Raw genomic sequence first — 96427 nt, 5'->3', positions numbered from 1 at the left:
TCGGTTAGAATACCGGCCTGTCACGCCGGGGGTCGCGGGTTCGAGTCCCGTCCGCTGCGCCATATTCCAGCTTCCAGGGCCCACTGAACACCCGGAAGCCACAAAGAAAGCGACCTTAGGGTCGCTTTTTTTGTTTGTATCGTTTTCCCGACGCTCCCCCTGAATGCCGCTCAGGGCTCATCAGGGGAATGGCTCGGCGTACCGCTATCCTCGCAACTCCTCTTCCCGCAACGTCAGCACCTCAAACCCATCCTCGGTCACTGCCACCGTATGCTCCCACTGCGCCGACAGGCTGCGGTCCCGCGTGATGACGGTCCAGCCGTCGCGCAGGGTGCGGGTGCCACGTCCGCCCTGGTTGATCATCGGCTCGATGGTGAAGACCATGCCCGGCTTCAGGGTCAGGCCACTGCCCCGTTGTCCGTAGTGCAGCACTTCGGGACCTTCGTGCATCTGCCGGCCAATACCGTGTCCGCAGTATTCTCGCACCACGCTGTAGCCTGCTGCTTCGGCGTGTGTCTGGATCGCGTGGCCGACGTCGCCAAGAGTGGCGCCGGGGCGGACTTGCTCGATGCCCTTCCACATTGCGTCGTAGGTGGTTTCGACCAGGCGACGGGCTTCAACTTCGATTTTGCCCACACAGTACATCTTCGAGGAATCGGCAATGTACCCACCTTGTTCCAAGGTGATGTCGACGTTGATGATCGAGCCCTCGGCCAGGATCTCGCTCGCATTCGGCATTCCATGGCAGACCACGTGATCGACCGAGGTATTCAATGAGTAGGGGAAGCCGTACTGGCCCTTGCTGGCCGGACGTGCCCTCAGCGTCTCGACGATGAAGGCATCGGCGCGGTCGTTGATCTGCAGGGTGCTGACGCCGGCGCGAATGAACCCGTCCAGGTCGGCGAACACCTGGGCCAGCAGTTGCCCGGCACGACGCATCAGCGCCAGTTGGGCGGCGTCCTTGATGATCACTTGGCTCACTGGATCAGCTCCTTGAGGCTGGCTTGCTCCTGACGCAGCAGTTGGCGCAGCAACTCCTGGTAATTGGCCTGGGGGTTCAGTTCGGCGAGCATGCCGATGCGAATCCAGAACTCGGCCTGGGCGTTGATCGAGCGCGACAACGCAGCGCTGGCGACGCGCAAGTCCTCGTGCAGGTCTTCGGCAATCTTGAGTGCTCCTGGATATACGAAACATATCTGAATCATATACTCCTACTGTTTTGGCGCGCTACCTCTTGGTGCGCTAATCACCCAATCAGTGCAAGCCACCCCGGCCCATGTGGGAGCGCGCCTTGTGCCGCGATCGGGCCCGCAGGGGCCGCAAAATCTGCAAACGCAGTGGTTCTGGCACACCGCGATTGCAGGTTTTACGGCCCCTGCGGGCCCGATCGCGGCACAAGGCGCGCTCCCACCCCTGATCGCGGTGAGGCTGGAATGGTCATCTGGCCTGACTCTTGCTGTGATCCTGTCATCAGGGCCGTCAACGTAGATGGCCCACCGTTCACGACAAAGGCGCCGTGTTGCCCCCTTGCTTGCGCAGGCTGGGGCAGCCGGCGCCTTTTTTGTTCGTGCAGGCAGGAGATCGGCCGATGAGCAGCAGCCAGGTGCGCAGCGTGTGCCCGTATTGCGGGGTAGGGTGCGGCATTGTCATGACCGTGGAAGGCCGCCGCGTTACCAGGATCAGCGGCGACAAGCAGCACCCGAGCAATTTCGGCCGACTGTGCACCAAGGGCCTCACCGCGCACGTGCCGCTGGACGCGGGCGGGCGCATGCAGCACGCCTTCGTGCGCCAGCAGCGCCAGCAAGACCCCGGACAGACCGGCATGGACACTGCCATCGAGCAGGCCGCCACGCGCCTGCGCGGGATCATCGACTCACACGGCCCGGATGCCGTGGCGCTCTACCTGTCCGGGCAGATGTCGCTCGAGGCCCAGTACCTGGCCAACAAGCTGGCCAAGGGTTTCATCCGCACCCGGCATGTCGAGTCCAATTCACGCCTGTGCATGGCCAGCGCCGGCAGCGGCTACAAGCTGTCGCTGGGTGCCGACGGACCGCCCGGCAGTTACCAGGACTTCGAGCATGCCGAGGTCTTCCTGGTGATCGGCGCGAACATGGCCGACTGTCATCCGATCCTCTTCCTGCGCCTGCTCGACCGGGTCAAGGCGGGGGCGCGCCTGATCGTCGTGGATCCGCGGCGCAATGCCACGGCGGACAAGGCCGACCTGTTCCTGCAAGTGCGCCCGGGCAGTGACCTGGCGCTGCTCAACGGCCTGTTGCACCTGCTGCACCAGAACGGTCACACAGACACTGGCTTCATCGCCCGCCACACCGAAGGGTGGGAGGTGATGCCGGAGTTTCTTGCGGACTACACACCCGCGCGGGTGGCCGAGCTGACCGGCCTTGCAGAAGCCGATATTCGCCAGGCCGCTGCCTGGATCGGAGAGTCCAGGGACTGGATGAGCTGCTGGACCATGGGTCTCAACCAGAGCATCCACGGCACCTGGCACAGCAACGCGCTGTGCAACCTGCACCTGGCCACCGGCGCGATCTGCCGTCCGGGCAGCGGCCCGTTCTCGCTCACCGGCCAGCCCAACGCCATGGGCGGGCGCGAAATGGGCTACATGGGGCCGGGCCTGCCAGGGCAACGCTCGGCATTGCTCGACAGCGACCGTGCCTTCGTCGAGCAGCAGTGGCAGCTTGCCCCGGGCAGCCTGCGCGCCGAAGGCGGGGAGGGCACGGTGGGGCTGTTCCAGCAGATGGCCGAGGGCCAGATCAAGGCCTGCTGGATCATCTGCAGCAACCCGGTGGCCAGCGTCGCCAACCGCCAGCAGGTGATTGACGGCCTGCAGCAGGCCGAGCTGGTGATCACCCAGGACGCCTTCCTCGACACCGAGACCAACCGCTACGCCGACATCCTCTTGCCCGCCGCGCTGTGGGCCGAAGGCGAGGGCGTGATGATCAACAGCGAACGCAATCTCACCCTGATGCCGCGAGCCGTCCCCGCGCCAGGCGATAGCCTGCCCGACTGGCAGATCATCGCGCGCATCGCGTGCGCCATGGGCTACGCCCAGGCATTTACTTACGCTGACGCCGAAGCAGTGTTCGACGAGATCCGGCAGTTTCACAACCCTGCCACCGGCTATGACCTGCGCGGCATCGACTATGACCAGCTGCGCGAAAAACCGCGCCAGTGGCCCAGCGCGCCGGGCCGCCAGGACGACCGCAGCCCCCTGCGCTACTGCAACGACGGCATCAGCCAGACGCTGCTTGAGCACGACGGCCAGCGCCCCGTTCTGGCCTTCCCGACCCCAAGTGGCCGTGCGCGTTTCTTCGCCCGGCCGTGGATGCCGCCGGCCGAGCTGCCCGACGATGATTTCCCGCTGGTGCTCAACACAGGCCGTGTCCAGCACCAGTGGCACACCTTGACCAAGACCGGCAAGGTGCCCTCGCTGAACAAGCTCGATCCCGGTCCCTTCGTCGAAATCCATCCAGACGACGCTGCCCGCCTGGGCATTGCCGACAAGGACCAGGTGGCGATCCGCTCGCGCCGCGGCCAGGCGGTGCTGCCCGCCAAGGTGAGCCCCCGCGTGCTGCCGGGCAACTGTTTCGCCCCATTTCACTGGAACGACGTCTACGGCGAGCAGCTGGCGATCAATGCCGTGACCTGCGATGCCGTCGACCCGCTGTCACTGCAGCCGGCCTTCAAGCACTGCGCCGTGGCCCTGAGTCGGGTCAGCGGCGAGCGCATCGATACCCTCGAACTTCCCCCGGAACCCTCGTCGGAGCCTGCCACCATGCCGACCGCTACCCTGTCCCGGCTGCTGGGGCTGGACGCACTGCCCGTGCCCCAGCTCGCCGCCGCCGAGCAGCATTACCTGCAAGGCTTCCTGCTTGGGCTGGCACAGGCCGAGGCACGCGGCACGGGCGTGCCGAGCCTGCCTGCCAGTGCACCCTTGGCCCCGAGCAGCCGTCTGTTCGTCGATGGCCTGCTGGCGGGTCTGCTGGCCCAGCCGCACACGCGGGTGGAAACCCCGGCGCAGGCACCGCACCGCGTCCTCTGGGCTTCTCAGACCGGCAACGGCGAAGCCCTGGCCGAACGCTGCGCCCAGCGTCTTCGTGAGTCGGGCCTGGCGGTGGAGCTCAGCTGCATGGAGGCGGTCAGCCCGCGCCAGTTGCAAGGCGCGGCCAGCGTGCTGCTGATCGCCAGTACCTTCGGCGACGGCGACGCCCCCGACAGCGGCGCGGCGTTCTGGCAGGCGTTGCAGGGGGAGGAAACCAGCCACTGCAGCGACCTGCCGTACGCGGTGCTGGCGCTGGGTGATTCCAGCTACGACCAGTTCTGCGGCTTTGGCCGGCGCCTCGACCAGCGCCTTGCCGAACTGGGTGGGCAGCGCCTGTTGCAGCGTGTCGAGTGCGAGCCGGACTTTGATGAAACCTTCGCCCAGTGGCTGGACGCGCTGGTGCCAGCACTGGGCCAGGCGCGGGCGCCGCTGGCCGAGGCAGCGCCTTGCGCAGCCACGCCCGCCGCCCCGGCCTGCAGCAAGCACCAGCCCTGGCACGCGCCCTTGCTGGAGAACCGCCTGCTCAACGCCCCCGGCGCGATCAAGGAAACCCGCCAACTGGTGTTTGACCTGGCCGGCAGCGATTTCACCTATGAGGCCGGCGACGCCCTTGGCGTCTGGCCACGCAACTGTCCGTCCCTGGTGCAGGAGCTGCTTGGCCTGATGCAGCTCGACGGCCACGCGCCGCTCGAGCTCAAGGACCTGCCTGCGATGCCGTTGGCCATGGCGCTCGAAACACATCTGGAGATCGCCCGCATCACCACCCCGCAGCTCGAAGCGTTCAGCCAGCATCCCGATGCCGCTGACCTGCGCCGGCTGCTGCAGCCCGAGCACAAGGCCGAACTCAAGGCCTGGCTGTGGGGGCGTCAGCTCGCCGATGTGCTGCGCGAATTTCCACAAGCATTGCCGCTCGCTACGTGGCTCAAGCTGCTCAAGCCCCTGCAGCCGCGGCTCTACTCGATCAGCTCCAGCCCCAAGGCGCATCCCGGGCAGGTGCACCTCACCGTGTCGACGGTGCGCTATGGGCAGCGAAAAGGTGTGTCCTCGACCTTCCTGGCCGACCGCGCCGAGGATCTGCGCGTGGCGATCTTCCCGCAGCCGTCGAAGCATTTTCGCCTGCCCGAGGACGACGACGTGCCGGTGATCATGGTGGGGCCCGGTACCGGCATTGCGCCGTTTCGTGCGTTTCTGGAAGAGCGTGCGGCACGCGGGGCGGCCGGGCGTAACTGGTTGTTCTTCGGTGAGCAGCGCGAGGCCTGCGACTTCTATTACCAGGACCAGTTGCAGGCCTGGCAGGCCAGCGGGCACCTGCGCCTGGACACCGCGTTTTCCCGCGACCAGGCGCAGAAGGTCTATGTCCAGCAACGCATGCTCGAGCAGGGCGCCCAGCTGTGGCGGTGGCTGGAGGAGGGGGCCTACTTCTATGTGTGTGGCGATGCCGAGCGCATGGCCAAGGACGTCGATGCCGCATTGCGCCAGGTCGTGGCCGAGCACGGCGGGATGAGTGCCGAGGCCGCCGCCGCGTATGTCGCCGAGCTCGGCAAGGCCAAGCGCTACCGGCGCGATGTGTACTGAAAAATGCCCCAAGACAGGGAGCGGTGCACCACGATGGTACGAATCTCTGGATGTGTGCCCGTGAATTGGGTCCATTTCGGACATGTCCGCCCGCACGCCAGCAGCGGCACCACAGCGTCTCCCCAGTACCTGCGCAATGAGCATTAGTTGGCACGCTCCCTGCTTTATCCATCCCACAACGGCCCCGCCGGTCAACGACGATCGACACTCGGGCCCATAACATGATGAACACCAGGCAAAGGCGCCTGGAGCTTCGGCTCCAGGCGTTTTTTTTTGCACCGTGATTGAGGACCGCCCATGAACGCAATCGCCAAAGGCCTGCAGCGCCAGAAACTGATCATCGTCGGCAACGGCATGGTCGGCCACCACTGTGTCGAACAACTGATCGAGCGCGGCGCCCTGGCGCGCTTCGAACTGCGCATCTTCGGCGAGGAGCGCCAGCGTGCCTACGACCGCGTGCACCTGTCCGAGTACTTCGGCGGCAGCGACGCCGAGGCCCTGGCCATGTGCGAGCCCGGTTTCTACGACGCCAACGGCGTGCACCTGCACCTGGGCGAAGCCGTCATCGAAATCGACCGCGAACGCCGCGAGGTGGTCACCCCGGAAGGCCGCTACGCCTACGACCAATTGATCCTGGCGACCGGCTCCTACCCCTTTGTGCCACCGATCGAAGGCTCCAGCGGCAACGCACGCCTGGTCTACCGCACCCTCGACGACCTTGATGGCATCCGCGCCGCAGCAAGTGATGCCCGCCGCGGCGTGGTGGTCGGCGGCGGCCTGCTCGGCCTGGAAGCGGCCAACGCGCTCAAGTCCCTTGGCCTTGAAGCCCACGTGGTCGAGTTCGCTCCGCGGCTGATGCCCGTGCAGCTGGACGGGGAGGGCGGTGCCGCCCTGCGTGCCCAGATCGAAGCCTTGGGTGTGGGTGTTCACCTGTCGCGCGCCACCCAGTCGATCAGTGCAGGCGAAGACTACCGCTACCGCATGAATTTCGACGGCGGCGAGCATCTGGAAGCCGACCTGATCGTGTTCTCCGCCGGCATCCGTCCGCAGGACGCCCTGGGCCGCAGCAGTGGCCTGGAGGTCGCTGCCCGTGGCGGCGTAGTGATCGACGGCGACTGCCGCACCAGCGATGGGAATATCTATGCCATCGGCGAATGCGCCTCCTGGAACGGCAGCGTGTTCGGCCTGGTCGCGCCCGGCTACAGCATGGCCCGCAACCTCGCCGCCTTGCTGATGGGCGAAACGGCCACGGCCTTCACCGGCGCCGACATGTCGACCAAGCTCAAGCTGCTCGGCGTCGACGTCGGCTCCATCGGCGATGCCCACGGTGCCACGCCCGGTTCGCGCAGCTACCGCTTCATCGACGAAGCCAACGCGTCCTACCGCCGCCTGGTGGTCGATGCCAGCGGCAAGCGCGTGCTCGGTGCGGTGCTGGTCGGCGACAACAGCTATTACGATACGCTCCTGCAATACGCCCAGAACGGTATCAAGCTGCCGACCGACCCTGCCGCGCTGATCCTCCCCCAGGGCGGAGGCGCCCCGACCCTGGGCGCCGACGCATTGCCCGACAGCGCGACCATCTGTTCCTGCCACAACGTCAGCAAGGGCGCGGTCTGCGCGGCCATCGACAGCGGCTGCGGCGATCTAGCCGCCGTCAAAAGCTGCACCAAGGCCGCCAGCGGTTGCGGCGGCTGCGCGGCCTTGCTCAAGCAGGTCTTCGAGCACGAGCTCACCGCCCGCGGCGTCACTGTCGACAAGAGCCTGTGCGAGCACTTTGCCTACACCCGCCAAGAACTGTACGCACTGGTCCGCGTCGAGGGCATTCATACCTTCGCCGATCTGCTCGCCCGTCACGGCAAGGGCCACGTTGGCTGCGCCATCTGCAAGCCCACCGTCGGCAACATCCTCGCGTCCTGCTGGAACCAGCCGGTGATGGATGCCTCGCTGGTGCCGCTGCAGGACACCAACGATACCTTCATGGCAAACATGCAGAAAAATGGCACCTACTCGGTGGTACCGCGGATTCCGGGCGGCGAGATCACCCCGGACAAGCTCATCGTCATCGGCCAGGTGGCGAAAAAGTACGACCTCTACACCAAGATCACCGGCGGCCAGCGCATCGACCTGTTCGGCGCCCAGTTGCACGAGTTGCCGCTGATCTGGGGCGAGCTGATCGAGGCAGGCTTTGAAACCGGCCACGCCTACGGCAAGTCGACCCGCACGGTGAAATCCTGCGTGGGCAGTACCTGGTGCCGCTTTGGCGTACAGGACAGCGTCGCCATGGCCCTGGCCATCGAAGACCGCTACAAGGGCTTGAGGGCACCCCACAAGCTCAAGTTCGCCGTGTCCGGCTGCACCCGCGAGTGTGCCGAGGCACAGAGCAAGGATATTGGGGTGATCGCCACCGAAAAAGGCTGGAACCTCTACGTCTGTGGCAACGGCGGCATGCGCCCACGTCACGCCGAACTGTTCGCCACCGACCTGGATGACGAAAGCCTGATCCGCATCATCGACCGGGTATTGATGTTCTACATCCGCACCGCCGACAAGCTGCAACGCACCTCGGTCTGGCGCGAGGGCCTGGAAGGCGGCCTGGACTACCTCAAGCAGGTGATCCTGGAAGACAGCCTGGGCCTTGGCGACGAGCTCGAGGCGCAGATGCAGCACGTGGTCGACCGCTACGAATGCGAATGGGCCAATGCACTGAAGGACCCGGAAAAACTCAAGCGCTTCCGCACTTTCGTCAACGACCAGCGCAGCGATCCGGACGTGCATTTCGTCCGTGAACGCGGACAGCGCCGGCCCCTGACCGCCACACCCCTGCACCTGATCGCAACCACCGAGGAGGCTGTCTGATGAACCTGTCCAACACCGCTGTAGCCCGCAACCCGCAATGGCGCCAGGTGTGCCGCCAGCAGGACCTGGTCGCCGATTCCGGCGTGGTGGTCTGGCTCGATGGCACGCAGGTCGCGCTGTTCTACCTGCCGGGCGAGCAGCAATCGCTGTACGCCATCGACAACCGCGACCCGCGCTCGGGTGCCAACGTCATCGGCCGCGGGCTGGTGGGTAGCCTCCAAGGCGAGCTGGTGGTCGCCGCGCCGCTGTACAAGCAGCATTTCAGTCTGAGCGACGGGCGATGCCTCGAGGATCCGCAGCAGGAGTTGCAGGTATGGCCGGTGCGGGTCAATGGGCAGCAGGTCGAACTGGCAGTGGCCTGACGGCTTGCCTGGCATCATGGTCAGGGCAGAGAATGCCGGGTTCCTACGCTGATCGCCGGCAAGCCTGACCCATGAACCTCGACACCCGTATCAAGTTTCGCCACCTGCTGTGCTTTCTGGAGATTGCCCGGCAGGGCAGCCTGGCCAGGGCTGGCGACATTCTCGCGATCAGCCAGCCGGCGATTTCCAAGACCCTCAAGGAGCTGGAAACGCTGCTCCAGGCCCGGCTGTTCGAGCGTACCCGCACCGGCGTCGAACTGACGCCGGCCGGCGTGCGCTTCCTGCGTTATGCCGGGCCCAGCGTGCAGGCCCTGCGTGAAGGCGTGAGCAGTCTGCGTGGCGAGGCAGGCTTGCCCACGCAGGTGCGCATCGGCGTGCTGTCGACGGTCGAAGGCCTGCTGATGCCCGAGGTGCTGTGCCGCCTGCACCGGCGCCATGTTTCCCTGGTGGTCAGCGTGGTCACCGGAGCCAGCGCACACCTGCTGGGGCAACTGCACCTCGGGGAGCTGGAACTGGTTGTCGGCCGCATGACCGATAGCCCACAGATCCAGGGCCTGTCCTTCGAACACCTGTACAGTGAATCCATGACCCTGGTTGTACGTCCCGGGCACCCCTTGCTCGAACGCCAGCCGCTGGAGCGTCAGCGGGTCGCGGACTTTCCGCTGGTGTTGCCCCTCGCGGGCACGACGATTCGACAGCATGCTGACAGCCTGTTCGTGCAGTGCGGCATTCAACTCCCAGCCCAGCGTCTCGAGACCTTGTCGCTGGCATTGAGTCGGCGCTATGTGCTGGGCAGCGATGCGGTGTGGGTCGCGCCGCGTGATGCGGTACTGATCGACCTGGGGCAGGGGGGATTGTGCGAGGTTGACCTGGGGGTGCGGGAGCCGGGTGGGTCGGTGGGCATCTGCAGCAATGCGGCGGTGGAGCAGGGGGTCCCGGCCCAGTGGGTGTGTCAGGTGTTGCGGGAGGTGGCGGGGGAGTATCGGGACGGGGTTTATCCGTGAGGCGAGCTCCCCACTGGATGAACGACATTTCATCTGCTGAACTTCTGGCTCCCGACCCGCTCTTATGCCGGTAGCCATTGGTCATGGCCGCCTGCTAAGCTCGCGGCTTTACCCCGATTGCCCTTATGGCGCATGAACAAGGAAATAGCATGAAACAGCATCGTTTGGCGGCTGCGGTTGCCCTGGTTAGCCTGGTACTGGCGGGTTGCGACTCGCAGACCAGCAGCGTCGAGCTGAAGACTCCGGCACAGAAAGCCTCCTACGGTATCGGCCTGAACATGGGCAAGAGCCTGGCTCAGGAAGGCATGGACGACCTTGATTCGAAAGCGGTAGCGCTGGGCATCGAGGACGCTGTCGGCAAGAAAGAACAGAAGCTGAAGGACGAAGAGCTGGTCGAAGCCTTCGCCGCGCTGCAGAAACGTGCCGAAGAGCGTCTGACCAAGCAGAGCGAAGAAGCCGCTTCGGCTGGCAAGAAATTCCTCGAAGAAAACGCCAAGAAGGCTGGTGTCGTCACTACCGCCTCTGGCCTGCAGTACGAAGTCGTGAAAAAGGCAGACGGCCCGCAGCCCAAGCCGACCGACGTGGTCACTGTTCACTACGAAGGCAAGCTGACCGATGGCAAGGTGTTCGACAGCTCCGTCGAGCGCGGCAGCCCGATCGATCTGCCTGTCAGCGGCGTGATCCCAGGCTGGGTCGAAGGCTTGCAACTGATGCACGTCGGCGAGAAATACAAACTGTACATCCCGGCTGAGCTGGCCTACGGCGCCCAGAGCCCAAGCCCGCTGATTCCTGCCAACTCGGTACTGGTCTTCGACCTGGAGCTGCTGGGCATCAAGGACATGAACGCCCCGCAAGGCGATGCGCCTCAGGCGCCAGCGCCTGCCGAGGCACCTGCGCAATCGCCTGCCGAAGCTCCGGCTCAGTAAGGCATTCGCTGGACCCGCAACGCCCCGTCTCGACGGGGCGTTGTCGTTCATGCAGGCAGGTCGACTCGAACGCTTCAGGCCAAGCACTGTCTCAACAAGGCAGCCGTGGTCCAGGGGACGTGAGCCGCAAAACGTTTGCGCGGCTGAAACAAGTGTGTAAAAAACGCCCGATTCGGGTGCGCCCCTTGCTGGGCGGGCACCGCGCGCCCCCGAAGGCGGCTCTGTTCACAAGGTTATCCACAAGAAATGTGGATAACCTTTCCCGTCATCTTGCTGTGGAGGTTCCATGAGCGCTCCCTGGAATTTTGCCCGTTTTCTACCCCTTGCCGAACGCCTGCTCAGCCGGGGACGATTGCCGGCACTGCTGTTCGCTGTGGCGCGCAAGGGTCCGCGCCTGGGTCAGTTGCGCGACGATATTCGACTGCTGCAGTCGCTGTGCCTGGCCTGGTGGCGCGGTGAATACCGCGCCATCAGCCCCAAGGCGCTGATCACCATCGTGGCCGGACTGCTGTATTTCGTAAGCCCGCTCGATGCCATTCCCGACTGGCTGCTGGGCGTCGGTTTTCTGGATGACATTGCAGTGCTGGGCTGGGTGCTCAAGACCGTTGCCGATGAACTGGCACGTTTCAAGGAATGGCGCGAGCGCCAGGCGCCCGAGCGGCTGCGTGTATTAGAGCGCCTGCCAGCCACTCCCGAGGAACTGCGCCTGGAGCAACGCGGCGAATGAGAAAGACCTGATCCGCACAGACTCCCGCGCTTGGTAATATAATTGGCATAAGGGTTATGCCTGGGGATTACATGTCGTAATCCCGTAAAGGGGGGTTGTAATGGGTATTCAGGTCATCAGCCGGGACGGTCAGCCCGAATATGCAGTCGTCCCGTGGGAGCACTATCAAGCGCTGCTCAAGGCAGCTGGGCAGGCACCCGCCGTCACGGACAGCATTGCCGCCGATGACGCGGCGAGCGCCACGCAGAGCGTCAAGCTGCCGGATTTCAGCGAGCTGGCGCACCTGCGTCAGGCCAAGGGTCTGGCACCCGAGCAACTGGCCCGCAGCGTCGGCATCAGCCCGGCGTACCTGGCCATGATCGAATCGGGTGAGCGCCTGCCGGACGCTGCCATCCGTCGAAGCCTCGCCTGGGAACTGGGCACCGGCGGCTGGAGCGAGCCGTCGTGACTCAGGTCAGGATCAGCCGCGAGCACTGGCAAAACCTGCTCGGCGAGCTCGACCTGGCCCGCCGCCAACGCCATCTTCTGACCTACCGGGCTCTGCTTGAACGCCTGCAATTGCCCAGTCCGGCCATGCAGACGCTGACCGCCGCGCTCGAGCACCTGGCCGCGCTCGACGCACGCGCCGCACAGCCGCTGCGCAGTTCATTGGTGATCAGCCAGGGTGCCAGCCGCCTTCCGCGCACCGGTTTCTTCGAGTGCGTCGAGCGCCTGGGACGTTTTTCCGGGCCAGTCGACGGCATGGCCGCAGCCTCGTGGCACGCGTCCGAAGTGGTGCGGGTATTCGAATACAGTTATCCCGAAGAGGCCTGAAGCGGCGGCGTTTCGTGTCGATCACATACAGGCTGGGGCCTGAAGTGTCCTTGGCCTGGCACTTGGCCTGGGAGGCCAGGTCTGCCAGCCGCTCGGCATCCAGGGTGGACTGCGATTCCTGAAAATGAAGGGGCCGGACGCCAAGCGCCCAGCCGCTTCATTTCAGGAGAGTAAAATGACCATTTAATGACGAGATGGTGTCTTCTCGTATTATTTAGCCATCACTGTGCTCAGTGCTTCGCCACCGCCGAGTTCAGGGTCAGATAATCCAGCAGAATCCGCCCAGTCTCCGACAGGTAGGCATCATCTTCAGGCTTGGTATCTTCATCCTCGACTGCCAGGGCGTCCTCGTCCTCTTTCTTCAGTTCCTTCAGGGGCTCTTCGCCCTTGGCCTTGCGACGGATGTTCTCCAGCGCCAGTTGCTTGCCTTCGATCTCGTCATGACGAGCGCGGCGCTCGGTCTCGTTGAGACTGACGGTTTTTTCGTTCATCAGCTTTTGGGTCAGGGCCAGGCGATCGCGGATGTACACGAACTCCGGATCCTTGGCACTGCGCGCTTCGTGGCGGGTCTTTAGCTGGGCCAGGAAGGGTTTGAACGAGTCGGCCGTCGGCTTGATCGCGGGACGGATGGTGTCCCATGGCATGGCTTCGGGCAGGGCGCTTTCGCCGATTTCCTTGGTGTCGATGATCGACGGGTAGTTGATGTCCGGGAGCACGCCCTGATGCTGGGTGCTCTGCCCGGATACCCGGTAGAACTTGGCCAGGGTCAGTTTCAGCTCGCCATGGTTGAGCGGCTGGATGGTCTGCACGGTGCCTTTGCCGAAGGTCTGGCCGCCGATGATCAGCGCGCGGTGGTAGTCCTGCATGGCGCCGGCGAAAATCTCCGACGCCGAGGCCGAGAGACGGTTGACCAGCAGCGCCATCGGGCCTTTGTAGAAGGCGCCGGTGTTCTCGTCTTCAAGCACGTCGACACGGCCATCGCTGTTGCGTACCAGTACCGTCGGGCCTTTGTCGATGAACAGGCTGGTCAGCTCGGTGGCTTCCTGCAGGGAACCGCCGCCGTTGTTGCGCAGGTCGATGACCACGCCGTCGACTTTTTCCTTCTGCAGTTCAGTGAGCAGTTTCTTCACGTCGCGCGTGGTGCTCTTGTACTCCGGATCGCCAGCGCGGAATGCCTTGAAGTCCAGGTAGAACGCCGGAATCTCGATGATGCCGAGCTTGTAGTCACGACCATCCTGCTTGAGGTTCAGCACCGATTTCTTCGCGGCCTGCTCTTCGAGCTTCACCGCCTCGCGGGTGATCGGCACGATCTTGCTGGTCTGGTCATTAGGTGCGTTGTTGGCCGGGATCACTTCCAGGCGTACCACCGAGCCTTTCGGGCCGCGGATCAGCTTGACCACTTCGTCCAGGCGCCAGCCGACGACGTCGACCATTTCCTTGTCGCCCTGGGCCACGCCGATGATCTTGTCGGCCGGGGCAACCTGCTTGGTCTTCGCGGCAGGCCCTGCCGGCACCAGGCGCACGATCTTGACCTGGTCGTTGTCGCTTTGCAGCACGGCGCCGATGCCTTCGAGGGACAGGCTCATGTTGATGTCGAAGTTTTCGGCGTTGTCGGGCGACAGGTAGTTGGTGTGCGGGTCGTAGGACTGGGCGAAGGTATTGATGTAGGCCTGGAAGATGTCTTCGGCGCGGGTCTGATCCAGGCGCGTCAACTGGTTCTTGTAGCGCTTGGTCAGGGTTTCCTGGATCTGCTTGGGATCCTTGCCGGCGATCTTCTGGCGCAACACTTCGTCCTTGACGCGTTTGCGCCAGAGGTCGTCAAGCTCGGCCTGGTTTTTCATCCACGGGGCTTTTTCGCGGTCGACCAGGAGCTCTTCGCGAACGCCGAAGTCCATCTTGTCGACGCCCTTGTTCAACTCGGCCAAGGCAAAGTCGAGACGCGACTTGACCCGGTTCAGGTAGCGCTTGTAGATCGTGAAGCCAGGATCCAGGTTACCGCTCTTGAGGAAGTCGTCGAACTGCGTCTTCCACTTGTCGAATTCGGCGATGTCACTGGCGGTGAAGTAGCTGCGCGAAGGGTCGAGCAGCTTGAGGTAGCTGTCATAGATGATGACCGAGCGTGCGTCGTCCAGCGGCGGCTTGCTGTAGTGGTGGCGCTTGAGCAGCTCGACCACATTGAGGCTGGCGACGATTTCGTCGCGGTCAGGCTGCAGGCTGTCCCACTTGTTGGCGGCCGATGCGAAGCCGCTAAGCGACAGGCTGCCGAGGCCTAGCATCAGGGCGAGGGCGGTGCCGGGCAAGAATTGCTTCATGCTGATTCGACGTAGGGGCAATTGTTCACGCATAGTAGGCCGTCTTATCCATTCGCCGGTTCCATGGAGCCGGACGCATACTGCAAAAAGCCTGGGGCAAGCGTCCCCAGGCTCAGTCATGACTCAACTATGGAGGCACTGTGAAGGCATTGCAAGGCGTGGACGGACATGTGGCGTGGGTCGAAGCCGAGCGCCCGACCTGTGACGCGGGGCAGGTGCGCATTCGCGTGGCCGCCGCTGGCCTGAACCGGGCCGACCTGTTGCAACGGGCGGGTTTGTACCCGCCGCCGCCTGGCGCGAGCCCGTACATGGGGCTTGAATGCGCAGGCGTCATCAGCGAAGTCGGCCCAGGCGCCGACTGGCGCGTGGGAGACCGAGTGTGCGCGCTGCTCGCAGGCGGCGGCATGGCCGAGGAAGTGGTGGTCGATGCCCGGCATGTGCTGCCGGTGCCCGAGGGTCTGAGCCTGCATGAAGCCGCGGCCATTCCCGAAGTGTATGCCACCGCCTGGCTCAATATCTTCCAGCTGGGCGGCCTCAAGGGCGGCGAAAAGGTACTGGTGCATGCAGGCGCCAGTGGTGTGGGCTCGGCGGCGATCCAGCTGTGCAAGGCCTTTGGCAACCAGATCTGGGTCAGCGTCGGTTCGGCCGAGCGTCTGGCCTACTGCCAGGACCTGGGCGCCGCTGGGGGCGTGGTGCGCAGCGAGAACCTCGAGGCGCTGGAAGGGTTCGGGCCGTTTGATGTGATCCTGGACCCGGTGGGTGCCAGCTATGCAGCGCTGAACCTCAAGCTGCTGGCCCGTGACGGGCGCTGGGTGATCATCGGTCTGATGGGTGGCCGCGCCGCCGAGCTGGACTTGTCGTTGATGCTCGGCAAGCGGTTGCAGGTGACGGGCTCGACGTTGCGCAACCGCGATGACGGATTCAAGGCTGAGTTGCTGAGCGAACTGGGGCGACAAGTCTGGCCGTTGTTCGAGCAAGGGCGGTTGAAACCGCAGCTGGTCGGCACCTACCCCGTCGCCGAAGCCGAGAAAGCCTATGAAGAGCTTTCCGGCAACCAAGTCTCCGGCAAACTGGTTCTCGTGATCGACGAAAGTCTGGCCTGACCCCTAGGCGACACCGCCCTCATGTAGGAGCGGCCTTGTGTCGCGAAGCGGCCGCGAAGCGGTCGTAAAACCTGCCGGCCCGGTGTGTCAGGCAAACGGTGTCGCCTGGTTTTACGGGCCCTTCGGGCCCGCTTCGCGCGGTCCGGCGTCCCGGCACAAGGCCGCTCCTACAGAATGCCCTGCTGCGCCGGGCACAAGGGTTGGCGCGCAACCTGGAATCAGGCCCAGCTCAAGACCGGCCATCCGTTCTTCTCGGCATGCTCACGCAACACCGGGTCGGGATTCACCACGACCGGGAAGTCCACCTTCAGCAGCAACGGCAGGTCATTTCTCGAGTCCGAATAGAAGCTCGCCCCCTCCAGGTTCTCCTGCTCCTGATCCAGCCATTCCAGCAATCGCGTGATCTTGCCTTCGCGGTACGTCAGCACCCCATGGGTCTGCCCCGTATACACGCCATTGACCGCCTCCAGCTCGATCGCCAGGTACTCCTCGACGCCCAACCGCGCGGCGATAGGCCCGACCAGGTGCGTGCCCGACGCCGAGATGATCAGCACCCGGTCACCGCGCTTGCGATGTTCGGCGATGCACCGGCACGCATCGCCGAAGATGATCGGCTCGATCACCTCCTCGACCCACGGCTCCACCAGGTGCTCTACTTCCTCGAGCGTCCGCCCGGCGATAGGCTCCAGGCTGAAGGCCATGTAGTCTTCCATGGCCAGGTGGCCCTTGCCGTAGGCGTCCATCATCTCGCGGTCACGGCGCAGGAAGGACTCGCTGTCTACCCAGCCCAGGCGGGCCATCTGCTCGCTCCACAGCGACGCGCAGTCGCCGTGGATCAGGGTCTCGTCCAGATCGAAAATTGCCAAAGCCATGACTGCCACTCCTCTGCGGCCCTCAGGCCACTTCACGTAATGCTGCGGGATCGATGCTCAAGGATACGCGCTGGCCGTCGGGATGCAGGTCGGCGGACGAGCGATTGAGCACATCGACCACCAGTTCGACCCCGTGGGCCTCGACCCGATAACGGATCACGTTACCCAGCAGGCTGTGACTGCGCACCTGGCCGTCGAGTTCGCCGCCCAGCCCCAGTGTGATGGATTCGGGTCGGATCGCCAGCCGGGAGGTCACCGGGCGTTGCAGCAGGCGGCTGGCGCTGTCGGCATCGAGCAGGTTGTAGTTGCCGATGAAGCCGGCGGCGAACAGGTCCACGGGCGCTGTGTAGAGCGTTTCGGCATCGCCGCTCTGGACGATGCGGCCCTGGTTCATCAGGAAGATCCGGTCCGACAGGATCAGCGCCTCCTCCTGGTCGTGGGTGACAAAGATGGTGGTGAGTCCCAGCTCGCGCTGGATCTCGCGGATCTGCTCGCGCAGGTGCTTGCGAATGCGCGCATCCAGGGCCGACAGCGGCTCGTCGAGCAGCAGCAGGCGCGGACGGGTGACCAGTGAACGGGCCAGGGCCACGCGCTGGCACTGCCCTCCGGAAAGCTGGTGCGGGTAGCGTGCGGCGAACTCCGTGAGCTCGACCAGCTGCAACACCTCGCGTACCCGCGCCTGGCTCTGGTCGGCCTTGACCTTCTGCATGCGCAGGCCAAACCCGACGTTCTGCTCCACGGTCATGTTGGGAAACAGCGCATAGCTCTGGAACACCATGCCGATCCCGCGCTTCTGCGGGCTCAGCGGCACAAGGTCTTGCCCGTCGAGCAGGATGCTTCCGCTGTCGACCGGCGTCAGGCCTGCAATGCAGCGCAGCAGGGTCGACTTGCCGCAGCCCGAGGGACCGAGCAGGGTGACGAACTCCCCGCGCTCGATCTGGCAGTCGATGTCGTTGAACACCGTACTGCCCGCATAGCTTTTCTGCAGCTTTTGTACGCTGACAAAGCTCATATCAGGATTTGTCCTTGTTCAGGCGATTGGCGACCCAGGTCAGCACCAGCACGAAGAAGAAGTACGAGATCACCAGTGCGCTGTTGAAGTGGCCGCTGCTGTTGCGCATGTTGTTCAGGTACACCTGCAACGTCTCGTAGCGGGTACCGACCAGCAGGTTGGCGAAGACGAACTCGCCGAACAGGAACGAAAACGACAGCAGCAACGCTACCAGCAGGCCCTTGCGCAGATTCGGCAATACCACCAGAAACGCCGCCTGCCAAGTGCTGGCGCCCAGCAGTTGGGCGGCGTCCATGAGGTCGCGAAGGTTGATGGCCTGCAGGTTGTTGGTGATCGCCCGATACATGAAGGGCAGGGCGATGGTGAAGTAGCAGCCGATCAGGATCCATGGCGTGCCGACCATGGCCACCGGCCCGCTGCCATACAGCTGCAACAGTCCTACCGACGACACCACCGGCGGCACGGCGAACGGCAGCAGGATCAGGATGTTCATCAGCGCATCGAGCCGGGGGAAGTGGTAGTGCACCACGAAGAGCAACGGCAGGATCAGCAGCACTGACAGCACCAGCGCGCCCACGCATACCAGCAGAGACTGGCCGAAAGCCGCCAGAAACCGCGCATCCGTCCACAACGCCACGTACCACTTCAAGGTGAGCCCGCTGGGCAACAGGCTCGCCGACCAGCTGGTCGACACCGAGTACAGCAGGGTCCCCGCCAGTGGCAGCAGCAGGATCAGGAAAAGCCCGTACACCACCACGCGGTGATAGAGGCGGCTGGAGCGAGATTCAGCGCGCATGGTAGCTCCGTCGCAACAGCCATTGATGGACCACCGTCACCAAGGTCATCAGGCCTACCAGCAGCATCGCCAGAGCGCTGGCCAGGTTCGGGTCCAGGGTGATGTCGCCGGCGACCAGCGCCGCGATGCGGATGGTCAGCACGTTGAAGTTGCCGGTGGTCAGGGCGTACACGGTGGCATACGCGCCCAGGGCATTGGCCAGGAGGATCACGAAGGTGCCCAGCAGCGCTGGAGTCAGCACGGGCAGGCCGATGTGGCGCCAGTACTGCCAGGCGCTGGCCCCCAGCAGCGCAGAGGACTCGCGCCAGTCTTCGCGCAACGCGTCGAAGGCGGGGTAGAGCAGCAGCACCCCTAGGGGAATCTGGAAATAGGTGTAGACCAGGATCAGGCCGGTCCTGGAGTACAGGTTGAAGTCCTCGATCACCCCGGCCTGCTTGAGCAGCAAGGTCAACGCGCCGTTGAAACCCAGCAGGATGATGAAGGCAAACGCCAGCGGCACGCCGCTGAAGTTGCTGGTCATGTTGGCGAAGGCGCTGACGAAGTCACGCAGGCGCGAATCCACCTGGCGCAGCGAGTAGGCCCCCAGCACCGCCACCAGGATGCCTATCAGGCTGGACCAGAAACTGATTTCCAGGCTGTGCTGGATGGCCTGGCGGTGAAAGCGCGAGGTGAAGACCTTGGTGAAGTTCTCCAGGCCCCAGCCAGCCTCGCTCTGCAGGCTGTGGATCGCCACCCAGGCCAGCGGAGCGATCTGGAAGATGATGAAGAAGATGCAGAACGGCACCAGGCAGAGCAGCGCCAGGACGCGGCCGCGCCCGGTCGAGCTCACCTGAGCAGCTCCCGGCACACGGGCTTGTCATGGGCGACCCCGAGCAGCTCGCAGACAGTGCCGCACAGTTCGGTCTGCAAAGGCTTCACATTGGGGTCCAGGCTGAACGCCTCGCCGAAGACGAACAGCGGCACTTCGCGTTCCTCCGCCAGCAGGCCATTGTGCGAACGGTCGTTGTTCATGCCGTGGTCGGCGGTGACCAGCACCTGGTAGCCCTCTTCCAGCCAGCGCGGCAGGTAGTCGGCCAGCAGGATGTCGGCATTGCGGGCGCTGTTGCGGTACTGGCTGCTGTCCAGGCCATGACGGTGGCCGGCATCGTCGATGTTCATCGGGTGCACCAGCAGGAAGTTCGGCGCATGGCGCCGACGCAGGTACTCGGCGTCGGCCAGCAGGTGCGAGTCGGGATAGTGGTCGGCGTAGTAGAACAGACCATGCTGGATCGGCAGTTTTGGCGCATGGGTGTGACGGTCGCGCAGCGGGTCGAAGGGAGAGCGGTTGTAGAGCTCGCTGATCCAGTGATAGGCCGCCGCCGCGGTGCCCAGCCCTGCCTCGCGGGCATAGTGGAAGACGCTGCGCTGGCTGGACAGGCGATTGATGTTGTTGTGCACGATGCCGCTGTCGATCGGCGCGACACCGGTGAGGATGCATTCGTAGAGCGGCCGTGACAGGGCGGGCAGCTCGCATTCGAGGCGGTACAAGGCCGCGCGGTCGGCTTCGACATAGGCATGCAGGTGGCCCATGGCGTGATGGGCCACCTGATGATTGAGGCCGTCCAGCAGGACCAGTATTACGTTGTGGTTCATGTGGAAGGCTCCAATTGCTTGATCCACCTCACTCCATCTCGATGATCACCTGCTCCTGCCACTTCTGCGGAAGTGTCTTGGAGGTTGCTTCCCATGCGGCCGCATCCTTGATTGGCTGGGCGGCGCCGTATTGTTCGTTCGGCAGTAGCTTGGCCTGTACATCTGCCGGCAGCTTGAGGTTCTCTGCGCGAATCGGACGGGCATGCCCGATGGCCAGGTTGGTCTGCCCGGCGTCGCTGAAGATGTACTCGCGGGTCAACTTGGCTGCGTTCGGATTCTTGGCGTACTTGTTGATGATGGTGGTGTAGCCGGAAATCACCGAGCCGTCGGACGGGATCAGCACCTCGAAGCGCTCTGGATCGATCTGTTCACGATAGCTCAGGCCGTTGAAGTCCCACACCACGCCGACTTCCACCTCGCCCTTTTCCAGGGTCTGGATGGTCGGGTTGGCCAGCGACAGGCGCTTCTGCTGGGCCAGTTTGGTGAAGAGCTGCAATCCTGGCTCGATGTTCTTCTCGTCACCTTTGTAGGCGAGGGCGGCGGCCAGCACTCCGTTGGCTGCCTGGGCCGCCGTGCCGACGTCACCGATGGCGACCTTGTACTTGCCCTTTTCGAGGTCGTGCCAGGTCTTCGGGCGCTCGCCTTCCTTGACCAGCTGCTTGTTGATGATGAACGCAATGGTGCCGGTGTAGGCCAGGGCCCAGTGGCCGTCCTTGTCCTTCGCCCAGTCCGGGACCTGGTCCCAGGTGGTCGGCTTGTACGGCTGGGTCACGCCCTTGGCGACCGCGATGGGGCCGAAGGCGGCGCCGACGTCACCGATGTCGGCGCTGGCGTTGTCCTTCTCGGCGTCGAACTTGGCGACCTCTTGCGCGGAGCTCATGTCGGTGTCGCTGTGCTTGAGGCCGTACTTGCTGGCCAGGTCCGCCCAGGTGCCTTTCCAGTTTGCCCAGGCGTCGGGCATGCCCACGCTATTGACCACGCCTTCCTTGCGGGCGGCGTCTTCCAGGGCCTTGAGGCCGGTGTCGGCGGCCAAGACCGAGGTGCTCAACGCAATGGCCGAACCAAGCAGTGACGCCATGAAGAACTTTTTCATCCGAAGCTCCTTTTGGGGGTGCCTTGCAGTCAATGTCAGTCGACAGCGTAGACCATCTTCAAGTCGCTGATACGCAAGGCCTTGCCCCATCCGATACGGCAACTGCAACAGCAGGTGTCAAGTGGCGGAAGTGCCATTGACCGGCGTCGTTTCTCCCCCGGCGGTGATCACCTGCACCGACAACCGCGGCGTCGCCAGATCCAGCCCAGCCTCGTCCAGCTGGCGCTTCAACGCCAGGTTGAACGCGCGCGATACTTCCCACTGCTTGATCGGGGCGGTCTTGAACCGGGCACGCAGAATAGCGGAGCCGGATTCGAAACTTTCCACCCCTTGCAGCTCCAGCGGCGACCAGATATTGCGGCGCATCAGCGGATCGTTGCGCAACTTCTGACCGACATCGCGGATCAGGCTTATGGCCTGGTCGATGTTCATGCTGTGGGGAATGGCAATGCGGAAGATCGCGTAGCCGAACTCGCGCGAGTAGTTCTTGATGCTCTTGATTTCGCTGAACGGGATGGTGTGCACGATGCCATCGATGTCGCGCAGGCGCACGGTGCGGATGGTCAAGCCCTCGACCGTGCCCAGGTGGCCGCCGACGTCGACGTAGTCGTCGATGGCCAGCGAGTCTTCGATGATGATGAACAGGCCCGTGATCAGGTCGGCCACCAGCGACTGGGCGCCAAAACCGATCGCAAGGCCGATGACACCGGCACCGGCCAGCAGCGGGGTGACGTTCATGCCCATGTTGGCAAGGGCGACGATCACCGCGATGATGAAGATGGCCACGAACATGACGTTGCGGATCAACGGCATCATGGTCTGCGCCCGTGCATTGGCAAGGCCTCTGCGCGAGCCGACCAGGGCATGGTGGACGGCGGTGTCGGCCAGAATCCACACCAGCCAGGCGGCGATCAGCGTGCCTACTAGGCCAAGCACCCGCAAGCTGACGTCATGACCGTCACCTTCGGCGAAGCCGATCAGCGACAAGCCCCACACACGCAAGCCCAGTTCGATGAACACCATCCAGATGAACAGGTGCGCGAGGGTGTAGGCAAAGTTGCGCAAGCGCTCGGCATACACCGCCTGTCGCCGGCTGCTGCGGGGCTTGAGCGCATGGCGGCGGAGCAGACCGTTGAGCACCATGCAGATGACTACCAGCACCGTGCACATCAGCGACTGACGCAGCGCAGTGCTGGTATCGCCTGCGGACACAAAGGTGGCGAACAGAGAGATGCCCACCAGCACCATTGCCGGCAGGTACCAGAAGCTGCCCAGGATCGACAGGGTATCGTTCAGCGCCCGCCGGTTGAGACGCCGCGCCAGCGGCTGGTTACGGATGAGGTGGCCGATCGGCCGGCGGAAGCGCAGGATGAACAGCGCAGTGGACAGCGCCGCCAGCACATTGGCCAAGGTCGCCAGGCCGTGAGCCAGATGCGTGCCCAGGGCCGCGGTCAGGCGTGGGTCGTTCATGGCCTCGCCAAAGGCCGCGAAACTGCCAATGAACCACAGTGGGCGAAATGCCTGGTGGCGCAGGATGTACAAGGCGCGGTGCCGGTGCGGCCCATCGAGCAGCGAGAAGGCGATCACGCAGATTGCCGAGAAGCAGGTGCCTACCACCAGCGCATAGGCCAGCACCATCGCCATCGACTTGCCCAGGGAAGAGGGCAGCGCAAAGCTCAGGTACACGGTGAACACCAGCGCCACCAGCCAAGGCCCCAGCTTGCGCAACGCGAAACGCACCAGGTCCCAGGTGCGTGGGTGCTGGGGCAGTTCCTCGGTCAGGCCGAAGCGTACGCGCACCCGGTGGCCGATCCAGTTGAACACGTAGGCCAGCAGGCTCCATACAGCGATGATCGCGGCAAAACCGAACAGGATCGCCGGCCATTGGTGCACCGGTACCACGAGGTCGGAAAGCTCGGCCTGGGCTTGCTGCATTTCCAGTGACCAGCGCCGGAACGGACTGGCATCTCCGCTGAACTGTTTTTCCAGATCGTGCAGGGTCCCGCCGATCAGGCCAAGCACCCCTTGTTCCTGGGCAGGCTGGGCCTGGCGGGTACTGTCGCGCAGTTTTTTCAGGTCGCCCAGCAGCTTGGTGCGCTGCTGGTCGTTTTCGAGGGTCTTGATCACCTCGTCGAGGGATTTGCCCAGCGGCTCGGTGGATTCGGCCTGGGCAGGCGTGCTCGAACCGAGCAAGCCGGGCAGGCCAGCGGCCTGAACAGGGGCGATGAACAGGAAAAGCAACAGCAGGGTCAGGCTACGCAGGAGAGCAGGCACCGGGAAATCTACCTCAGGGTCAAACGAATGCCCGAGTGTAGAGGATTTCTCAGGCCAGTTTCTCGAGGATCTTCCAGCACATCAGCCCGAGCATGCCCATGGTGCCGATCCACATCATCAGCACCCCGGCGTTGCGCTCGCGCAGGTTGAAACCCACCGTGAGCAGGATCAGCCCGGCCAGCACCGGGAGGAACATTGACTGAAAGTCGGAGAGGGACACGTACATGGGCAGGATCCTTGTGCGCAGGATGCTCTACGACAAGGATAGGCCTGATTGGGACGGGTGGGGTTGACCGGGATCAGTGGGGGGCGGGATCTTCCGCGGCCCCTTCGATTTTACGGCCTAGGGCAGATCCCGGCTGCGGTAGAACGCCGTCAGCACCTTCACCAGATGCGCCAGGTCCTGGCTACCGCACAGCTCCCGGATCGAATGCATCGCGAAGGTCGGCAAGCCGATATCCACCGTCCGGACCCCCAGGTGGCCAGCCATGATTGGCCCGATGGTCGAGCCGCAACCCATGTCGCTGCGCACCACGAAGCTCTGCACCGGCACTTCCTCGGCCATGCACAGATGACGGAAGAAGCCAGCGGTCTCGCTGTTGGTGGCGTAACGCTGGTTGTTGTTGACCTTGATCACCGGCCCGGCATTGAGCTTGGGCCCGTGGTTGCCGTCGTGCTTGTCGGCATAGTTGGGATGCACGCCGTGGGCGTTGTCAGCCGAGACCAGCAAGGACCGCTGGATGGTCCGGACGAAATCATCGCCATCTGGCAGCAGGCGGCGCAGGGCCTGCTCCAGCATCGGGCCATCGGCACCGCAGGCCGAGCAGGAGCCGACCTCCTCGTGGTCGGTGGCGATGAACACACAGGTTTCATCGCTGTCGGCCGCCAGCAACGCTTGCAGGCCGGCGAAGCAGGAGAGCAGGTTGTCCAGGCGGGCGCCGGCAATGAAGTCACCGTGGAGACCGATCAGGGCGGCGTCCTGGGTATCGTAGAAACTCAGCTCGTAGTCGAGCACCACGTCGGCATTGAGCTGATGCTCGCGGGCCAGCTGCTCGGTGAGCAGGGCGCGGAAGTCGACACGCTCGTCACCGGCCACCTGGGCCAGGATCGGCGGCAACTCGTTCTGCGGGTTGATCATCCAGCCTTCGTTGGCGGTGCGGTTGAGGTGGATGGCCAGGTTGGGAATGATGGCAATGGGCAGCTTGAAGTCGACCAGCTGGCTTTCGACCTTGCCGTCACGGCGGAAGGTAACCCGCCCGGCCAGCGACAGGTCGCGGTCGAACCAGGGTGCCAGCAGGGCGCCGCCGTAGACTTCGACGCCCAGTTGCAGGAAGCCCAGGCGCTGCAGCTCAGGCTGCGGCTTGACGCGCAGGCACGGGCTGTCGGTGTGGGCGCCAACCAGGCGAATCCCGCCCATCAGGGGCGAATGCCGGCCCAGCTTGATGGCGATGATCGAGGAGTCGTTGCGGGTCAGGTAATAGCGACCCCCGGGCACGGTCGCCCAGCTGTCGCGCTCGTCCAGGCGCTGGTAGCCGGCAGCCTCGAGGCGGATGGCCAGACTGGCGGTGGCGTGGAAGGGCGTGGGGGAAGACTTGAGGAAATCGATCAGGCCTTGGTTCAGGGCATCGCGCATAAAACACTCCAGACAGCTGTGGCGCGAGTTTAGCGTAATTGGGTGGGAAATTGTGTCGGCCCATTCGCCGACACGGTCCGTCAGAAAGGGGCGGGACACTCGAACTTCAACCGCTCACCGGAAACCGGGTGGGTGAAGCTCAACATGCTCGCATGCAGGCACAACCGTTCGTGCGCCGCAAGTGCCTCGGGATTGGCGTACAACCGGTCTCCCAGCAGCGGATGCCCGATCGACAGCATGTGCACGCGCAACTGGTGCGAACGTCCGGTAATCGGTGTCAGCTCGACGCGGCAATGGTCACCGCACCGCTCCAGGATGCGCCAGAAGGTCAGCGCATGCTTGCCCTGCTCGTGGTCCACCACATGCCGCGGCTTGGTCGGTGGGTCGTAGCGCAAGGGCAGGTCGATGCTGCCGCTGTCCAGCGCCGGTTGGCCCCAGCACAACGCGGTGTAGGCCTTTTCAGTCTCGCGGTCGTGAAACTGTCGGGACAGCTCGCGATGACTGTCGGCGTCACGGGCCAGGAGGATGATCCCCGAGGTCTCCCAATCCAGCCGGTGGACGATCAGGGCATCGGGGTAGCCGTTCTCTTGCAGGCGGGTGATCAGGCAGTCCTTGTTGTCGTCGGCGCGGCCAGGCACCGAGAGCAGCAGGGTAGGCTTGTTGATCACCAGGATGGCGGCGTCTTCATGAAGAACTTGGATATTGGACAGCGGCATTGCGAGTTCTCTGCAAACACCAACGGCGACGGGCGGATCCGGCAAGATGCTTGCCGGCCCGGCCGTCGCCGTGGCGGATTACCCAGAACGCCGATCAGCGATCGGGCAGGGTGATGTTGAGTTCCAGGATCGAGCAGCTGCCCTGGTTTTCCAGAGCGACCTGCACATCATCGGAGCCGATGTTGACGTACTTGCGGATTACCTCCACCAGCTCCTTCTGCAGGGCTGGCAGATAGTCCGGAGTACTGCGCTGACCGCGCTCGTGCGCCACGATGATCTGTAGACGCTCTTTCGCGACCGAAGCGGTGCTTACTTTTTTGCTGGCACGAAAGAAGTCAAAAAGGTTCATGGGTTAGTTGCCTCCAAACAGGCGCTCGAAGAATCCCTTCTTCTTCACATCAAGGAACCGGTGTTCCACGTTTTTGCCCAGAAGGCGGTCGACAGTATCACTGTATGCCTGGCCGGCATCGCTCTGGTCGTCAAGGATCACCGGCACGCCCTGGTTCGATGCCTTGAGCACCGCCTGCGACTCGGGGATAACGCCCAGCAGCGCAACCGACAGGATTTCCTTGACGTCTTCAACACCCAGCATCTCGCCCTGGCTGACGCGCTCGGGGTGATAGCGGGTGATCAGCAGGTGTTCCTTGATAGGGTCTTCGTTGCGCTCGGCGCGGCGCGACTTGCTCGCCAACAGGCCGAGCATGCGGTCCGAGTCACGTACCGAGGACACTTCCGGGTTGGTCACGACAATGGCTTCGTCGGCGAAGTACATCGCCAGGTGAGCGCCCTTCTCGATACCGGCGGGCGAATCGCAGACCACGTACTCGAACTGTGCCTTGAGCTCCATCAGGACCTTTTCGACGCCTTCCTGGGTCAGCGCATCCTTGTCACGGGTCTGGCTGGCGGCCAGCACGTACAGGTTCTCGAGACGCTTGTCCTTGATCAGGGCCTGCTGCAGGTTGGCTTCGCCGTTGACCACGTTGACGAAGTCGTACACCACGCGGCGTTCGCAGCCCATGATCAGGTCGAGGTTACGCAGGCCTACGTCGAAGTCGACGATGACAGTCTTGTGGCCGCGCAGCGCGAGGCCGGTACCAATAGCGGCGCTGGTGGTGGTCTTGCCCACACCACCCTTGCCGGATGTAACCACGAGAATCTTGGCCAAGGTGTATCACCCCTAAAGAAAAAGGACGTCGAGTCCCTGAAAATGCAAAAAACGGCAACATGGAAATAAGTTGCGCAGAAAATGGCGGCAAGTATCCGTTAAAGGCGGGTGATGTTCAACACGTCACCGGCCAGGCTGACCTGCACTCCGGCGCCCCACAGCGGGTCGCGGCGAAGGTCTTCGGACACCTTGTACTGGCCAGCGATCGAGAGCATTTCAGCGGTCATCTGCTGGCAGAAGATCCGCGCTCTGGTATTGCCCTTGATACCCGCAAGGGCACGGCCGCGCATCGCGCCGTACACATGGATGTTGCCATCGGCGAGAAGTTCCGCACCTGGGCTGACCGACGACACGACTACCAGATCCCCACCTTGAGCATAGATCTGCTGGCCGCCGCGTACCGGCGAAGTGATGATGCGGGTCGGTTTGATTTCCGGCTCTGCCGGAGCAGCGGGCGGCGGTGGGGCCGGTTCGGGTTTCCTGACCTCCGGCTCGGGCTCGAGCGCGCGCTCGCGCGCGCCGGAAGGCGGCAGCACCGGCATGTCGATGGCAATGGCGGCCGCGATGTCCTCTATTCGGCTGGCACGGATCGCCAGCGTGCGCAGGCCATGGTGGCGGCAGATGCGCATGAGGCCCGGCAGGTCGATGGCCCCGCTGCCCATCGGCAGCTTGTCCAGGGCCAGCACCAGCGGGGTATTGCTGAAGAAATTGGGGGCCTGCGCCACCTTCGCCGCCAGTTGCCGGTCGAGGGCGTCGAGGTCGTTCTGGGCCAGTTCCAGCACAGTAATGGCAAGCATGCTGCCCTTGAGCTGGAACACGGGTACGGTGTCAGGTGTCTGGTTGAGGCTCATGGTCTGCATAGACGGCTTGTAACGATAAAAGTGCCCAAGGTTATAACGATAACCCCGGTTAGCCGCAAGCCGGAGCGAACCGTTGTAGAATGCCCGGCCCATGTCTTTGTGGAAGCTTCAATGGATCGCCCGCGTTTTAGTCCCTCTTTCCTGCACCCACGCTTCTGGGGCCTGTGGCTCGGCCTGGGCCTGCTGTGGCTACTGGTCCAGCTGCCCTACAAGGCCTTGCTCGGCCTGGGCCGGGCGCTGGGTGCCCTGATGTTCCGGGTAGCTGGCGAACGTCGCCGGGTCGCCGCACGCAACCTGGAACTGTGTTTTCCCGAATTGCCGCACGACGAACGGCAGCGTCTGCTGAAGGAAAACTTCGCCTCCACCGGCATCGCCTTCTTCGAAATGGCCATGAGCTGGTGGTGGCCCCAGGCCAGGCTGGCGAAGCTTGCACACATCGAAGGCATCGAGCACCTGCAAGCCGCGCAGCAGCAAGGGCAGGGCGCCATCCTGATGGCCGTGCACTTCACCACGCTCGAGATCGGCGCCGCGCTGCTTGGCCAGCGGCACACCATCGATGGCATGTACCGGGAGCACGGCAACCCGCTGTTCGATTTCATCCAGCGCAGCGGCCGCGAGCGGCATAACCTTGATTCTCTGGCCGTGGAGCGCGAAGACGTGCGCGGCATGCTCAAGCTGCTGCGAAACGGCCGCGCCATCTGGTACGCGCCTGATCAGGACTACGGTGCCAAGCAGAGTGTGTTCGTGCCGTTGTTCGGTATTCCGGCGGCAACGGTCACTGCCACCACCAAGTTCGCTCGCCTGGGACGTGCGCAGGTGATTCCGTTCACCCAGCGTCGGCTGGAGGACGGCAGTGGGTATCGGCTGGTGGTTCATCCGCCGCTGGCGGATTTCCCTGGAGAAAGCGAGGAGGCGGATTGCCTGCGGATCAACCAGTGGGTCGAAGGTGTGTTGAGGGAATGTCCCGAGCAGTACCTGTGGGCGCACCGCCGGTTCAAGTCACGGCCGCCGGGCGAGCCGAAACTGTACGACAAGAAATGATGAATGGGCCGCAGAGCGGCCCTGAAAACCTACTCCGCTATCTGCAACTTCCTTGCCTGGGTGTACACATACCGCACCTTCTCGTACTCGAACGGCGAGTTGAGCTGGCCGTAGCGGAAGCTCGTGGTGTACCGCTTGTCCACGGCGCGCAGGACGGTCAGTGCAGGCTGATCGTCGCTGGCGTCGGCGAAGTCCAGGAAGTTGGCTTCCTGCTCACCCACGTAATCCACTACCAGCCCGGTGGTGTCGCGCAGGTTCGATGGCCCGAACAGCGGCAGCATCAGGTAGGGACCTTCATCCAGGCCATAGAAGCCAAGTGTCTGCCCGAAGTCTTCGTTCTGGCGCGGCAGCCCCATCCTGGTCGCCGGGTCCCACAGTCCTCCCACGCCGATGATCGTGTTGAACATCAGCCGCGCGGTGATCTGCCCCGCGCGCTTGGCCTTCAGCTGCAACAGGCTGTTGGCCAGGCTCGACACATCGCCAAGGTTGTTGAAGAAGTTGCTCACCCCGGTGCGCACGAAGTGCGGGGTGACATAGCGATAACCATTGACCGTCGGCAGGAACACCCACTCGTCGAAACGGTAGTTGAAGTGATAGATCCGCCGGTTCAACGACTCGTACGGGTCGTACACGTTGAGCGCATCGAAGGTCGAGCGCTCGAACTCGCGCTGATCCAGTCCCGGGTTGAATTTGAGCGCGCGCAGCGGATCGGTGAAGCCATCGCTTTCGGGCGGGGGCGTCTCCATCACGGGGGTGTCGATCACGTCGGCTTCGATCACGCTGGCACGCGGCGCGGTCTCGGCGGCAATCGCCCCAGTACTCGCAAGCAAGGCAGAGACGATCAAGAGGTTCTTAACCACGGAAGAACTCCAGCATGGCGTCGCTGTTGACGCGGTAATTAAGGTTGCCGCAATGCCCGCCATGGGGGTACAGCGTGAGTCGGTCGCCAAACACCTGGCGCAGGAAGCCGATGTCGCCTGGACCGAGAATGACATCGTCGGCGTTGTGCATCACGGCGATTTTCGGGCTGTTCTGCAGGTAATCCTTGAGGGCGTACAGGCTGACCTGGTCGTTGAGCTGCAGCAGGCTGCCGCCGTCGCTGCGGGCACGCCACATGGGGATCACCTGCTCGCTCAGGTAGCAGTCGAAGTCGCACTGCAGGGCGCGCTTGAAGAAGGGCGTCAGGCTGCTGCCTTCGGTGATCGGGTACTTGGGTGGAATGATCAGCCCGCGGCGGTTGATCAGGTCGGAGGTAAAGGCAATGTCGGCCGCCGAGAAACGGAACGAAGTGCCGATGATCATGGCCATCTGCTCGTTCGACAGATGTTGACGCGACTGCTGGAAGTCGTAGAGCAGCGCCTCGTTGAGGTCGATGTAGCCCTTCTGGCGGAAGTACTGGGTCAGCTTCTTCAGCATCAGTTCATAGAACGTGGTGTTGCTGCTGACGCCCTTCACCTCGGTCTGCACCAGTTTGTCCAGGTTGCTGATAGAGGTGTACAGGTTGACCGGCGGGTTGAGCAGCAGCACCCGCTTGAAATTGAAGCTGCGCCGGGTCTCGTCGAGCTTGCTGACGAACGCGGCGTCCAGCGCGCCGAGGCTGTAGCCGCTGAGATGAAATTCGGTGATCGGCAGGCGTGGATGCTGGGCACGCACGCTCTGCATGACGCGGTACATGTCCTCGGCATCCTCGCTGCTCACGCCAGGGGTGGCGAAGCGCGAGGCAGCGCTCATGAAGTCGTAGCTGGTGGGCGACGACAGCTGCACCACGTGGAAGCCAGCCTGGTAATAGAGCTTCTTGAGGTATTCGTTGATGCTGCTGGAAAACGGTGCGCCGGTGCCCGCGATCAGGAAGATCAGCGGGGCCGCATGGTCCTGGCGGGCCAGGCGATACCTGAGTTTCTTCACTGGCCAGAAGTTGTCCGGCAGGGTGAAGGAGCGCTCTGGACGCAGGGTGAGGCTGTAGTCGTTCTGATTGATATCCTCGTCGCTGGGCAGCGTCGGGCGCAGCTCGGGCGGGGTGGTGGCGATGGTCGCCTCGAACGGGTTGGTCAAGGGGTAGCCGTAGCTTGCGGCGTCGATGTCCCGCGCCGTGGCGGCCGCACTCAGGAGCAGGCCGCCCAGCAGGGCAGCGAAGCGCAAAGGTCGAAGCATTGAAACCCCCAAAAAAGATACTGCACAGTGCGGTACGCAGGCTAAGACCCTGGACCGAGGGGCAAAGTTGCCGGGCGCTGGGGTATTTATCGCCCAAAACGTATCTTCTGAACATCCCGCGCACGTATGCTGGCTGTTTGTAAACGTTGCCGGAGAGGCCTATGTCCCGTTCTTTACCTTTGATCGCTTTGCTGGCATTTCTTGCCTTGTGGCTGGCCGCAAGCTACGGAGTGCGCTATGGGCTGATGGAGGACGGACAGTGGGTCGGGCTGTGTGCCGAGCCAGGGGCGTACTGGCAATGCCAGGCACGCTCGCTGCTGGGGCTGGGCATTCATTTTCGCGTGATTGCGTGGGGCGCCCTGGGGCTGGCAGTGATTGCCCAGGTCGTGCGGGGGAACGCAGGGTGGTGGCTGGCGATGCTGGCGCTGGTGCTCGGACTCCCGGCGCTGGTGCTCTACACGGCCAGCCTGGCGGTGTTCGCCGTGGTGCTGGCCGGATTGCGATTGGTGCGCACCTCTGCGGCGTGACGCAGACCGTTTCTATACCTGCCGCGGCGTCCGGGTGATGCTACGGTACAAAGCCCCTGCCATCAATACGCTCACTGCCGCCCAGCCCCATGCCTGTTGATTGCTCAAGCCCTCCTGGTACAGCTGCGGCAATATCCCCACCGCGACGATTACTGCCAGCAGCCTGATCTCTGACCGAGGCCCGGCCACCGGGCGCAGCAGATACACCAGCGCCGGCAACAGCAGTGCTGCGCTGGGGAAACTGCGGTAGCGGGGATCGAACACCATGGCCAGCATGCTCACCGCCGCCGCGAAGCCTGCTGCCGTCAGCCACCAGCAGGCGCGCGCCTCCAGCCAGGCAAATGCCCGCTGACGCCACCCTTCGCGCCGGGCCAGGCCCAGCGCTCCATGTGCCAGCACCAGCAGGTTAAGCCCGGCCAGCAGCAGTGCCCAGACCCACTCTTCGGCAAACCGCGCGTTGGTGCGCATCAGCTCGCCCCACAGGCCCAGGCAACCCGCCCCCAGCGCGGCCAGCATCGGCAGCAGCAGGGCCGCGCGACGGTCGCGCACGGGGCCGGCCAGCAGCAGCGTGGCACCGAACAGCAACACCCCCGCCAGCAACCACTGCGGCCAGAACGGCAGATTGCTCACCGGGCCTTCGAGAATGCCTTTGTCCTGGCGATCTGCGTCGTAGAGACCCCAGTAACCGCCCACTGCGCCCTCACTGGCGCGCTTCCATGGCTGGTCGAACGCCTCGATCAGGTTGTAGTGCCAGCCGTTGCGTTCGGCCATGGCCACGAAACCTCGGATGAACTTTGCTTCGTTGACGCGGCTGGGCAGGGCGGTCTCGCGCTGGCGGCCCTCACTTGGCCAGCCAGTCTCTCCAATCACGATGTCCTTGGGTGCAAAGCGCGTGCCGAACTCCTTGCGCACCTCGCCAACATGTTGCAGGGCGTCGTCGATGCCGCGCGGGTCATCCTCCCAGTAAGGCAGCAGGTGGATGGTGAGAAAATCCACCGCCGGGGCGATCTGCGGGTGCTGCAGCCAGAACTCCCACACATCGGCATAGGTCACCGGCACCTGCACCTGGCTTTTCACGCGCTGAATCAGGCTGGCCAGGCGCTCGCCGGTCACTTCCTTGCGCAACAGGGCCTCGTTGCCGACGATGACCGCGCTCACGACGTCGGGGTTGGCGTTGGCCGATGCGATCAGTGCGGCTACTTCCTTGTCTGTATCCGCCGGGTTGGCGTTGACCCAGGCCCCTAGCATCACCTTGAGCCCATGCTTGCGCGCAAGTGCCGGGATTGCCTCAAGGCCGGTCATGGAATAGGTGCGGATGCACTCGAATCGCTCGGCCAGCAAGGCAAGGTCGGCGTCCATCCGCGCCGGGCGCAGCTTGAACGGCTGGTCGAACGGCGATTGGTCCTTGTCGAACGGCGTATAGGAAGCGCACTGCAGCTTGTGTGTGGCGCTGGCCGCATCCGGCAGCTGCACCGGCTTGCCCAGCCCGTACCAGAGCGCTGCCAGCGCCAGCAATGCCAGCAGGCAGGCGGACAGGTAGGTGGGCAGCAATAAGCGGGCAGTGCTGGTCATGGGCGGTCCGTCGGCGAGGGAAAAACAGCGATAGTAACCGCAAACGCCCGCCGTCAACGCTTGGGCATGCAAAGATCGCGCAGGCCTGGGAGAGGGGATGGCGTTAATGGCTATGTGATGTCGTTGATCGCTGGATGGAGGTCGCTGGCAGAGCAGGTTGTCCACCCCCGCAGGTCGATGATGCAATCTCCGAGACCTGACGAGGGGATGCCTTGATGAAAATGCGAAGAGTCCTGGGGGTGGGCACCGCCCTGGTAATGGCCATGAGTGCCGCGCAGGCGATGGCCAAGGAGGTGAGCATCGGTTACGTGGACGGCTGGGCCGACAGTGTGGCGACCACCAACGTCGCCGCCGAGGTGATCAAGCAGAAGCTGGGCTACGACGTCAAGCTGCAAGCCGTGGCCACCGGAATCATGTGGCAGGGCGTGGCAACCGGCAAGCTCGACGCCATGCTTTCGGCCTGGCTGCCAGTTACCCATGGCGACTACTGGACCAAGAACAAGGACGCTGTGGTCGACTACGGTCCCAACTTCAAGGATGCGCGCATCGGGCTTATTGTCCCCGAATACGTCAAGGCCAGCAGCATCGCCGACCTCAAGACCGATACCACTTTCAAGCAGAAGATCGTCGGTATCGACGCAGGTTCGGGCGTGATGCTCAAGACCGACCAGGCCATCAAGGACTACGACCTGACGGGTTACAAATTGCAGGCAAGCTCTGGCGCCGCGATGACTTCCGAACTTGGCCGCTCCTATGCCAAGCAGCAATCCATCGCCGTGACGGGGTGGGTTCCGCACTGGATGTTCGCCAAGTGGAAGCTCAAGTTCCTTGATGATCCTAAAGGCGTGTATGGCGCAGCCGAAACCGTCAACAGCATCGGCAGCAAGCAGCTGGCGACCAAGGCACCCGAGGTGGCGGAGTTCCTGAAGAAATTCTCCTGGCAGTCCAAGGATGAGATCGGCGAAGTCATGCTGGCCATCCAGGAAGGTGCCAAGCCCGAAGCCGCGGCCAAGGATTGGGTGGCCAAGCATCCGGACCGCGTCAAGGACTGGACCGGGAAATAACCCTGTAGGAGCGGCCTCGTGTCGCGAAACGGGCCGCTCCTACACGACAGCATTGGCAGTCATGAATCTATGAGCTGTTACCAATTCTGTAAAACACCATTGCATCTAAGACTAAGGTCGTCTGGCTGGCGTCCAACGGCAGCATAAAGTAGGAACGGGTTTTACCTACTCTGTGCTGCTAGGACAAAAACAATGAACGACAGCATCTACTTCTCGATACAAAACAGTCCGCGCTTCAAGGAACTGGTCAGCAAACGCGAACGCTTCGCCTGGATTCTCTCGGCGATCATGCTTGGCCTCTACTGCGCTTTCATCCTCCTCATCGCCTATGGTCCGCAAGTGCTCGGCGCGCGCATCAGCGCCGATTCGTCGATCACCTGGGGCATTCCCATGGGCGTCGGCCTGATCATTTCGGCATTCATCCTCACCGCCATCTACGTGCGTCGCGCCAACGGTGAGTTCGATGAGCTGAACAAGGCCATTCTCAAGGAGGCTCAGCAATGATCCCGCGCGTACTGGCAACCTTGGCCATCGGGGCCTTCGCACCTGCCGTGTGGGCCGCCGATGCCCTGACCGGCGAGGTGCAGAAACAACCGCTCAACGTCGCCGCGATCCTCATGTTCGTAGCCTTCGTCGGCGCCACCCTGTGCATCACCTACTGGGCCTCCAAGCGCAACAAGTCCGCCTCCGACTACTACGCCGCGGGCGGTCGCATTACCGGCTTCCAGAACGGCCTGGCGATTGCCGGCGACTACATGTCGGCCGCATCCTTCCTGGGGATTTCCGCCCTGGTGTTCACCTCCGGCTACGATGGCCTGATCTACTCGATCGGCTTTCTTGTCGGCTGGCCGATCATCCTGTTCCTGATCGCCGAGCGCCTGCGCAACCTGGGCAAGTACACCTTCGCCGACGTTGCCTCCTACCGGCTCAAGCAGAAGGAAATCCGCACCCTGTCGGCCTCGGGCTCGCTGGTGGTGGTGGCCTTCTACCTGATTGCGCAGATGGTCGGTGCCGGCAAGCTGATCCAGCTGCTGTTCGGGCTCGACTACCACATCGCGGTGATCCTGGTTGGCATCCTGATGTGCCTGTACGTGCTGTTCGGCGGCATGCTGGCTACCACCTGGGTGCAGATCATCAAGGCCGTTCTGCTGCTGTCCGGTGCCAGCTTCATGGCGCTGATGGTGATGAAGCACGTCAACTTCGACTTCAACGCGCTGTTCTCCCAAGCCATCGACGTGCACCCCAAAGGTGAAGCGATCATGAGCCCGGGCGGCCTGGTCAAGGACCCGATCTCGGCGTTCTCCCTGGGCCTTGCGCTGATGTTCGGTACTGCTGGCCTGCCCCACATCCTGATGCGCTTCTTCACCGTCAGCGATGCCAAGGAAGCGCGCAAAAGCGTGCTCTACGCCACCGGCTTCATCGGCTACTTCTATATCCTCACCTTTATCATCGGCTTTGGCGCGATCCTGCTGGTGAGCACCAATCCGGCCTTCAAGGACGCCGCTGGCGCCCTGATCGGCGGCAACAACATGGCGGCGGTGCACCTGGCCGACGCGGTGGGCGGCAGTATCTTCCTGGGCTTCATCTCGGCCGTGGCCTTCGCCACGATCCTCGCGGTGGTCGCAGGGCTGACCCTGGCCGGTGCCTCAGCGGTTTCCCACGACCTGTACGCCAGCGTCTGGCGCAAAGGCAAAGCCAACGACAAGGATGAGATCCGCGTCTCGAAGATCACCACCATTGCCCTGGCGGTGCTGGCGATCGGCCTGGGGATCATGTTCGAGAGCCAGAACATCGCCTTCATGGTCGGACTGGCGTTCTCGATTGCCGCCAGCTGCAACTTCCCGGTACTGCTGCTCTCGATGTACTGGAAGAAGCTGACAACCCGCGGCGCCATGATCGGCGGCTGGCTGGGCCTGATCAGCGCCGTTGGCCTGATGGTGCTGGGCCCGACCATCTGGGTGCAGATCCTTGGTCACGAGAAAGCGATCTACCCGTACGAGTACCCGGCACTGTTCTCGATGCTGATTGCCTTCGTCGGGATCTGGTTCTTCTCTGTCACCGACAAGTCCAAGGCGGCTGACGAAGAACGCGCGCTGTTCTACCCGCAGTTCGTGCGCTCGCAGACTGGCCTTGGGGCCAGCGGGGCGGTTTCGCACTGAACTGACTACCACCGCTAGACAAAACGCCCCGATTTCGGGGCGTTTTCGTTGGTGGCGGAAACTGCATGTTACCGGGCACCTATCAGCCCCTTGGGAAATTTCCACAAAGCTGTCGGAACGGTCTGAATGTTGCCCAGGAAGTTTTTACAAATAATTCACGGAGTCAACGGCATGTCGCCGGGCTGACATTCCTCTGCGACCTGTTCGCAGATCTTTTCAAGGAGATTGAATTCGTGAAACGCATCCTTCTGGCCCTTCCGCTTGCCCTTCTGAGTGCTGCCAATGCATGGGCCGCCGATCCAATCGAGAAGCAGGTGCAAGTCATTGCCACGGTGCCGACCGCCGCTTTCTATGTTGAACCGGTTGGTGGCGGCTGGATGAACGACCCACAGGAGTTGCCTTGGAACTCGTTCCAGTCCGCCTTCGAGACCATCGACAAGCAGCTGCAGGTCAAGAGCACTGTCGGCGCGATCTCGGCCTACCTGCTGTCGCCTGCGGTGATCTCCAGCGGACCTAATTCGATTGACCTGGACGTCAAGGTCGGTGGGCTGTCCCTGTCCACCACTTCGGCTGAAGTGGTCAGTGCAAGCCAGGCTGCCCCTGGGGCGACCGTGGGCTTCCAGGTCGCTGCCAAGGCTCCTGCGACAGGCACCTTCCTGCCGGGCAGCTATCAAGGCCTGGTAAGCATGGTGTTCGAAACAGCTGCGCCCTGATTCGCCCACCCGGGTCGAATATTTTCCAATCCGTCACTGCCCGCCCTCCTTCCTGCGCTCATGCGCAGGAAGGAGGGCGGGTACTGCCAACGGACAGTTCGATGGCCAATTTTCTTGTACAACCTTCCCTGCGGGGATGGATTGCCGCTTGCCTGTGCCTGGGGGCTCTGGGGGCACCACCCCAGGCCCTGGCATCAGTCCTGACATCCGTGAGCCAGACGCAAGGCTTGCCGCGTGAATTCGAGGCGCATTTCTACGACGTGCCGCTGGCGGTACGGGTCGACATCAATGGTCGTTACCTGGGCGATGCCATGGTGGTGCTGTCGCGTGACGAGCATGTTCAGTTGCTGGAGTTCACTGACATTCAGGAAAGCCAGGAGCCTCCCGCCTTGCGGCGCCGGTGGCAAGAGCGCCTGACCGGTGGACGGGCTCTCGGCGACTGCCTGCGCGATTGCCCTGATGGGCTGCGGGCCATTCACTACAGCCTGGTCAACTCGCAATTGTCACTGCTCACCGACAGTGTCGAGCATCAGGATGATGTGCCTCGTTACCATGCCCTGCCTGAGGAGGGCGCATACGGACTGCTGGTGCGCAACCAGCTCAATCTGGTAGGCGGGGATAGCGCCACTACCGGCCGCTATGCCTTGCAGGGCCAGGGCAGCATCGGCAACTGGACCGCGCTGGCCGATGGCCAGGTCGACCGCGGCAGCGACCAGCGCGAGGGAACCCGTCACCGTCTCGACCAGCTCTACGGCGAACGCCTGATCGACGCCCATTTCTACCGTCTGGGCTACTTTACCCCGAGTGCCCAGGGGCTGACCCGTCAGCCCAGGCTTTATGGCTCTACCCCGGATACCACCCTTGGCGTGATGTTTGGCAGCAGCGACAGCCTGCTGGTCGATAGCGGCCAGCCCAGTTCCACGCCGATCTATGTCACACCCAACCGCCCAGGTATCGTCGAGGTCTATCGCAACGGCGTGCTGATCAACAGTCAGCCGGTGCAGCCAGGACTGCAGACGCTGGACACGCGCGTGCTGCCGGCGGGCATCTATGAAGTGGAGGTGCGCCTGGTGGAGGATGGCCAGGAGACCTCGCGCAACCAGGAGTTCATCTACAAACCGTCGAACTGGAGCAACCTGGACAGCCGCTGGCGCTACAACCTGTATCTGGGCCAGCAGTCGAGCCTGCTGAGCAACTGGGATGACGAGCATGAGAACAGCCTCAGCGGCGGGGTGCTGACCAACTATCTGTTGCATCCCACCGCAGTCCTCGGGCTGTCAGCCCAGCACGTCGACCAGACCATGCAGTACGGCACCTCGCTGGACTGGGACCTGCACGAGCGGCTCAAGCTCTATGCCAACCTGTACCAGACCGACGGCAGAGGCGATGGATACGACCTGCAAGTGATCCGCAACCATGACTACGGATCCCTGGTGTTCAGCCACAGCCGCAGCCGGGTGCTGTTGTCCCGTACCGTGCGCAGCGACCTGGCGGACCAGCAGGACGTGATGCAGACCTCGCTGTCGCTGAACCACCGGGTCAGCAACCGCAGCACCGCCACTGTCCGGCTGGCCCACAGCACTGGCGCGGCCAATGGCATGGGCGTCGACCTGGGCTGGGCGTTCTACGGCAAACTGCTGGGGTCGGACGCCAACTGGCGTCTGTCGCTGTTTGACCGGCCGGGTTCGTTGAGCACCGGCCATGCGCGCAACCGCGGCGTCAATCTGAGCCTGAGCATGAGCCTGGGCGAGCCCGGACGCCGCTTCGGCGCCAGCTTGGGCAGCCGGACCTCGCGCGACGGCGACCGTGACCAGAACGCCTCGCTCACTTACCAGCAGGACGTGGACTTTGGCGCTGTACGCACACTGGCCGGCACCGCCAGCCTCGACCGCTATGGCGCCGGACTGTCGGGCAATGCGCAGTTTCACAACCAGTACCTATATGGCGACGCCTACGCCCAGAGCTCGTCATACAACGGTGAGCTGAGCGCCGGGCTGAACATGCAGAGCCTGGTGGCAATGGGCAGTGGCAAGCTGGCGATGAGCGGCCAGTTCATGCCGCAGGAAGCCGGGCTGATCGTCGATGTCGAAACCGATCTGCCCGACCTGAGCCTGCGTGCCGACGATGCCCAGGGGTCAAGCACCCAGCTGCGGCCTGGGCGCAATGTCATCCCGGTGACGGCCTACAAGGCAGGCCATGTGCAATTCGACTTCACCGCCAGTCATGACCCCGCGGCGGTGATCCAGCCCGCCAGCATTGATTACCACCTCAACCGCGGTGGAGTCGATTACCGGCAGTTGCGCGTCCTTCGTACCGTCACAGTGCTGGGACGGCTGGTCGACGAGCATGGCCGGGGCTTGGCGGGCGTATCGGTGATCAATCATGCCAGCCGCAGCGTCAGCGAAGCGGATGGCTATTTTGCAGTGCAGATGAGCCAATCGGCACCGTCGCTGGAGATCCGCCGCAACGGTGAACCACTGTGCCTGCTCGATCTGGACCTTGCCACGTTCGAGCGTGAGGAGGCGGTCCTGCTGACCGGCGACCTGTCTTGCAGCCGTAATCACCTGGCACAAGCCAGGAAGCCTGTCGACGGAGGTGAAAGTTGAACCGAGCACTGGTCAGCCTCAAAGGCATGACGATGAGGGTCAGACCCTGGGGGATCCTGGGGCTCGTCCTAGCCCTGCAAGGCGTTGGCATGGGACCTGCGCTGGCGGCGGACGTGACGATCTCGGCCAGCTACCGTGGGGACGCGGCCGGGGAATTCGTGAATACCACGCCGCCCGCCAGTTTCTGTTCGCAATGGCAGTGGAACTGTTTGACCACCGGCAGTCCCACGGTCGAACTGCCGATCAGCTACACGAAGCTGACCGTCCAGGGCACCGCTGACAACCGTGACCGCTTCTTCTTCCAGATGCCGCCGCGCCGGCAGATCCAGGTCACCAACCGCTCCACGGGAGCGCACTACAACCTGACATTCGAATTTCTCCAGTTCAGCCAGGGGCTCCAGCGCATCACCGGCGACGGTACGATGCCGATAATGAATGTTCCCAAGGGAGGCTGCGATCTACGGGTCAACGCCTCCCAGCGTGATAGCGCGCGATTCATCTGGGACCTCAGGAACCCACAGGCACCCCAGCCATGCTGGGCGGAGGCGGGCGCTGCCGGGACGACCATTTCCAGCGTGGTGAGCAATACCGGAATCAAGTTCCGCATGATCATGCCCCGGCCTGTGGGGATCCCCCAGGGCACCTACACCGGCAGCACCCAGTTCACGCTGGGCCCGGGCGGTGACATGGACTTCGGCAACGGGGTCACCGATTTGAACGATCGTCTGCTCACGGTGAATTTCGATCTCACGGTCGAGCATGACCTCTCCGTGATCTGGCCACCTGGCGCCGGGCGTGCCGTGCTCGAGCCGCCGGGTGGATGGCAGGCCTGGCTGGGCGGTCGCGGGCAGCCGCCGCGGCTGCAGCGCGACCTGCCGCTGCGCATCTGGTCGACCGGCCCGTTCAAGGTCTACAAGCGTTGCCAGTACGAAGCCTCCGGGAGCTGTGGCATCCGCAACCCCGCAGGCCACCAGGTGCCCGTCGAGGTCGCTTTGACACTACCTGGCGACGTCCAGCACGGCAGCGGTCCGGCCCGCAAGGTGCGCCTGCCCACGGGTCTCGTCAATGCGCCGGTGTTCGAGCCGCAACAGATATTGGGCAACCACCCCGGCCAACTGAACCTCGAGGTCCGTGGCAGCGAGCTGCCAGGGATGATGGCCAATGCTGGCAGCGTGTACCAGGGGGAGGTAACGGTGGTGTTCGACGCGGAATTGTAGGTCTCCGCCGTCGGAAATTTCCGATCTTCTTTCGGAAGTTTCCCACAGTGAATTTCAATCCAGCCATGGATAATGGGATCCAATGATATTGAGTGGCTACTATCGAGGAGTGTCCTGATGGACTTGCGCAAATGTGTAGTGCTCGCAGCGGCGCTGCTCTTGCACGCGCCCGCACACGCTGTACCAGAGCTCAACGTCGGCACGCTGTACGACTACCTGGAGCCTGGCTCCAGTACGTTGCTCAAACGAGTGCGTAATGGCGGGGACAGCACCGCCTTTGTCAAAGTCAGCGTGGTCGAACTGGTCTACGACGCTCAAGGCGTCGCCCGCGAGGTAGACCTGGAGGGCATGCCTCTGGCCGAACGCGGTCTGGTGGTCAGCCCGGCGCGCCTGATCGTGCCGGCTCGCGGCATGCAGGCGATGCGCGTGCTGTACCGCGGCGAACGTAACAAGGAGCGCTACTTCCGCATGCGCTTCATCCCGGTGCTGCCGGAGCAGGGTGATGGCTTTGCTGTCAGCGCCGAAGAAGCCAAGGCCTATGGGGACAGTCTCAAGGCCGGCGTCCAGCTGCTGGCCGGCTATGGCACCTTGCTGTTCGTGCGCCCCGGCGAGACCCATTACCAGACACCCGTGCGCATGGAGGGAGGGCGTCTTCTGGTGAGTAACGACGGCAATTCCACCGTAGTCCTTGACCACTTCCGTCACTGCGAACCCGCCGGGCTCGAATGCGCCACCGCCACCAAGCATCACCTCCTGCCGGGCCGCAGCCGCGAATTCCCCGAGCATCCCGGCCGTCTCTACCGTTTTGAACTGCAGGAAGGTGACAAGCGCCAGGAAATGGCCATCAATCGCTGACACACGTATCAGCACAAGGATCGGAGCACAGGGATATGTACAAAGCATTAGTGGTGGATGACCACCCGTTCATCCGTTCCAGCGTCTGCATGTTATTGCGTCAGGAGCGCATCAAGGTGGTCGGCCAGGCGGACAACGGCGTTGACGCCGTGCGGCTGGCGCGCGATGCGCTGCCGGACATCGTGATCCTGGATATCGCCATGCCCGGCCTCGATGGCCTGGAGGTGACCACGCGGATCAAGGCCATGGAGCACCCCGCCAAGGTGCTGGTGCTGAGTTCCCACCTTCCCGACTACTTTTCACTGCGGTGCATGCAGGCCGGTGCCGCAGGCTACGTCTCGAAGACCGATGATCTCAGGGAGCTGAGCATGGCGGTGCGGGCCGTATTGTCCGGCTACACCTATTTTCCCGAAGTCGCGCTCAGTTCGGTGAGCCGGCAGGACCTGCACACCAGCGAGCAGCAATGCATTGCCCAGCTCAGTGACCGCGAAGTGTTGATCCTGCAGCAGCTGGCGAGAGGCCTGAGCAACAAGGAAATCGGCGAAGTCATGTTGCTGAGCAACAAGACCATCAGCACCTACAAGTCTCGCCTGATTGAAAAACTCAGGGTCAAATCGGTGGTCGATCTTGCCGATCTGGCAAGGCGAAACCGGTTGCTATAGATTCCCTGCGCTCGTGTCCGTGCATGTTGTCCTGACCACCTGGGTGTGTGGTCTCCTTCCCATTGCGCAGGCTGCCTCGGCGCGCCATTGGCCAATGGCTGCGCTTGGCATGATGTTGTGCCTCGCCTGTGCGTGGGTGGTCATTCTCAAGCGCCGAATGGCCAGGCTGCGCCGTGCAAAGGACCGGGCCGAGCGCGCCAACCGCGCCAAGACCCGCTTTCTCGCGACCATGAGCCACGAGATCCGCACGCCGATGAATGCCGTGCTCGGCATGCTGGAGCTGGCATCGCGCAAGGCCGCCGACGGCGTACTCGACCGTCTGTGCATTGACGTGGCAGCCAATGCGGCGCGCAGCTTGCTGGAGCTGATCGGCGATGTACTGGATGTGTCACGGATCGAGGCCGGACGCCTGGAGTTGCTGTTGCAACCCGCGCAGCTGCGCGAGCAGCTTGAACTGATCGTCCACCTGTTCGATGAACAGGCACGCGCCAAGGACCTGCAGCTGGTGCTCGAATGGCAGGGGCCGGACGATGCGCAGGTGATGCTCGATACCCTGCGCTTCAGGCAGATCCTCGGCAACCTGCTGAGCAATGCCATCAAGTTCACCCATGGCGGGCGGGTATGCGTGCGCGTCGACGCACGGCGCGACGCTGAGCGCCTGGACCTGGCGTTGTGCATCGAAGACACCGGCATCGGTATCTCCCAGGCAGACCTGGCCCGCCTGGGCCAGCCATTCTGGCAGGCGAGCGATCCAGGCCGATCGACCCGCTGTGGCGCCGGACTAGGCCTGGACATCAGTCGCAGCCTGTGCGAACGGATGGGTGGCCAGATGCAGGTGCACAGCATCCTGGGGCAGGGCACGCGGATCGAAATCCACCTGACGCTGGCTTGCGTGGCCGAGCAGGCTGCCGCCACGCCTGCTCCAGTGCTCCCCACCACTGCAGAATCCGGGCCACGGCGGCATGTGCTGATTGTCGACGATTGCCCGGTCAACCGTCTGGTGGTCGAACAACAACTGCATCACCTCGGGCATCGCGTGACGGTCGCCGACGATGGCGCCCAAGGCCTGCGCCGCTGGTTGGCGGAGCCTTTCGATGTGGTCATCTGTGACTGCAACATGCCGGTCCTGAGCGGTTATTCGCTTGCGAGGGCCATACGTGAGCACGAGCGGCGCACCCGCAAGGCGCGGTGCTGGGTCTTGGGCCTGACTGCCAATGCCCTGCCGGGCGAGCGCCGCCGCTGTCGCGCGGCAGGCATGGACGACTGCCTGTTCAAGCCCCTGGGGGTTGACGGCCTGGCCCAAGCGATTGCGCAAAGCACGCCGTGCACATCCGATGGGAGTGTCCATGAACCGGCCAATGGCATACACAGGGTGGATCTCCACCACCTGCAACGCATGCTGCGTTGCGAGCCGCAAGCCTTGGCGGTCTTGCTGGAGGAGTTGGTGAACAGCCATCGCAACGACTTCCAGCGGCTGGAGGTCTTGCTTGCTCGCAAGGATCTGGACGCGCTGTCCGCGCTTGCGCATCGCATAAAGGGCGCAGCGCGCCTCATTCGTGCACAGGATGTAGTAGCGGCGTGCGAAGCGGTGGAAGGGCAATGCACCCTGGCTGAGGAGACTCCCGGCAGTTTGCCAGGAAAGGTTCAAGCGCTGCGAGCTGCCTTGAAGCGGCTTGAACAGCATCTGGAGGGGCACCGGATACCCCTGCGCCGCCAGGGCGGCCCGTCGTGATGAACGGGCCGCCCTGCGGCATACGCGTGTTACGGGGTCAGATCCTTCCGAGCAATAGCAGAACCAGCAGGACAACCAGGATTACACCAATGATGCCGGACGGGCCGTAACCCCAGGACCGCGAGTGGGGGAACACGGGTAAGCCACCAACCAATAGCAGGATCAGGATGATGATAAGGATCGTGGTCATGTCGTTGTCCTTGCGTGATGAAGAGGATGTCGAATACAGCCTTCCATGCGGCCTTGCGTTGTTCTGGCCGCTTGTTGAATGGGACTCGCGCAGGCGCGCAAAAGTTTAATCCGCTGCCTGCCCGTCTCTTTGTCCGCACCATTCAGCAGCCTGATAGCACGCCGCCTGGGGGTGTTGCCTGGCTACACTGGCAGGCACTTTCCTCCCATGACAAGGCAAGCCGCTATGCACAACCGCATGATGATTACCGGCGCAGGCTCGGGGCTCGGGCGCGAGATCGCCCTGCGCTGGGGACGCGAGGGCTGGCACCTGGCGCTGGCTGATATCAACGAGCCTGGCCTTGAGCAGACCCTGGCGCTGGTGCGCGAGGCGGGGGGCGACGGCTTCGTGCAGCGCTGCGATGTACGCGACTACAGCCAGCTCACCGCACTGGCCCAGGCCTGCGATGAAAAACTCGGCGGTATCGATGTGATCGTCAACAATGCAGGCGTCGCTTCGGGCGGATTTTTCAGCGAGCTGTCGCTGGAGGACTGGGACTGGCAGATCGCGATCAACCTGATGGGCGTGGTCAAGGGCTGCAAGGCGTTCATGCCGCTGCTCGAACGCAGCAAAGGCCGGATCATCAACATCGCATCGATGGCTGCCCTGATGCAGGGGCCCGGCATGAGCAACTACAACGTCGCCAAGGCAGGCGTGCTGGCGCTGTCGGAAAGTCTGCTGGTCGAGTTGCGTGGCCTGGACATTGCGGTGCATGTAGTCTGCCCGTCGTTCTTCCAGACCAACCTGCTCGACTCTTTCCGCGGCCCGACGCCCGCGATGAAGGCCCAGGTCGGCAAACTGCTCGAAAGCTCACCGATCAGCGCCGTCGACATCGCCGAGTACATTCACCAGCAGGTCGAGGCTGGCGATTTTCTGATCCTTCCCCATGAGGCCGGCCGCCTTGCCTGGCAACTCAAGCAGCAGGCGCCCCAGCGGCTCTATGACGAGATGGCCGACATGGCAACAAAGATGCGCGCCAAGGCGCGTCCAGGGCAATCCTGAAACGATTGATCGGCTATGCTGGGCGCCTTTTTCAAACGCTAGGGGCCCATGCGTGATCAATTACCTGTGGTTTTTTCTGGCGGCGCTGTTCGAGATCGCCGGTTGCTACGCCTTCTACCTCTGGCTACGCCTGGGCAAAAGCGGCTGGTGGGTCGTGCCCGCGCTGCTCAGCCTGACCCTGTTCGCCTTGATCCTGACCCGCGTCGAAGCCGCCTACGCCGGGCGTGCCTATGCGGCCTACGGAGGCATCTATATCGTCTCGTCGCTGCTCTGGCTGGCCCTGGTGGAAAAGGCCCGGCCGCTGGGCAGCGACTGGCTTGGCGCACTGTTCTGTGTGGTAGGGGCGGGCATCATCGTGCTGGGTCCTCGCCTCCACCAAGGCTGAATGTAGGAAGCGTCTGTAGGAGAAATTACCTTCCGCTGTAGGATCCGTCTAATTCTCCCCTGGATCATTGTATAGGCCGCCATGACCGATGCAGGCTTCGGCTTTCCCTGAGGCTGGAGGATCGGAGCATGCTGGTGATTGGACGCGAAGTCGGTGAAGTGATCACCATCAACGACGACATCAAGATCAAGGTGATATCGATCGAAGGCGGACAGGTGCGCTTCGGTATCTGCGCCCCGCGTGAGGTGGAGGTGCACAGGACCGAAGTCTACCGACGCATTCTCGCGAAGGCGGCCAAGCAGGAGGAAAAGGGCTGAGCCTGGGTCAGTCGAGCAATTCGCGCGGCACGTCGTGGCGGGCGAGCAATTGGCACTGCTGGCTCTCGAGGTCGAAGAGGATGAATGCCTGACCCTTGGCCAAGGCCTGGCGCACGCGTAATACCCGGGTTTCCAGTGGCGTGTCGTCGCCGTTGTCGGTGCCGTCGCGAGTGACGAAGTCTTCGATAAGACGGGTAAGGGTTTCGGCTTCGAGCTGGTCGTAGGGGATTAGCATGGTTTTCGATAGTCGCTGGGATGTCAGTGAATGCTACGCTATCAGCGGGATTCAGGGGCTGCTTTGCATCCCCTGAATCCCGTCAAGGGCACGACTCAGGCCTTGTGCCCCACCAGAGTGTCCACCGGCGGTACCCGTGTATCACTCTCCATCTGCGCATCATGCTCCAGCTGATGGCTGAATCGCTCCAATGACCCATTGGCCGGGTGCGAATCACTCGCAAATACCGGCGGACTGAGCAGATAAGCCGTCAGCAAGCGGCTCAGTGCCGCCAGGCTGTCGATATGGGTGCGCTCGTAGCCATGCGTCGCGTCACACCCGAACGCCACCAGTGCCGTGCGGATATCATGCCCCGCCGTCACCGCCGAATGCGCATCGCTGAAATAATAGCGGAACAGGTCTCTCCGTACCGGCAGCTCATGCTCGCTGGCCAGCTTCAGCAGATGCCGCGACAGGTGATAGTCGTACGGGCCGGAAGAGTCCTGCATCGCCACGCTCACGGCATGCTCGCTGGACGCCTGGCCCGGCGCTACCGGGGCGATGTCGATACCCACGAACTCGCTCACATCCCAAGGCAGCGCCCCGGCAGCTCCCGAGCCGGTCTCCTCGGTGATGGTGAACAGCGGGTGGCAGTCGATCAGCGGCTGCCGACCGCTTTCCACCACGGCTTTCAGCGATGCCAGCAGCGCCGCGACACCGGCCTTGTCATCCAGATGGCGGGCACTGATGTGCCCGCTTTCGGTGAACTCGGGAAGGGGGTCGAAGGCCACGAAATCACCAATGCTGATCCCTAGCGTCTCGCAGTCGGCCCGCGTGGCGCAGTAGGCGTCCAGGCGCACTTCGACGTGGTCCCAGCTGATCGGCATCTGGTCGATCGCAGTGTTGAAGGCGTGCCCGCTGGCCATCAGCGGCAGCACGCTGCCGCGGTACACACCGGTGTCGGTGAACACGCTGACACGGCTGCCTTCGGCAAAGCGGCTGGACCAGCAGCCCACCGGCGCCAGGGACAGCCGGCCATTGTCCTGCAACGAACGTACGCTGGCACCGATGGTGTCCAGGTGCGCCGAGACCGCGCGGTCGGGTGAGTTCTGCCGGCCCTTGAGGGTGGCGCGGATGGTGCCACGGCGGGTCAGCTCGAAGGGGATGCCGAGCTCTTCAAGGCGCTCGGCCACGTACCGCACGATGGTGTCGGTGAAACCGGTAGGGCTGGGGATGGCAAGCATCTCCAGCAAGACTTTCTGCAGGTACTCGAGATCGGGTTCAAGCGGTTGTTCAGGCATGCGCACTCCTGGGGTCAAACGTTCGGGCGGCTGTGCGGAAACAGCAGGTCGACGAAGCGTTCAGCGGTGGGTTGCGGTTCATGGTTGGCCAGTCCGACACGTTCGTTCGCTTCTATGATCACGTAGTCGGGCTGATCGGCAGCGCGGACCATCAGGTCCAGGCCGACCACCGGTATATCCAGCGCGCGGGCAGCGCGCACGGCGGCATCGGCCAGCACGGGGTGCAGGCGGTCGGTGACGTCTTCCAGCGTGCCGCCGGTGTGCAGGTTGGCGGTGCGGCGCACGGCCAGGCGCTGGCCGGACGGCAGGATGCTGCCGTAGTCCAGGCCCGCGCCGCGCAAGGTGCGCTGGGTTTCATCGTCCATCGGGATGCGGCTCTCGCCACCGGTCGCAGACTGCCGACGGCGGCTCTGGGCTTCGATCAGGGTCTTGATATCGTGCACGCCATCACCGATCACTTCGGCCGGATGGCGAATGGCCGCAGCCACCACTTCGTAGCCGATGACCACGATGCGTAGGTCCAGGCCTTCGTGGAAGCTCTCCAGCAGCACGCGGCTGTCAAAGCGCCTGGCGTGCTCGATGGCCGCGTTGATCTCGTCCAGGCTGGTCAGGTTGACCGCCACGCCATGGCCTTGCTCGCCGTCCAGCGGCTTGACCACCACCGCGCCGTATTCATCCAGGAACGCCAGGTTGTCATCGGCGTTACCGGCCAGTTGCTGCGCCGGCACGCACAGGTCGACAGCGTTCAGGGTTTTCTGGGTCAGGCTCTTGTCCTGGCAGAGTGTCATGCTGACAGCGCTGGTCAGATCGCAGAGCGACTCGCGGCAGCGAATGCGCCGGCCACCCATGCACAGGGTGAACAGCCCCGCCGAGGCGTCGTCGACATGCACGTCGATACCGCGCTTGTAGGCCTCCTCGACAATGATTCGTGCATAGGGGTTGAGTCCTGCCTCGGGTCCAGGGCCCAGGAACAGCGGCTGGTTGATGCCGTTCTTGCGTTTGACCGCAAAGGTCGGAAGGTTGCGGAACCCCAGCTTGGTGTACAGGCGCTTGGCCTGGCGGTTGTCATGCAGGACCGACAGGTCAAGGTATGCCAGGCCGCGGCTCATGAAGTGCTCGACCAGATGACGCACCAGCACCTCGCCAACGCCCGGTCGGCTGCACTGTGGATCGACCGCCAGGCACCACAGGCTGCAACCGTGCTCGGGATCATCGAAGGCCTTGCTGTGGTTCAGGCCCATGACGCTGCCGATCACCGCATTGGTATCTTCGTCCTCGGCCAGCCAGTACACGGGCCCGCCCTGGTGGCGCGGGGTGAGCAACTCGGGATTGACCGGCAGCATGCCGCGCGCCTGGTACAGGTGGTTGATCGCCTGCCAGTCGGCCTCGTTCTGCGCCCGGCGGATCCGAAACCCGCGAAACACCCGCTGCGACTGGCGGTAGTCGCTGAACCACAGGCGCAGGGTATCGGATGGATCGAGGAACAACTGCTGCGGCGCCTGGGCCAGCACTTGCTGGGGAGCGGCCACGTAGAGCGCGATGTCGCGCTCGCCTTGCTGTTCTTCCAGCAACGCCTGGGCCAGGCAAGCCGGGTCCGGGTAGGTGTGGCCGATCAGCAGCCTGCCCCAGCCGCAGTGCAGGGCACGCGGCTGGTCATGCGGCTCGCTGCCGTCACCGGCCAGGCGCGCCTGCAGGCGCTCGTAGGACGGCGTCTGCACGCGCTGCAGGCGCTGTTCGTAGGCGGTTGCATGGGCTTTCATCGATCAGATTCCTTGCTCGCTGAGCCACAGGTTGAGTGCCGCCAGTTGCCACAGCTTGGAGCCGCGCAGGGGAGTGAGCTGGCCATGCGGATTGCTCAGCAGGCGGTCGAGCATGGCAGGGTTGAACAGCCCACGGTCCTGGCTTGGATCGGTCAGCAGATCGCGCACCCAGCCAAGGGTCGCGCCTTCGAGATGCTTGAGGCCCGGCACCGGGAAGTAGCCCTTCTTGCGGTCGATGACCTCATGAGGGATGACCCGGCGCGCAGCTTCCTTGAGCACCTGCTTGCCGCCGTCGGGCAGCTTGAAGCGGCCAGGGATACGCGCCGACAGCTCGGCCAGGCGGTAGTCGAGAAACGGCGTGCGCGCTTCCAGGCCCCAGGCCATGGTCATGTTGTCCACCCGCTTGACCGGGTCGTCTACCAGCATCACGGTGCTGTCCAGGCGCAGCGCCTTGTCCACTGCGGCCGAGGCGCCAGGCTGGGCAAAGTGCTCGCGGACGAAGTCGCCCGCGGCGTCATGGTCCAGCACCCAGGGCGCCTTGACGGTGTCGCGGTATTCTTCATGGTCACGGTCGAAGAATGCACCGCGATAGGCCGCGAACGCGTCGCTGGCGCCGTCGACCTGCGGATACCAGTGGTAGCCGGCGAACAGCTCGTCCGCGCCCTGGCCGCTCTGGACCACCTTGCAGTGCTTGGCCACTTCGCGGGAGAGCAGGTAGAAGGCGATGCAGTCGTGGCTGACCATCGGCTCGCTCATGGCGCGGAACGCCGCTGGCAACTGCTCGATGATCTCGCGCTCGTCGATGCGCAACTGGTGGTGCCGGGTGCCGTAGTGGCGAGCAATCAGGTCGGAGTACTGGAACTCATCGCCGCGCTCGCCACCGGCATCTTCGAAGCCGATCGAGAAGGTCGACAGGTCCTCGACGCCGACTTCACGCAGCAGGCCGACCAGCATGCTGGAATCAACGCCGCCTGACAGCAACACGCCCACGTCCACTGCCGCGCGCTGACGAATCGCCACGGCCTCGCGGGTAGCGTCCAGGACGCGGGTGGTCCAGTCTTCGAGCGTCAGGTTCTGCTCGTCGGCACGTGGACCGTACTCGAGCTGCCACCAGGTCTTGCGCTCGACCTGGCCGTGGCGGTCAACGCGCATCCAGGTGCCGGGCTCGAGCTTCTGCACGTTGGCCAGCAGGGTGCGCGGCGCCGGTACCACGGCGTGGAAGTTCAGGTAGTGGTTGAGGCCTACCGGATCGAGCATCGGGTCGATATCGCCGCCTTTCAACAGCGCAGGCAAGGTCGAGGCAAAGCGCAGGCGTTCACCATTGCGCGACAGGTACAGCGGTTTCACGCCGAGACGGTCGCGGGCCAGGAACAGCCGCTGGCTGTCGCGCTCCCAGATGGCCAGCGCGAACATGCCGTTGAGCTTGGGCAGCAGCGCCTCGCCCCAGGCGTGATAGCCCTTGAGCAGTACCTCGGTGTCGCCATCGGACAGGAAGGCATAGCCCAGCGCTTCGAGTTCGGCGCGCAGTTCGGGGAAGTTGTAGACCGCGCCATTGAACGCCATCGACAAGCCCAGGGCGTTGTCGATCATCGGTTGGGCGGAGCCATCCGAGAGGTCCATGATCTTGAGGCGGCGGTGGCCCAGGGCGATCGGCCCTTGGCTATGGAAGCCCCAGGCGTCAGGGCCCCGGGGCGCGAGATGATGGGTCATCCGTTCGACAGCGGCGAGGTCCGCCGGGCGTGGTGCCTGGTCGATCGGGGTGAAGCGTAACTCTCCTGCTAATCCGCACATAAGTCCTTACCGGTTTTGCCGTTGGGGAAAACGCCCCAAGGTGGGGCAGTTAGTAAGTGACCGGTGAGGATTGCAGGAGTTTTAGATCAAAAAGTTATATATCGGCGGATGCGCAGGCTGATCCAGCTGTGCCCGGCGTGCCGGGCAAGGGGTCAGTGCTTGCCGCGGACCAGCTCGCGCAGCTGGAACCGGTTGGGGTGACAGGCCTCGGCCACTGGGCGTGGGACTGGCAGCGGCTCGCCGGTCACCCACGCCGCGATCAGCTCGCCGCTGAGGGGCGCGGTGATCAGGCCGCGTGAGCCATGACCGCTGTTGACATACAATCCGTCGAGCCAGGGACAGGCGATATCAGGCAGCTGGCGGGCGTCCTTGCGCAGCACGGCATAGGCTTTGGCGAACGCCTCGGGGGCCGAGACCGGGCCTACTATCGGCAGATAATCCGGGCTGGTGCACCGGAATGCCGCACGCCCTTCGAGCAGGGCCGGATCGAGCTCGGGTGCGCCCAGCCGTTCGGCCAGGTCGCTGGAAATATCCTGCAGCATGCCAAGATTTCCCTGATGCTCGGCGGCGGTAGGGGCCAGGTCCATGCTGTGGAAATCGAAGCTGGCTCCCAAGGTGTGCTCATCCCTTCGGGGCGGCGCCACGTAGCCATCCGCGCACACCACCGTACCCAGCGCGCGGCTTGCAGCGGTGGCGGGCAGGCGGGTGATCTGCCCGCGAATACGCTTGAGCGGCAGCGCGGCGCAGGGCTCGAAGGCGCGGATTTCAGCAGCGGCGGCCAGCACCACCAATGGCGCGCTAGCCAGCAGGCGCTCGCCATCCCAGGCCTGCCAGCCGGCCTCAACCTTGCGCACGCTGATCACCTCATGGTGTGGCAGCAACTCGATACCCGGATGCTGCAACTGCGCCTGGCACAACGCTGGCGGATGTACCCATCCGCCCTCGGGGTAGAACAGCCCACCACTGGGCAAGCGCACTCCGGCAATCGCCTCGGCCTGGGTTCGCTCCAGGCTTTGCAGGAGCGAATTGTCGAACGCGGCGGCCAGCTTGGCCTGACGTGCCGACTCCTTGTCATCGAAAGCCAGCTGCAGTACCCCGCAGGCATCCCAGTCCTGGCCGCTCTGCAGCCGTTCCAGCCATCGACGGGTGTAGCCGAAGCCGGCGAGAATCATCTGTGACAGCGCCGTGCCGTGCGCCGAAAGCTTGAGGTACAGCACCCCTTGCGGATTACCCGAGGCTTCCTGGGCGGCGGCGGCGTGGCGTTCCAGTACCTTGACGTGCCAGCCCCGGCTGGCAAGGCTCCGGGCAGTCGCGCAACCGGCCAGTCCAGCGCCGATCACCAGCGCTTCGCGCGGCCCTTCCAGCGAAGAGGGCCGGGCATACCAGGGCGCGGACTGCCTGCTTGCCTCTCCCTGGAACACTCCACCCATCACTTCCCATTTCTTGCCGATACCCGGCACGCGGCGCATCACAAAGCCCGCGGCCATCAGCGAGCGGCGCACCCAGCCGGTGCTGGTGAACGTGCCCAGCGTAGTGCCCGGGCGCGACAGCCGGGCGATCTGGGCAAACAGCTCGGGGGTCCACATGTCCGGATTCTTGGCTGGCGCGAAGCCATCGAGAAACCACGCATCGATCCGCGCATCGAGCTGTGGCAACTGGTCGAGCACATCGCCGATCATCAACGTCAGCGTGACCCGGCCCTGGGCCAGGCTGAATTGCTGGAAGCCAGGGTGCACGGCCACATACTGCTCGAGCAACTGAGAGGTGAAGGGTGCAAGATCTGGCCACAGCTGCAACGCCCGCTGCAGGTCGCCGCGGCTCAGCGGATACTTCTCGACGCTGACGAAGTGCAGCCGGGCAGTGGCTGGGGCCAGTTCTGCGAACAGCTGCCATGCGCAAAAGAAGTTGAGCCCGGTGCCGAAGCCGGTCTCGCCGATCACCATGCAGCTTTCAGTACCCAAGGCGCTGAAGCGCTGGCGCAGCTGGTTCTGCTCGATGAACACATGACGGGTTTCTTCAAGGCTCTGGTCCTTGGAGAAATAGATGTCGTCGTACTGCCGCGAATGAGGGCGACCGTATTCATCCCAGTCGATTTGAGCATAGGAGGGCAGGGTGGTGTCGGACATGGAGGGGCTCGGCAACAGCAGGTCAGGCATTCTATCCCATCAGGTGCCAACACCGTGTCTCTCGGTCCACTAGTCTTGGCAATCCAGGTAAGGAGGCACTGATGTTCGAATCCGCACAAATCGGTCACAGCATCGACAAAGACACCTATGAAGCCGAGGTCCCGGCCCTGCGCCAGGCTCTCCTCGAGGTTCAGAACGAGCTCAAGCAGCAGGCGCGCTTTCCGGTCATCGTGCTGATCAATGGCATCGAAGGCGCTGGCAAGGGCGAGACGGTCAAGCTGCTCAACGAGTGGATGGACCCGCGCCTCATCGAGGTCCGCACCTTCGACCAGCAGACCGACGAAGAACTCGCCCGGCCACCGGCCTGGCGGTATTGGCGCGCGTTGCCGGCCAAAGGACGCATGGGCGTGTTCTTCGGGAACTGGTACAGCCAGATGCTGCAGGGGCGCGTGCATGGGGAGTTCAAGGATGCGGTGCTCGACCAGGCCATCGGCGGTGCCGAACGCCTCGAGGAGATGCTCTGCAATGAAGGCGCGCTGATCTTCAAGTTCTGGTTCCACCTGTCCAAGAAGCAGATGAAGGCGCGGCTCAAGGCGCTCAAGGACGATCCCTTGCACAGCTGGCGTATCAGTCCGCTGGACTGGCAGCAGTCGCGGACCTACGACCGCTTCGTGCGCTTCGGCGAACGGGTGCTGCGCCGTACCAGCCGCGACTACGCCCCTTGGCATGTGATCGAAGGCGTCGACCCGTGTTACCGCAGCCTGGCAGTCGGCCGCATCCTGCTTGAAGGCATGCAGGCGGCCCTGGCCGTGGAACCCAGTGCCAAGGCCCAGCCCAACATCACGCCCCTGGGCCGCAGCATCGATGGCCGCGGGCTGATCGGCAGCCTGGACATGACCCGCCGTCTCGACAAGAAGGACTACCAGGATCAGCTGATCATCGAGCAGGCGCGGCTGTCTGGCCTGCTGCGCCACAAGCGCATGCGCCGGCATGCCCTGGTGGCCGTGTTCGAGGGTAACGATGCGGCGGGGAAGGGCGGCGCCATCCGCCGCGTCGCTGCGGCGCTCGACCCGCGCCAGTACCGCATCGTGCCGATTGCCGCTCCGACCGAGGAAGAACGCGCCCAACCCTACCTGTGGCGTTTCTGGCGGCATATCCCGGCGCGTGGCACGTTCACCGTGTTCGACCGTTCCTGGTATGGACGTGTGCTGGTGGAGCGGGTCGAAGGTTTTTGCACTCAGGCCGACTGGATGCGCGCCTATGGCGAGATCAACGATTTTGAAGAGCAACTGACCAATGCCGGCGTGGTGGTCGTCAAGTTCTGGCTGTCGATCGACCAGCAGACCCAGCTCGAGCGATTCAACGAACGCGAGGAAACGCCCTTCAAGCGGTTCAAGATCACCGAAGAGGATTGGCGCAATCGCGAGAAGTGGGATGACTACGCAGGGGCCGTGGAGGACATGGTCGACCGCACGAGCACCTCGATCGCCCCGTGGACGCTGGTCGAGGCCAATGACAAGCGCTGGGCGCGGGTGAAAGTGCTGCGCACGATCAATGACGCGCTGGAGGCGGCGTTTGCGCGTGATAAATAGATTCTCGTGGGCGGCGTCCCCGTTGGCATGCCCCCAGGGAATGACTTGTTGAGTTTTTTTCCGACAACTGCATCTGGCAACCTCATATCATCAAGGATTCCCCACCATAGGGCTTATCGAGGCAGGACATGCATATTTCATCCGGACGCTGGGTCCATGGCCTTTTCCTGGCACTGCTGACCGCGCTGCTCTGGGGCATCCTGCCGATCAAGCTCAAGCAGGTCTTGCAGGTCATGGACCCGGTTACCGTGACCTGGTACCGCTTTTTCGTCGCGGGCAGCCTGCTGTTCGCCTGGCTGGCGGCTACCCGGCGCCTGCCCCGTTTTTCGCTGCTGGGGCGCAAGGGCCTGGGGCTGGTGGCAGTGGCAATCTGTGGACTTTTGGGCAACTACGTGCTGTACCTGTTCGGCCTGCGCATGCTCAGCGCCGGCACCGCGCAGCTGGTGGTGCAGATCGGGCCGGTGCTGCTGCTGGTCGCCAGCGTGTTTCTGTTCAAGGAGCGCTTCAGCCTGGGGCAGGGCGCAGGGCTTGTCCTTCTGCTGGCAGGGTTTGGCCTGTTCTTCAACCAGCGTCTCGAAGAGTTGCTGACGTCGCTCGGCACCTACACCACCGGCGTGTTGACCATCCTGCTGGCGACCAGCATCTGGACTTTCTATGCGCTCGCCCAGAAGCAGTTGCTGACAGTGTGGAATTCGATGCAGGTGATGATGGTGATCTATCTGTCATGCGCCGTGTTGCTGATGCCCTACGTGCACCCGCTCGAGGTCTTGCAGCTGAGCCCGTCGCAAGGCTGGCTGCTGCTTGCATGCTGCCTGAATACACTTGTCGCCTATGGCGCCTTTGCCGAGGCCCTGGCGCACTGGGAAGCGTCGAGGGTCAGCGCGACCCTGGCCTTGACGCCACTGGTGACCTTTGTCGCAGTGGCGCTGGCGGCGTGGTTCTGGCCGGACTTTGTCCAGGCTGAACAGATCAACCTGCTGGGGTATGTGGGCGCGCTGGTGGTGGTGCTAGGCTCGGCCGTGGTGGCCCTGGGGCCCTCGATGGTCGCCGGCTGGCGCGCCAGAAGGGCGCGCCTGGCCTGATCGTGGGTCCGCAGGCTCAGCCCTTGCCCCCTGGCGCGAGCATGTTCTCCGGCCTTACCCACTGGTCGAACTCCTCGTTGCTCAGGTAGCCCAGCTCCAGGGCGGCCTCGCGCAGGGTCTGGCCTTCGCCGTACGCCTTCTTGGCGATCTCTGCGGCCTTGTCATAGCCGATGTGCGGGTTCAGGGCCGTCACCAGCATCAATCCACGCTCCAGGTGCTCGGCCATCTGCCCGGCGTCCGGCTCGATGCCAGTCACGCAGTGTTCGTGGAAGTTGTGGCACCCGTCGGCCAGCAGCTCGATGGATTCCAGCAGGTTGTGAATGATCACCGGCTTGTAGACGTTCAGCTGCAGGTGTCCCTGGCTTGCGGCAATACCGATCGCCGTGTCGTTGCCCAGCACCTGGCAGGCCAGCATCGACAAGGCCTCGCACTGGGTCGGGTTGACCTTGCCGGGCATGATCGAGCTGCCGGGCTCATTGGCCGGCAAGCGAACCTCGGCAAGCCCGGCGCGTGGCCCGGAGCCGAGCAGGCGCAGGTCGTTGGCAATTTTCATCAGGGCCACGGCCAGTGTCTTGAGGCCGCCGGCGAGGGAGACCAGCGGTTCGTGGCCGGCGAGGGCGGCGAACTTGTTGGGCGCGGTCACGAACGGCAGGCCAGACAACGCCGCCAGCTCGGCCGCGATGGCCTCGGCAAAGCCGTGGGGCGCGTTGAGCCCGGTGCCCACCGCCGTGCCACCCTGGGCCAGCTCGCAGACCGCCGGCAGGCTCGCGCGGATCGCGCGCTGGGCATAGTCGAGCTGGGCGACAAACGCCGAGACCTCCTGGCCGAAGGTGATCGGCGTGGCATCCATCATATGGGTGCGGCCGGTCTTGACCAGTGACTGATGGCGCGCGGCCAGTTCCGCCAGGCCCGAGGACAGCTCTGTGATCGCGGGCAGCAAGTGGTTCTGCACCGCCTGCACCGTGGCGATGTTCATGGCGGTCGGGAAGCAGTCGTTGGAACTCTGCGAACGGTTGACGTGATCGTTCGGGTGCACCGGTGTCTTGCCGCCACGGCCCTTGCCGGCCAGCTCGTTGGCGCGCCCGGCGATGACTTCGTTGACGTTCATGTTGCTCTGGGTGCCGCTGCCGGTCTGCCAGACGACGAGCGGGAACTGGTCGTCGTGCTCACCTGCGAGTACCTCGTCGGCGGCCTGTTCGATCAGCCGGGCAACATCGGCGGGCAGGTCGCCATTGCGGTCGTTGACGCGCGCGGCGGCTTTCTTGATCAATGCCAGGGCATGCGATACCGCCAGCGGCATGCGCTGCTTGCCAATGGCAAAGTTGATCAGCGAGCGTTGCGTCTGCGCGCCCCAGTAGGCCTCCTCAGGAACTTCGACCGGCCCCAGGCTGTCAGTTTCGATACGGCTCATGCTGCGCTCACTCCTTCGTTGACTGAATCCGCAGTTTAGGCCCTGATCCAGCCGGGCAGTTCCATCGCCCGTCGTCCTGCTTGAGCGCTGTGCCCTTCAGGCGCAGAATGCTTACTCTCTTGAGGTGTTACCTCCTCCGTTATTGAAGGAAATCCAATGACCCGTCTCCGCGCCCTTTGCGTCGCTGCCGCCCTGGCCTGTGCCAGCGGCCAGGTGCTTGCCGATACCGCCAGCCACAACGCCGCTGCGGAAAAATTCCTCAAGCTGGCCAACGCCGACAAGCTGGGCACCCCGGTATACATGCAGGTGCAGCAGATGTTCGGCCAGCGCTTCGAGCAGATCCAGAGCAAGGTGCCAGGCGCCAAGAAGACCGTCCTCGACAGCTACCAGGCCAAGGCCAATGCCGCGCTGGACCAGTCCATCGGCTGGACCAAGCTCAAGCCAGAGATGGTCAAGCTCTACACCGCCAACTTCTCTGAAACCGAGCTCAATGACCTGGTCAAGTTCTACGAGTCGCCGCTGGGCCGCAAGGTCATGACCAAGATGCCGCAGGTTACCCAGCAGTCGGCACAACTGACCCAGCAGAAGCTCGAGCCTGCGGTTCCAGTGGTCAACAAGCTGCTTGAAGACATGACCAAAGAGCTCGACCCGAACGCCGGCAAAGCCGCCGCTCCGGCGAAGAAGTAAGCGGAGCCCGCCGATGACCATGCAGCAACAGATCGAACAGCAGCTGGCCCAGTTGTCCCCGCGGCACCTGCAGGTGCTCGACGAAAGCCACATGCACAGCCGCGGCCTGCAGACCCACTACAAGGCCGTGGTGGTCAGCGACCAGTTCGAAGGGCTCAACAGCGTCAAGCGTCACCAGAAGGTCTACGCCACCCTCGGCGAACTGATGGGGCAGTTCCATGCCCTGGCGCTGCACACCTACACGCCTGAAGAGTGGGCCAAGGTCGGTGCGGCCCCGGCCTCGCCGGTGTGCGCGGGCGGCGGGCACTGAGCCGGTTCCAACAACTCCCGCGAATTTGTTAGAATGCCCAGCGCGCCGCCCGTCGGCGCGTTTTTTTTGGCATCCGGTCCGCCCCTTACGAGGGTGACCACCTGGAGGTTTCATCGCATGACCCACGCTATCGTCGTCGCGGCGCTGTACAAGTTCGTCACCCTGAAAGACTACGTCGAGCTGCGCGAGCCGCTGCTCAAGACTCTGCAGGACAACGACGTCAAGGGCACTCTGCTGTTGGCCGAAGAAGGCATCAACGGCACCGTCTCGGGCACCCGCGAGGGCATCGATGCGCTGCTGGCCTGGCTGCGTACCGATCCGCGCCTGGTCGACGTCGACCATAAGGAATCCTATTGCGACGAACAGCCGTTCTACCGCACCAAGGTCAAGCTCAAGAAAGAGATCGTCACCCTGGGCGTGCCAGGCGTCGACCCCAACCACAAGGTTGGCACCTACGTCGAGCCGCAGGACTGGAACGCGCTGATCAGCGACCCTGAAGTCTTGCTCATCGACACCCGCAACGACTACGAAGTGGCCATCGGTACCTTCGAGGGCGCCATCGACCCGAAGACCGAGACCTTCCGCGAGTTCCCCGAGTACATCAAGGCCAACTTCGATCCGAGCAGGCACAAGAAAGTCGCCATGTTCTGCACCGGTGGCATCCGTTGCGAAAAAGCCTCCAGCTACATGCTCGGTGAAGGTTTCGAAGAGGTCTATCATCTCAAGGGCGGGATCCTGAAATACCTCGAGGAGGTGCCTCAGGAAGAAACCCGCTGGCAGGGCGACTGCTTCGTCTTCGACAACCGCGTCACGGTGCGTCACGACCTGACCGAGGGTGATTACGACCAGTGCCACGCCTGCCGTCACCCGATCAGCGTCGAGGAACGTGCGTCCGAGCATTACGTGCCAGGCATCAGCTGTCCGCATTGCTGGGACAGCTTGAGCGAGAAGACCCGGCGCAGCGCCGTCGATCGGCAGAAGCAGATCGACCTGGCCAAGGCTCGCAACCAGCCTCATCCGATCGGCTACAACTACCGCAACGCCGAGGCCTGATGCATGTCCGCACGCCTGCTCTATGTGATGGACCCGATGTGCTCCTGGTGCTGGGGTTTCGCGCCGGTGGCCGAGGCCCTGATCGCGCAGGCGCGTGACGCCGGGATCGAGACCCGCCTGGTGCCAGGCGGCTTGCGCACGGGCACCAGTGCCCTGGATGCCTCGACCCGGCGCTACATTCTGGAGCACTGGCAAGCGGTTGCAGACGCCACCGGCCAGAGCTTTCGCTTCGAAGATGCCATGCCCGAGGGTTTCGTCTACGACACCGAGCCCGCCTGCCGTGCCCTGGTGGCGGCGCGCGAGCTCGATGCCTCCCGCGTATGGGCGCTGCTTGCGCTGATACAGCAGGGCTTCTACCAGGCGGGCGAAGATGTCACCCGCGCGCCGCAACTGGTTCACCTTGCCGAACAGGCAGGTTATGACCGTGCAGCCTTTGCCGAGGCTTTCTCCCGAGCCGACATCCGCGCCGCCACGGCCGCGGATTTCAGCTGGGTGCAAGACCTCGGTATTGCCGGCTTCCCCACCCTGCTTGCCGAACGCAACGGCCAGCTGGCCTTGCTGACCAATGGCTATCAGCCGCTCGAGAGCCTGCAGCCCTTGCTGGGCCGGTGGCTGCAGCAGGCCGCCTGTGCTTGACCTGCCAGGCTCATCCGACCCTGTGCCTGGGCCATCCCCGGCCGCGTCCGACCGCTTGAGCTGGGCCGAAATCCGCCGCCTGGCGTTGCATCACCGAAAAGCCCTGTGGAGCGCCAACGGCGTTGCGGTGCTGGCCGCGTTCTGCAGCGTGCCAATCCCGCTGTTGCTGCCGCTGCTGGTCGATGAAGTACTGCTCGGTCATGGCGACGCAGCGCTGAAGTGGATGAACCACCTGTTGCCTGCCGGCTGGCAGGTCGCTGCCGGCTACATTGGCCTGATGCTGGTCGCCACCTTGTGCCTGCGCCTGGGCTCCCTGGCCTTCAACGTGGTCCAGGCCAAGCTGTTCGCCGGGCTTGCCAAGGACATCGTCTACCGCCTGCGCATCCGCCTGATCGAACGCCTAAAGCGCATCTCGCTGAGCGAGTATGAAAGCCTTGGTAGCGGCACGGTGGCCACGCACCTGGTCACCGACCTGGACACCCTCGACAAGTTTGTCGGCGAAACCCTGAGTCGCTTTCTTGTCGCGATGCTGACCCTTGCCGGCACCTCGGCGATCCTGATCTGGATGCACTGGCAGCTGGCCTTGCTCATTCTGCTGTTCAACCCGCTGGTGATCTATTTCACCGTGCAGCTGGGCAAGCGCGTCAAGCACCTCAAGAAGCTTGAAAACGACAGTACCTCGCGCTTCACGCAGGCCCTCACCGAAACCCTGGATGCGATCCAGGAAATCCGCGCCAGCAACCGCCAGGGCTACTTCCTGGGCCGTCTTGGTCTGCGCGCCCGGGAAGTGCGCGACTACGCCGTTGCCTCCCAGTGGAAGAGCGATGCCAGCGGACGCGCCAGCGGGCTGTTGTTCCAGTTCGGCATCGATATCTTCCGCGCCGCCGCCATGTTGACTGTGCTGTTTTCAGACCTGTCGATCGGCCAGATGCTCGCGGTGTTCAGCTACCTGTGGTTCATGATCGGTCCGGTAGAGCAACTGCTTAACCTGCAGTACGCCTACTATGCCGCTGGTGGCGCGCTGAGCCGTCTCAACGAGCTGCTGGCACGGGCGGACGAGCCGCAGTACCCGGCCGCCACCGATCCGTTCACGGGCCGCGAAACCGTCGGTATCGAAGTGCGCGACCTGCGCTTCGCCTATGCCGATGAGCCGGTGCTCGACCAGCTCAACCTGTCCATAGCAGCGGGCGAGAAGGTGGCCATTGTCGGTGCCAGTGGAGGCGGCAAGAGTACCTTGGTGCAACTGCTGCTGGGGCTGTACAGCGCACAGGCGGGAACCATCCGTTTTGGCGGCGCGAGCCAGCAGGAGATCGGTCTTGAAACGCTGCGCGAGAACGTCGCCGTAGTGCTCCAGCATCCCTCTCTGTTCAACGACACGGTGCGCGCCAACCTCACCATGGGCCGCGACTGCACCGATGATGCCTGCTGGCAGGCACTGCGCGTCGCCCAGCTTGATACCACCATCGCCGCACTGCCCCAGGGCCTGGACAGTGTGGTCGGGCGGTCCGGCGTGCGCCTCTCTGGCGGACAGCGCCAGCGCCTGGCGATTGCGCGCATGGTGCTGGCCGAGCCCAAGGTGGTGATTCTGGATGAAGCCACCTCGGCGCTCGACGCCGCCACCGAGTACAACCTGCACCAGGCCCTGTCGCGCTTTCTCAGTGCGCGCACCACGTTGATCATCGCTCACCGGCTGTCGGCGGTGAAGCAGGCCGACCGCGTCCTGGTGTTTGATGGCGGGCGCGTGGCCGAGGATGGCGATCACCAGCAGCTGATTGCCGAGGGTGGGTTGTACGCCAAGCTGTACGGGCATCTGCAGCAGACCTGATCCCATCGCGGCTCCTTGCACGGGGCTGAGGGCCGTGGAAAAATTCCTCTCTCATGCATGGCAAATCACCTACGCTGTGCTTGTGCAGGTAGCAGTTCACGCCTTAGCGACAGGGAATACATGAAGGGAAATCGGGCTCTCGAAGCGCCAAGGTTGCTGGGAATCATCTGGCCGTTTGTCGCCGTTGTGCTGTTCCAGGCGCTGCTAGGGGGGCTGAGCCTCTATGCGCTGTCAGCAGTGCGCGGCTACGTGGGCGGCGAAAGCCTGTGGTCGAAGGGTCAGAAAGACGCCATTTATTACCTCAGCCTGTATGCCGACAGCGGCGACGAGCAACTGATGCAGCGCTACCGCCAGGCTATCGCTGTTCCCCAGGGCGACTACGAGATGCGCATGGCGCTCGAGCAGCCCCTTCCCGACCTCGAAGCCGCGCGCCAAGGCATCCTCAAGGGCGGCAATCATCCCGACGACGTCTCCAGCGTCATCTGGCTCTACCTCAATTTCCGTCACGTCAGCTACTTCCAGAGGGCCATCGAGCTGTGGGAGTACGGCGAGAAGTACCTTCAGCAGCTCGATATCCTGGCCACGGAGATGCACCAGGGCTTCAAGACTGGCCAGGTCGATCCAGTCGAGGTAGCTCAGTGGAAAGCGCGCATCATTGCCATCAATGACGCGGTGACCCCGTCTTCCAAGGCCTTCAGCGACGCCCTTGGCGAAGCGTCGCGCATGCTGTTGCGGGTGCTGCTGATCACCAACATGGTCACCGCGCTGTTCCTGATCGCCTTGGCCTGGCGCCGTTCAAGCAAGCTGCTCTCCCAGCGCCAGGCTTTCGCCAGCGCCCTGCAGGAGGAAAAGGAGCGTGCGCAGATCACCCTCGAGGCGATCGGCGACGCGGTGATCACCACCGATGTCGAAGGCGCGATCACCTACATGAATCCGGCTGCCGAGCAACTGACTCACTGGAACGCCGAGCAGGCCATGGGCCTGTCCCTGGCGGCGCTGTTCAGCCTGCTAGACGAGCACGCCGAAGCCGACAGCCGGAACCTGGTCGAACAGGTGCTTGGCGGCAGTCTGCAGAATGGCACCGAGCACACCCGGCTGATCCAGCGCCTGGACGGCAGTACCGTTTCCGTCAACCTGGTCGGTTCGCCGATTCTCAACGACGGCCAGGTCGGCGGCATCGTGCTGGTGTTGCACGACATGACCCAGGAGCGCCAGTACATCGCCAACCTGTCCTGGCAGGCGACCCATGACGCCCTCACGGGGCTGGCCAACCGGCGCGAGTTCGAGTACCGCCTCGAGCAGGCGCTCAATGGCCTGGTTCGCCAGGCGGCGCGGCATTCGCTGATGTTCCTCGACCTGGACCAGTTCAAGCTGGTCAACGATACCTGCGGCCACGCGGCAGGGGACGAGCTGCTGCGCCATATCTGCGCGGTGCTGCAATCCGGCCTGCGCGAGGGCGACACCCTGGCGCGGCTGGGCGGTGACGAATTTGGCGTGCTGCTTGAAAACTGCCCGTCCGAGCAAGCCGAGCGCATCGCCGAGCAATTGCGCCAGAGCGTGCAGAGCCTGCACTTTGTCTGGAAGGGACGGCCGTTCGTGACCACCGTGAGCCTGGGCCTGGTGCACATCGCGCATGCCCCGACCACGCTCGAAGCCTCGCTGCGGGCTGCCGACATGGCGTGCTACATGGCCAAGGAAAAGGGCCGCAACCGCGTCCAGGTCTATCACGCCGACGACAGCGAGCTTTCGATGCGTTTTGGTGAAATGGCCTGGGTTCAGCGCTTGCATCTCGCGCTCGAGGAAAACCGCTTCTGCCTGTATGCCCAGGAAATCGCTCCCCTGAGCCCGCAGGCAGGCGGCAGCCATGTCGAGATTCTGCTTCGGCTCCACGACGAGAACGGCCGTACCATCCTGCCGGACAGCTTCATCCCCGCTGCCGAGCGCTATGGCCTGATGACCGCACTGGACCGCTGGGTGGTCCGCAATGTGTTCCAGGTCATTCGCCAGGCTCTGGACCAGTCTCGGGACGGGCCGCTGGCGTTGTGCGCGATCAACCTGTCGGGCACCAGCATCGGCGATGACAAGTTCCTGGAGTACCTGCAGCGGATGTTCGTGGAGTACGGGATTCCGCCGCGGATGATCTGTTTCGAGATTACCGAGACCAGCGCCATCTCCAACCTGGGCAGCGCCATTCGGTTCATCAATGAGTTGAAGGGCCTGGGCTGCAAGTTCTCGCTCGACGACTTCTGCGCCGGGATGTCGTCCTTTGCCTATCTCAAGCACCTTCCCGTGGATTTCCTGAAGATCGACGGCAGCTTCGTCAAGGACATGCTCGACGATCCGGTCAATCGCGCCATGGTCGAGGTGATCAACCACATCGGCCATGTCATGGGCAAGCGCACCATCGCGGAGTTCGTCGAGACTCCGGTGATCGAGCAAGCCCTTGTCGAGATCGGTGTGGATTACGCCCAGGGATACCTGATCGAACGCCCACAGGTATTCACCTGCGACAGCTTGCAGCGTAAACGGACCGCTGCCAGGCCTCTGCTCTGCAAGGCGCCGGGGACGTTTCGCTGAGTCCGTGTTTGTGTTCTGCCAAAACAATCACAGGGATACAAGGAGTGTGAAGTGAGCAACGCATTCATCCGTCTCGGGCCACTGATGGACCCCAACAGCTACCCCACCTGGGCCCAGCAACTGATCGAAGACTGCAGCGAGAGCAAGCGCCGGGTGGTCGACCATGAGTTCTACCATCGCCTGCGCGACGGACGACTCGACCAGAAGACCATCCGCCAGTACCTGATCGGTGGCTGGCCGGTGGTCGAACAGTTTTCACTGTACATGGCACACAACCTCACAAAGACGCGCTATGCCCGCCACCCCGGCGAAGATCTCGCGCGGCGCTGGCTGATGCGCAACATCCGCGTCGAACTGAACCATGCCGACTACTGGGTCCACTGGTGCCACGCCCATGGGGTCAGCCTGCATGACCTGCAGGCTCAGGAAGTGCCGCTGGAGCTCAATGCGCTCAATGACTGGTGCTGGCGGGTGTGCGCGACAGAGTCGCTGGTGGTGGCCATTGCTGCCACCAACTATGCCATCGAAGGTGCGACCGGCGAATGGTCGGCGCTGGTCTGCTCCACGGGCGGCTATGCCGAGGGTTTCCCCGAGGAAGGCCGCAAGCGCGCCATGAAATGGCTGAAGATGCACGCCCACTACGATGATGCGCACCCGTGGGAGGCGCTGGAGATCATCTGCACGCTGGCCGGGGAAAACCCTGCGCAGGCCCTGCGCGCAGAACTGCGCAAGGCTATCTGCAAGAGCTACGACTGCATGTTCCACTTCCTGGAGCGTTGCCTGCAGATGGAGCAGCAGCGCGAGACCCGGCGTGTGCGCCCGGCCCTGGCTGCCGGCTGAGGCCTACTGGGCGTTGAGGGCCTGGCCGTTGACGCTGACGCTGTCCGGTCCCATCAGGTACAGGTAGACCGGCATGATTTCCTCGGGCAGGGGGTTGTTCTGCGGGTTCTCGCTAGGATAGGCCTGGGCGCGCATGCTGGTGCGGGTGGCGCCCGGGTTGATGCTGTTGGAGCGCACCGCAGCGACGTTTTCGAGTTCGTCGGCGAGGGTCTGCATCAGTCCCTCGGTGGCGAACTTCGACACGCCATAGGCGCCCCAGTAGGCCCGGCCCTTGCGCCCGACGCTGCTGGATGTGAATACCACGGAGGCATCCTCGGACAGCTTGAGCAACGGCAGCAGGGTGCTGGTCAGCATGAACATCGCATTGACGTTGATGTGCATCACCCGCATGAAGTGCTCCCCCGACAGCTGCTCGACCGGCGTGCGCGGGCCGATGATCGAGGCGTTGTGCAGCAGGCCGTCCAGGCGACCGAAGGTGTCCTCGATCATCACCGCCAGCTCTTCGTAATGGTGGGGCAGGGCGGTTTCCAGGTTGAACGGCACCACTACAGGTTCGGCGTGGCCTGCGGCGACGATCTCGTCATAGACATCGTTGAGGTTTGCCTCGGTCTTGCCGAGCAGCAGCACGGTGGCGCCATGGGCTGCATAGGTCTTGGCAGCGGCCGCGCCGATACCACGGCCAGCGCCGGTGACCAGGATGATTCGGCCCTTGAGCAGGTCGGGGCGGGCGGTGTAGTCGAACATGGAGTTGTCCTTTTCAGTACAGGGGAGCGCCGAGCGATCCCGGGGTCAGCAGCCGCAAAGCGCGCTATCGAGCACCTTGCGCAGCTCCAGCGGATGATCCACCACCACGTCCGCCCCCCAGTTGTTGGGATTGTCCTCAGGATGAATATAACCGTAGCGCACTGCCGCCGTGCGGGTGCCGGCATCACGGCCAGACTCGATGTCACGCAGGTCATCACCCACGAACAACACACTTGCCGGATCCAGGCCCAGTGTTGCGCAGGCAAGGGTCAGCGGCTCAGGATCAGGCTTGCTGTTTTTCACATGGTCCGGGCAGATCAATACCGCCGAACGCTCGGCCAGTCCCAGGCGCTGCATGATCGGCTCGGCAAAACGTACCGGCTTGTTGGTGACCACACCCCAGATCAGGTTGCCCTTCTCGATATCGGACAACAGTTCGCCCATGCCATCGAACAGCTTGCTGTGCACTGCGCAGTCGCGCTGGTAGCGCTCCAGGAATTCCAGGCGCAACGCCTCGAATCCCTCTTCCTCCGGGTCCATCGCAAAGCTCGCCGCGACCATTGCCCGCGCGCCACCCGAGATCACGTCGCGGATACACTTGCCCTCGATCGCCGGCAGCCCGCGTTCAGCGAGCATGGCCTGGCAGATGGCGATGAAGTCCGGCGCGGTGTCCAGCAAGGTGCCGTCCATGTCGAAGAGTACCGCTCGCAAACGCATGCTCATTCCTCGCGCAGGGTCTGGATCATGTAGTTGACGTCCACGTCGCTGCTCAGCTTGTAGTGCTTGGTCAGCGGGTTGTAGGTAAGGCCGATGATGTCCTTGACCTCAAGGCCCGCGCTGCGGCTCCAGGCGCCCAGCTCGGAAGGGCGGATGAATTTCTTGAAGTCATGGGTGCCGCGTGGCAGCAGCTTCATGATGTATTCGGCGCCGATGATCGCGAACAGGTAGGCTTTCGGATTGCGGCTGATGGTGGAGAAAAACACCTGGCCGCCCGGCTTGACCATGCGGAAGCAGGCGCGGATGACCGACGACGGATCGGGCACGTGCTCGAGCATCTCGAGGCAGGTGATCACGTCGAACTGCTCGGGCATTTCTTCGGCCAGGGCTTCGGCGGTGATCTGCCGGTACTCGACCTCCACGCCAGACTCGAGCTGGTGCAGCTGGGCCACGGCCAGGGGTGCTTCGCCCATGTCGATGCCGGTGACGGTGGCGCCGCGCAGGGCCATTGCCTCGCTGAGGATGCCGCCGCCGCAGCCGACGTCCAGCACCTTCTTGCCGGCCAGGCTCACGCGCTCGTCGATCCAGTTGACGCGCAGCGGGTTGATGTCGTGCAGCGGCTTGAATTCGCTCTCGCGGTCCCACCAGCGGTGGGCCAGGGCTTCGAACTTGGCGATTTCGGCGTGGTCGACGTTGCTCATTGAACAGTCCTCTGAAACTTCGATAAAGGTGTCACGGGCCGGCAGCGGCGGCTGCCGGCCGGTTATTCGGTACGCCCTGCGATACGATCGCCCCAGGCTCGGGCCGTGGCGATCAGGGCCTGTTCGTCCAGGCGGGTCAGGCGGCGATCGTCGAGCAGTTGCCTGCCGGCGACCCAGACGTGCCGCACACAGTCGCGGCCTGTCGCGTAGATCAGTTGCGAGACCGGGTCATAGACCGGTTGCTGGGCCAGGCCCGAAAGGTCGAAGGCGGCGAGGTCAGCGGACTTGCCGGTTTCCAGCGAGCCGATGCACGCGTCGAGCCCCAAAGCGCGGGCGCCGTTGAGCGTGGCCATGCGCAGGGCGCGATGTGCGTCCAGCGCCGAGGCCGAGCCTGCCACGGCCTTGGCCAGCAGCGCGGCGGTGCGGGTCTCGCCCAGCAGGTCGAGATCGTTGTTGCTGGCGGCGCCGTCGGTGCCGATGGCCACGTTCACACCAGCCTGCCACAGCCGCTCGACGGGGCAGAAGCCGCTCGCCAGCTTGAGGTTCGACTCAGGGCAATGGACTACGCTGGTGTTGGTTTCCCCCAGCAGCGCCAGGTCGTCGTCGCTGATCTGGGTCATGTGCACCGCCTGCAGGCGCGGGCCCAGCAGGCCTAGCCGGGCAAGACGCGCCAGCGGGCGTTCGCCGCGCTCGGCCAGGGATTGCTCGACCTCGAAGGCGGTTTCGTGGATATGCATCTGGAGCGGCGCGTCCAGCTCTTCGGCGATGACGCGGAGCTTCTCGAGGTTCTCGTCACTCACCGTATAAGGGGCGTGAGGGCCCAGGGCAACGGTAATGCGTGGGTGGTGGCGCAGGTCGTTGAACAGCTCGACGGCCAGGTTCAGCGCCTCTTCGGTACTGCGCGCCCCCGGGATCGGGAAATCCAGCAGCGGGGCGCTGATCTGCGCGCGGATACCACTCTGGTGCACCCGCTCGCTGGCTTCCTTCGGGAAAAAATACATGTCGGCGAAGCAGGTGATGCCGCCCTTGAGCTGCTCGGCGATGGCCAGGTCGGTACCATCGCGCACGAACGCTTCGTCGACCCAGCGACCCTCGGCCGGCCAGATATGGTCTTCCAGCCAAGTCATCAGTGGCTGGTCGTCAGCCATGCCGCGCAACAGCGTCATTGCGGCATGACCGTGGGCGTTGATCAGCCCGGGGCAGAGCAGCTGGCCGGGCAGCTCGCGGGTTTCGATCGCCGCCGGCGCCTGTTCGCGTGGGCCGAGCCAGGCGATCAGTCCGTCGCGTATGCCCAGCGCATGGCCCTCCAGTACCACTCCGGCCGGTTCGACGGGCACCAGCCAGGTGGGCAGGAGCAGCAGGTCGAGAGGCGCGGCGGGTTTCGGCATGCAGGTTACCTGGGGTTGGAGGGCGAAAGGCGCAGTATACCCGAGCGTCCGCGCCTGAGGCTCGCTATAATCGCCCGCTTTTGATGTCCGAACGATGGGGAGAAGCAATGCGCGAGCGACTTTTGGCGGCAGAGAAGGTGACGTCCATCAAGTGGTGTGATGGCGTCCTGCATCTGCTCGACCAGCGCAGCCTGCCGTTCGAGCCCGTCTGGTTGCCGCTTGCCACCGCCGCTGCCGTCGCCGAGGCCATCCGTGCCGAGGTCGTGCAAGGTGCTCCGGCCGTTGGCATCGCCGCTGCCTACGGCATCGTCCTCGGGCTGCGCGAACGCCTGGGTGTGGATGACGACTGGGAAATGGCCCTTGAAGAAGACTTCGAAGCGCTCGCGCAAACCCAGCCTGCCGCCGTCAACCTGGCCTGGGCGCTCAACCGCATGCGCGACCGGCTGTTGCGGGTGCGCGAAGGCGACGGCGTGCTGGCCATCATGGAGGCCGAAGCGATCGCCATTCATGACAGCGACCGGGAAGCCAACCTCACCATGGCACAGTTCGGCGTCGACCTGATCCGCAAGCACCAGGGCAGCGAGCAGATCCTGTTGACCCACGGCAACGCTGGCGCCCTTGCCACTGGCGGCTTTGGCACTGCTTTGGGAGTGATCCGCGCCGCTTATCTCGAAGGAATGGTCGAGCGTGTCTACGCCGACGAAACACGGCCAGCGCTGCTTGGCTCGCGCCTGACCGCCTGGGAGCTGGAGGCGGACGGCATCCCGGTCACCGTCAATGCAGACTCCGCCGCTGCCCATCTGATGAAGACCAAGGGCATCACCTGGGTGATCGTCGGCGCCGAGCACATCACCGCCAATGGTGACGTGGTCAACCGCATCGGCACCTACCAGCTCGCCGTTACCGCGATGCACCATGGCGTACGTTTCATGGTGGTTGCGCCCAGCTCCAGCATCGACCTGAATCTGGCCAGCGGCGAAGACGTCTTCATCGAGGAGGGCCTCGCCCGCGACACACTCGAACTGGCAGGCCAGCGTCTTGGCGCCGAAGTCGACGCCGTCAACCCGATGTTCGACGTGACCCCGGCAGACCTGATCGACGTGATCGTCACCGAGAAAGGCATCGTCGAGCGGCCGGATACCGCCAAGCTGGCCCAGCTCATGTGCCGCAAGCGTTTGCATTGAATCAGAGCCAGGCGCAGTCCCAGTGCGGGTAGTCGCCAACGTGCTCGGCGAGGCCTGCGCGCAGGGGGGTGGCGATGATGTATCGGGCGGCGGTCCGTACGTTTTCGTCCCGCCGCAGAGCCTTGTCCTGATAGCCCTGTTGCCAGATACGGCCCTGGATATTGCTGATCTTGTATAGCGCGCAGCTGCTGCGGGATTTGAATCGGCGCATCAGGCTACAGAGCGTGGAGTCCTGGAGTTCAATCATCCAGTGGAGGTGATCTGGCATGACGACCCAGGCTAGCGAGCGGCATGCGTTTTCCTGGTCGGCTTGGCGCATTTGCTGGATGACCGTCCTGGCCATTGGAAGTGTCGTGAAAAAAGGAATTCGGTTTCGGGTCACGGTCGTGAGCAGATAGATCCTGCCAGGCTCGGACACGCGGCCCCGGCGCAGCAGATGGGAGCTTGGACGTTCCATGTCGTTCTCCTTGTGGGTGAGTGGCTAAAGCTAGCTCCCAAGCCCCGGTTGGCCAGCCGGGTATTGTTTCGGAATCTGTGCCCTGTAGCTGTGCCCTGTAACTGTGCTTCACACACACATACATACCTGTGGGAGCGGGCTGGTCCCGCGATCGGGCCCGCAGGGGCCGTAAATCCGGCAGCCCCGATCAATTTGGCACACCGCGCCGTCTGGTTCACGGCCCCTGCGGGCCCGATCGCGGGACCAGCCCGCTCCCACACAATGGTGCTGCCTGCCCCACCCCTTCCGCGCCACAGCGCCCGCGCCCACGGCGCCTGCTGCACTGGGAAAACATCACCGCTTCACCGACATCCCCACCCTCCCAAGCGCCCAGCCTTTGTGGTAACATCCGACGGTTTCCAAGGTCGCCCATACAGGCGGCCTTCTTTGCGCAGATCCATGCCTCAACTCGTTGATTTGTCGTAAGTCGTCGCATGGCCAAGCGCTGCGGCGGCGAGCTTCGTTCGCCCCCCTATGGATGTAACGAAGTTTCACCAGAAAAAGGAATCAGGCTTCTCATGGGCGAACTGGCCAAAGAAATCCTCCCGGTCAATATCGAAGACGAACTGAGACAGTCCTACCTCGACTACGCGATGAGCGTCATTGTCGGGCGTGCGCTGCCTGATGCACGTGATGGCTTGAAGCCCGTGCATCGCCGCGTTCTCTATGCGATGAGCGAACTGGGCAACGACTGGAACAAACCGTACAAGAAGTCCGCCCGTGTGGTCGGTGACGTCATCGGTAAGTACCACCCGCACGGCGACACTGCCGTGTACGACACCATCGTGCGCATGGCCCAGCCATTCTCGCTGCGCTACCTGCTCGTCGACGGCCAGGGCAACTTCGGTTCGGTCGACGGCGACAACGCCGCGGCGATGCGTTATACCGAAGTGCGCATGACCAAGCTGGCCCACGAGCTGCTGGCCGACCTGCACAAGGAAACCGTCGACTGGGTGCCCAACTACGACGGCACCGAGCTGATCCCGGCGGTGATGCCAACGCGCATCCCCAACCTGCTGGTCAACGGTTCCAGCGGTATCGCCGTGGGCATGGCGACCAACATCCCGCCGCACAACCTGGGTGAAGTCATCGACGGCTGCCTGGCGCTGATCGATAACCCTGAGGTCACGGTCGACGAGCTGATGCAGTTCATCCCGGGCCCGGACTTCCCGACCGCAGCGCTGATCAACGGCCGCCAAGGCATCATCGAGGCCTACCGCACCGGCCGTGGCCGCATCTACATGCGAGCCCGCTCCGAGATCGAGGACATCGACAAGGTCGGCGGCCGCCAGCAGATCGTCATCACTGAGCTTCCTTACCAGCTGAACAAGGCACGTCTGATCGAAAAGATCGCCGAGCTGGTGAAGGAAAAGAAAATCGAAGGCATTACCGAGCTGCGCGATGAGTCCGACAAGGACGGCATGCGCGTGGTCATCGAGCTGCGCCGTGGCGAGGTGCCGGAGGTCGTGCTCAACAACCTCTACGCCCAGACCCAGCTGCAAGCCGTGTTCGGCATCAACATCGTCGCGCTGATCGACGGCCGTCCGCGCCTGCTCAACCTCAAGGACCTGCTTGAGGCCTTCGTGCGCCACCGCCGCGAAGTCGTCACCCGTCGCACGGTGTTCGAGCTTCGCAAGGCGCGCGAGCGTGGTCACATCCTCGAAGGCCAGGCCGTTGCCCTGTCGAACATCGACCCGGTCATCGCCCTGATCAAGGCATCGCCGACGCCGTCCGAGGCCAAGATCGCCCTGACCAGCACCGCCTGGGAATCCAGCGCGGTGGAAGTCATGGTCGAGCGCGCCGGCGCCGATGCCTGCCGTCCGGAAAACCTCGACCCGCAATACGGCATGCGCGATGGCAAGTACTTCCTGTCGCCGGAGCAGGCCCAGGCCATCCTTGACCTGCGCCTGCACCGCCTGACCGGCCTGGAGCACGAGAAGCTGCTGGCCGAGTACCAGGAGATCCTCAACCAGATCGGCGAGCTGATCCGCATCCTGGGCAGCGCCGAGCGCCTGATGGAAGTGATCCGCGAAGAGCTCGAGGCCATCCGCGCCGAGTACGGCGACGTGCGCCGCACCGAGATCCTCGACGCGCGTCTCGACCTGACCCTGGGTGACATGATCCCGGAAGAAGAGCGCGTGGTGACCATCTCCCACGGCGGCTATGCCAAGACCCAGCCACTGTCGTCGTACCAGGCCCAGCGCCGTGGCGGCAAGGGCAAGTCGGCGACCGGCGTCAAGGACGAGGACTACATCTCGCACCTGCTGGTTGCCAACAGCCACGCCACGCTGCTGCTGTTCTCCAGCCGAGGCAAGGTGTACTGGCTCAAGACCTACGAAATCCCCGAGGCTTCCCGTGCCGCGCGCGGCCGCCCCCTGGTCAACCTGCTGCCGCTGGAGGAGGGTGAATACATCACCACCATGCTGCAGATCGACCTCGAGGCCCTGCAGCAGAGCATTGGCGCCGAAGAAGACCTGGACGAGACCGATGACTCGGTGATCGAAGGCGAGATCGTCGAGCCCGAGGAAATCGAAGAGGAAGAGGGCGACACGCCCGAGCTGGTCGCCGAGCCGACCGGTGCCTTCATCTTCATGGCCACTGCCTCCGGTACCGTCAAGAAGACCCCGCTGTCGCAGTTCGCCCGTCCTCGCACCAGCGGCCTGATCGCCTTGAAGCTCAAGGAAGGTGACACCCTGATCGCCGCGGCCATCACCGACGGTGCCAAGGAAGTCATGATGTTCTCGACCGCCGGCAAGGTCATTCGCTTCGCCGAGAGCGTCGTCCGCCAGATGGGCCGTAACGCCCGCGGCGTACGCGGCATGAAACTGGGCAAGGGCCAGCGTCTCATCTCGATGCTGATCCCCGAGTCTGGCGCGCAGATCCTCACGGCCTCCGAGCGCGGCTTCGGCAAGCGTACCCCGCTGTCCAAGTTCCCGCGTCGCGGACGTGGCGGCCAGGGCGTTATCGCCATGGGCACCAAGGGTCGCAACGGCATGCTGATCGGCGCGATCCAGGTGCAGGAAGGCGAAGAGATCATGCTGATTTCCGACCAGGGCACGCTGGTGCGTACCCGTGTCGGCGAGGTCTCGAGCCTGGGTCGCAATACCCAGGGCGTGACGCTGATCAAGCTGGCCACCGACGAGACGCTGGTAGGTCTCGAGCGTGTCCAGGACCCATCCGAGGAAGTCGGCGACGACCTCATCGAGGAGGGCGAGGAGGGCGTCGTGGCCGAAGCGGGCGAAGTGGCCGACGTGGCGGCTGACGACGCGGGTGCCGACGAAGAGGCACCCCAGGAATAACAGCGCAACAACCCGGACGGGGCGGCCATGGCCGCCCCGTTGACTTCCTAGAGCAGAGCGAGAGTGGATGTGAGCAAACGAGCCTTTAACTTCTGCGCAGGCCCTGCTGCGCTTCCCGGCGCTGTCCTGCAGCGTGCCCAGGCCGAGATGCTGGACTGGCACGGCAAAGGCCTGTCGGTGATGGAGATGAGCCACCGCAGCGACGACTACGTGGCCATCGCCGAAAAGGCCGAACAAGACCTGCGCGACCTGCTGTCCGTCCCGTCCAACTATAAAGTGCTGTTCCTGCAGGGTGGCGCCAGCCAGCAGTTTGCCGAGATCCCGCTCAACCTGCTGCCTGAGGGCGGTACCGCCGACTACATCGAGACCGGCATCTGGTCGAAGAAGGCCATCGAAGAAGCCCGCCGCTTCGGCAACGTCAACGTCGCCGCCAGCGCCAAGCCTCTCGATTACCTCGCCATCCCGGGCCAGAACGAGTGGAACCTGACCGCCGACGCCGCCTACGTCCACTATGCCTCCAACGAAACCATCGGTGGACTGCAGTTTGACTGGGTGCCGCAGACCGGCGACGTTCCGCTGGTGGTCGACATGTCGTCAGACATCCTCTCGCGCCCGATCAACGTCGGCGACTACGGCATGATCTACGCCGGTGCGCAAAAGAACATCGGTCCAAGCGGCCTGGTCGTGGTGATCGTGCGTGAAGACCTGCTGGGCCGCGCCCGCAGCAGCTGCCCGACCATGCTCGACTACAAGGTCGCCGCCGACAACGGCTCGATGTACAACACGCCCGCCACCTATTCCTGGTACCTCTCTGGCCTGGTGTTCGAATGGGTCAAGGAGCAGGGCGGCGTCGAGGCGATGGAGCAGCGCAACCGCGCCAAGAAAGAGCGGCTGTACGGCTTTATCGATAACAGTGGGTTCTACACCAACCCGATCAGCGTCAACGCCCGTTCGTGGATGAACGTGCCTTTCCGCCTGGCTGACGAGCGCCTCGACAAGGCCTTCCTGGCCGGCGCGGACGCCCGCGACCTGCTCAACCTCAAGGGTCATCGTTCGGTTGGCGGCATGCGTGCCTCCATCTACAACGCCCTGGGCATGGACGCGGTGGAAGCCCTGGTCGCCTACATGGCCGAATTCGAGAAGGAGCACGGTTGATGTCCGAACACGAGCTCAAGGCACTGCGCGTGCGCATCGACAGCCTCGACGAGAAGATCCTCGAGCTGATCAGCGACCGTGCCCGCTGTGCCCAGGAAGTTGCCCGGGTCAAGACTGCGTCCCTGCCTGCCGGCGAAAAGCCAGTCTTCTACCGCCCCGAACGCGAAGCCCAGGTGCTCAAGCGGGTGATGGAGCGCAACCCAGGTCCCCTCGGCAACGAAGAGATGGCCCGGCTTTTCCGCGAAATCATGTCCTCCTGCCTGGCCCTCGAAGAGCCGCTCAAGGTTGCCTACCTCGGCCCTGAGGGGACTTTCACCCAGGCCGCGGCGATGAAGCATTTCGGCCATGCGGTGATCAGCCTGCCGATGGCGGCGATCGACGAAGTGTTCCGCGAAGTGGCGGCCGGAGCCGTCAACTTCGGCGTGGTGCCCGTCGAGAACTCCACCGAAGGCGCGGTCAGCCATACCCTGGACAGCTTCCTCGAGCACGACATGGTGATCTGCGGCGAAGTCGAGCTGCGCATCCACCATCATCTGCTGGTGGGCGAGAGCACCAAGACCAACAGCATCACCCGCATCTACTCCCACGCCCAGTCGCTGGCCCAGTGCCGCAAGTGGCTGGACGCGCACTATCCGAACGTCGAGCGCATCGCGGTCTCGAGCAACGCCGAAGCGGCCAAGCGCGTCAAGGGCGAGTGGAATTCCGCGGCGATTGCCGGTGACATGGCGGCCAAGCTCTACGGCCTGACCCGCCTTGCCGAAAAGATCGAGGACCGGCCGGACAACTCCACGCGCTTCCTCATGATCGGTAGCCAGGAAGTCCCGCCGACGGGTGACGACAAGACCTCGATCATCGTGTCGATGAGCAACAAGCCTGGCGCACTGCACGAATTGCTCGTGCCGTTCCATGCCAATGGCATCGACCTCACCCGCATCGAGACCCGCCCGTCGCGCAGTGGCAAGTGGACCTACGTCTTCTTCATCGATTTCGTCGGTCACCACCGCGATCCGCTGATCAAGGCCGTGCTGGATCAGATCAGCCAGGAAGCCGTGGCGTTGAAAGTGTTGGGCTCGTATCCCAAAGCGGTGCTCTGAGCTTGATGCAGGTGTGCCCTTGCAGAGCAAGACAGCAACTTCCCCGGCAGCACTGCCATCTACAACAGGGTTCGCGCTCGTGCTTGATGTAACAGACAGATTGCCCCCGGTCATCGGCCGCCTCGTCGTCGTGGGCCTGGGGCTCATTGGCGGCTCCTTCGCCAAGGGCATGCGCGAAAGCGGCCTGTGCCGCGAAGTAGTGGGCGTCGACCTCGACGCCCAGTCCCGCAAGCTCGCCGTGTCCCTCGGCGTGGTCGACCGCTGTGAAGAAGACCTTGCCGCCGCCTGCGTGGGCGCCGACGTGATCCAGCTCGCCGTGCCGATCCTGGCCATGGAAAAGCTGCTCGGTCATTTGGCGGCACTCGACCTGGGCAGCGCCGTCATCACTGACGTCGGCAGCGCCAAGGGCAATGTCACCCGCGCGGCACGGGCAGTGTTCCTTGAGGATCTTTCACGCTTCGTCCCCGGTCATCCGATCGCAGGCTCCGAGCAGAGCGGGGTAGAGGCCTCCAACGCGGCCCTGTTCCGCCGTCACAAGGTCATCCTCACCCCGCTGCCCGAGACCGACCCCCAGGCCCTGGCCCTGGTCGACCGCCTGTGGCGTGCTCTGGACGCCGACGTCGAGCACATGGCGGTCGAGCGCCACGACGAAGTCCTGGCCGCGACCAGCCACTTGCCGCACCTGCTGGCCTTCGGTCTGGTCGACTCTTTGGCCAAGCGCAATGAAAACCTCGAGATCTTCCGGTACGCTGCCGGTGGGTTCCGCGATTTCACGAGAATCGCTGGCAGCGACCCTGTCATGTGGCACGACATCTTCCTCGCCAATCGCGAGGCCGTCCTGCGCACACTGGATACATTTCGCAGCGACCTCGACGCCTTGCGCGACGCGGTCGATGCAGGGGATGGGCACCAGTTGCTGGGTGTATTCACCCGCGCTCGGGTTGCCCGCGAGCATTTCAGTAAAATCCTGGCCCGCCGGGCCTATGTGGACGCTATGAACTCCAACGACCTGATTTTCCTGGCACAACCTGGTGGCCAACTGTCCGGACGCATTCGCGTACCCGGCGACAAATCGATCTCGCACCGCTCGATCATGCTGGGCTCCCTGGCCGAAGGCACTACCGAAGTCGAAGGCTTCCTCGAAGGCGAGGACGCCCTGGCGACCTTGCAGGCCTTCCGCGACATGGGCGTGGTCATCGAAGGCCCGCACCACGGCCGCGTGACGATCCACGGCGTAGGCCTCAATGGCCTCAAGCCGCCGCCTGGCCCGATCTATCTCGGTAACTCGGGTACCTCCATGCGCCTGCTCTCGGGTCTGCTCGCCGCACAGCCTTTCGACGTGACCATGACCGGCGACGCCTCGCTGTCCAAGCGCCCGATGAACCGCGTCGCCAATCCGCTGCGCGAGATGGGCGCGGTCATCGAGACCGGGCCTGAAGGTCGCCCGCCCATGACCATCCGTGGCGGCAGCAAGCTCAAGGCCCTGACCTATACGCTGCCCATGGCCAGTGCCCAGGTCAAATCCTGCCTGCTGCTGGCTGGCCTCTACGCCGAAGGCAAGACTACCGTCACCGAGCCTGCCCCGACCCGCGACCACACCGAGCGCATGCTGCGCGGTTTCGGTTATCCGGTCGACACGAGCGGCCCGGTTGCCTCGCTGCAGTCCGGCGGCAAGCTCACCGCTACCCGCATCGAAGTCCCTGCCGACATTTCCTCGGCGGCATTCTTCCTGGTGGCAGCCTCCATCGCCCAGGGCTCGGAGCTGGTGCTCGAGCACGTCGGCATCAACCCGACCCGTACCGGCGTGATCGACATCCTGCGCCTGATGGGCGGCGACATCACCCTGGAAAACCAGCGCGAAGTCGGCGGCGAACCGGTGGCTGACCTGCGTGTGCGCGGGGCTCGCCTCAAAGGTATCGAGATTCCCGAGAACCTCGTTCCGCTGGCCATCGACGAATTCCCTGTGCTGTTCGTTGCCGCCGCCTGCGCCGAAGGCCGCACCATCCTGCGCGGTGCCGAAGAGCTGCGCGTCAAGGAGTCGGACCGCATCCAGGTCATGGCCGACGGCCTTATCGCCCTGGGTGTCACGTGCGAGCCGACGCCTGATGGCATCATCATCGACGGCGGCCAGATCGGCGGCGGCGAAGTGCACGGCCACGGCGACCACCGCATCGCCATGGCCTTCAGCGTTGCCTCGCTGCGTGCCAGCGCGCCCATCCGCATCCATGACTGCGCCAACGTCGCCACCTCGTTCCCCAACTTCCTTGCCCTGTGCGCCGAAGTCGGCATCCGCGTCGCCGAAGAGGACAAGTCGTGAAAACCCCAGCACCGGTCATCACCATCGACGGTCCAAGCGGCTCTGGCAAGGGGACCGTCGCCGGTATCCTCGCCCGGGAGCTTGGCTGGCGCCTGCTCGACTCTGGCGCCCTGTACCGCCTGCTGGCCTTCAATGCCAGCAATCACGGCGTCGACCTGACCAACGAAGAGCTGCTCAAGGCACTGGCCGCCCATCTGGACGTGCAGTTCATCGCCGCCGAGCCGGGTAAACTGCAACAGATCATCCTTGAAGGCGAGGACGTCAGCCACGTCATCCGCACCGAAACCGTCGGTGCCGGTGCATCGATGGTCGCCTCCTTGCCGGCAGTACGCGATGCCTTGCTGCAACGCCAGCGTGCTTTTCGCGAGGCGCCAGGTCTTGTTGCAGACGGCCGCGACATGGGTACCGTGGTGTTCCCGGACGCGCCGCTCAAGGTTTTCCTCACTGCCAGTGCGGAGGAGCGCGCACGCCGCCGCTACCTGCAGTTGAAGGACAAGGACGAAGCTGTTAGTCTGTCGAGTCTGCTAGATGAGATACGTGCGCGTGATGAACGCGACACCCAGCGCGCAGTGGCCCCGCTCAAGCCGGCGGCCGATGCGCTAGTGCTGGATTCGACTACGTTGTCCATCGAGCAGGTGTTGCAATCCATCAAGAGCGAAATCGCACTCCGCGATCTCGCCTGATGACAGGAAAGCGGGCAGGGGCACCAGTCAACGGCCTGTTTGCTTTTCTTTATATAACGAAACCCACATTGTCTGGAATGTGGCTGATGGGCGTCTGTTTCGCCCGAATCTACAGGAATTAAAATGAGCGAAAGCTTTGCAGAACTCTTTGAAGAAAGCCTGAAATCCCTCAACCTTCAGCCTGGTGCGATCATCACCGGTATCGTTGTCGACATCGACGGCGACTGGGTGACCGTTCACGCTGGCCTGAAATCCGAGGGCGTCATCCCGCTCGAGCAGTTCTACAACGAAGCTGGCGAGCTGACCATCAAGGTCGGTGACGAAGTTCACGTTGCGCTGGACGCGGTCGAAGACGGCTTTGGCGAAACCAAACTGTCCCGTGAAAAAGCCAAGCGCGCCGAGTGCTGGATTGTTCTGGAAGCAGCTTTCGCCGCCGAAGAAGTGGTCAAGGGCGTTATCAACGGTAAGGTTAAAGGCGGCTTCACTGTCGACGTTAACGGTATCCGTGCGTTCCTGCCAGGTTCGCTGGTTGATGTCCGCCCAGTGCGCGACACCACCCACCTCGAAGGCAAAGAGCTGGAATTCAAGGTCATCAAGCTGGACCAGAAGCGCAACAACGTTGTCGTTTCCCGTCGCAGTGTCCTGGAAGCCGAAAACAGCGCCGAGCGCGAAGCTCTGCTGGAATCGCTGCAGGAAGGCCAGCAGGTCAAGGGTATCGTCAAGAACCTCACCGACTACGGCGCATTCGTGGATCTGGGCGGCGTCGATGGCCTGCTGCACATCACCGACATGGCCTGGAAGCGTATCAAGCACCCGTCGGAAATCGTCAACGTTGGTGACGAGATCGACGTCAAGGTCCTGAAGTACGATCGCGAGCGCAACCGCGTTTCGCTGGGTCTGAAGCAACTGGGTGAAGATCCATGGGTTGCTATCAAGGCTCGTTACCCAGAAAGCACCCGCGTCATGGCGCGCGTCACCAACCTGACCGACTACGGCTGCTTCGCTGAGCTGGAAGAAGGCGTTGAAGGCCTGGTGCACGTTTCCGAAATGGACTGGACCAACAAGAACATCCACCCGTCGAAAGTCGTACAAGTCGGCGACGAAGTGGAAGTCATGGTTCTGGACATCGACGAAGAGCGTCGTCGTATCTCCCTGGGCATCAAGCAGTGCAAGTCGAACCCATGGGAAGACTTCTCTGGCCAGTTCAACAAGGGCGACAAGATCTCGGGCACCATCAAGTCGATCACCGATTTCGGTATCTTCATCGGCCTGGACGGCGGCATCGACGGTCTGGTTCACCTGTCGGACATCTCCTGGAACGAAGCCGGCGAAGAAGCCGTGCGTCGCTTCAAGAAGGGCGACGAGCTGGAAACCGTCATCCTGTCGGTTGACCCAGAGCGCGAGCGTATCTCCCTGGGCATCAAGCAGCTGGAAGACGATCCGTTCTCCAACTTCGTTGCTGTCAACGACAAAGGCGCTATCGTAAAAGGTATCGTTAAAGAAGTTGACGCCAAGGGCGCCATCATCACCCTGGCCGACGACATCGAAGCCACTCTGAAAGCTTCCGAAATCAGCCGTGACCGCGTAGAAGACGCGCGTAACGTCCTGAAGGAAGGCGAAGAGATCGAAGCCAAGATCATCAGCGTCGACCGCAAGAGCCGTGTCATCAGCCTGTCCATCAAATCGAAGGACGATGCTGAAGAGCGCGAAGCTATCCAGAGCCTGAAAGACGCTCCAGAAGCTGCCGCCGACACCACCATGGCCGCGCTGCTGCGCCAGGCTATGGCCAAACAGAACTAAGTTCTGATTGGAAGAAAAAGGGCGACTTCGGTCGCCCTTTTTCATGCCCGCAGTTTCCCGCCGTATCCATCCCCATCTCCGGTCGCTTGCACGTCCTTGCCATTCATCCGCACGCACAAACCCGTTCAGCATCAAGACCCTTCATCTTGAATTTTCCAATCAAGTCAAGACTCGCCCTGTTCAAATCCTCCCGAGCGTGCTACAAACAATCAGAGCAATGATCTAGCTGCTTGATAAAGAAGGGAAAAATATGACGAAGTCGGAGCTGATCGAACGTATTGTCACCCATCAAGGGCTACTCTCGTCCAAGGACGTCGAGCTGGCCATCAAGACCATGCTTGAACAGATGTCTCAATGCCTCGCCACCGGCGATCGCATTGAAATCCGCGGTTTCGGCAGCTTTTCCCTGCATTACCGCGCCCCTCGCGTTGGGCGCAATCCAAAGACCGGCCAGTCCGTCAGCCTCGACGGCAAGTTCGTGCCGCATTTCAAGCCCGGCAAGGAACTCCGCGACCGGGTCAACGAAGAAGATGAACACGAAATCACCTGAAGTCGGGGGAGTGACCCATGCGTAACCTGAAGCGCGTCCTCGCGGCGCTGTTCGTATTCGCGCTCGCCGCGCTGGTGCTGTTCTTCGTACTGGAGAACCAGCAAGCCGTAGGGCTCGTCATGTTTGGCTGGACGGCCCCGGTGGTGCCGGTAGCGGTGCCAGTGATCGCCGCCCTGCTTATCGGCCTTGCGGTCGGCCCGCTGCTGGGTGCCTACGGCGTACTGCGCAGCAAGCGTCGCATTCGCAGCCGTGCTGCCTAACACTTGACCAGGTTCTATCTGCCGCCGCCCATGATGGGACGGCGACAGGATGTCAGCGGTGCCTTACAGCGTGAACGTTCCTTCAGCCGCCAGCTCGCTCAGTGGGCGGCGCGGGCTGGGCACTTCGCGCGCCTGCAGTCCCTCAGCCAGGCTTGCCTTGTCGCCTCGCTTGCCGATTGCCACCATGGCATGCAGCTCATAACCCTCGGGAATCTGAAGTTCCTGGCGTGCCAGGGTCTGGTCGAAGCCGGCCATGCCGTGGGTGTGCCAGCCACTCAGGCTCGCCTGCAACGCGAGATGACCCCACGCGGAACCGGTATCAAAGGTGTGCCACAGCGCCGGGGATTCTTCGCTCGCGCCTGGGGCGGTGAACGTGGTTTTCGAGATGATCAGCACCAGCGCCGAAGCCTGCTGGGCCCAGCTGCGATTGAAGGGATTGAGCAGTTCCAGGTAGCGCTCCCACTGGGGCGTATCGCGGCGGGCATACAGGAAGCGCCAGGGCTGGGAATTGTACGCCGACGGCGCCCAGCGCGCGGCTTCGAGGAAACTCAGCAGGGTTTCCTGGCTGATCGGCTCGGCATTGAACGCGCGTGGTGACCAGCGGTTGATGAACTGTTCGTGGATGGCGTAATCGGCGACGCGAAGATTGGCGCTCATGGTTGCTCCTGCAGGAATGAATGGAAAGATCGCGGCCCACGCTACTGCCTCCGGCGAACACTGACAAGCGGTCTGGTATTGGCCGGGGACAGGCCCTAGACTGGCGCCGCCACGCCTTGGCGTACCGATTCGGACAGGACCACCGCTTGATGATTGCCAACCCCGCGCCCTTCTGGAAGCGCAAGACCCTCGAACAACTCGACCCGCAAGAGTGGGAGTCGCTGTGCGATGGCTGTGGCTTGTGCTGCTTGCAGAAGCTCGAGGACGAGGACGACAACAGCGTCTATTACACGCGCATTGCCTGCAAACTGCTCGACCTCAAGACCTGCCAGTGCAGTGACTATCCCGGGCGCTTCAAGCATGTTCCCGACTGCATCCAGCTCACACCGGGCAAGGCTGACCAGTTCAGATGGCTGCCGACTACCTGCGGTTATCGCCTGGTCAGCGAGGGTCAGGACCTGCCGAGCTGGCACCATCTGGTATGCGGTGACCGCCAGCAGGTGCATGAACAGCGTATCTCCCAGTCGGGGCGCATGCTCAGCGAGAGCGACGTGGCCGAGGACGACTGGGAAGACCATCTGATATTCCGCGCCGGTTGAGCCGCCCGGGGTTGCCGGGTTGCAACCATTGGCAACAAGGAGTTTGTGTATGCGTGTGCGTCGCTACCTGGTGCTGGCCCTGGGGCTCCTGGCCTGTATGTCCGCCTGGGCCAAGAAAGTCGACCTGGAGTATCACGTGCGCCTGTTGCCTGAAAGTGGCCAGGCCGAAGTGCTGCTGACCTTGGCTGAGGGTGCCATGGTGCGCAGCCTGGATTTCGATCTGGGCCAGAGCAACGCCTACAGCGATTTCACGTCTGACGGCCAGTGGCTGCTCAAGGAACAGGGCCAGCGAGGCATCTGGCAACCGGGGCCGGGCAAGACGAGCCTGAGCTATCGAGTGCAGCTTGACCAGCGCCAGCCCGGCGGAACGTATGAGACCCGGATCACCCCTCAATGGGCACTGTTTCGCGGCGACCAGCTCGTCCCGCCGGCACGTCTCGACCAGCACGACGGCACCGAACTGGTATCACGCCTGACCTTCGAGCTGCCCGCGGGCTGGAAGAGTATCGAAACGCCGTGGCCACGGATCGGCAAGCAGCGCTTTCGCATCGACAACGTTTCGCGCCTGTTCGACCGCCCAACGGGCTGGATGCTCGCTGGCAACAGCGGCAGTCGGCGGGCCCGACTGGGAGATACCGAAGTTACCGTCGCCGCGCCTCAGGGGCAGGGTATGCACCGCATGGACACGCTGACCTTGCTGACTTTCATCTGGCCGCAGTTGCAGGCGGTGTTCCCGCGTAATCCACCCAAGCTGCTGCTGGTCGGGGCGCGCGACGAGATGTGGCGCGGGGCGCGCAGTGCCCATCACTCGATCTACCTGCACAGCGGTCGGCCGCTGATCAGCGAGAATGGCACCAGTGCACTGCTGCGTGAACTGGTGCATCAATTCGCCCAGGTCCACGACCGGGATGGTAGCGATTGGCTCAGCGAAAGCCTGGCAGACTATTACGCAACAGTGCTGCTGTATCGCTCGGGGGGCATGAGTGAGGATCGCTACCGCGCGTTGCAGGCCCGGCTGCACAAGCAGGGAGCCAAGGTGACGCACCTGCGCGGGGATCAGGCAAGCACTCAACAGATCGCCCGTGGCTTACTGCTGTTGCAGGCCCTGGACCGCGAGATCCGCCTGCACAATCAGGAGAAGCGCTCGCTGGACGACGTGACCCGAGCCCTCATGCGCCTGCAGAGCGTCAGCACCAGCGATTTCGTGCAGATCAGCGAAAACGTCCTGGGCCGCCGCTCCGAGGTACTCGACAGCAAGCTGCTGCGCTAGAAGCTAGAGCTTGGGAGTGGTCAGCGAAGTGTTGCCGGTGACGGTGGCGGTTCGTGTCGCGGCGTCGGCGCTGGCCTTTAGCAGGGCCAGGTCGGCTGCGCCACGCTCGACATCGCCGCGAAGGCTGTCCAACTCGCTGCGGTGACGTTGCAGCCAGGCTTTGGTCGCGCATTGTCCGCGTACACCGCGCACCAGCGCCAGACCGCCGACCACCGCTTGCAAGATGCCCACCACGCCGCCGCGACGCACACCTTTGGCGAGCATCAGCGCGCCGCCGGCAAGGGAGCCCGCACGTTCCAGGCCATGGACATTATGTTCGGTCGAAGGCGTCGAATGATTCGAGATGAGGGTCGGTTTCTCAAGCATGATGATTCTCCGGTAAGGGCGATGGTTATCAGCAGACTTGCGCCCTTGCCAAAGTGTTCATTCGACTTACTTGAATTTCGGCCCGGAGCGAGTGTTCAGGCCCTTGGCCAAGCGATCGTACAGCACTACGTTGACCGTGGCGGCAAGGTTCATGCAGCCCTGGGTCGGGATATAGATGGTCTCTTCGCACCAGGCCCGCACGCTGGCATCGAGCGAACCGTCCTCGGGGCCGAAGATATAGATGGCGCGGTCCGGATGGGTGTACTCGGGCAGCGGCCGGGCACCGTCGACCAGTTCGACGGCCACCGGCGTGCAGCCCAGTGGGATGATCCGTTGCAGGTCGTCGATCCCGATGAGCGGAATATCGTAGTGCACGCGCTTGGTGTCGGTGACAAAGTCGCGGGCGCGCTCGTAGCGCTTGCCGGTGTAGAACACCGAATTGACGCCATAACAGCCCGCGGCGCGCATCACCGAACCTACGTTCTCTGCTGACTTGGGGTTGAACAGACCAATGCAGCTATAGCGTTTGTTCGCCACGTTCGATGCGCCTTCGCAAAAAAAGAACGTGATTATACGCGATTGCAGTCAATCCTTTTTGAGCAACCCCGCCAGGCCCGCGAACGGGTTGTGGGTCGCCTTGGCGATGCTCGGGGTGCTCAGCGAGCCCTCGCTGAAGTACTGCTGGTCGGTGTAGCGCGAGTGCTCGTTGTCATGGCAGTACAGGCACAGCAGCTCCCAGTTGGAGCCGTCCTGCGGGTTGTTGTCATGGTTGTGGTCGCGATGGTGCACGGTCAGCTCGCTCAGGCGCTTGCCTGCGAACTCGCGGGCGCAGCGGCCGCAGACGTGCGGATACATCTTCAGGGCCTTGTCGCGATAGCCCATTTCCTTGTCGCGCTTGGCATCGGCGAGGATGCGGTCGAGGCGGGCGGTAGCGGCGGCGTTGGAGGCCGAACTCATGGGATTTACCTTTTTCTGGTCTGGCTGATTACGGTTATACCGGTGAGTCTAGCGCGCCGTGATGCATGGCGAACAGGCAAAAGCGCGCGGTTGCAGGTAGGCTGTGAGGACGTATCCGACAGGAGGCCGCGCATGCCCCTCGCAATCATTGCAGCGCTGCTGCTTGCCGGGCTGCAGCTGGCCCACGCTGCCGAGCTGCAACCGCGCAGCATTGGCTCAGTGCCCGGCGCACCTGGCACTGCCACGCCCACGCCTTATCCGCAGATCACCCCTGTCACTCCTCCCAGGGCCGGCGACATCAAGCCGGGAGCGCCCCTGCTGCCTCCGATTCCCGTGCCCGGGCCGCCACGTGACCAGCCGTTGCCGGGTCTGCAGCATGAGCAGCCCAAGCCAAGACCCAAGCTGGATCGTCCTTGATGTCGGTTCTGGATATCAGCCACGACTGCCGTCAGACAATCCCCATCTCACCAAACACAAACGCATACTCAAGGGCCACATCCCGCAGCCCCTGATAGCGTCCGCTCATCCCGCCATGCCCTGCGCCCATTTCGGTCTTGAGCAGCAGCAGGTTGTCGTCGGTCTTGCGTGTGCGCAGCCGCGCCACCCACTTGGCCGCCTCCCAGTACTGCACTCGGCTGTCGTTGTAGCCCGCCACCACCAGCATCGCGGGATAGGCCTGGGTCTTGATGTTCTCGTACGGGGCGTAGGCCTTGATGCGCTGGTACACGTCCGGCTCTTGCGGATTGCCCCACTCGTCATACTCGGTGACGGTCAGCGGCAGCTCCGGGTCCAGCATGGTGTTGAGCACATCGACGAAGGGCACCTCGGCGATCGCCGCGCGGAACAGCTCCGGGCGCTGGTTGAGCACGGCGCCGATCAGCAGGCCTCCTGCGCTTCCGCCACTGATCGCGAGGCGGTCGGCAGCCGTGACGCCTTCGGCGATCAGGTGCTCGGCGCAGGCGATGAAGTCATCGAACGTATTCTGCTTGTGCTCCTGCTTGCCCGCGCGGTACCAGGCTTCCCCCAGCTCGCCGCCACCGCGCACGTGGGCGATGGCAAAGCCCACGCCTCGCTCCAGCAGGCTCAGGCGGGCATGGGAGAACCACGGGTCGAGGCTTTCTCCGTAGGCACCATAGCCGTAGAGGTACAGCGGCACAGGCCGGTCCAGGTCGCAGCGCCGGCGTACCAGGCTGATAGGCACCTGGATGCCATCGCCTGCCGTGGTCCACAGGCGCTGGCTGACATAGTCGTCGGCATCGAACGCACCCAGGACTGGGGTCTGCTTGAGCACTTGCTGGGCGCCGGTGTGCAGGTCCAGCTGGCGGACCTGCGCGGGACGGTTCAGCGACTCGTAGCGCAGGCGGATGCGCGTGCTGGAAAATTCCAGGCTGTCCTGTACATAGAGGCTGTAGGCCGCGTCCGGCAGCTCCACGCGATAGGCGGCAAGGCCCTGCGGGCGGACCTCGATGATAGGCAGGCCGCCTTCGCGCAGGCTCAGGCTGAGGGCAGTGGCGTTCAGGCTCAGGCCCTCGAGCATCACGGTGTCGCTATGTGGCACCAGCACCTGCCATTGCTCGCGCGAAGGCACGAGGTCAGCCGGGGCATGGAACAGCGCGAAGTTGATGCCGTCCTGGTTGCTGCGGATAAACCAGCGCCATTGGCCATCGAGCTGGCCGTGGTCGGCGAAGTACTCGTGCCCCTCGACACGCGGGGCCAGGCAGGTGAATGCGGCCTGTGGGGTTTCGGCATCCAGCACCCAGGCTTCGCTGGTGGTCTTGCTGTTGAGCAGCAGCACCAGCTGGCGCTCGGAGCTGGTGCGGTAGCAATGCAGGAAGAACCGGCCGTCGGGCTCCTCGAACACCTGCTCGGCGCTGTCCTGGCCCAGGCGGTGGCGCATCAGGCGCCACGGGCGGTGAGTGTCGTCGAGCTCGGCGAAGAACAGCGTCTGGCTGTCATTGGCCCAGGTCATGCTGCCGTCGCAGTCCTCGAAGGGCAGTTCGGTGACGGCGTCAGAGGCCAGGTCCTTCACGTACAGGGTGTAGACCTCGTCGCCCGTGGTATCCAGGCTGTAGGCGAGCAGGCGATGGTCCTGGCTGATGCTGAACGTGCCAAGCGAGAGGAAGCCGTGGTTGGCCAGCGCATTGGGGTCGAGCAGCAGTTGCTCCCGTGACGGGTCGACGCTGTTGGAATCGTCGGCCGGACGTGGGCAGCGGTAGTGGCGGGGGTATTCGTCACCCGCAGTGGTGCGGGTGTAGTACAGCCACGGCCCCCAGGGGGAGGGCAGCGACAGATCGGTCTCGAGGATGCGGCCCTTGATCTCCTCGAACAGCTGCTGGCGCAGGGGAGCCTGATCGGCCAGCAGCGCTTCCTGATAGGCGTTCTCCGCCTGCAGGTAGGCCAGCACCTCGGGCGTGTCGCGTGCCTGCAGCCAGGCGTAGGGATCGGGCCCCGGGTCCTGGTGGGCGATCGGGGCATGGGGAGCGGTATTGTTGGCTGGCATGCGGGGCTCTCTTGGCTGGAATTGCCACACGGGCTTGGATAAGGGCGCCTGTGCACGCAAAAGTGTTTATGATAAGCGCCTCTTCGCCTGGCTTGCACGAACACCATGACCGAGAACGATTACTTGATGGCCTGGGGCTTGTACGCCGTGGCTGCCCTGGGTTGCCTGCTGGTAGGCTTTCGCCTGACCCGCTGGATGTGGCGCTGGTTGCGCGAACCTCTGCGCGTAGTGATGGCCGTACTGTTGCTGACGCCGACCATCATCGATCCGGTCAAGGAAAGCTTCGCCCCTGCGATCGCGATCACTGCCCTCGACCTGCTGTTCAAGGTAGGTAACAACGCCTGGCGCGCGGCGTCCGACCTTGCCATGTACGGAATGATCGCGTTCGGTCTGTACTTGATCTTTGTACTGCTGCGCTGGCCGCTTGAAAAGCGTGCCCGTGAGCGCCGCGAGCTCGCCGAGGCCGCCGCTGCCCGCGACGCTGCCCAGGACGTGGTGGCAGACGAGCCCTTCGCCGCCGACCACCGCGACCGCTATCAGGACCCGCAACCTGCGATGCCGGGCGCCACCGGCCGTGGCCGGGTCGAGCCCAAGCTATAAGTCGGAGCCAAGCCATGTGTGAACTGCTGGGCATGAGTGCCAACGTCCCGACCGATATCGTGTTCAGCTTCACCGGCCTGATGCAGCGGGGAGGGCGTACCGGCCCGCACCGCGACGGCTGGGGCATCGGATTCTATGAAGGGCGCGGCCTGCGCCTGTTCCAGGACCCGGCGGCGAGCAGCGAGTCCGAGGTCGCCAACCTGGTGCAGCGTTACCCGATCAAGAGCGAAGTGGTCATCGGGCATATTCGCCAGGCCAACGTGGGCAAGGTCTGCCTGACCAATACCCACCCGTTCGTGCGCGAACTCTGGGGCCGGAACTGGTGCTTCGCGCACAACGGCCAGCTTGCCGGCCTCAACGGGCAGGTCAGCTTCTACCGCCCGGTGGGCGACACGGACAGCGAAGCGGCGTTCTGTGATCTGCTCAACCGCGTGCGTTCTGCGTTTCCCGAGCCTGTCGAGGTCGAACAACTGCTCCCTGTGCTGGTCGAATCTTGTGCGGAGTACCGCGGCAAGGGTGTGTTCAACTGCCTGTTCAGCGATGGCGACTGGTTGTTCTGCTTCTGCTCGACCAAGCTCGTGCACATCACCCGGCGCGCGCCATTCGGTCCGGCGCGGCTCAAGGATGTCGATGTGATCGTCGACTTCCAGGCCGAGACCACCCCCAATGACGTGGTCACGGTGATTGCCACCGAGCCGCTCACCGAAAACGAGACCTGGCACCGCTACACGCCAGGTCAATGGGCCCTGTGGCGGCATGGCGAGTGCGTCGCCCAGGGACAGAGCTGAAGCCAGGGAAGTCGCATCATGTTCAGAAGTTACCTGCGGTTGCTGCTGTTCACCTTTGGGCTGCTGGCTGGCATCCAGGTCCCGGGCCTGATCACCGACTACACCCAGCGCGTGCAGGCGCACCTGCTGGAATCGCGCGAAGCGCTCAAGGGTTTCGAGCAGACCGCCCAACGCTTCTTCAACGGTGACCTGCAGGCACTGGTGCGGCATTACCGCAGCAGCAACGACCCGGTGTTCAACAGCGATGCCAACAGCATCGAGAGCATCCTGATCCGCAACCAGACGTTCGAACGTGAATGGCGGATTCTCCAGGGCCCCTGGCTGGCGCGCACCTGGCATGTGCTGGTGACCCCGGACACACAGCTGCGCGATGAAACGCTCAAAGGCTACAGCTACCAGGTCCTGCTGGTGCCCGAAGCGGTTGCCTGGGGGCTGAGCTGCGGCCTGCTGCTGGCGCTGGTCATCGAGAGCGTGTTGATGCTGCTGGCCTGGGCCGCGCTTGGCGGACGGCGCAAGGTGGTGAAGGAGAGCTGGCGCTAGCCAGCCCCGGGGCGCTTATTTCGACAGGAATTTCATCCCGTCCTCCAGTCCCTGCAGCGTCAGGGGAAACATCCGCTGCTCGACCAGCTCCTGCACGAGATGCGTCGATGCTGTGTACCCCCAGGTGTCCTTGGGGTACGGATTGATCCAGATGAGCTTTCCGAACTTCTCCATGAACCGCTGCATCCACACATAGCCCGCCTCTTCGTTCCAGTGCTCGACACTGCCGCCGGGCTGGGTGATCTCGTACGGTGCCATGGCCGCGTCGCCCACGAAGATGACTTTGTAATCGTCGCCGTACTTGTGGAGCAGGTCGAACGTCGAGAAACGTTCGGAAGTGCGGCGCAGGTTGTTCTTCCACACCGACTCGTAGACGAAGTTGTGGAAGTAGTAGTACTCAAGGTGCTTGAACTCGGTCTTGCACGCCGAGAACAGCTCTTCACAGACTTTGACGTGGGCGTCCATCGAACCGCCGATGTCGAACAGCAACAGCAACTTGACGCTGTTGCGCCGCTCGGGGCGCATCTGGATATTGAGCAGGCCGGCATCACGGGCGGTGTGGTCGATGGTGCCATCAATGTCCAGCTCCTCGGCCGCGCCCTGGCGTGCGAACTTGCGCAGGCGGCGCAGGGCCAGCTTGATGTTCCGCGTGCCGAGCTCAACCTGATCGTCGAGGTTCCTGTATTCGCGCTGGTCCCAGACCTTCACGGCCTTGCCCTGACGCTGTCCTGCCTCGCCGACGCGGATCCCCTCGGGATGGTAACCGCCTGAGCCGAATGGACTGGTACCACCGGTGCCGATCCACTTGTTGCCCCCGGCGTGGCGCTCCTTCTGTTCTTGCAGGCGTTGCTTGAACGCTTCGATCAGCTTGTCCAGCCCACCCAGGGACTGGATCTGCGCGCGCTCTTCCGGACTGAGTGACCGCTCGAATTCCTTGCGCAGCCATTCTTCGGGAATCAAGGCTTCGAGGTGGCGGTCCAGGTGCTCAAGGCCGTTGAAGTAAGCCGAGAACGCACGGTCGAATTTGTCGAAGTGCCGCTCGTCCTTGACCAGGATTGCGCGTGCCAGGTAGTAGAACTCGTCCATGTCGGCAAAGATGACCCGCTGCTGCAGGGCATTGAGCAGATCGAGCAGTTCGCGCACGGACACCGGCACCTTGGCCGCGCGCATTTCATTGAACAGATTGAGCAGCATGGCCCGGCTCCCGTCAGCGGTTGCCGCGCCGGCTCATGAACGCCAGGCGTTCGAGCAGTTGCACGTCCTGTTCGTTTTTCACCAGGGCGCCGGCCAGCGGCGGGATTGCCTTGGTCGGATCGCGCTCACGCAGTACGGCTTCGCCGATGTTGTCGGCCATCAGCAGCTTGAGCCAGTCGACCAGTTCTGAAGTGGAGGGCTTTTTCTTCAGGCCCGGCACCTTGCGGACATCGAAGAACACGTCCAGTGCCTCGCTGACCAGAGACTGCTTGATGGTGGGGTAGTGGACGTCGACGATCTGCTGCAGCGTGTGGCGGTCGGGAAAGGCGATGTAGTGGAAGAAGCAGCGGCGCAGGAAGGCATCGGGCAGCTCCTTCTCATTGTTCGAGGTAATGATGATGATCGGGCGATGCCTGGCCTTGATGGTTTCGTCGGTCTCGTAGACATAGAACTCCATCTTGTCGAGCTCTTGCAGCAGGTCATTGGGGAACTCGATGTCGGCCTTGTCGATCTCGTCGATCAGCAGGACGACCCGTTCGTCGGCCTCGAATGCTTCCCAGAGCTTGCCCTTCTTCAGGTAGTTGCGCACGTCGTGGACCTTGTCCACGCCCAGCTGCGAGTCACGCAGGCGGCTGACCGCATCGTACTCGTAGAGACCCTGATGGGCCTTGGTGGTGGACTTGATGTGCCAGGTGATCAAGCGGGCGCCGAAGGAGTCGGCCAGTTGTTCGGCAAGCATGGTCTTGCCGGTCCCCGGCTCGCCTTTGACCAGCAGGGGACGCTCGAGGGTGATCGCCGCGTTGACTGCCAGTTTCAGGTCGTCTGTGGCGACGTAGTCGCGGGTGCCTTCGAACTTCATGAACCTGTCCTCTGGAAAGGGCGCCGCAGGGCGGGGCCTTGAGTATTGGAATTGTCATTGAGGACTATAGCGCGGCGTCTGCCCGGCTGTGAACGTGCATGGGCCATTCAGTCCCTGAATGACCCGTCACCCGGTGACTCAGTCGGACTTGGGTGATTCTTGCTCATACCGCGCACTGAACGCCTGGACGAAACCATTGCGCAGAATCTGCAAGAAAGCCTCGAAGGCGCTGATGTCGCTCTTATGCACGCTGCCGCTGAGTTCGACGCGGGTAGCAAACTGGTTCTTGCGCTGGTTCTTCAGCACCGTTTCAGTGCCGCCAACCACGGCTTCCCAGATCGAGCGGAAAAACCCCTTGTCCTCGTCCTTGACGTCCTGCTGCCAGTTGAACACGTCCACATCCCGCAACAGAGGCTTGATATAGCCACTGAGCTGGGCGTCCTTGGCCTGGGCCTCGATGACCACGTCGCCGTGACCGGCATTGAAGTCGAACTTGCCGTAGGCACTGGCGAAATCGTTGAGTCGACGCAGCTGGATGCCATTGGCGCGCAGGCGGAAATCGAAATCCTCGAACTCGCTGAACGGGTCGAAGGTCGCGCGCGTCTCGACCCGGGCATCTCCCAGCATGCGGGCGGTGGCTTCGAAGCTGGCATCGCGGCGGCCCTTGACGTCCTTGACGTTGGTCAGGTTGCGGATGCTGGCCTGCAGTTCGGTGGCCTTGAGGTCGACCGGGGGCTTGGAATTGAAGTTGCGGAAGGTCAGGGTGCCGTCGTCGATGCGCACTTCGTTGAGGGTGACGGGCAACAGCTTGTCCAGCTGCTGGCGCCAGTCCGTACCCTGACCGGTCTGGGAGGCCTGCTTGCTGCCACCATCGACGAAGTTGAGCACCGGTTTGACGAACGCGACCTCGGCCACCACGGCGTGGTCGTACCACAGTGCATGCCAGCTGACCGAAATATCGATCAGCGGCGCCTGTACGAACGGCACCGGCACCTTGCCGGTGGTCTTGACGATTTCCAGGCCATTGATCTGGTACGCGCCTCGCCACCACGCCAGGTCGACGTCGGTGACCTGGCCACGGTAATCGCCCATGTCGGCGAGTTTGTCATTGAGGTAGTCGCGCACCAGTCCCGGCAGCGCCAGATGCAGCGCAACGAGCAAGACGACAAGGCTTGCCAGCCCTATCAGAGGCCAGCTGTAGCGGCGTTTCATGGACAGTTCTCCGGCAGGTGACCGATCGGTTGACCGTTGTCTGCGGCGGGGAGTTCGACGGGGTAGACGACTTCTCGCGGCAGGCTTACCCTTTGGGTTTTCCGCACGGTGTAATAGGAACCCCTGTCATGAGCCGCATCTTTGCTGACAACGCGCATTCCATCGGCAACACGCCGCTGGTGCAGATCAACCGCATTGCCCCGCGCGGGGTGACCATCCTGGCCAAGATCGAAGGGCGCAACCCTGGTTACTCGGTCAAGTGCCGGATTGGCGCGAACATGATCTGGGATGCCGAAGGCAGCGGCAAGCTCAAGCCTGGCATGACCATCGTCGAGCCCACTTCGGGCAACACCGGCATCGGCCTGGCCTTCGTCGCCGCCGCCCGCGGCTACAAGCTGATGCTGACCATGCCGGCCTCGATGAGCCTGGAGCGCCGCAAGGTGCTCAAGGCCCTGGGGGCCGAGCTGGTGCTGACCGATCCGGCCAAGGGCATGAAAGGCGCGATCGAGAAGGCCGCCGAGATCGTCGCGAGTGATACCGCTCAGTACTTCATGCCCGGCCAGTTCGACAATCCGGCCAACCCGGCGATTCATGAAAAGACCACCGGCCCCGAGATCTGGAACGACACCGACGGCGCAGTGGACGTACTGGTGGCGGGCGTGGGCACTGGCGGCACCATCACTGGCGTGTCGCGCTACATCAAGCACACCCAGGGCAAGTCGATCCTGGCGGTGGCGGTCGAGCCCGAGGCTTCGCCGCTGATCACTCAGACCCTGGCCGGCCTCGAGCTCAAGCCCAACCCGCACAAGATCCAGGGCATCGGCGCGGGCTTTGTGCCCGGTAACCTTGACCTGACGGTGGTGGATCAGGTCGAGACCGTGAGCGACGAAGAGTCCAAGGCGATGGCGTTGCGCCTCATGCAGGAGGAGGGCATTCTCTGCGGGATTTCCTGCGGCGCGGCCATGGCGGCAGCGGTGCGCCTGGCCGAGAAGCCCGAGATGCAGGGCAAGACCATGGTGGTCATCTTGCCGGATTCGGGCGAGCGCTACCTGTCGAGCATGCTCTTCGCTGACCTGTTCACCGACCAGGAAATCCAGCAGTAAGCGCAGTCCTGCTGACCCCGGGCAAGGTGTAGCACGGGGCTTTGTTGCAAGATCTTCAACACTGCTGTCCAGCTCCGGATGTGTTTACCGGGGCTGGATGGGTTTATCATGTTTGGCTGATTTCGTATGCAGGCAGGCAGTGATGGCCTGATCCCTATTCAAGGAGTGTTGCATGACCTTTCCCTTTGTCGCCAAGGCGGGAGTCCTGCTGTTGTTTATCGGCAGTGTCCTGTTCGTGCACCTGCGCGGCAAGGCGCGGTTGCCGGTGTTGCGCCAGTTCGTCAACCATTCGGCGCTGTTCGCACCGTATAACGCCCTGATGTACCTGTTCTCCGGGGTGCCGTCCAAGCCGTACCTGGACCGCACCCGCTTTCCTGAACTCGACGTGCTCAAGGACAACTGGCAGGAGATCCGCGAAGAAGCCATGCGCCTGTTCGACGAGGGTTACATCCGCGCCGCCGAAAAAGACAATGATGCAGGCTTCGGCTCGTTCTTCAAGAAGGGCTGGAAGCGCTTTTACCTGAAATGGTACGACAAGCCACTGCCATCGGCCGAGGCCCTGTGCCCAAGGACCGTCGAACTGGTCAGCCGCATTCCCAACGTCAAAGGCGCGATGTTCGCCTTGCTGCCCGGTGGCAGCCACCTGAACCCGCACCGTGATCCGTTCGCCGGTTCCCTGCGGTATCACCTGGGGCTGTCCACGCCCAACTCCGATGATTGCCGCATCTACGTCGACGGCCAGGTCTATGCCTGGCGGGACGGCGAAGACGTGATGTTCGACGAAACCTACGTGCACTGGGTCAAGAACGAGACCGACGTCACCCGCGTGATCCTTTTCTGCGACGTCGAGCGCCCGCTCACCAGCCCGCTGATGACCCGTATCAACCGCAAGGTCAGTGCCTTCCTCGGCCGCGCCACCGCGCCGCAGAACACCGACGACGAGCGTGTGGGTGGCATCAATCAGGCGTATGCGTGGACCAAGCGCTTCAGCAATGTCATCAGCGCCCGGGTGAAAACGTTCAAGCGCGCCAATCCAAAAGCCTACCGTGTGCTTCGTCCGGTATTGGCGGTGGTGGTGGCGTATCTGCTGTATCGCTGGTTGTTCTGATCCAGGCCCGGCCCACGGGGCTCAGCCCCGGCGCCGGGTTGGCTTCAGCACCAGCCACAATGCAGCCGCAATCAGCACCCCGCCATAAAGATGCGCCATCGACAGTGGCTCATCCAGCAACCAGGCCCCCCACAGCACGCCAAACGCCGGGATCATGAAGGTCACGGTGCTGGCCTTGACCGGACCAATCTCGGCGAGCAGGCGGAAGTACAGGATGTACGCGAAGGCCGTGCACACCAGCCCCAGCCCCAGCAGCGAGGACCATACCGGCCAGCCGCCCCAGCTGGCCGGCGGCTGGGTCAGCGCGCTCCAGATGAACAGCGGTGTGAGCAGCAAGGTCGCGCCCAGCATGCTGCCCAGCGCCGCCAGGCGGCTGTCCAGCCCATCGATCCAGCGGCGCGCGAGAAAACCTGCAAAACCGTAGCAGGTGGTAGCCGCAAGGCACGACAGCGCGCCTTGCAGCAGCGCCATGTCCAGCGCGACCGGGCCGGCGCCACTGAGAATTCCGACGCCGAACAGGCCAAGGAAAATGCCGCACAGCTTGGCGGCGGTCATCGGTTCGCGGAAAAACAGCACGCCGATCAGCACGCCCATGAGCGGCGTGGTGGCGTTGAAGATTGCCGAGTAGCCGGCTGGCAGCACCTGCGCCGCAACCGAATAGAAGGTGGCCGGAATCCCCGAGTTGATCATGCCCAGCACCAGGCAGGCGCCCAGTTTGCCTTGGAAATCCCAGCGGACCCGCATCACCGCGAGGATCACCACCAGTCCCAGGCAGGCGATCGACACCCTGAAGAAAGCTGTTGGCACAGTGCCAAGCACCGGCGCGATGATGCGCATGAACAGGAAGCTGGCACCCCACACAGCGGCGAGGGTCAGCAGGCGGGTAAGGGCAATGGGGCTCACGCAAGTCTCCGGCAACGAGGGCAGGGCGCGAGTGTACGCCACCTCGCGCGGGGGCTTCTTGTGCTTTCTTGCGGTGCATTCGCACTGGCGAATCCGCCCACCCCCTGACTAAGCTCAGCCCTTGACCCCTTTGCTGAGGTGCTGCTTATGCCCCC

Annotated in this window: 90 protein-coding genes (1 of these 90 only partly in view); 50 read left to right on the top strand and 40 right to left on the bottom strand. The window is 63.6% G+C overall.

Translation table 11 applies throughout. The features are described 5' to 3' along the window. Window positions 1-204: 204 nt before the first annotated feature. Together map and AC0ZZU_RS15165 are read right to left on the bottom strand one after the other, a co-directional pair. Window positions 205-981: a type I methionyl aminopeptidase gene (map, locus tag AC0ZZU_RS15170; RefSeq protein ID WP_476341779.1), complete on the bottom strand. Its 777-nt coding sequence runs from the start codon at window positions 979-981 to the stop codon at window positions 205-207. Beyond that, window positions 978-1205, bottom strand: a complete 228-nt coding sequence (locus AC0ZZU_RS15165; RefSeq protein ID WP_476341777.1) for a ParD-like family protein — start codon at window positions 1203-1205, stop codon at window positions 978-980. Before AC0ZZU_RS15165 ends, map begins: the two co-directional genes overlap by 4 nt. A 383-nt stretch (window positions 1206-1588) precedes the next feature. On the opposite strand from AC0ZZU_RS15165, the gene AC0ZZU_RS15160 reads away from it, so the two are divergent. The 8 genes from AC0ZZU_RS15160 (at window position 1589) to AC0ZZU_RS15125 (ending at window position 12323) form a co-directional block, all read left to right on the top strand. Next, window positions 1589-5635, top strand: coding sequence for a molybdopterin-dependent oxidoreductase (locus AC0ZZU_RS15160; protein ID WP_476341776.1), 4047 nt, complete (start codon window positions 1589-1591; stop codon window positions 5633-5635). Between the two features lie 297 nt (window positions 5636-5932). Further along, on the top strand, window positions 5933-8491 hold the full coding sequence (gene nirB, locus AC0ZZU_RS15155; RefSeq protein ID WP_476341775.1) for a nitrite reductase large subunit NirB: 2559 nt from the start codon (window positions 5933-5935) through the stop codon (window positions 8489-8491). Then, window positions 8491-8853 (top strand): nitrite reductase small subunit NirD, encoded by a 363-nt coding sequence (gene nirD, locus AC0ZZU_RS15150; protein WP_476341773.1) that lies wholly within the window; start codon window positions 8491-8493, stop codon window positions 8851-8853. The genes nirB and nirD overlap by 1 nt, the downstream gene beginning before the upstream one ends. A 71-nt stretch (window positions 8854-8924) precedes the next feature. Next, window positions 8925-9857 (top strand): pca operon transcription factor PcaQ, encoded by a 933-nt coding sequence (pcaQ, locus tag AC0ZZU_RS15145; protein ID WP_476341772.1) that lies wholly within the window; start codon window positions 8925-8927, stop codon window positions 9855-9857. Between the two features lie 149 nt (window positions 9858-10006). Beyond that, window positions 10007-10783, top strand: coding sequence for an FKBP-type peptidyl-prolyl cis-trans isomerase (locus AC0ZZU_RS15140; RefSeq protein WP_476341770.1), 777 nt, complete (start codon window positions 10007-10009; stop codon window positions 10781-10783). A 286-nt stretch (window positions 10784-11069) separates the two neighbouring features. Continuing rightward, a complete protein-coding gene (locus AC0ZZU_RS15135; protein WP_476341768.1) occupies window positions 11070-11510 on the top strand; it encodes a YkvA family protein in 441 nt (146 codons plus the stop codon). Between the two features lie 100 nt (window positions 11511-11610). After that, on the top strand, window positions 11611-11958 hold the full coding sequence (locus AC0ZZU_RS15130) for a helix-turn-helix domain-containing protein (RefSeq protein WP_476341766.1): 348 nt from the start codon (window positions 11611-11613) through the stop codon (window positions 11956-11958). After that, the gene (locus AC0ZZU_RS15125; RefSeq protein ID WP_476341764.1) at window positions 11955-12323 is read left to right on the top strand and encodes a hypothetical protein; all 369 of its coding nucleotides are present in this window, start codon (window positions 11955-11957) and stop codon (window positions 12321-12323) included. The genes AC0ZZU_RS15130 and AC0ZZU_RS15125 overlap by 4 nt, the downstream gene beginning before the upstream one ends. Before the next feature lie 230 nt (window positions 12324-12553). On the opposite strand, the gene AC0ZZU_RS15120 is transcribed toward AC0ZZU_RS15125, so the two are convergent. Continuing rightward, entirely contained in the window at window positions 12554-14635 is a 2082-nt protein-coding gene (locus tag AC0ZZU_RS15120) for a carboxy terminal-processing peptidase (RefSeq protein ID WP_476341762.1), read from the bottom strand. A 140-nt stretch (window positions 14636-14775) separates the two neighbouring features. Here AC0ZZU_RS15120 and AC0ZZU_RS15115 point away from each other — a divergent pair, with 140 nt between their 5' ends. Then, on the top strand, window positions 14776-15738 hold the full coding sequence (locus tag AC0ZZU_RS15115; protein ID WP_476341761.1) for an NAD(P)H-quinone oxidoreductase: 963 nt from the start codon (window positions 14776-14778) through the stop codon (window positions 15736-15738). A 218-nt stretch (window positions 15739-15956) separates the two neighbouring features. On the opposite strand, the gene AC0ZZU_RS15110 is transcribed toward AC0ZZU_RS15115, so the two are convergent. The 13 genes from AC0ZZU_RS15110 to minC all read right to left on the bottom strand — a co-directional run bounded on the left by AC0ZZU_RS15110 (window position 15957) and on the right by minC (window position 27791). Then, complete coding sequence (locus AC0ZZU_RS15110; protein WP_476341759.1) at window positions 15957-16610, bottom strand: HAD family hydrolase; 654 nt, start codon at window positions 16608-16610, stop codon at window positions 15957-15959. Between the two features lie 22 nt (window positions 16611-16632). Beyond that, window positions 16633-17622, bottom strand: coding sequence for an ABC transporter ATP-binding protein (locus AC0ZZU_RS15105; protein ID WP_476341757.1), 990 nt, complete (start codon window positions 17620-17622; stop codon window positions 16633-16635). A gap of 1 nt (window position 17623) precedes the next feature. After that, a complete protein-coding gene (locus AC0ZZU_RS15100; protein ID WP_476341755.1) occupies window positions 17624-18418 on the bottom strand; it encodes an ABC transporter permease in 795 nt (264 codons plus the stop codon). Continuing rightward, window positions 18408-19247 (bottom strand): ABC transporter permease, encoded by an 840-nt coding sequence (locus AC0ZZU_RS15095; RefSeq protein ID WP_476341753.1) that lies wholly within the window; start codon window positions 19245-19247, stop codon window positions 18408-18410. The genes AC0ZZU_RS15100 and AC0ZZU_RS15095 overlap by 11 nt, the downstream gene beginning before the upstream one ends. Next, the gene (locus AC0ZZU_RS15090) at window positions 19244-20050 is read right to left on the bottom strand and encodes an alkaline phosphatase family protein (RefSeq protein ID WP_476341751.1); all 807 of its coding nucleotides are present in this window, start codon (window positions 20048-20050) and stop codon (window positions 19244-19246) included. The genes AC0ZZU_RS15095 and AC0ZZU_RS15090 overlap by 4 nt, the downstream gene beginning before the upstream one ends. A gap of 28 nt (window positions 20051-20078) precedes the next feature. Beyond that, complete coding sequence (locus AC0ZZU_RS15085) at window positions 20079-21143, bottom strand: ABC transporter substrate-binding protein (RefSeq protein ID WP_476341749.1); 1065 nt, start codon at window positions 21141-21143, stop codon at window positions 20079-20081. Window positions 21144-21260: 117 nt separating this feature from the next. Next, complete coding sequence (locus AC0ZZU_RS15080) at window positions 21261-23417, bottom strand: mechanosensitive ion channel family protein (RefSeq protein WP_476341747.1); 2157 nt, start codon at window positions 23415-23417, stop codon at window positions 21261-21263. A 49-nt stretch (window positions 23418-23466) separates the two neighbouring features. Then, window positions 23467-23643: a hypothetical protein gene (locus AC0ZZU_RS15075; protein WP_476341746.1), complete on the bottom strand. Its 177-nt coding sequence runs from the start codon at window positions 23641-23643 to the stop codon at window positions 23467-23469. A 117-nt stretch (window positions 23644-23760) separates the two neighbouring features. Beyond that, the gene (locus AC0ZZU_RS15070) at window positions 23761-25050 is read right to left on the bottom strand and encodes a M18 family aminopeptidase (protein ID WP_476341745.1); all 1290 of its coding nucleotides are present in this window, start codon (window positions 25048-25050) and stop codon (window positions 23761-23763) included. Window positions 25051-25130: 80 nt separating this feature from the next. Then, complete coding sequence (locus AC0ZZU_RS15065; protein WP_476341744.1) at window positions 25131-25766, bottom strand: RluA family pseudouridine synthase; 636 nt, start codon at window positions 25764-25766, stop codon at window positions 25131-25133. Between the two features lie 94 nt (window positions 25767-25860). Next, window positions 25861-26115 (bottom strand): cell division topological specificity factor MinE, encoded by a 255-nt coding sequence (gene minE / locus AC0ZZU_RS15060; protein ID WP_010224188.1) that lies wholly within the window; start codon window positions 26113-26115, stop codon window positions 25861-25863. Between the two features lie 3 nt (window positions 26116-26118). Further along, window positions 26119-26931 carry a septum site-determining protein MinD gene (gene minD, locus AC0ZZU_RS15055; RefSeq protein WP_158460114.1) on the bottom strand — a complete coding sequence of 271 codons (813 nt, stop codon included), beginning with the start codon at window positions 26929-26931 and terminating at the stop codon, window positions 26119-26121. 98 nt (window positions 26932-27029) lie between these two features. Continuing rightward, on the bottom strand, window positions 27030-27791 hold the full coding sequence (minC, locus tag AC0ZZU_RS15050) for a septum site-determining protein MinC (RefSeq protein WP_476341742.1): 762 nt from the start codon (window positions 27789-27791) through the stop codon (window positions 27030-27032). Between the two features lie 111 nt (window positions 27792-27902). Here minC and AC0ZZU_RS15045 point away from each other — a divergent pair, with 111 nt between their 5' ends. Next, entirely contained in the window at window positions 27903-28832 is a 930-nt protein-coding gene (locus AC0ZZU_RS15045; protein WP_476341741.1) for a lipid A biosynthesis lauroyl acyltransferase, read from the top strand. A gap of 29 nt (window positions 28833-28861) precedes the next feature. Here AC0ZZU_RS15045 and AC0ZZU_RS15040 read toward each other — a convergent pair whose 3' ends face one another. Both AC0ZZU_RS15040 and AC0ZZU_RS15035 read right to left on the bottom strand, forming a co-directional pair. Continuing rightward, on the bottom strand, window positions 28862-29692 hold the full coding sequence (locus AC0ZZU_RS15040; RefSeq protein WP_476341740.1) for an MlaA family lipoprotein: 831 nt from the start codon (window positions 29690-29692) through the stop codon (window positions 28862-28864). Then, window positions 29685-30983 carry an alpha/beta fold hydrolase family protein gene (locus tag AC0ZZU_RS15035; RefSeq protein WP_476341738.1) on the bottom strand — a complete coding sequence of 433 codons (1299 nt, stop codon included), beginning with the start codon at window positions 30981-30983 and terminating at the stop codon, window positions 29685-29687. Before AC0ZZU_RS15035 ends, AC0ZZU_RS15040 begins: the two co-directional genes overlap by 8 nt. 161 nt (window positions 30984-31144) lie before the next feature. On the opposite strand from AC0ZZU_RS15035, the gene AC0ZZU_RS15030 reads away from it, so the two are divergent. Beyond that, a complete protein-coding gene (locus tag AC0ZZU_RS15030; protein WP_476341737.1) occupies window positions 31145-31510 on the top strand; it encodes a hypothetical protein in 366 nt (121 codons plus the stop codon). A gap of 12 nt (window positions 31511-31522) precedes the next feature. On the opposite strand, the gene AC0ZZU_RS15025 is transcribed toward AC0ZZU_RS15030, so the two are convergent. Further along, window positions 31523-33082: a glycoside hydrolase family 17 protein gene (locus AC0ZZU_RS15025; protein WP_476341735.1), complete on the bottom strand. Its 1560-nt coding sequence runs from the start codon at window positions 33080-33082 to the stop codon at window positions 31523-31525. A 215-nt stretch (window positions 33083-33297) separates the two neighbouring features. Between AC0ZZU_RS15025 and AC0ZZU_RS15020 the strand changes: the two genes are divergently transcribed. The 9 genes from AC0ZZU_RS15020 (at window position 33298) to AC0ZZU_RS14980 (ending at window position 44090) form a co-directional block, all read left to right on the top strand. Continuing rightward, entirely contained in the window at window positions 33298-34146 is an 849-nt protein-coding gene (locus AC0ZZU_RS15020) for a glycine betaine ABC transporter substrate-binding protein (RefSeq protein ID WP_476341734.1), read from the top strand. A 192-nt stretch (window positions 34147-34338) separates the two neighbouring features. Continuing rightward, window positions 34339-34650, top strand: coding sequence for a DUF485 domain-containing protein (locus tag AC0ZZU_RS15015; protein WP_476341732.1), 312 nt, complete (start codon window positions 34339-34341; stop codon window positions 34648-34650). Continuing rightward, window positions 34647-36305 (top strand): cation acetate symporter, encoded by a 1659-nt coding sequence (locus tag AC0ZZU_RS15010; RefSeq protein WP_476341730.1) that lies wholly within the window; start codon window positions 34647-34649, stop codon window positions 36303-36305. Before AC0ZZU_RS15015 ends, AC0ZZU_RS15010 begins: the two co-directional genes overlap by 4 nt. A 233-nt stretch (window positions 36306-36538) precedes the next feature. Beyond that, window positions 36539-37018, top strand: coding sequence for a CS1 type fimbrial major subunit (locus AC0ZZU_RS15005; protein WP_476341729.1), 480 nt, complete (start codon window positions 36539-36541; stop codon window positions 37016-37018). Between the two features lie 101 nt (window positions 37019-37119). Then, window positions 37120-39624, top strand: a complete 2505-nt coding sequence (locus AC0ZZU_RS15000) for a TcfC E-set like domain-containing protein (protein WP_476341727.1) — start codon at window positions 37120-37122, stop codon at window positions 39622-39624. Further along, window positions 39621-40841, top strand: coding sequence for a hypothetical protein (locus tag AC0ZZU_RS14995; RefSeq protein ID WP_476341726.1), 1221 nt, complete (start codon window positions 39621-39623; stop codon window positions 40839-40841). Before AC0ZZU_RS15000 ends, AC0ZZU_RS14995 begins: the two co-directional genes overlap by 4 nt. Before the next feature lie 117 nt (window positions 40842-40958). Next, window positions 40959-41696 carry a molecular chaperone gene (locus AC0ZZU_RS14990; RefSeq protein ID WP_476341725.1) on the top strand — a complete coding sequence of 246 codons (738 nt, stop codon included), beginning with the start codon at window positions 40959-40961 and terminating at the stop codon, window positions 41694-41696. A 35-nt stretch (window positions 41697-41731) separates the two neighbouring features. Further along, window positions 41732-42358, top strand: coding sequence for a response regulator (locus tag AC0ZZU_RS14985; RefSeq protein ID WP_476341724.1), 627 nt, complete (start codon window positions 41732-41734; stop codon window positions 42356-42358). A 109-nt stretch (window positions 42359-42467) separates the two neighbouring features. After that, on the top strand, window positions 42468-44090 hold the full coding sequence (locus AC0ZZU_RS14980; RefSeq protein ID WP_476341722.1) for an ATP-binding protein: 1623 nt from the start codon (window positions 42468-42470) through the stop codon (window positions 44088-44090). 37 nt (window positions 44091-44127) lie between these two features. On the opposite strand, the gene AC0ZZU_RS14975 is transcribed toward AC0ZZU_RS14980, so the two are convergent. Beyond that, window positions 44128-44280 carry a DUF3309 family protein gene (locus AC0ZZU_RS14975; protein WP_085987307.1) on the bottom strand — a complete coding sequence of 51 codons (153 nt, stop codon included), beginning with the start codon at window positions 44278-44280 and terminating at the stop codon, window positions 44128-44130. Between the two features lie 225 nt (window positions 44281-44505). Here AC0ZZU_RS14975 and AC0ZZU_RS14970 point away from each other — a divergent pair, with 225 nt between their 5' ends. From AC0ZZU_RS14970 to csrA, 3 genes are all read left to right on the top strand, one after another. Further along, window positions 44506-45321, top strand: a complete 816-nt coding sequence (locus AC0ZZU_RS14970; RefSeq protein WP_476341721.1) for an SDR family oxidoreductase — start codon at window positions 44506-44508, stop codon at window positions 45319-45321. A 52-nt stretch (window positions 45322-45373) separates the two neighbouring features. After that, the gene (locus AC0ZZU_RS14965; RefSeq protein WP_476341719.1) at window positions 45374-45706 is read left to right on the top strand and encodes a YnfA family protein; all 333 of its coding nucleotides are present in this window, start codon (window positions 45374-45376) and stop codon (window positions 45704-45706) included. Between the two features lie 128 nt (window positions 45707-45834). Beyond that, complete coding sequence (gene csrA, locus AC0ZZU_RS14960; protein ID WP_476341718.1) at window positions 45835-46023, top strand: carbon storage regulator CsrA; 189 nt, start codon at window positions 45835-45837, stop codon at window positions 46021-46023. A gap of 7 nt (window positions 46024-46030) precedes the next feature. Here the strand turns inward: csrA and AC0ZZU_RS14955 are convergent, their stop codons facing one another. The 5 genes from AC0ZZU_RS14955 to mnmC all read right to left on the bottom strand — a co-directional run bounded on the left by AC0ZZU_RS14955 (window position 46031) and on the right by mnmC (window position 53215). Next, entirely contained in the window at window positions 46031-46258 is a 228-nt protein-coding gene (locus AC0ZZU_RS14955; protein ID WP_476341717.1) for a YheU family protein, read from the bottom strand. Between the two features lie 95 nt (window positions 46259-46353). Further along, window positions 46354-47538 (bottom strand): osmoprotectant NAGGN system M42 family peptidase, encoded by a 1185-nt coding sequence (locus AC0ZZU_RS14950; protein ID WP_476341715.1) that lies wholly within the window; start codon window positions 47536-47538, stop codon window positions 46354-46356. 14 nt (window positions 47539-47552) lie between these two features. After that, window positions 47553-49298, bottom strand: coding sequence for an N-acetylglutaminylglutamine synthetase (gene ngg / locus AC0ZZU_RS14945; protein WP_476341713.1), 1746 nt, complete (start codon window positions 49296-49298; stop codon window positions 47553-47555). Window positions 49299-49301: 3 nt separating this feature from the next. Next, on the bottom strand, window positions 49302-51089 hold the full coding sequence (locus AC0ZZU_RS14940; RefSeq protein ID WP_476341712.1) for an N-acetylglutaminylglutamine amidotransferase: 1788 nt from the start codon (window positions 51087-51089) through the stop codon (window positions 49302-49304). 152 nt (window positions 51090-51241) lie between these two features. After that, entirely contained in the window at window positions 51242-53215 is a 1974-nt protein-coding gene (mnmC, locus tag AC0ZZU_RS14935) for a bifunctional tRNA (5-methylaminomethyl-2-thiouridine)(34)-methyltransferase MnmC2/FAD-dependent 5-carboxymethylaminomethyl-2-thiouridine(34) oxidoreductase MnmC1 (protein ID WP_476341710.1), read from the bottom strand. 101 nt (window positions 53216-53316) lie between these two features. On the opposite strand from mnmC, the gene pap reads away from it, so the two are divergent. Beyond that, on the top strand, window positions 53317-54807 hold the full coding sequence (gene pap, locus AC0ZZU_RS14930; RefSeq protein WP_476341708.1) for a polyphosphate:AMP phosphotransferase: 1491 nt from the start codon (window positions 53317-53319) through the stop codon (window positions 54805-54807). Window positions 54808-54935: 128 nt separating this feature from the next. Beyond that, window positions 54936-55889 carry a DMT family transporter gene (locus tag AC0ZZU_RS14925; protein WP_476341706.1) on the top strand — a complete coding sequence of 318 codons (954 nt, stop codon included), beginning with the start codon at window positions 54936-54938 and terminating at the stop codon, window positions 55887-55889. Window positions 55890-55905: 16 nt separating this feature from the next. Here the strand turns inward: AC0ZZU_RS14925 and AC0ZZU_RS14920 are convergent, their stop codons facing one another. Then, complete coding sequence (locus AC0ZZU_RS14920) at window positions 55906-57300, bottom strand: class II fumarate hydratase (RefSeq protein WP_476341705.1); 1395 nt, start codon at window positions 57298-57300, stop codon at window positions 55906-55908. A 156-nt stretch (window positions 57301-57456) separates the two neighbouring features. On the opposite strand from AC0ZZU_RS14920, the gene AC0ZZU_RS14915 reads away from it, so the two are divergent. The 7 genes from AC0ZZU_RS14915 (at window position 57457) to AC0ZZU_RS14885 (ending at window position 65228) form a co-directional block, all read left to right on the top strand. Beyond that, complete coding sequence (locus tag AC0ZZU_RS14915) at window positions 57457-57987, top strand: DUF2059 domain-containing protein (RefSeq protein WP_476341703.1); 531 nt, start codon at window positions 57457-57459, stop codon at window positions 57985-57987. 13 nt (window positions 57988-58000) lie between these two features. Continuing rightward, on the top strand, window positions 58001-58297 hold the full coding sequence (locus tag AC0ZZU_RS14910) for a BolA family protein (protein ID WP_476341701.1): 297 nt from the start codon (window positions 58001-58003) through the stop codon (window positions 58295-58297). A 117-nt stretch (window positions 58298-58414) separates the two neighbouring features. Further along, the gene (trhO, locus tag AC0ZZU_RS14905) at window positions 58415-59350 is read left to right on the top strand and encodes an oxygen-dependent tRNA uridine(34) hydroxylase TrhO (RefSeq protein ID WP_476341699.1); all 936 of its coding nucleotides are present in this window, start codon (window positions 58415-58417) and stop codon (window positions 59348-59350) included. 3 nt (window positions 59351-59353) lie between these two features. Beyond that, a complete protein-coding gene (locus AC0ZZU_RS14900) occupies window positions 59354-59986 on the top strand; it encodes a DsbA family protein (RefSeq protein WP_476341698.1) in 633 nt (210 codons plus the stop codon). Continuing rightward, window positions 59979-61811 (top strand): ABC transporter ATP-binding protein, encoded by a 1833-nt coding sequence (locus AC0ZZU_RS14895; RefSeq protein ID WP_476341696.1) that lies wholly within the window; start codon window positions 59979-59981, stop codon window positions 61809-61811. Before AC0ZZU_RS14900 ends, AC0ZZU_RS14895 begins: the two co-directional genes overlap by 8 nt. 120 nt (window positions 61812-61931) lie before the next feature. Continuing rightward, window positions 61932-64388, top strand: a complete 2457-nt coding sequence (locus AC0ZZU_RS14890) for an EAL domain-containing protein (protein ID WP_476341695.1) — start codon at window positions 61932-61934, stop codon at window positions 64386-64388. A 51-nt stretch (window positions 64389-64439) separates the two neighbouring features. Continuing rightward, entirely contained in the window at window positions 64440-65228 is a 789-nt protein-coding gene (locus tag AC0ZZU_RS14885; RefSeq protein WP_476341693.1) for a TenA family transcriptional regulator, read from the top strand. Between the two features lie 3 nt (window positions 65229-65231). Here the strand turns inward: AC0ZZU_RS14885 and AC0ZZU_RS14880 are convergent, their stop codons facing one another. The 4 genes from AC0ZZU_RS14880 to AC0ZZU_RS14865 all read right to left on the bottom strand — a co-directional run bounded on the left by AC0ZZU_RS14880 (window position 65232) and on the right by AC0ZZU_RS14865 (window position 68778). Next, entirely contained in the window at window positions 65232-65972 is a 741-nt protein-coding gene (locus tag AC0ZZU_RS14880; RefSeq protein ID WP_476341692.1) for a YciK family oxidoreductase, read from the bottom strand. Window positions 65973-66017: 45 nt separating this feature from the next. Further along, entirely contained in the window at window positions 66018-66689 is a 672-nt protein-coding gene (mupP, locus tag AC0ZZU_RS14875; protein WP_476341691.1) for an N-acetylmuramic acid 6-phosphate phosphatase MupP, read from the bottom strand. Window positions 66690-66691: 2 nt separating this feature from the next. Then, window positions 66692-67390: a bifunctional 2-polyprenyl-6-hydroxyphenol methylase/3-demethylubiquinol 3-O-methyltransferase UbiG gene (gene ubiG / locus AC0ZZU_RS14870; protein ID WP_476341689.1), complete on the bottom strand. Its 699-nt coding sequence runs from the start codon at window positions 67388-67390 to the stop codon at window positions 66692-66694. Window positions 67391-67452: 62 nt separating this feature from the next. Continuing rightward, the gene (locus tag AC0ZZU_RS14865; RefSeq protein WP_476341688.1) at window positions 67453-68778 is read right to left on the bottom strand and encodes a TRZ/ATZ family hydrolase; all 1326 of its coding nucleotides are present in this window, start codon (window positions 68776-68778) and stop codon (window positions 67453-67455) included. A gap of 107 nt (window positions 68779-68885) precedes the next feature. On the opposite strand from AC0ZZU_RS14865, the gene mtnA reads away from it, so the two are divergent. Then, on the top strand, window positions 68886-69962 hold the full coding sequence (gene mtnA / locus AC0ZZU_RS14860; RefSeq protein ID WP_476341687.1) for an S-methyl-5-thioribose-1-phosphate isomerase: 1077 nt from the start codon (window positions 68886-68888) through the stop codon (window positions 69960-69962). Window position 69963: 1 nt separating this feature from the next. On the opposite strand, the gene AC0ZZU_RS14855 is transcribed toward mtnA, so the two are convergent. Further along, window positions 69964-70419 carry an REP-associated tyrosine transposase gene (locus AC0ZZU_RS14855; RefSeq protein ID WP_476341685.1) on the bottom strand — a complete coding sequence of 152 codons (456 nt, stop codon included), beginning with the start codon at window positions 70417-70419 and terminating at the stop codon, window positions 69964-69966. A 557-nt stretch (window positions 70420-70976) separates the two neighbouring features. On the opposite strand from AC0ZZU_RS14855, the gene gyrA reads away from it, so the two are divergent. The 8 genes from gyrA to AC0ZZU_RS14815 all read left to right on the top strand — a co-directional run bounded on the left by gyrA (window position 70977) and on the right by AC0ZZU_RS14815 (window position 81616). Continuing rightward, the gene (gyrA, locus tag AC0ZZU_RS14850; RefSeq protein ID WP_476341684.1) at window positions 70977-73757 is read left to right on the top strand and encodes a DNA gyrase subunit A; all 2781 of its coding nucleotides are present in this window, start codon (window positions 70977-70979) and stop codon (window positions 73755-73757) included. Between the two features lie 69 nt (window positions 73758-73826). Further along, the gene (gene serC, locus AC0ZZU_RS14845; RefSeq protein WP_476341683.1) at window positions 73827-74912 is read left to right on the top strand and encodes a 3-phosphoserine/phosphohydroxythreonine transaminase; all 1086 of its coding nucleotides are present in this window, start codon (window positions 73827-73829) and stop codon (window positions 74910-74912) included. Beyond that, window positions 74912-76006 (top strand): prephenate dehydratase, encoded by a 1095-nt coding sequence (gene pheA, locus AC0ZZU_RS14840; RefSeq protein ID WP_476341682.1) that lies wholly within the window; start codon window positions 74912-74914, stop codon window positions 76004-76006. The genes serC and pheA overlap by 1 nt, the downstream gene beginning before the upstream one ends. A gap of 79 nt (window positions 76007-76085) precedes the next feature. Continuing rightward, window positions 76086-78323 (top strand): bifunctional prephenate dehydrogenase/3-phosphoshikimate 1-carboxyvinyltransferase, encoded by a 2238-nt coding sequence (locus AC0ZZU_RS14835; protein ID WP_476341681.1) that lies wholly within the window; start codon window positions 76086-76088, stop codon window positions 78321-78323. After that, window positions 78320-79006, top strand: a complete 687-nt coding sequence (gene cmk, locus AC0ZZU_RS14830) for a (d)CMP kinase (RefSeq protein WP_476341680.1) — start codon at window positions 78320-78322, stop codon at window positions 79004-79006. The genes AC0ZZU_RS14835 and cmk overlap by 4 nt, the downstream gene beginning before the upstream one ends. Window positions 79007-79129: 123 nt before the next feature. Further along, complete coding sequence (gene rpsA, locus AC0ZZU_RS14825) at window positions 79130-80806, top strand: 30S ribosomal protein S1 (RefSeq protein WP_158460158.1); 1677 nt, start codon at window positions 79130-79132, stop codon at window positions 80804-80806. A 250-nt stretch (window positions 80807-81056) separates the two neighbouring features. Beyond that, complete coding sequence (gene ihfB, locus AC0ZZU_RS14820) at window positions 81057-81356, top strand: integration host factor subunit beta (RefSeq protein ID WP_158460159.1); 300 nt, start codon at window positions 81057-81059, stop codon at window positions 81354-81356. 17 nt (window positions 81357-81373) lie between these two features. Next, the gene (locus tag AC0ZZU_RS14815) at window positions 81374-81616 is read left to right on the top strand and encodes a DUF1049 domain-containing protein (RefSeq protein ID WP_476341679.1); all 243 of its coding nucleotides are present in this window, start codon (window positions 81374-81376) and stop codon (window positions 81614-81616) included. A gap of 63 nt (window positions 81617-81679) precedes the next feature. Here the strand turns inward: AC0ZZU_RS14815 and AC0ZZU_RS14810 are convergent, their stop codons facing one another. Then, window positions 81680-82273, bottom strand: coding sequence for a nitroreductase family protein (locus AC0ZZU_RS14810; protein ID WP_476341678.1), 594 nt, complete (start codon window positions 82271-82273; stop codon window positions 81680-81682). A gap of 149 nt (window positions 82274-82422) precedes the next feature. Here AC0ZZU_RS14810 and AC0ZZU_RS14805 point away from each other — a divergent pair, with 149 nt between their 5' ends. Together AC0ZZU_RS14805 and AC0ZZU_RS14800 are read left to right on the top strand one after the other, a co-directional pair. After that, window positions 82423-82872 (top strand): YcgN family cysteine cluster protein, encoded by a 450-nt coding sequence (locus tag AC0ZZU_RS14805; protein WP_476341676.1) that lies wholly within the window; start codon window positions 82423-82425, stop codon window positions 82870-82872. A gap of 55 nt (window positions 82873-82927) precedes the next feature. Further along, on the top strand, window positions 82928-84142 hold the full coding sequence (locus AC0ZZU_RS14800) for a hypothetical protein (protein WP_476341790.1): 1215 nt from the start codon (window positions 82928-82930) through the stop codon (window positions 84140-84142). Between the two features lie 3 nt (window positions 84143-84145). Here AC0ZZU_RS14800 and AC0ZZU_RS14795 read toward each other — a convergent pair whose 3' ends face one another. The 3 genes from AC0ZZU_RS14795 to AC0ZZU_RS14785 form a co-directional block, all read right to left on the bottom strand. Further along, window positions 84146-84508 (bottom strand): DUF2892 domain-containing protein, encoded by a 363-nt coding sequence (locus tag AC0ZZU_RS14795; protein ID WP_476341674.1) that lies wholly within the window; start codon window positions 84506-84508, stop codon window positions 84146-84148. A gap of 66 nt (window positions 84509-84574) precedes the next feature. Continuing rightward, a complete protein-coding gene (locus AC0ZZU_RS14790) occupies window positions 84575-85045 on the bottom strand; it encodes an RNA methyltransferase (RefSeq protein WP_158460164.1) in 471 nt (156 codons plus the stop codon). 48 nt (window positions 85046-85093) lie between these two features. After that, complete coding sequence (locus tag AC0ZZU_RS14785) at window positions 85094-85465, bottom strand: YajD family HNH nuclease (RefSeq protein ID WP_476341673.1); 372 nt, start codon at window positions 85463-85465, stop codon at window positions 85094-85096. A gap of 132 nt (window positions 85466-85597) precedes the next feature. Here AC0ZZU_RS14785 and AC0ZZU_RS14780 point away from each other — a divergent pair, with 132 nt between their 5' ends. Beyond that, a complete protein-coding gene (locus tag AC0ZZU_RS14780; RefSeq protein WP_476341671.1) occupies window positions 85598-85882 on the top strand; it encodes a hypothetical protein in 285 nt (94 codons plus the stop codon). A gap of 31 nt (window positions 85883-85913) precedes the next feature. On the opposite strand, the gene AC0ZZU_RS14775 is transcribed toward AC0ZZU_RS14780, so the two are convergent. After that, on the bottom strand, window positions 85914-87965 hold the full coding sequence (locus AC0ZZU_RS14775) for a S9 family peptidase (protein WP_476341669.1): 2052 nt from the start codon (window positions 87963-87965) through the stop codon (window positions 85914-85916). 105 nt (window positions 87966-88070) lie between these two features. Between AC0ZZU_RS14775 and AC0ZZU_RS14770 the strand changes: the two genes are divergently transcribed. Genes AC0ZZU_RS14770 through AC0ZZU_RS14760 form a run of 3 tightly spaced genes read left to right on the top strand, consistent with a single transcriptional unit; the run spans window position 88071 to window position 89893 of the window. Then, window positions 88071-88565, top strand: a complete 495-nt coding sequence (locus AC0ZZU_RS14770; protein ID WP_476341667.1) for an MFS transporter — start codon at window positions 88071-88073, stop codon at window positions 88563-88565. 14 nt (window positions 88566-88579) lie between these two features. After that, window positions 88580-89353: a class II glutamine amidotransferase gene (locus tag AC0ZZU_RS14765; protein ID WP_476341665.1), complete on the top strand. Its 774-nt coding sequence runs from the start codon at window positions 88580-88582 to the stop codon at window positions 89351-89353. Between the two features lie 18 nt (window positions 89354-89371). After that, entirely contained in the window at window positions 89372-89893 is a 522-nt protein-coding gene (locus AC0ZZU_RS14760; RefSeq protein ID WP_476341663.1) for a DUF2937 family protein, read from the top strand. Window positions 89894-89908: 15 nt separating this feature from the next. On the opposite strand, the gene AC0ZZU_RS14755 is transcribed toward AC0ZZU_RS14760, so the two are convergent. The 3 genes from AC0ZZU_RS14755 to AC0ZZU_RS14745 all read right to left on the bottom strand — a co-directional run bounded on the left by AC0ZZU_RS14755 (window position 89909) and on the right by AC0ZZU_RS14745 (window position 93158). After that, window positions 89909-91087, bottom strand: coding sequence for a vWA domain-containing protein (locus AC0ZZU_RS14755; RefSeq protein ID WP_476341661.1), 1179 nt, complete (start codon window positions 91085-91087; stop codon window positions 89909-89911). A 13-nt stretch (window positions 91088-91100) separates the two neighbouring features. Further along, a complete protein-coding gene (locus AC0ZZU_RS14750) occupies window positions 91101-91946 on the bottom strand; it encodes an AAA family ATPase (RefSeq protein ID WP_476341660.1) in 846 nt (281 codons plus the stop codon). Window positions 91947-92084: 138 nt separating this feature from the next. After that, the gene (locus tag AC0ZZU_RS14745; protein ID WP_476341658.1) at window positions 92085-93158 is read right to left on the bottom strand and encodes an AsmA family protein; all 1074 of its coding nucleotides are present in this window, start codon (window positions 93156-93158) and stop codon (window positions 92085-92087) included. 128 nt (window positions 93159-93286) lie between these two features. On the opposite strand from AC0ZZU_RS14745, the gene cysK reads away from it, so the two are divergent. Beyond that, a complete protein-coding gene (cysK, locus tag AC0ZZU_RS14740; protein ID WP_476341657.1) occupies window positions 93287-94261 on the top strand; it encodes a cysteine synthase A in 975 nt (324 codons plus the stop codon). 172 nt (window positions 94262-94433) lie between these two features. Then, window positions 94434-95369 carry an aspartyl/asparaginyl beta-hydroxylase domain-containing protein gene (locus AC0ZZU_RS14735; protein ID WP_476341656.1) on the top strand — a complete coding sequence of 312 codons (936 nt, stop codon included), beginning with the start codon at window positions 94434-94436 and terminating at the stop codon, window positions 95367-95369. Between the two features lie 21 nt (window positions 95370-95390). On the opposite strand, the gene AC0ZZU_RS14730 is transcribed toward AC0ZZU_RS14735, so the two are convergent. Then, window positions 95391-96272, bottom strand: a complete 882-nt coding sequence (locus tag AC0ZZU_RS14730; protein ID WP_476341654.1) for a DMT family transporter — start codon at window positions 96270-96272, stop codon at window positions 95391-95393. Window positions 96273-96419: 147 nt separating this feature from the next. Here AC0ZZU_RS14730 and aceK point away from each other — a divergent pair, with 147 nt between their 5' ends. Continuing rightward, window positions 96420-96427 carry the 5' end (the start) of a bifunctional isocitrate dehydrogenase kinase/phosphatase gene (aceK, locus tag AC0ZZU_RS14725; RefSeq protein WP_476341652.1) on the top strand. 1708 nt of this gene lie beyond the right edge of the window, so the window shows 8 of its 1716 coding nt (coding positions 1-8); its start codon is at window positions 96420-96422; its stop codon lies beyond the right edge, outside the window.

It is taken from the genome of Pseudomonas sp. JE3303, from assembly GCF_056312565.1.
Note: the sequence above shows the minus strand (reverse complement) of the source record. Positions and strands in the feature narration are given on the sequence as shown.

Coding starts and splice junctions, on each gene's coding strand:
- AC0ZZU_RS15010 (WP_476341730.1), top strand. CDS start 34,647: ATGATCCCGCGCGTACTGGCAACCTTGGCCATCGGGGCCTTCGCACCT.
- AC0ZZU_RS15065 (WP_476341744.1), bottom strand. CDS start 25,766: ATGCCGCTGTCCAATATCCAAGTTCTTCATGAAGACGCCGCCATCCTG.
- AC0ZZU_RS15110 (WP_476341759.1), bottom strand. CDS start 16,610: ATGGCTTTGGCAATTTTCGATCTGGACGAGACCCTGATCCACGGCGAC.
- nirD (WP_476341773.1), top strand. CDS start 8,491: ATGAACCTGTCCAACACCGCTGTAGCCCGCAACCCGCAATGGCGCCAG.
- AC0ZZU_RS14880 (WP_476341692.1), bottom strand. CDS start 65,972: ATGTTCGACTACACCGCCCGCCCCGACCTGCTCAAGGGCCGAATCATC.
- AC0ZZU_RS14915 (WP_476341703.1), top strand. CDS start 57,457: ATGACCCGTCTCCGCGCCCTTTGCGTCGCTGCCGCCCTGGCCTGTGCC.
- AC0ZZU_RS14855 (WP_476341685.1), bottom strand. CDS start 70,419: ATGGAACGTCCAAGCTCCCATCTGCTGCGCCGGGGCCGCGTGTCCGAG.
- AC0ZZU_RS14775 (WP_476341669.1), bottom strand. CDS start 87,965: ATGCCAGCCAACAATACCGCTCCCCATGCCCCGATCGCCCACCAGGAC.
- AC0ZZU_RS14780 (WP_476341671.1), top strand. CDS start 85,598: ATGCCCCTCGCAATCATTGCAGCGCTGCTGCTTGCCGGGCTGCAGCTG.
- nirB (WP_476341775.1), top strand. CDS start 5,933: ATGAACGCAATCGCCAAAGGCCTGCAGCGCCAGAAACTGATCATCGTC.
- ngg (WP_476341713.1), bottom strand. CDS start 49,298: ATGAAAGCCCATGCAACCGCCTACGAACAGCGCCTGCAGCGCGTGCAG.
- AC0ZZU_RS15100 (WP_476341755.1), bottom strand. CDS start 18,418: ATGCGCGCTGAATCTCGCTCCAGCCGCCTCTATCACCGCGTGGTGGTG.
- AC0ZZU_RS14805 (WP_476341676.1), top strand. CDS start 82,423: ATGATTGCCAACCCCGCGCCCTTCTGGAAGCGCAAGACCCTCGAACAA.
- AC0ZZU_RS14785 (WP_476341673.1), bottom strand. CDS start 85,465: ATGAGTTCGGCCTCCAACGCCGCCGCTACCGCCCGCCTCGACCGCATC.
- AC0ZZU_RS15140 (WP_476341770.1), top strand. CDS start 10,007: ATGAAACAGCATCGTTTGGCGGCTGCGGTTGCCCTGGTTAGCCTGGTA.
- AC0ZZU_RS14735 (WP_476341656.1), top strand. CDS start 94,434: ATGACCTTTCCCTTTGTCGCCAAGGCGGGAGTCCTGCTGTTGTTTATC.
- minE (WP_010224188.1), bottom strand. CDS start 26,115: ATGAACCTTTTTGACTTCTTTCGTGCCAGCAAAAAAGTAAGCACCGCT.
- AC0ZZU_RS14990 (WP_476341725.1), top strand. CDS start 40,959: ATGGACTTGCGCAAATGTGTAGTGCTCGCAGCGGCGCTGCTCTTGCAC.
- minC (WP_476341742.1), bottom strand. CDS start 27,791: ATGCAGACCATGAGCCTCAACCAGACACCTGACACCGTACCCGTGTTC.
- AC0ZZU_RS15160 (WP_476341776.1), top strand. CDS start 1,589: ATGAGCAGCAGCCAGGTGCGCAGCGTGTGCCCGTATTGCGGGGTAGGG.
- mupP (WP_476341691.1), bottom strand. CDS start 66,689: ATGCGTTTGCGAGCGGTACTCTTCGACATGGACGGCACCTTGCTGGAC.
- AC0ZZU_RS14940 (WP_476341712.1), bottom strand. CDS start 51,089: ATGTGCGGATTAGCAGGAGAGTTACGCTTCACCCCGATCGACCAGGCA.
- AC0ZZU_RS15120 (WP_476341762.1), bottom strand. CDS start 14,635: ATGAAGCAATTCTTGCCCGGCACCGCCCTCGCCCTGATGCTAGGCCTC.
- AC0ZZU_RS15075 (WP_476341746.1), bottom strand. CDS start 23,643: ATGTACGTGTCCCTCTCCGACTTTCAGTCAATGTTCCTCCCGGTGCTG.
- AC0ZZU_RS14955 (WP_476341717.1), bottom strand. CDS start 46,258: ATGCTAATCCCCTACGACCAGCTCGAAGCCGAAACCCTTACCCGTCTT.
- rpsA (WP_158460158.1), top strand. CDS start 79,130: ATGAGCGAAAGCTTTGCAGAACTCTTTGAAGAAAGCCTGAAATCCCTC.
- AC0ZZU_RS14795 (WP_476341674.1), bottom strand. CDS start 84,508: ATGCTTGAGAAACCGACCCTCATCTCGAATCATTCGACGCCTTCGACC.
- AC0ZZU_RS15000 (WP_476341727.1), top strand. CDS start 37,120: ATGGCCAATTTTCTTGTACAACCTTCCCTGCGGGGATGGATTGCCGCT.
- AC0ZZU_RS15030 (WP_476341737.1), top strand. CDS start 31,145: ATGTCCCGTTCTTTACCTTTGATCGCTTTGCTGGCATTTCTTGCCTTG.
- AC0ZZU_RS14980 (WP_476341722.1), top strand. CDS start 42,468: ATGATGTTGTGCCTCGCCTGTGCGTGGGTGGTCATTCTCAAGCGCCGA.
- AC0ZZU_RS15105 (WP_476341757.1), bottom strand. CDS start 17,622: ATGAGCTTTGTCAGCGTACAAAAGCTGCAGAAAAGCTATGCGGGCAGT.
- AC0ZZU_RS15025 (WP_476341735.1), bottom strand. CDS start 33,082: ATGACCAGCACTGCCCGCTTATTGCTGCCCACCTACCTGTCCGCCTGC.
- AC0ZZU_RS15090 (WP_476341751.1), bottom strand. CDS start 20,050: ATGAACCACAACGTAATACTGGTCCTGCTGGACGGCCTCAATCATCAG.
- ihfB (WP_158460159.1), top strand. CDS start 81,057: ATGACGAAGTCGGAGCTGATCGAACGTATTGTCACCCATCAAGGGCTA.
- ubiG (WP_476341689.1), bottom strand. CDS start 67,390: ATGAGCAACGTCGACCACGCCGAAATCGCCAAGTTCGAAGCCCTGGCC.
- AC0ZZU_RS14765 (WP_476341665.1), top strand. CDS start 88,580: ATGTGTGAACTGCTGGGCATGAGTGCCAACGTCCCGACCGATATCGTG.
- mnmC (WP_476341710.1), bottom strand. CDS start 53,215: ATGTCCGACACCACCCTGCCCTCCTATGCTCAAATCGACTGGGATGAA.
- AC0ZZU_RS15130 (WP_476341766.1), top strand. CDS start 11,611: ATGGGTATTCAGGTCATCAGCCGGGACGGTCAGCCCGAATATGCAGTC.
- pheA (WP_476341682.1), top strand. CDS start 74,912: ATGTCCGAACACGAGCTCAAGGCACTGCGCGTGCGCATCGACAGCCTC.
- cysK (WP_476341657.1), top strand. CDS start 93,287: ATGAGCCGCATCTTTGCTGACAACGCGCATTCCATCGGCAACACGCCG.
- AC0ZZU_RS14750 (WP_476341660.1), bottom strand. CDS start 91,946: ATGAAGTTCGAAGGCACCCGCGACTACGTCGCCACAGACGACCTGAAA.
- pap (WP_476341708.1), top strand. CDS start 53,317: ATGTTCGAATCCGCACAAATCGGTCACAGCATCGACAAAGACACCTAT.
- AC0ZZU_RS14970 (WP_476341721.1), top strand. CDS start 44,506: ATGCACAACCGCATGATGATTACCGGCGCAGGCTCGGGGCTCGGGCGC.
- AC0ZZU_RS14760 (WP_476341663.1), top strand. CDS start 89,372: ATGTTCAGAAGTTACCTGCGGTTGCTGCTGTTCACCTTTGGGCTGCTG.
- AC0ZZU_RS15020 (WP_476341734.1), top strand. CDS start 33,298: ATGAAAATGCGAAGAGTCCTGGGGGTGGGCACCGCCCTGGTAATGGCC.
- AC0ZZU_RS14890 (WP_476341695.1), top strand. CDS start 61,932: ATGAAGGGAAATCGGGCTCTCGAAGCGCCAAGGTTGCTGGGAATCATC.
- AC0ZZU_RS14770 (WP_476341667.1), top strand. CDS start 88,071: ATGACCGAGAACGATTACTTGATGGCCTGGGGCTTGTACGCCGTGGCT.
- AC0ZZU_RS15165 (WP_476341777.1), bottom strand. CDS start 1,205: ATGATTCAGATATGTTTCGTATATCCAGGAGCACTCAAGATTGCCGAA.
- AC0ZZU_RS15035 (WP_476341738.1), bottom strand. CDS start 30,983: ATGCTTCGACCTTTGCGCTTCGCTGCCCTGCTGGGCGGCCTGCTCCTG.
- AC0ZZU_RS14815 (WP_476341679.1), top strand. CDS start 81,374: ATGCGTAACCTGAAGCGCGTCCTCGCGGCGCTGTTCGTATTCGCGCTC.
- AC0ZZU_RS15085 (WP_476341749.1), bottom strand. CDS start 21,143: ATGAAAAAGTTCTTCATGGCGTCACTGCTTGGTTCGGCCATTGCGTTG.
- AC0ZZU_RS14755 (WP_476341661.1), bottom strand. CDS start 91,087: ATGCTGCTCAATCTGTTCAATGAAATGCGCGCGGCCAAGGTGCCGGTG.
- mtnA (WP_476341687.1), top strand. CDS start 68,886: ATGCGCGAGCGACTTTTGGCGGCAGAGAAGGTGACGTCCATCAAGTGG.
- AC0ZZU_RS14985 (WP_476341724.1), top strand. CDS start 41,732: ATGTACAAAGCATTAGTGGTGGATGACCACCCGTTCATCCGTTCCAGC.
- csrA (WP_476341718.1), top strand. CDS start 45,835: ATGCTGGTGATTGGACGCGAAGTCGGTGAAGTGATCACCATCAACGAC.
- AC0ZZU_RS14975 (WP_085987307.1), bottom strand. CDS start 44,280: ATGACCACGATCCTTATCATCATCCTGATCCTGCTATTGGTTGGTGGC.
- gyrA (WP_476341684.1), top strand. CDS start 70,977: ATGGGCGAACTGGCCAAAGAAATCCTCCCGGTCAATATCGAAGACGAA.
- pcaQ (WP_476341772.1), top strand. CDS start 8,925: ATGAACCTCGACACCCGTATCAAGTTTCGCCACCTGCTGTGCTTTCTG.
- AC0ZZU_RS14745 (WP_476341658.1), bottom strand. CDS start 93,158: ATGAAACGCCGCTACAGCTGGCCTCTGATAGGGCTGGCAAGCCTTGTC.
- AC0ZZU_RS14950 (WP_476341715.1), bottom strand. CDS start 47,538: ATGCCTGAACAACCGCTTGAACCCGATCTCGAGTACCTGCAGAAAGTC.
- AC0ZZU_RS14900 (WP_476341698.1), top strand. CDS start 59,354: ATGTCCGCACGCCTGCTCTATGTGATGGACCCGATGTGCTCCTGGTGC.
- trhO (WP_476341699.1), top strand. CDS start 58,415: ATGACCCACGCTATCGTCGTCGCGGCGCTGTACAAGTTCGTCACCCTG.
- AC0ZZU_RS14925 (WP_476341706.1), top strand. CDS start 54,936: ATGCATATTTCATCCGGACGCTGGGTCCATGGCCTTTTCCTGGCACTG.
- AC0ZZU_RS14865 (WP_476341688.1), bottom strand. CDS start 68,778: ATGCCGAAACCCGCCGCGCCTCTCGACCTGCTGCTCCTGCCCACCTGG.
- AC0ZZU_RS14910 (WP_476341701.1), top strand. CDS start 58,001: ATGACCATGCAGCAACAGATCGAACAGCAGCTGGCCCAGTTGTCCCCG.
- AC0ZZU_RS15135 (WP_476341768.1), top strand. CDS start 11,070: ATGAGCGCTCCCTGGAATTTTGCCCGTTTTCTACCCCTTGCCGAACGC.
- AC0ZZU_RS14810 (WP_476341678.1), bottom strand. CDS start 82,273: ATGAGCGCCAATCTTCGCGTCGCCGATTACGCCATCCACGAACAGTTC.
- AC0ZZU_RS15015 (WP_476341732.1), top strand. CDS start 34,339: ATGAACGACAGCATCTACTTCTCGATACAAAACAGTCCGCGCTTCAAG.
- AC0ZZU_RS15070 (WP_476341745.1), bottom strand. CDS start 25,050: ATGCGCGATGCCCTGAACCAAGGCCTGATCGATTTCCTCAAGTCTTCC.
- AC0ZZU_RS15045 (WP_476341741.1), top strand. CDS start 27,903: ATGGATCGCCCGCGTTTTAGTCCCTCTTTCCTGCACCCACGCTTCTGG.
- AC0ZZU_RS14920 (WP_476341705.1), bottom strand. CDS start 57,300: ATGAGCCGTATCGAAACTGACAGCCTGGGGCCGGTCGAAGTTCCTGAG.